The sequence below is a fragment of the Gudongella oleilytica genome, assembly GCF_004101785.1.
Lineage (GTDB): Bacteria > Bacillota > Clostridia > Tissierellales > Tissierellaceae > Gudongella > Gudongella oleilytica.
The window spans coordinates 807,402-922,744 of the sequence record NZ_CP035130.1 but is presented as its reverse complement, the minus strand read 5'-3'; the positions used below and the strand labels follow the sequence as shown (position 1 = coordinate 922,744).

The following is a 115,343-nucleotide window of genomic DNA, read 5'->3' as shown; positions in this document are numbered from 1 at the left end:
CATCCCTTGTGTCGGCAAGTGTACAGAGAACATGCCCCCTTTCCTCGTCCAAAGCAGTGCCCTGCTCGTTCAGCCACTGGTCCCTCACCACCTCCAGCGGGTTTTGAAAGCGCAGCAGCTTTTGTTTCAAATCCTGTTCGTTCATCAGAAGACCTCCTTTCAGCGCAACAAAAAAAGAACGGAGGTTATCCGCTCTTTTTCACCATGCCCATTCTTTAATTATGCCGTAGAATCCATTCCAAGAGTTGCTTATCATCCATCTCGCCGGCGGCAAGCTTTAAGCCGGTTTCGATAATATCCTGATCCGAACATGTTAGCTCGATGCCATTGATTTCCAGAAAAACCAGCATGGCAAGCATTCCGATTCTCTTGTTGCCATCAACAAAGGGATGATTTTTTACTAAAGAATACCCCAAACGCGCCGCCTTCGCCTCCAGTGTTTTATATACATATTCACCGCCAAAGGTCTGAAATGGAGCGTTGACCGCCGAGTCCAGCAGGTTCTCGTCACGAATCCCGTCCAATCCTCCGGTTTCCTTGATCAACGCGCTGTGCATCATCACGATTTGCGGGATGCTTAATCTTTTCATTTAGCCAGTTCCTCAAACGCCGTCCGGTGTTTTGTGATCAGGCGACGAGCTATACTTTTCACATCCTCGTCAACCGCCATTTCCTCAGCCTGAAATTCACTGAACTCTGTGATAATATAACGCGGCACATTGTTTTTCAAAATGACCGCAACACCATTCTCATCAACCAAGCGCGCCACCTTGGAAAAATTCTGATTGGCCTCGGTAATGGATACAAGGCTGTTTGTGTTGATATTCATTCATAACACCTCCTACTTCTATTATACACAGAAATAGGATAAATTCAACCTATTTCATTTCAAAACATCCCGCCGAGGGACTTGATGATCTCATAGCCGATGATGGCGAGATAGGTAAACAGGAAGCATATCAGCATAATGAAGGAGAAAATCCGGATTTTGGGCGGTATCTTCTGCGCCTCACCCTTGAGTCTTTGCAGCTCCAGCACCTTAAAATCGTGGGCGAGCATCTGAAAATAGATTGCGCCGTCATCGCCGCGCAATACACCAATGAGTCCGCGCACTACATCAGAGAGTTGTGGTGAATTGAGCCTTGCCTCGAATCGGGTGAGCGCCGCCTCGTAGCTGGATGATCGCATGTCCGCAGTTACGATGTCCAGTTCACTTGAAAAAGCAGTGCCTGCATTTTTCTTAAAGTTCTCCAGAATGGACAGCACATCACGGCTGCTTTTTAGCGACTGTTCGATGGTCGCCACGAACCTTGGCAGCTCGCTTTCGATCTGCTCCCGTTTGACCTTCAGCTGCTCATCCGCTTTTCTGGTTTCCTTGAAATAGACCAGCACGGCGAGCAGCACCATCACCGGGGAAAGCAGCGGGAACAAGAACAGGCAGGGTATCACGCCAAGGAGGATCGCTCCTGCTTTGACGAAGGCATACGCAAGGTAAACCTCCGGTGTCATACTGATGCCAGCCGCTTTGAGGACGTTGGACATGCGGCTTTTGCGGTACTCATCCAGGCGAATAAATCTTGCCAGCCTGACAGCGCCGGACATGAAATACACATCCACGGTTTTGGCAGCCTTTTTGTCCTGCTTACCGGCACTGAGCATGGCCTTGGCTGCTCCCATGGTCGGTAGCTTGAGCATATCCGCGAGAATAAAAAACAGCCCTGCTGCAAGCAGGACTGCAAATAAAAATAATAGTATCAACATGTATGCTACCTCCTGTACTCAATGGGCTTAGTCAGCTTAATGACAAAGGCGGTGGAAATAAAAATTGCCGCCGCACAAATGGCGAGGACAAGCTGCCCCACATATGTGTGCATTAACGTGTCGTACCACGACTTATTGAGGAAATACATCAGGGGGATGTTGCCCATGACAAGGAGCGCCATGATAATGAATTCCTTGCGAGGCTCGAACACGAGATATTCCAACTCCGCGTTGACGATTCGCATATCCGAGAGCTTGCTGACAATGGGGGTCAGCGTTGTCTTGAGGCTCCGGTCATACTGGCAGGCGGCAATGGCATCACACCACTCGCGGAACACTTCGTTGTCAATCTTGGTCTTCATAGTTTTCAGCGCCGCATCCACATCGGGGTTGATGAGCCTCACCTGGGTCAGAAACCCGGCAAATACATTGCGCACCGGCGGGTTTAAGTATTGCATATTTTCCTCCACGGCGGTCACAATGTCCTCGTTTCGCAGGTAGGCCGTGGTGATGATGGACAGCGCGGTTTCCAACTCTGCAGCAATATTCTTTTTGTAATGGGTGACAGTCAGCTTGATATACCAAAACGGCAGGAACATCAGGCCCAGCGCAAGGACAGGGACGAGGAACACATTCTGCAGCAGAATGGCAATACTTACGCCTATAGCGGACAACAAGAGCGAACAAGCACAGATCAGGGAGAAGCGGCTGCTTCGTCCGGTCAGCGCGAGAATTTCCTGCGCTTCTATAATCTCCCTGCGGAGGAAGGAAGGGCGCTTGCGCTTGGTGGCCTCGTTGATTTCATCCTTGATGCTTTTGGGCCTTTTGATCAAAAAGCCAAACAGGTCGTCCGTAAACGCTATAGGCGAGATTCCAAGCAAGATAAAAGCACCGGCAATCATGCCGATGCAGGCGATGAGCTGAATAAAAGTCATTTTTCAATCACTTCCTCTTTTTTCTCATTTAATTCGCTGGAGGATGAGCTGCTGTTGTGCAATATCTCGGTACGCAAAATGGGTGCAGCAGAAAGGTTCTGTGCCAGCTCATCCTGCCCTTTCGTAATTTTCTTCAGTGTCTCCTGCGGCATGCCGTTTTCCAGGAAGCGCTTTTGCAGGCTCTTGGAGATGGTATTCTCCTGCCGATGGCTGCCGCTTATGATGAAACGGTCGCCTTCCATGCGGCTCTCCGTGATGTGGAACCGGTATAAGGTGCGGAAGTTGCGTGTGCCATCAGGCAGGATTTCACACTCCATGATTTCCATGATCTTGCGCTGCTTGTTCTCCAGCTGCTTGGTGAACACAACAATCGGAAACGCCTCGGTCACAAGGGACATGAGGGTATCGTCCGCAATATCGTATTTCCGTTTGCACAACGTGGCCATCCTGCGCCATGTGGCTTCACAGGAATTGGAGTGGATGGTGGTCAGCACCGTGTGGCCGGTACGGGCGGATTCCTGGGCGGTGTATGCTTCTGCAGAGCGCATCTCGCCCACGCAGATGACCTCCGGATTGAAGCGCAGCGCCATATCCAGGAGCATATCCTGATCAATGTTCTGCTTCTCGTTATCACTGGAGCGTGTCAAGGTATGGATAACACTGTTGACCACCTTGCCGTCCTTTTTTCGCACCAGTGCCAGCTCACGGGAGCCGTTTTCAATCGTAAAGATACGCTTGTTGTCCGGAATGGTGGTCAGCAGCCAGCCGGCCACCGTAGTCTTGCCGGAGCTGGTCGCGCCAGCCACACACACCGAAATGCCGTACCGAAGGCATTCCGCAAGGAAGTCCAGCATCTCATCAGTTGCTGTGCCGCCCTTTACAAAGTCAGCTTTCTCCATGTTCTGCGGATTCACAATACGGATGGAGGCCGCCACACCTACATCCTCGTCCACGAGGGGTGTTTTCAGCACGGCGATGCGGATATTTTTGCTCAAATGTCCCAAGATAGCGGGACTGGCATTGTCCAGCACCATGCCTGACACATGGAGCATACGGCGGATTACGTTGATGGCGTGTTCGGGAGAGTCAAAGTGTTCGTCAAGCTTGACTGTAGTGCCATTGCTGTACTGGACCTCAATGTCATTCCAGGCGTTGATGTCAATTTCCTCAATCCCTGCGCCGAAGATGTATTTAGTGAGAAATGAGAACTCGGCCATTTCGGTATAGAGGGCATCAACGAGCTGCTGGTCGGTCATCCCCTTTACGGCGATGCGGCAATCCATCAAGTACTTGCTGATGTACCGCTTGACCTGTGTTTTAACCTCATCTTTTCCCCCATTGAGAATGAGGGTGGAATACTTGCTGGAGATATACTCCTGCACTTCGCGCAAAACAGCGCCAAAATCCTTGGGGTTGTTATTTGGCGCAAAAAACAGGCTATGGTTATGGGCTGCATTCATAGGCCGGATAGTTTGCGGCGATTCTACCGCAAGCACTTCTGCACTTCTTACCTGGAACTTTTCAAGGGTTCTTTGCTTACGTTTTTTGCTTTTCATATGCCAAAGACCTCCTTTGAAATTTTTTCAATCTCCTTGCGGAAGCCCCGGCTGTCCTTGAGCGCCAGGTCCCGGAACAAATCCCCGGCTAGAAACTGGTTCTCCAGCTCATCGGAATGAGGTATCTTGAACACCACATTGCCCAGCACCTGTTCAATATGTTCGCTGGCTTGATTTGTCTTTACATTGCTTACCACCTTGTACTGCTTATCCGCATCCCATTTGTTGTCTTTTAAGAGCGGGAGCTGGGATGAAAGGTAGCTGATTGATTTGAGATCGCAATTGACCAGACGCAGTACCGAGTCCGCTTCCATGAGGGCAACAGCGGAGAGGATGTCGTTGGCGATATAGCTGCTGCAGTCGATGATAACGTATGGCGCAATATCCCGCAGATGATCGAGCAATTCTGTGGCAAGCTCCGCGTTATAGGGCGGGTAAGTGAACACATTCTCTCCCTTGAGCATGCCGATTAGGGTTAAATAGCTGATTTTCTTATGGGTGATGCAGTTCTGTTTGATCAGGGTATCCGTCACATGGGTCGCAGCCAGAATACTGCCCAGCGACCGTTCCCATTCAAGGTCAGAGGGCGAACAGATGCAGGGCAGCATGGGCGCGGTCATGTCACATAAAAGCAGCACTACATTGCGCTTTTTATCGGCTAAATACTTGGCCAGCTTGACGCTGACGGTGGTTTTCCCCGACCCGGGGCTGCCCCACACGGCCAGCACCTTAACATCCTTTTCCGCTTCCGCGGCCTGTGCCTCACCACCGGTGTTTCGGGAGAAAATGCTGCCTTTGATAAAATTAAGCATTTATTCTCCCTCCTTTGGCGTGTCAGGTTTTATATTTCCGGTATTCTCTGCCCCGGTTGACTCTGTTTTTTCTTCTCCTGTTTGCACCTTGGCGGAGGGATACAATTCCTCGATTACCTTGTCCTGTGCCTCAATAAACTTGGCGGCATTCTCCTTGCTGCCCCGGTACACGAGGGACAGGTGCAGCTTGCCGTCCGCCTCCAGCTCGGCAAGGATTTTCGATTGCTCCGGCGATGCCAGAAGAGTGACGGTGCTTGGGAGCTGCTTTTCATCCTCATTCCCCCGCTGTCCGCCGGTGTCAGTATCATAGCCGGTGTTGGCTGTAACGGCGATAACCTCCACATACTTAAGCTCTGCAGGGATGACGGTCGTGCCTCGCTTTTTGTAGTCGGGAGCGATGACTGATACGATGTCGCCAGTGATCAGCTTGCCGGACAGACCGGTGGCGAAATTTTTGAGCGTCACGGAGATGGCCTGCTTTTCCCCATCGAGGTGGTAAAGATAGGCGTTTTCTGCCGCAGGCACATCGGTGAGCTTGGAGCTTAAGATGTAGTCGCCCGCAGCCATGTCAGCCGCAGCGTATTTTCCGATAGCCGTATCCACATCTTTGACTACGTTTTTCGGCAGGTTGTAGCTGCCGACCTCCACAGTTTTCAGCATCTCCCTGGTGATCTGATCTCCGGCTTTGATATCCTTGATGACACGGACAATGTCCGTTTTTTGGGAGATACTGGAGTTAAAAAGCGGCGCTACCACAAAGCAAATCAAAAGCGACAGCACAATGCAGATGACACCGAGTACGGTTCTGTTTTTTAGAAAGCTCATAGGGTGATTCCTCCTGTATTCATGAAATATATAACGATACAGCCGATGGATAGAAAAGGTGCAAGAGGGTATGCTTTTAGGCATTCCCTCCCGCGCAGTCTTTGGACTATGGCATGGAAAACATAAAAAAGAAGCATGGCGGTAAGTCCAATGACCATGGCCGCAATGCTTCCTATGAAACCGAGGACAATACCCGATGCCGCCATCAGCTTGATGTCCCCGCCCCCAAGGCCGCCCCAAACAAGAGCGGCAAGCAGGAGCGGCATGGCTGCCAGTACGCCGAACAGCTTCACCGGCTCGAAGCAGATCAGTCCGGTGAAAGCGATAAACAGGCAGATAGTGTCGGGGATAATCCTCTTTTTGATATCGATGACAGATGCCGCCAAAAGCAGGGCAATAAAAATGCCGCCCTGCATAAAGAGCGGCAGATTAGCCTGCATAATTGAACATCTCCTGGATGCGCTCCTTTAAGGTCGGCAATACCGTTTCGCCAAACAGGGTATAGAGTCCGGCCAGCACGAGTCCGCCGATGACCACAGCCATTAAAATTTTGATTGCCGTATCCACAAAATTTTCACCGCACTGTGATCTCAGGATAGCCTTTGTCATAAGTATCTTTCCGGTAATCTTATTCATTATTCTGGTCGCAAATTTTCTCATCATGTTCTAACCTCCATAAATTTAATTTTTTATTGATTCCCTGCTTTTTCGGTGATTTCAGGGCTTTTCAATCGTGTTAATTTGTGCAGTGTTAACTTTCGACACAAAATTGGGCTTACATACCACCCATCTGCATGCCGGAGGTCTGCTCTGGCAACTCAGAAGAGGGATTATCCTGAGTAAGTGCCTGGTTCCGGTTCATATCCAGCGCCTGTGCAGCAGTGTTTTCCGTGACTACTTCAATTGCCATGTTTTCATCTCCAATCTCTGCGACTTTTGCTTTTCTACTATTAAGGGTTTTTTGATTATCTGGTTGGTCAACGCGACTTTTCCGCTGCTGCTTATAGGTAAAAGCTGGCTCAATTCCTTCGAGATCCTTGCGCCTTTTTACCTTATACCTTTCAGTGTCCTGTTTGTACAGGTAGTACCATTCTTCATCATAGCTGTATACCCCCACCATGCCTGTAGCATTTCCATCCCTGTAAATCAATTGGTACTTAAAAAGAGGATTGGGATCGCATACAACCCTAATCAGGTCAAGCTTTAATTCCTCCGTAGCTACCACCTCCGGCACAGGAAATAAAAAAACACCGGCGGTTTATTCCGGTGTTTGGATACTCCCTGTGAATTTTTATTTTGTTTTGTATTCCTCTGTTTCATCTACATGAAGAAATCCCTTAACTGCAGACTCAACAATACCCGAAGTTGCAAGGGATACAGGCGTGTCCCCTTTGAATAAAAACCCATCACGTATAGAATAGTTTTCCGGCAGTCCTGTGTTGGCCTGAAATTTTATGATTTTTTCTATGACTATAATAATCACCTCTTGATATTAATTTTGGTGACAAAAAAACAGCCGCCCGGCTGTTATTGGAGTTATAGGCTCATGTCTTGTGTACTTGACTGCTTCAGTGCCGGTGCTTGAAAATCAATCTCCTTGAAGCCAAAGCGGTCTACATAGTAAAAGGTGCTGCCGCTGTCGTCATAAAGCTCAATAATGTCCGACATGGACAGGGAGTGTCCTTGGTAATCGGGCGGGTGGTTTAAGTTGAATTTCTCATAGATGGCATCAAGATCGTTGGTTTCCAGCTGTCCGTCATACACCACGCGGTAGTTTTCCGGATTCGGCTCGCCAAACCGCTCCAGCAGCTCATCATAGCCGATGAATTTCATCATGACATCCACTTCCGGCTTGAGCTGGTGGATGCGGCAGGCTTTCAGAATCGGCGCGTTGCCGTCCATATCAGGCTTGCTGTTTGCCAGCCGGTCGTACACGCCGTCTGTCCATTGCACGGTAAGCCCTTTCTTCACTGTAAGATAATCCTTTAATTCCTCACAATGAAATATAGGATCGACCACCGCCTTGCCGCCATCCACATACCCTGCGGTATTGCCGTAAAAGAGGATGCGGTCTTTTTTGATGCTGATGCCGTTCATTCTGATCCCTCCTTTGATTTGCATACCATTCAGGCTATTCGAAGTAGTACTTGACCGAATAGGTGATATTTGACTTGTTGTACATGCAGTTGTGGTTGGTGTAATAGTAAAATTCTAATTTGCTATAGATGCCAGGAGCCAGCGTTCTGCTGAAGGTGATACCATTGGTTGTGGTCTGATAATCCAGCTGATCCCACACGCCAGTCAGTACGTTATATCCCCGCACCCGGCCATAGTCGCTTCCGCTGTGGCCGCTGACTGGAGGAACCGTGAAGGTGTACTCAGTGATGGTTGCTCCTTCAATGCCATTTTCCAGAATAACGGATTCGGGACCAGTCAGGGTCATACCGCCGCCATTGGTGGAATCGGCCACAAAGAATACGATGGCCGTCCAGGGGGATTCTGCCCCGGCGGCGTCCACCGCTTTCACACGGACAGTATTTTTGCCTAACGGATATGTGGATGTTTGAGCCGGTCTGCCCTCCCACACGTAGGTGATGGCGTCTCCATCCGGGTCGGTGGACGATGCCGTGATGTTGACGGGCGTGTTTGGAGGAACACTGTTGCCGTTTGGCGTTCTGGTGATAATCGGGGTACTTGGCGCTGAATTGGCAACGGTAAAGTTGATATCCGTCCAATCGGAATACGCACCGTAAGCATCCTTTGCTCTGACCTTTACGGTGTGGGAGCCGACAGCATAGTAACCGTCCGCACTGTGACCTGTATATTCATAGGTGACTGCATCTCCATCGGGATCGCTGGCGGAAACTGTAAAGTTCACAAGGAATTTATGATCCTTAACGGTCCTTGTCACCGTTGCACTGGCGGTCGGCGCGTTGGGTGCGGCATTGGCGACTGCTATGCTCCCAGAATGGGTGAACACCCTGCCTGCATCATCGGTGACGCTGGCAGTCAAGGTATAGGTTCCTGTAGTATTTATGACAATGCTGCCGCCACTGTTTGTGAGGCTTCCTGTAAAGCTTGCGGCATTGCCATCCTTGGAAAGCGACCAAACAATGCTCTTACCCTCCAAGCCAGACACATTTCGCATGGACACCTGAAAGGCCGTACCTGCATGAACGGATGATGGGAGCGTAAAGGAACACTGTGCTATCGGCTTTACGGCAACTGTATCAGACGTAAAAGTAAAGCTGCGGTTGTTCTTATCCGTTGCGGCCGCAATAATCTTTACGGCAATGGTCTTGTCCGTACTGATGCTTATCTCGCCGCCGCTGTTTGACAATGTGCCGCTGGCATAATCGGTATAGGGCACGGCAGCGCCGCCGTTTACCGAAATGCTCCAAGTGATATTAAGATCATCAAGATCTCTTCCGCTGACTGCGACAGGAATGGTTTCCCCACCGTAAGAAAGCGGCGGCAGGGTAATCAGCATTTCCGGTATCGGGTATATGGTAATGGCGCTGCTGTCAGAAAAAGTTCTGCCAAGAGCGTCTGTCATGGTAACAGTCAGCGTATAGCTCCCTTTTTCCACAAAGGTGATGGTACCGCCCTCACCGGAAAGACTGCCGCTGGCATAGTCGGTATAGGGTGCGGCATCACCGCCATTTGCTGAAATACTCCAAGCGGTATTAAGGTTGTCAAGATGGTTTCCGCTGATAGCGACGGAGACAGGTTCACCCGCATAGGAAACCTGCGGCAGTGTAAGCTGTATTTCCGGAATCGGGTGCACGCTGACGGCGCTGCTGTATGAAAAAGTTCTGCCGAGGGCATCGGTCATGGAGGCAGTCAGCACATATTCGCCTTCCTCAGTAAAACGAATTTTTCCTCCCTGGGCGTTGAGCGAACCTTCCACATATTCCGCCAGCTTTACCGCTTTGCCCTCTTTGGTAACGCTCCATTCAATAGGCAGGACGCCGATGTTTCCTGTTGTTCTAAGGTCGATGGTTCTGTCCGTGTAGGTTGCCTCCGGCAGCTCGAACCGGATGTCAAGCACAGGATACACCTCAGTCTTATTTCCATACTCAAAGAGGAACACCCGGCCTGTGGCATCGGCCACCCTCGCCACCAGCTCGTAAACTCCGGCGTGTTTAAAGCGAATGGTGCCGCCGTTGTTATTCAGCTTGCCATCTACATAAGTCGACCAATCCTGAAAACCATAGGTATTGTCTACCATCCACTCAACGGTTAAAGCATCCATTTCCTCTGCGGTTGTTGTGACAGGGATGGCGGTATCGGTATGCGCCGTGGCAGGCAGGCTGAATGAAAAACTTGGGACGGGATAGACCGTCACCGCCGAGGTATAGCTGTAGGTTCTGCCTGCTCCATCCGTAAAGGATGCTTTCAGTACATATTCACCTTTGGAAATAAAGCGGATGGAACCGCCATCATTGGTCAGCTCGCCTTGGATCGCCTCACTTAGTGCAACCGGCTTTCCGTCCTTGGTCAGGGTCCACACTGCCATAGCCGTGTCAATATTTTGAAAGTTGGCTTCAACGGCAACAAAGATATCCGTATGGGTGATTTCCGGCAGATAGAAACCAACTGATCCTACAGGGTAAACCGTGGTTGTTGCCGTGGTTTCAAAGACTCTGCCTGTTTTGTCGGTAACCCTGGCGGTCAAGGCGTACACACCTTTTTCCTTAAAACGGACTGTGCCGCCGCTGTTTGACAGTTCACCCTCCACATATTCACGGATGGAAACTGCTTCACCATTACGGGTCAGGCTCCAACCGGCAGTCAGCCCGTCCATTTCCGTCAAGGTAGTGACAAGATCGATGGTCGTATCGGTATGCGCTGTTTCGGGAAGCTCAAACGCCACGCCCGCTACTGGGTAAACGGCGACAGCCTCGCAGTGAGCGAAGATTCTGCCTGTGGCATCGGTGATAGTGGCGGCGATGTCATAGCTGCCCTTTTCCTTGAAGGCAATCGTACCGCCATCGCTTCCGAGGCTGCCGTCAATGACGGTATCCCATGCTGCAGCCTCGCCGTCTTTGACTACCGACCATACAATGTCAAGGCTTCCAAGCCCGGAAGCGGTTGCTTTAATGGTGACTGTCCTGTCCGTATGGGTGTACTCCGGCAGCTCAAAGCCTGCGTTTATCACCGGATAGACCGTGATGCTTTTTGAACAGGAGGTTTCTCTGCCGCCGTAGTTTACAGCGGTGGCGGTCAAGGTGTAGCTGCCGCTTTCTTTAAATACAATTGTGCCGCCCTCTTTGCCCAGGGAGCCGTCTACCGCTTTTCCAAGGTCAATGGGTTGCAGCTCACCGGTTGCGGTTTCTTTGGCAAGCGACCATGTAAGTGTCTTGGCGTATTTCAGGTCAGGCGCTATGGTGATACTCGTATCGGTATGCGCAGCAGCGGGAAGATCAAAAACCACCTGTGCCTTTGGGTGGCTGGCAGAGCCGCCGCCTGAACTGCCGCTTGAATTCCCGCCCGTGTTGTTACCCGTACTGTCGGTGATGTCGGCGGGTGGTTTCTCCTTATCCGGTTTGTCCTTTGCTTCGTTCAGATTATCAATCAGTTCAAAGGCTTCGCCTCTGGTGGTTCCACCGTCCTGACGAATGTTTCCGTCAGGATAGCCGCTGATTAAATCGTCCTCCTTGGCAATACTGACATATCCCTTGTCGAAGTTGTTGATTGCCTCATCGTCCTTAAAACCGGTATTTCCACTGAACTGCTTTGCAGCCTCGCCTTTGCCGATTGCACGCACTAACATCTTGATGATTTCAATGCGGGTAATCGGTTCATCGGGCTTCAGGCTGCCGTCATAATCTGCCGGATCAAGGATGCCCCTGTCTACGAGGGCCTCGATTTTTTTCTCCGACCAGTGACCGTCAATATCGTCAAAGGTGGGCGGCTCTTTCTCTGCCTCTGTTGTATCAAGCTCCAGATTCCTGACCAGCAGGGCGGCGAACTCGCCTCTTGTAATGGTGTCGTCCGGCCTGATCGTTCCGTCAGGGTAGCCCTTAATCACACCCTTTTCCACGAGTCTGATGATGGTCTGTTCCGCCCAATGCCCTGCGATGTCGGGAAAAAGTAGCGTTCCAGCATAGACGCTGCCGCAAAGCAGGAAGGACAGGACAAGGACCATGAGCCAAATTTTTTTGCTTTTCTGTTTCAAAGGTTCTCAATCCTTTCTGTTTATTTTTTATGGATATTCAAAGAGCCTGGGTCATCGCTTTAGACCTTGGCTCCGTTCCATACTTGAATAATCTTTACTCCCTGGTAATTTCTTCGATGAGGGCAATAAGCTGCGCCGCTAGGGAGAGGAGGGTTTGCTTTTCCATCGTCTTTACGGCAGAGAACACATAAGCCTCCACCGCTTGCGGGGACTGATCCCCCACTTCAATGATGTCAACCTTTTTGGCAGCAACAATACCCTTTTGCACGGTAAGCTTTATAATGTCGCCGTGATTCATCCCGGTGGCGGCGCGAAGCTGCTTAGGGATCAGAATGCGGCCTTTTTCGTCCATTACCTTGTAGACAGGCTTGCTGTTACTCATCATAAACACCTCCGTTTCTCATGACTTCCCGAACGGTTTCGGGATTGATGCCCAGGTCATCAAACAGCTGGCGCAGTTCATCGGGAAGGCTGTCCAGCAGATCGGCCTGCAAAATGACGACCGTGCCCCTGGCGCAGACGATCTCCAGGTCGCTGTCCAAGGGAATCCCAGCCGCCTCCAGCAGGTCATGGGGCAGGGTGAGTTCGCTTTCCTCATCTTCTGCGAGGGCGGTAATGCCATCAGGAGTGATGACAAATTCCTTAAAGGTATTGCGGATAGAATCGGGGGCGTTGCTAATGTAGGCAAGCTTCACCGTGTCTCCGGCCGCAAGCCCCATATCGCGCAGGAGAGGCGCGGGAATGGTAAGCTGCCCGTGTCTGTCCACGGCACTTTGGATTTCAATCATTTTCATATTTGGGTTCCTCCTTATTGCCCATAATTGGAGCATTTATATTTCGCATGGTCTTTTTAAGTCGCTATTCCGTGTTGTAAAAGCCGTCTGCCAAATCAAACAGCCCTATTTGCATTGGGGCATCCCGCAGCCGCTCCGCGGTGTCGTAGTTGGAAATGAGCACCTCCGGGTATTCGCAGCCTCCCTCATATCGCTGTGCGAGGTTATTAATGCGGGTGACGGCTTCGATGTAGTAGCCCTTATACAGCTCTCGGATATATTCGCAGTCGTTATATGACACCAGCCATTTGCCCTTACATTGTTTCAGCGTATCCCGCAGTCGCACATGATCCTCCTTTTTAAATTCCACCTCGTAATGCCCCTCGGTCTGGTAGTACGGCGGGTCGCAATAAAAAAAGGCGTTGTCCCTGTCGTATTGAAGGATCAACGCCTCAAAGTCTTTATTCTCGATGACCGTATCCTTAAGCCTGCGGCTTCCCGACCATATAAGGTGGAAGGTTTTCCGGATATCAAAGGGCTGGCAGCTATATGAGGTGCAGCCGCTGCCGTAGCTGTAGCGGATCAGCTTGAAGAAGGCGGCGGCGCGTTTTACGTCCGACATGGTCGCGTTTTCAATGAGAATCGCTTTGATTTCCTCAAACTGTGGCGGGGACAGACAGTTCTCCGCCAGTTCCAATTCCTCCCGCAGGTATTCGCTGGTGAATTCCTCCTTTTCAAGATATTTTTTGAGGACGTTGAATTCGTCCCTGCCGTTTAGGGGCAGGAAATTCAACTCCTTGAGCAGGGCAAGAGGACGCTCCTTGACGCAGCGGAACAGGTTGGCAAGGTCGGCGTTGTAGTCATTATAGACCTCCATGCTTGCATCCGGTTTCCTGCCGAAGAGTACCCAACCGCCGCCGCCAAAGACCTCAATGTATCTTCCATAATCTTTGGGCATCCGCTGATAAATAAGTTCGCGCAGGGCCTTTTTGCCGCCGACCCAGCTGATAATGCTGTTCAATCAGTCATCACCTCCTTGGCCTGCTGATCCTGTCCATATCGGTCCGCATACAGCTCCCGTCTGTACTCCAGCAGATAAAGCCGACACCAGGATAGGGACAGCCTTTGCAGCGCTCGGTGTCTTTTGGCAAGGGTACGGTGTGAATTTTTCTTGGTGGCGCAGGATCGCTGCCGGTTTTTTTCTCCTGTGTTTTCGTGTCTGTGTTCATAGTTCAGCTCCTTTCCGGCAACAAAAAAAGACGCTGCCTCGTAAGGTAGCGCCTCATGCTCGTTTGCCTTTCATAAAAAAATAGTGGCATGCATTTCTACACACCGCCAATCTTAGGAATTTCATCCGGCTCATCTTCCACATATTCGTATTTACCGGTGTTTTCATTGTAGAGATATGCTACATTCCTCCCATCGTCTGTTCGTTGAAGTTTTGTTCAGCTCCCTGCTTCAGCTCCTGTTCCGGCTTGATAAAAAAGTCCTCACTGTTCCAGAAGCTGACGAAAATTTCACCGTCATTCGTTTTAATGGGACGCTGCTCAAACCCCTCGCCCCAGCCGTCAGACATTTGACCAACGGCAAAGTCAAGCAGCTTGGCTGTTTCAGCTTCGGTCAACTCACCATAAACCTCTGCCACCATCACGCCCCACAGCTTGCCGTTCCATTCTTCAACTGTCGGATGGAGGCTGTAGATTTTTTCAGACAGCTCCTGGTCATCGTAGAAGTAAACCATCAGACCACGATCACCTTCGCCTGATAACTTTTCTTTTTCTATGGCGGCAAGGATTTCATCCATATACTGTACCGCCTCTGATGGAGATAATTCTTCAGGCAGATCGCCCGCGCCGCACCCACCGTATTCATGAGAAGGGTATGCTGTAATCGATAGGGGACTAAAAAACTTGAGGGTTTGCTTGATGTTTGACATTTGATTTCCTCCAATCGTTTGTGGTTTTTCACCCTAAAAAAGGGCATAAAAAAACGGCAGCATCTTATTTCTAAAATGCCACCGCAATAACGGTAAAGTTCTCTGATTAAATATTTATAGCATTAATGAACCATTAGTAGTTTGTCCTATAATCGTCATACTTCACCCTATTCACACTCATTCATATACCGCACACAATTCCTGCCGGCAGCTTTGGCCTCATACATCATGTTGTCTGCCTTATTCACCAATGAGTCAACATTGTCCCCCGGACAGTAGCCGGCAACCCCGAAGCTGGCAGTGACCCTGCCTACACCAGGTATATCCATTTGGCTTAGACTTTCCCGCAGTTCCTCCGCCAAACGGGCCGCATTATTTACAGTTGTATCCGGCAGGAGTATGACAAATTCCTCCCCGCCCCAGCGGGCCAGGGTATCTATTTTGCGTATCCTGTTCTTAATCATTTCTGTCATGCTTTTTAGGACTAAATCACCGGCGTTATGGCCAAAGTTGTCGTTAATGCGCTTAAAACGGTCTATATCCAGCATTACAAGAGAAAACTTGCCGTCAGTGCGCCGCGCCCGCTCTATTTCTTCCTCCAGTTTTTGCGTAAAATAGCGGCGGTTATAGGCGTTTGTCAAAACATCTACAACAGATAAATGGCGGAGCTCCTCTTCCATCTTTTTATATTTAGTGACATCTGTGGCATAATGAAGATATATGTCTTCTCCCAAAGGGATCCACCAGGTATCCCAGATATTGCCTGCCAGCTCCACTTCGCTGTTTATGGGTTCATTTTTGTCCAAGGCTTCGTCTCCGCGGCAGAAATAGCATTTGGCGCCGGGTAATAGCAAGCCTTTCTTTTTAAATAACTCCCTGTATTTATCCGTCAGGTATTCCCCGCCATGGATGCCTTTCCAGCAATAATCTCCGATTTTTGTCCCCAATAGTGATTTCGCTGCTTTATTCTGCGCCAGAATGCGGCGCTCCCTTGATACCAGCCAGGCCGGGCTGGGTATGCCTTCCAGCATCATGCGGAGCCGTTCTTCTCGGCGCCTGTTTTCTTCCTCCTGCCACTTGCGTTCGCGTATGTCGCGCACAATTCCCACCGCATGCCAGCCATTCCTGAACTTCAAAGCAGACAGGGAAAGCTCTACATCAATTTCCCGCCCGTCTTTGCGTTTGGCTTTCAGCTCAATTGTTTTCCCTATGGCATTTCCCTGTCCTGTCGACTGAAAGCGCCGGAAAGCCTTACGATGAACCTTATAAAGGCGCTCATCAGGCACCACCAGCCGGTGCAAATCTTTGCCCATGATTTCTTCCCGGGAATAGCCAAAGAGCTTTTCCGCTGCCCGGTTCCAAAACATGACGTTTCCCTGGCTGTCAAGCAGGACGATGGCATCCCGGGCTGTACCTGTAATGGCGCTTAAGATCTCTTCCCTTTCCTTCAGTTCATCTTCCATTTTTCTGCGTTCAGTCAGGTCAACTACCAACGTCAGACAAAATTTTTCTCCCCTGTAATCGGTAAGCTGCAAACTTATTTCCACAGGGTAGTGTGTGCCGTCCTTGCGGCGGTGTATTGTGGTAAAAGAGAGCTGCTCCTGTTCCCCGCTGAGGAGTGGTTGAAGTAGTTTCCGGAAACTCTCCAGATTAAATTCCGGTTTGAGGTCTAGAGGGGTCATGGTCTTCAGTTCTTCGCTTGTATATCCCAGGTTATTCCGGGCGGCCCGGTTGACAGCAACAAATTTTAAGGACTCCGGGTGGAAAATATAGAGCTCATCCAAGGATTTTTCGAAAAGCCGCTCAAACATCCCGGCATGACTATTGGCTTCATGCAGTTTAATGGCCATTTCTATTGTGGAGAGCATGGCAGCTTTGTCTATGCCTTTTAGCACAAACCCGTAAGCCTTGACCTCTTTTATTTTTTCTAAGATTTCCCCGGAGGTGTTGGCGGTAAGAAATACAACTGGAATATCCCGGGTTTTAAGGATCCTGCGGGCCGCCTCAATTCCGTCCATTTTCCCCGCCAATTCGATGTCCATAAGGACCAGGTCCGGTGGGGAAGCGCCGCTTGCCTTTTGCACTGCTTCCTCCCCCGTAGCAGCGGTTTCCACATCATAGCCGCTACTTTGCAATGACTTCACTGCAATTAGGGCAGTCAAGCGGCTGTCTTCCACCAGCAGTATTTTCTTCTTATTGGAAACTATATTTATCTCCATCTTTTACCACCTGTAATTATTTCAGCACTCATTTGCATAGAACATTATACTTTAAATCTCGCTACCAGTGCACTCAGCTTCTCCGCCATCTCGGCCTGGGACTGGGCAGTTCTGGCCACCCCTTCCAGGGCTTTTGCCATTTCTGTAGCACTGTTGCTGATTTCCTGGGAAGAAGCGGTGGCTTCTTCTATGGCTGCCGCCACTCCTTCGATGGCGGTATTAACTTCGCCGATGGACGCAGCAATCTGGGAAGCCGCAGCAGCAAATTCTTCGGTCAGTGCTTTGACAAACCGCGCGTCCTGTGCATACTGCTCACCGGTTTTTTCCAGCATATCATAGTCCGGCGCCACTTTGTCGTCGATGAATTTCAGGATTTCCCCGGCATTGGCGGTTAGCTTGTCCACAGCAGTTTTAACTTGTTGAATTACCTGCTGGATGCTCCCTGCCGTCTGGGCCGAATGTTCGGCGAGTTTCCTGACTTCTTCCGCCACCACGGCGAAGCCCCGGCCCTGCTCGCCCGCCCTAGCAGCTTCAATGGCGGCATTAAGGGCCAAGAGATTGGTCTGGCCGGCTATTTCCGAGATTACATCAGTCATTCTGGCAATTTCTTCAACAATTTTTGCTTCGTCTATGGCTTTCTTGATTTCCTGCTGCTTAGCATTGTAAATGCTTTGAGCAGTTTGTTTGGAGGCTTTAGCCGTTTCTTTCATTTCTTCGGCTCTTTTTTCGATTTCTGCGACGTTGGCTTTGGCTTCGCCTGCCCTTGCTTTAAGCTGTTCAGCCCCATGTTTTATTTCCGTGCTGGAGGAGGTAACTTCCTCTACGGAAGCGCTGGTCTCTTCCATCCCGGCGGCAATCTGTTCCACCGAGGCATTGACGTTCTGCCCCTGGGCGCTCACTTCTTCCACTGTGGCGGAGAGTTCCTGGCTGGCTGCGCTGGTCTCAGCCACAGAGGCAGCCACTTCTTTTAACAGAGCTCGTATTTTTGAGTTCATCTCGGCAAAAGCCTGAGCCAGCTGTCCCATTTCATCCTTACGCCGCAGGAAGCTTTCCGGCACTTCCATGGTGAAGTCGCCGCCGGCCATAAGGCGGGCATGTTCCACCGCGGCTTTGACAGGATTGGCGATAATGCTGCCCATAAGCAGGGAAAAACCTAAACCTGCCAGGAGAGCAATCCCCAGCATGATCAAAGCAATGTTCCTGGCCTTGGCAAAATCGGCATGAGCAGCAACCATCAAGTCGGAGGCTATTTTATTGTTCAGTTCTTTCATTTGGGCTAAAATGTTGGAAGTTTCTTCCCGCAAAGGCTTCGCTTTCTGGTCGTTAAGCTGGACTGCCTGGCTGAAGTTGCCGGCCTTGACCGCATCTATAATCTCCTGCCTGGCTGCGCGATAGCTGGAGTTGACAGTTTTCAGCTTGTCCAGGAGGGCTTTTTCTTCTGGCGACAAGGCTCCTCCTTCGTATTCTTTGAGCAGGCGGTCATTTTCCTCAATCACCTTCTTTAAAGCTTCTTCGGAAGTTTTAATGACAGCCGGGTCTTGCAGGGCTTGTGTCTTCCAGAGAATCCTGAGCATCTCCTGGGATGCTTTTTCCTGGTTCACCTGCATTTTTCCAAGCAGCATGTTGGGAAGTAAACGGTTTTTATAAAGCTCATCCAGGTTGCTTTGGATCTGATTGGCGGTCAGAAGGCCGTTGACTCCGATAACCGCCGTGATGACCAGGATAACGGCAAAAGACAGCAATAGTTTGGTTTTCGTTTTCAGGTTGTTAATAAACCCCATTTCTTTCATCTCCTTTTTTATTGATGCTTTTAATGCTTTCTAAAAACATTTCCACTATCTGGGGATCAAACTGGGTCCCTGCATTCCTTTTTATCTCCTCAATCGCTTCCTCCCTGCTCAATGCTTTACGGTATGTTCGGTCGCTGGTCATGGCGTCATAGGCGTCGGCTACCGCCAGTATCCGGCATAGTAAGGGTATTTCTTCTCCTTTCAGCCCCTGGGGATAGCCTTGGCCGTCCCAGCGCTCATGGTGGCACAGGATGTATTCCGCAATCGGTCCCAGCTCAGGGGTGTTCTGCGCTATCCGGCAGCCTATCTCCGGGTGTTTTTTCATCTCCTCCCACTCAAGTTCCGTCAAAGACCCTGGTTTTTTCAAGATTTCTTCCCGGATCCCTACTTTGCCAATATCGTGCAAAACTGCCAGCAGGGAAAGTTCGTCCATTTCCTTGGAAGTCAGTTTAAGCAGGGAGCCGCTCCTTAAACAAAAATCTTTTAAGCGCCCGGCGTGCTCCTCTGTTTCCGAACTTTTGGCGTAAAGAGTAGCTAAAAGAGTGTTGACAATGCTGTGGCGGAAACTTTTGCCCTCGTTCAGCTTTTGGCGGTACATCCTCTCCTCAGCCTCTTTGACCAATTCCTCCAGTTTTTCGCCTGCTGTTTCTTTGGTGGCACAGCCCAAGGCTAGGCTTAGGCGGAGGTGTTCAGTCTCATAGGCCTGGGTGGCAGTCTTTATTCTTTTTGTTATTTCTTCCGCAGTTTGGGCTGAGGTTTGAGGCAAGACTATCAAAAATTCGTCCCCGCCCCAACGGGAGACCAAGTCTTCTTTGCGGCAGCATTTTTTGATGGCTTCAGCAGCTTTCTTAAGGAGCTTGTCCCCTTCGGCGTGTCCGAAGACATCGTTGGCCAGCTTCAGTCCATTGACATCAGCCATGATGACAGCCACTGGCAATTTGCCGTTTAGCTCCTGTCTTTTCAATTCTTCTTCCATAAAGCGCCGGTTGTATAAGCCAGTCAAGGTATCGTGGTAGCTAAGGTAGAGGATTTTTTCCTGCCAGTCTTTTTCCTGGGTGACGTCCCTAAAGACCATGACTACCCCAAAAGTTTGGCCCTGTTCGTCTTTGATGGGAGCAGCGCTGTCGGCGATTGGTACCCGCCGGCCGTCTTTGGTGATTAAAGCGGTGTGGTTGGCTAGCCCAACGATTTTCCCGGTTTGCAGGACTTTTTCCACGGGATCTTCAGCTTTTTTCCCTGTTTCTTCGCTGATCAGCCGGAAAACCTGGGCAAAGGGACGGCCTTTGACTTCCTCTTCACTATAGCCCGTTATTTCTTGGGCAACCTGATTCATGACCGTTATATTACCTGCCAGGTCAGTAGTAACCACTCCGTCACCAATGGAAAGGAGGGTAGTTCTAAATAGTTCTTTTTCTATGTATAGTTCTTTTTTGTACTTTTCTCTGTCAGTGACATCGAAAATGATGGAAAAAAGTAAATTTTCCTCGTTATATGTTATAGGGCAGGAATAAACATCAATCATCCTTACTTCCCCGTTCTTCAACCGATGAGGGAAAACAAAATGCCTCTGCTTTTTTTGTAAGGCCATGAGCCGCCGTTTTGCAACTTCCTCTTTGGGCAGCATATTGATGTCCTGAATGTGCATGTTTAAGAGTTCTTCCCTGGTATAACCGTAAAATGTGCAAGCGGCGGGGTTGGCGTCAACGATTCTGCCGGATATTGGCTCGTTCAGAAGCATGACGGCGGTATGTCCGTTGAACATGGCCTGCAGGCGATGTAACAACTCTTCTCTTTCCTTTTCTGCTTTCTTCTGTAACGTTATGTCCTTGCTGGAGCCGACAATGTATTTGACTCTATCCTTTTCGATAACCGGCGTAAGACTGGTGAGCCAAACTCTTTCTCCTGCTGGAAGATTCAGGGTTTCCTCATAAGTTATTGTCTCCCCGCTTTCCAGACATTTCCGGTAGTTGGCTTCAATGACTTTTCCTAATTCCGCGCCTAAAAGTTCAACCGGCGTTTTGTCTCTGAGTATGTCCAGAGAAATGCCGGTCAATTCCTGATGAGCAGAGTTATTGCGCAGGTACCTGAATTCTCCGTTTTCGGCCTTGATGAGAAAGATCGCATCATGGGTTCCGTTAAAAACTTTTTCCATTTCCAGGGTGAGTTCGCCAATGGTTTTCTGCTGTTTTTCCAGGATTTTTATCTTTTCCATTTCTGCGGTGATTTCTTGAATATAGGTTGCAAAATAACCTTGCTCCCAGGAAAAAGCGGTTACTTTGTACCATCTCCCAAGCGGCCCGGAGTATTGGGTAAATTCTTCCCTTCCGCCATTTAAGGCGATTTGGCCGTAAAATTTTATCCAGTCAAAAGAATCTTCTTTGATGCCAGGTATGACTTCCGTCACTTTTTCCCCCAAGATCTTTTCTTTTTTTAGCCCGGTCATTTCTTCAAAAGCAGGGTTGACATCAAGAAAAATATAGTCTTCCGGAATCCCTTCTGCGCTTAAAACCAGTTTGTGGTAAGCATAGCCAAAGGGCGCCTGGCGCAAAATTTCCCGCATAATATTTTCTTCCATACTGTTTCTCCCTCCCCGCTTAAAAGTTGTTTATGCCGGATAATTTCATGCCCTGGTTTTCAGACTGCAATTTCCCCGCCTTTACTTCTTGTTCTTCCGCCAGAATGGCGGCAGGTTCCAAAAGGATAATGATTTCTTCTCCCTTTTTGGCTAAACCGGCTATGTATTTGTGTTCAACAGTTGTCATTTGCGGCGGTTCTATCTGGTCATCACCGATTTTTGTTACCTGGGATACGGCATCAACCAAAAGCCCGGCTTTTTGCTCAGAAAGATTTAGGACAATAATCCTGCTTTCACCTGTAACCTCACTGTTTCCCAGGTTAAATTTTCTTCTGAGGTCGATTACAGGGATGATGTTCCCCCGCAGATTTATTATGCCTTGCATGTATGAAGACATATTGGGTATTCTTGTAGGCGCTTCATATCTTGTAATTTCCTGGATGCTTAAAATGTCAAGGCCATAGTATTCGCTGCCCAGTACAAAAACAACATATTGTTTCTCCGCCATTTCTTTTCCCCCTCTCTATGTTTTTTAGTTTTTCTGTGTACTCATTTCGACCAGCAGACTTTTTTAATTTATTTAAGCAAAAATCAAAAGGCCTATTTTACACAGCTGAACATTACATATTTTTCCAGCTAATGAAAACAGACCTTGATTAGCTTCATAATTAATGCTTGTCAATGCAAATAAAACAGCATATCTCCATATTTTGGATATAAATACAGGTATTACCCCCCCCCGTTGGGAACATGTGTTCTATCTTTTATGCATTCAGTCTTTTTCATTTTAAACGAGTCCCTCCTTTGGGTCTTATGCTCCGCCAAATCCACTGTCAATGCCTTATTTGCCACCGTCCGAGTACAAACTTTCACTTTAGTTTCTAACCAAGCCATCTTCATACACAAAAAGCCCCCGTGCACTAATCGCATAGAGACTTTCATGCAACCGGCTGCCATAGAATTATCTTGTTCCTTAGGCCCTTGGCTTTGCGTCCCTGCCTTTCGGCAAGTTTGCCATTGTAATGTCTATGTAAACTATGTTGTTGTAACCGCAACATAGTTATATGGTAATATTATACTATTTTTTTTTTCTTTTTCAACGGGTTTATTTGTTTTTCTCTATATTTCTTGTCGACACGCCACTTTTTCAATCATTTAATCTTTGAGAAGTTGCCTTCATATTACATTTTGGCTAAATAAAACCATGCGTTTTATCATCCTATTTTCCTTTCAAAGACCGCTCATCTAAATCCTCGCAAAGCCTTATTTCACGCGGCTTTCGGCACGTTTTATCAGAACTATGCACTCAACGTGTGCGGAATGTGGAAACATGTCGACTGGTTGAACTGCCTTTACCTCATACCCGCCATCTATAAGAAGCTTAGTATCTCTTGCAAGAGTAGATGGATTGCATGAAACATATACTATTGTCTCAGGCTTATGCAACAGCAGAGCATCGATAACCTTTTTATCGCAGCCCTTTCTTGGGGGATCCAGTATCACCTTATTTATCGCATCTCCTGCTCTTAATAAATCCGGAAAGGCAAGTTCTGCCCTGTCAGCTATGAATTCAGTATTTTGGATACCATTTATCTTTGCATTGTTCTTTGCATTTTCAACCGCTGCTCGTATGCTTTCTATTCCGTAAACTTTTCTCGCAAACCTTGCAGCATAAAGTGAAATTGTTCCTATACCGCTATATATATCACATATTGTGTCCAAACTGCCGGGTTCCAGAAATTTGATTGCGGTATCATAAAGTATACTCACTTGGCTGGTGTTTACCTGAAAAAATGAGTTTGGGGATATTTCAAATCTAAGATCACCTATATAGTCTATAAGCTTTTCCTGACCGAACAGATGCCTGTACTGTCTTCCATAGGTTGTCCCTCCATCGTCGGGATTGATGTTTTGATAGATACTCACTACTCCTGGTGTTTCGGTAATAAGCTTGTGCACAAGGCTGTGGAGTTCCGGTAATTTATCAAAGGTAGTTACAATTATTACCATAGCTTCGTTGTTCTGGTTGATCCTTATACCAATATGCTTTATCTTTCCTGTCTTTGAAAATCTGTCATACGGCTCTAATGATTGATCCCCCATCCACGATCTTACTACTGAAAGTATCCTGTCTCCAAGCTCTGGTTGGAGGTAGTCCTCTGTCATGGGAACTATAATATTTGTGCCCTTTTTGTAATACCCGGTTACAACCTCTCCATTATTAATACCCACTGGAACCTGGGTATGGTTCCTGTACCTGAAAGGATAACCCATCCCTATAATTGGCCTTATCTCCAATTTCAGACCTGCAATTCTTTCAAAATCCTTTTTAACCTTCTCCCATTTCCAATTAAGCTGAGCTTTATAGTCCAAATCTATGAGAGGAGCTCCGCCACCCAAGCTTTTAGTATCAAAGGCGTAGCTTACTCTTTTAGAGGAAGGCTCAAGTATAGATAGCAGTCTTCCGATCCCGTAGTTTTTTTTGATTTCAACTATTTCAAATTCTATCTTGTCACCAATCAGGCAGCCCGCAACAAAAACTGTTAGGTCTCCAGCTCTGACTACCCCATCCCCATCGTGTGTCAAATCTATAACTTCTTCAATAAATTTCGATCCGATCTCAGTCATATTACTTCCTCCCATGTTATCTTAGCTATATTTTAGCCTATTCAAGGGATTTGGTCCAATAAAAAGACAGCCAATTTATCTGGCTGCCTGGATACCTGGTTATTCTATGATGTCATTCATCTTTTCCTCTGCTTCTCCAACTGCCTTAGAAGCCTCTTCTTTTATTTCTTCTGCTTTTTCCTCAGCCTCTTCCTCTTTTGCTTCAATCTTTGATTCTACTTCTTCTTTCTTAGCCTCTACCTTGTCCTTAAGCTCTCCCATCTCTTCCTTTGCCTTTTCCTTCATTGCCTCTGCATCATCTTTGATGTCTTCAATCTTGTCTTCCAGAGTATCCTTTACTTCCTCAAATTTGTCCTGAGCCTTGTCGATAGCTTCCTCTGCCTTGTCCTTAGCAACTTCAGCAAGATCTTCAGCTTTGTCGACCAATTGCTCACCTTTTTCCTTTGCATCCCCTAAGATACCCTTAAGTTTGTCCATAAATCCCATTGCACAACCTCCTCTAATTATTGGTATGCATTTATCAATCAGGTCATTGATACCCATTAATTAGTAATAATTGTCATTTCTAACATTTGATGCAAAAAAAGAGCCTGGTTCTCCAAGCTCTTTCCAATCTATTTCATAAATTTTTTCTGATATACCTTCAGAGCTTTCTTAACTATCTCCATTGCTCTTTTAAGATCCTCACCCTTTAGAACGTATGCGATCCTGGCTTCATCCTTCCCGTGACCCTCTGATCCATAGAAGCTTGCAACAGGGGCCATCATTACAGTCTCACCATTGTCCTCAAACTCTCCCAACATCCAGATGATGAATTTTTCAACATCGTCGACCGGGAATTTTACTATTACATAAAATGCTCCTCTTGGAAGTTCACATACCACACCAGGAATCTCTTTAATGGCTTTGTATAGAATATCCCTTCTATTTTGATATTCCCTGTTTACTTCTTGGAAGTAGCTGTCAGGTGTTGATTTGTAAAGCGCCACCGCACCTATCTGATCCATTTTTGGTCCGGAAGCCCTTGCCTGAGCAAGCTTTGAAACACTCTCAAGTACCCTCTTGTTTTTTGTCGCTACAGAACCGATCCTGGCACCGCAAGCACTAAATCGCTTAGAAATGGAGTCTATAATTATTACGTTTTCCTCAATCCCAGGTATACTTGCGAAGCTTATGAACTCGAGTCCATCATAGCAAAACTCTCTGTAGACTTCATCAGCTATGACGAAAAGTCCATATTTCTTAGCAATTTCACCAAGCATTTCAATCTCTTCTCTTGAGTAGACCGCACCTGTTGGATTTCCTGGATTTGATACCAGTATAGCTCTCGTTTTTGGGCCGATCAGTTTGACTATTTCTTCCTTTGCAGGTAGTTTGAAACCGTTCTCAGCGACTGTTAAGAATGGCTTGATATTAACACCTATAGGAGTTGAGATGCCATTGTAGTTTGTATAGTATGGCTCTGGAGCTATTAGTTCATCCCCAAAATCCGCAACTGTCATGATTGCGAAGAGAAGAGCCTCAGAACCTCCGGTAGTGATTATGACTTCCTCAGAGCTGAAATCCAATCCACACTTTCTATAATACTCTGCTGTAGCTTCCCTTAATTCAGGTATACCTTCAGATAACGGATAATCAACTATTTTCCCTTCATACTCCCGAAGTGCTTTGAAAAATCCTTCAGGTGTATCGATATCGGGCTGACCTACATTTAGGTGGTAAACCTTGACTCCTCTTTTTTTTGTCGCTTGGGCTATGGGAGTCAGTTTTCTTATTGGAGACCATTGCATACTTTGAAGTCTTTCAGATATATACATTCCACACCTCCTAGTGTCCGCACCAATCGAGGATAGTAGCAGCGATCACCTTCGTAGTATCCTGGAGCATGTCAATATCAATATACTCATCTGCCTTATGGGCCATGCCTCCTGGACCAGGTCCAAATACGATCGTTGGAATGTTGCCGTACCTTATCAATGCACCTGCATCAGTTCCCCAGGGTGTCCCAATGACTTCCGCTTCTTTTTCCTTGACCAGCTTGAAGTTATCCAATATAGCACCTAAAAGAGGATTATCCATTGGTACGCTTCCTGAGTTCAGGCAGAACCCATACCACTCTACTTCAGGCAAATGGTCCTTCAGCCATTCATCCTTCATAGCTGCCTTATGTATAGTTTCCTCAAGCTCCTTCTTAACCATAGCGATATCATCATCCGGAGAGAAGCTCATTCTGGCTTCAAGGATGACTTCATCGGGTACGCTTGTCGGGAACACTCCTCCCTTTATGATGCCTATGTTGATACTGAAGGGTGATGGGTGGTGGCTGTAGAGCGGGTGCTTTTTATCTCGTATCATCCTTTCCTCATAGGCGTCTATCTCCTGTATCAGCATAGCTGCCTTGGATATTGCGTTTACCCCGAGATACGAGGTTGCCGCATGAGCCATGAGTCCCCTGACCCTGACTCTAAACCAGATAACTCCCATGGAAACCGGGCACACTCGTAGATCTGAAGGCTCTGAAATGATTGCTCCGTCGGCTTTGTAACCCCTGTTGATCAGAGAAAGGGTTCCTGCACCTCCGGTCTCCTCACCTATTACACTCCCTATCAATACATCCCCTTTAAGACTAATACCAGCTTCCTTTATTGCCTTCATTGCCATCAGATAAGCAATGAGTGCGCCCTTCATGTCATTGGCACCTCTGCCGTAGACCTTTCCATCTTCAATTTTTCCACTCCAGGGATCATCTGTCCAGTCATTGCCGCCAGCGGGAACGACGTCCACGTGCCCATTAAGAAGAATTGACCTGCCCCCTCCAGTGCCCCTTAGAACACCTACAACATCAGGGCTTCCGGTATAATCATCTCTTGCCGGCATAAAATCAGGGTTGATCTTCATATCCTCAGCCCTTGGTTCCCATATGTCAATTTCCATATCCAGAAGTTTTAACAGCTCCGCATAATACCTCTGTGCAGATTCCTCAGATCCCATTACACTTGGGTGCTTAAGAAGCCCTGATAAATAACCTGCTGCTTCGTCTCTGTTGCCTTCAATGATCTCTAATACTCTTGCTTTGGCATTCAAATGACTTCACCTCTCTCAATACAAACCCTTAACGTCCATCTTCCTCCTGCCATCCCAGATAGGCTGACAGTCTTTCAGCAACATGCTTTAGTTCTTTTTGTATTTCGTTTAGTTTTTCCTCTGTCATTCTTATAGTAGCCCCACTTATGCTTACCGCTGCAACAATCTCATTTCTATAGTTCTTAAGGGGAACGGATATGCAGGTAAGACCGGCGCTGTACTCCTCGTCATCCAGACTGTATCCCTGTTTTCTTATCATGTTGATGTTCTCTGTCAACTGATCAACATCCTTGATGGTCTTCGAAGTAAACTGCTCGTAGGGGCCTGTTCCTAAAAGCTTCACAATCTCTTCCCTGGTCATCTGTGACATAAGTGCTTTGCCCATTGCTGTCGCATGAAGGGCTTCCCTTGTTCCAATCTGAAGATTGGCTATCAGTGAAGATGTTGGATTTATCTTATGGATAGTGACTACACTATCATCTACTCTTACCCCCATATTCACTGTTTCCTGAAATTTGTCGCAAAGAGCCTGCAGTAGAGTGGTATCCATAGTAAAGAGATTTCTTCTCCTTGGAATTGAATTACCCAGCTCAAATAGCTTCCAGCTTAGGTGATACTTCTTTGTATCATTATCCTGATGGATATACCCCTTTGCTTCCATAGTCTCAATGATCCTGTGAACTGTGCTCTTACCCAAGTCAAGCTCCTTACTAAGCTCAGAGATCGATACTCCATCTATATACTGGTTCCCTGTCAGCAGTTCAATTATCTCCAATGCCTTTTCAACAGTTTGAACAGGATATTTAGGGATCTTGCCATAATCCATACACAACTTCCTTTCCTCTAGCTTAATCCGAAATCCCCCACAGCATTTTGCGGTGGGGGAAATCTCTTTAGTTATGGTCTAGGAATGGACAGATCATCCTTGTAGTCGTTGAATACAAGACCATAATCGCTCTCATCGCACCATTCCTTGCATACCTTGGCCATCTGAACCTTCAATTTCACAAGTTTATTCAATGGCTCATCTTCATGCCATGCATTGTAGATGTCCATTTCGTTCTTTCCTGGTTCAAATTTGAAGTATACTGGTGAACAGATCCTTGCAATTTCAGCTGAATCGACATGTCTTTGAACATTACCCATTGAATCTACAAGACTCATGTAGACATCCATCGGGATATTCGTAGTGCTTCTTATGGATGCAAGCATTGGCAGTGAAAGATCAGCAAGCGGATTGAAGCTGTCTGCTCCCATATCCTCAAGCATTTTAGCTGCAACTGCATTTCCATGACCTGCAAATACTGATACCTTGAATTTTACATCAGCAGGGATAACACCATCTGCTCTAAGCTTTGTAACTAGTAAAAGAAGGCTCTCGTCAGTTATAAGGAAGCCTCTGATCCCTGCATTAAGGCATCTGTCGAATTCCTTTAACCATAGATACATGTTGTCCTGACCTCTGAGTCTCATACCTGAAACATAGCCCTCCGGAGTGGCGTACTGCTTGCCTCCGTCCCATGCCCTCGAAGCCATGCAGTTGACAAGCGTTTCTATCTTGGCATCAGCTGCGATCTGTGCATAGTACTTAAGCTCAGCCTTGTCTAAAAATGCAGAACCTCCTACTGTGCCTATTACTCTGTGGATGGGTACTTTTTGCTTGTCTATCTCTTTTACAAGCATTTCATAGTTTACTGCCCTCTCAATGCCTGTGATTTCCATTCTGTAATGAGCTCCACCCTCAAATGTCTTGGTGGATGTAGGCATGTCATACCTATCCTTCACCGGGTAATCTGTTTTAGTCTCAATATAATTCACAATATCTTTAAAAGCCATTTTCATCCTCCACTTAAATGTTTATTATTTATATTCCTCGAACAATTTCTGGAAATTCTCAGGTGTATCCTTTATGTGGTATACGTGCTGATCCTCAGGGAATTTCTCGGTCTTTACATCCTCTACATACTCCTTGAAGGCGTTTGTTATTATCTCAGCGACATTTGCATATTTCTTTACGAATTTCGGAGTGAACGCCTGGAACAGTCCCAGCATATCTCCGCAGATAATCAACTGACCGTCGCAGGGAAGACCTGCTCCTATAGAGTACACCGGTATGGTCAGCTTGCTTGCTATGAACTCGGTCAATTCAGGCGGAACTGCCTCAACCAGCAACGCAAGTGCTCCTGCCTCCTGTACAGCCAAGGCATCCTCTATGAGAACTCTTGCACTGTCTACATAAAGTCCCTGGGCTTTGAAACCACCAAGCTGGCCAGCGCTTTGTGGAGTAAGGCCTATATGACCGAAAACCACTATGCCTGCATCTGCTATTGCTCTGATCTTGCTTGCTACTCTGACTCCACCCTCAAGCTTTATAGCGTCACAATCAGCTTCCTTCAGGAATCTGACAGCATTTGCAACTGCTTCTCCGTCAGTGGTGTGATATGAGCCAAATGGCATATCACCGATCACGAAGGTGTTTGGGGCGCCTCTTCTAACAGCTTTACAGTGGGATATACAGTCTTCCATGGTTACCGGGATGGTGCCCTGATATCCTAGCACTACCATACCAAGTGAATCCCCAACTAAAATCATATCCATACCAGCTTGTTCAGCAAAGGATGCCATTGGAAAATCATATGCGGTGATCCATGCCACTTTTTCCTTGTTTGCTTTCATCTTGTAAAAATCAAGTATCGATTTTTTTCTTGCCATTACGATAACTCTCCTTCCATATCCATAACAATACGACTATCAATATTTTAGAACACCGTTCTATTTTTAGAATAATCCTTTGAAATTTGTCTGTCAATACATTTTTTAGAATTGACTTAATTTTTTGCATAAAAATACTCCAGCTTAAGCTCGATCTGGTATTGAATCAAACCTATCTGGAGTATAACATCTCTATTTTTTCTTTATGAAGGTTCCCTGATTAAGCTCCTGAAAAGCAAGCTGAAGCTCTTCCTTGGTGTTCATAACAATGGGTCCACCCCATGCTACCGGTTCATTTAGCTTTTTACCTGAAAGCAACAGGAATCTTGCAGGCTTATCCTTAGTAGTTACTCTAATGGTGTCACCACTATCAAACAGGACTCCATTGGGGTAGCTGATCAATCCGCCTTTATCATTGTCGAATACAGCCTCTCCTCTTACCAGGAACGCATAAGAGTTGAAGTCAGGATCGATAGAGTATACGAACTCTGAATTGGCTTTCAGTTCAATGTCGAAGAAGCTTGGTTTTGTCTCGATTGCCTCCATCGGGCCAGTAACATCTCCATAGGTTCCTGCTACGATGTGAACCTTGAAGCTTTCCTCCTCATATAAAGGAACCATTTCGCTGGTTATATCCCTGTATTTAGGATCAGTCATTTTATCTTTCTTTGCCAGATTGAGCCATACCTGAACGCCAAGCATCTGAGGTGAAGCTTTGGGCATCTCCTGATGGAGAATACCTGAGCCTGCCGTCATCCACTGGCAATCTCCATCCCTTATCACACCTTTGTTCCCGAGGCTGTCACCATGCTCTATCTCCCCGTGGATCAAATATGTCACTGTCTCTATTCCTCTATGCGGGTGCCATGGGAAACCCTTTATGTAGTCCTTAGGATCCTTTGAATCGAAGAAGTCCATCATAAGAAACGGATCAAAATCCGGTATCTCCGAGTTGCCAAAGGTCCTTATAAGGTTAACGCCTGCTCCATCTCTGCCAGGTCGTCCCATAAAATATCTCTTCACTTTTCTGTCCATAATCTTTCCCTCCTTATGGCTATGTCTACCCAATGAATTGGTGATATAACCTTAGGTAAGATTCTTTATCCACTTCCCCGACTTGATTATGGGTATGCCCACCAGAGCCTTCACGACCTCCTCCAGTGTCACGAGAAGAACAAGCTGATGAATGGGCAGCTTAAGAACCAAAGCTCCTATAAAGGCTAAAGGTACCCCTATAAGCCATACTGTTCCAAGATCGATCCTCATTGCTATCTTCGTGTCTCCGCCTGCTCTTAGAACTCCTACTATAGCGATCGTATTATAAACCCTTATTACAAAGGTTATTCCCAGTACTATCAAAAGCGCCCTTGATGTCTCGTATAGGCTGGGATCCAAACCTCTAAACAGTTTTAATACGATGTCTGGCGTAAGTGCCATTATTATTCCAAGGGCAAGACCGGATATTGTGGAAAGAAATATGAACCTTATTGCATAGTCATATGCAACCTTTTCATCGCCGCCGCCTATCTTTGCACCGACCATTATGTTGCAGGCGTTGGCAAGTCCTCTTACGACTACAAAAAACAGGTTTTGTATAGTATTTGTAAGCTGTACTGCTGCTGTAGCTTCCTCTCCTATCCTTGCATATGCCATTGCGTAAAGAACTTGTCCCAGTGCCCAGAAGCCTTCTGTTATTACTACTGGATAAGTTGTCTCGATATACTTCTTAAGGAAGTCTTTGTGCCAGCTCATAAGCTCCTTGACGCTGGCAGCCAGGATGCTCTTTGTTCCATATATCGCATAAAGAATGAGTATGATCTCAACTATTCTTGCTATAAGCGTTCCTATTGCCGCACCCTTGACACCCATAGGCTCAAAGCCTAAGTGGCCGAATATAAGGATGTAGTTGAATACTGTGTTCGTCAGGAAGGATATTATCGATACCTTTAGAGGGACGTTTGGTCTCCCCGTAGTTCTTAGGGATATGCTGAAAGCAAAGCTTACTGCTGTTATTGTGTATGATAAAGATACTATCCTCAGGTATTCAGCGCCAAGCTTGATAACCTCCGGCTCCTTTATCAATACTGACATGATCTGAGTCGGGAAAAAGAATGCTGCAGCAGTAAATATTGTCCCAGCAATCGTGCTTAAGGTTATTGCAAGTCCCATAACCTTTTTTATGCTTGGGATATCCTCCTTGCCCCAGAACTGTGCTATGAAGATCGAACTCCCACTGTTGATACCAAAGGTGATTAGGATATACAAAAAGAAAACCTGGTTGGCAAGTCCCACTGCTGCGATACTTGCCTGACCAAGGCTGCTTATCATCAGGGTGTCGATCATATTGACCGACGATGAAATTAGGTTTTGAATTGCAACGGGGACTGCTATTGCCAGCATCCCCTTCATGAATGTTTTGTCTTTGAATATGTTCATGGTATACTACCTCTATATCTCCAGCACTTTCTTATCTAAATAGTTAACAAGATCCATTCCTTCGATCTTTACAGTTCCGTCTCCCTCCATGCTGGGCATGATCCTGAAGAAGTTCACTACAAGCGTATTACCTGATATCCTGTACTCCTCCATGGTGTCCGGAAGGAATACTACCTCAACGTCCTTTTGAAGCTTATCCTTCATATGATCCATATTGAGTGTCTTTACCGGGTATACCATGGTTCTCATAGCATCCAGATCCTCTATCATTCTCATGTTTTGGCTCCAAAAGCGGCTCTCCTTCTTTGTAGGAGAGTTGAGTAGTTCCCTGTTGGTTATGGCAGATAGTACCTTTACAACTGACTCCTTAGTAAACTCTGGATCGTAAAGAAGCTGCATATCCGGATTGTCAGCCAGTTCATGGAAGAATCTGTCCGCAACCTTTTCTTTTTGCGAAACTGACTCCCAGAAATATATCAAAAACTCAATTACATCCAATCTAACTTTTATATTAGCCATTTCAGAATCCTCCTATTTTTTCAGGTTGATGCCTTCCGATGTTATCTGGATTATACCGTCTTTAAATAGCTTTCCAACAGCTCTCTTGAAGCCTGATTTGCTCATGTGTAGTTCCTTCTTGATTTCATTTGGATGGCTACTGTCGTTGAGAGGCAGGAAACCTCCCTTTTCCTTTAATCTTGTGAGTATTATTTTCGCATCCTCTTCCATCTGGACATATCCTCTTTCCCTAAGGCTTAGGTCCAGTTTGCCGTCATCATGTACTTTGTTTATCCTGACCTCGATCTCTTCACCCATTTCGAGGACTCCGAAAATATTCTTCTTCTGGATAAGTCCATCATACTTGTTGTCCACCGCTACAAAGGCACCAATATCTCTGTTAATGCTGTAGATGGTACCAATGGCCTTGTCGTTTTCTTTATACGGGGCATCTGTGCTCAGATAATCCTTTACCTTCATAGTCGCTGCAAGTCGGTCGCTTTTGTCAATGTAGAGAGCGACCAGGTAGCTTTTGAACTTCTCAACTGAACCTACAGTTTCGCTGAAAGGAAGGAACAGGTCCTTCTCCATTCCCCAATCTAAAAAATACCCTATCTTTGATGAGCTTATAACTGTAAGCTTCTTTATCTCACCAACCTGGGCAAGAGGCATTCTGGTCGAAGATATTATTCTATCCTTACTGTCTCTGTAGACAAAGACCTTGATAATATCACCGATTTTTGCACCCTCAGGTATTTGTGACTTTGGTAAAAGAACGTCATCTCCACTGCCTTCTGCGTCATTCAGATAGGCTCCGACTGATGTAAACCTCTTTATTTCAAGCTCCTGAATTTTTCCTAATCTTATCATACTGCACCTACTTTTCATTTGATATTATTATAATATACCATAATACATGGAAATATCAATTATTTGTTGAAAAAGCAGCGGATCATTCCGCTGCTTCACTCATTTTTTCTATTTGCTTCTCCAGCTTTTCAAGTTCGCCTAGTGCTTCTTCAGGAAGACTGTCTCTGCCTCCCTTAAAGGTCCTCATATGCTTTATGAACTCTTCCCTGTAAGCGATCGAATTCTTCCACATCGACAGATAGCTCTTGTCAAATTCAGGCGTAAAACCTTCAATGTTCATAGTCTCCAGGTCTTCGAATCCTCCAAGAGGTACGAATTCAGCGCTGCCTGTTGACAATGCCTCCAAAATCCCAAGTGTTACCTCCTTGGGGATCTTCTTGTCTATGAAGTGACCAGTGTTGAAAATGTAGCATTCCACATTTCTCTTTTCGAATAAAAGCTTGAACTTTTCATAATCATCCTTCAGTGGATATGTCCTGAAGGGATTTGCGTAAGGTTCTATTACCAGAGCGTTCATATCTGCATTTTTAGCAAGCCTTTCAGCCGTGGATCTCTTGGTTGCAAGGGTAGCTCCCATAACAGATGCGAGTATAGGATTCTTTATCCTGATCACAGGAGGAAGAGTCGCATCCTTCATCAGCCAGGCGATGGAATCAACCGGCTCGTCTATCTTATTGACTCTGTTTTCTGCCCAAAGCTTTGATTTTACTGCCCTGCCGTTGCCATTTCTTATGTCCTCAGTCACTATTACCTTATTGCCTTCATCGTCCAGAGTTACACCGCAGTTTTGAACTGTAAGCAGGAATTTATTCGATGGATGAGCTGTTGGATAATCCTGGGTTTTATCGAAATATGACGGTTCCAGTGCAATCGAATAGCCTTCCTCTGTACTGATTATGTAAGCGTCGTCGTGGAGTATTGTAATATCATATTTATCATCGTGCTTTTCATGAGTCAGTGTCGATTTACCTGAGCCTGAAAGTCCAAATACTCCCATTGTATATCTTCTGCCATCTTCAAAATTGTAGCGCTTCATACCTCCATGGCAGGATGCAAATCCGTTTCGGTTAGCCAATCCCCATGCCAGGGTAAGTGTCCCCTTCTTATGCTCTCCGAAATACCTCATTCCAAGAAGTAATGCTGTATTGTGTTCTGGATTGAACAATGCCAGCCCATCAGGATGCGAGGGAGGCAGATAATCAGGGTCTGAGAATACATACAGGTCTCCCTCAGGATATTCCCTGGAGTTTTTGTACATCCTCATATACTCCTGCGTAAGGTATTGGAAATTCAAAAGCCAGGAATACATTATATTCTCGTGGTTTTGTGGAATCAGAAGATGTGCTCTTACCATAAAATCAGGGTGCAATCCGATAACCACTTGAGCATGGTAAAGCTTCTTGTACCTTGACTGATAAACCGCTTCCCTTGCGATGGTTGCAAATTCACCTTCGTTTACCCCAGGCTCTCCAATTATTACTCTGGCGCCTGCAAATCTTCCGGTAACTGCTCCGTCATTGAACAGAAGAATTTTTGAGTCTGTTGATAGCCCCAGCTCCTCTGGCCTGTACACAGGCATATCTGTTACCACAGTCCCCGGTGAATCCTTTGCGAGTTTATAGGCTTCACTTATTGAGTTTACCCTAACCACATTATTCCCATAAAATGCCGATTCAATTGTAGTCCTCAGTGAATTAATCATAGGATTATCCTTGTTTATATCTTCGCGTTTAATATTGGTTATAGTTGACATGTCTACCCTCCATCAGTTTTCCTCATAACACTGACTATTATAGCACATTGGAAGTTTACTTCAAGCTGTTATGCTGTACAATAATGAAATATGACATACTATTTAATTGTCAGCCTTCGATGATAAATACATCCATCTGTCCATAAGCTTTTCAAGGTCTGAATCAAGGATCTCCTTCTCCTTGATAAGCCGTCCTAGAATTTCAAAATCTGAAGAATTTGCTTCCATCTCTTTCAACTTTTCATCAACCTTTAGCTCCAGCTCAGCTATCCTTTCCTCGATTGTTTCCCATTCTCTAAGCTCAGTAAAAGAAAGCCCGTTCGCCTTTACTTTTGTTTTATCACGCTTTGGTTCTGGCTTTGTTTTGACTGCTTCCTCTTTTTCAAGTTGTCTTTCTGCATTTCTGAACAGGTCATAATTTCCTGTGAATTCTTTGATCCCATCGTTTGTAAAAATCAGGAGCTTTTCAGCCAGCTTATCCAATAGGTATCTGTCATGTGAGACGATTATTACCGGCCCAGGGAAGTCATCCAGATACTCTTCGAGAATCTGTAGGGTATTGATATCAAGATCGTTTGTTGGCTCATCCAGCAGCAGCATATTTGGGGATTCCATAAGTATTTTCAACAAGTATAAACGTCTCTGTTCTCCACCTGAAAGCTTTCCTACGGGTGTGTAGTGATCGTTTCTTGGAAACAGGAACCTTTCCATCATTGAGCTTGCTGAAACCTTCTGCCCATCCGAGGTGGTTATGAATTCTCCTCCCTCCCTGATATAGTCTATGGCTCTTTGCTCCGGGTCAAGAAATGGAGTTTCCTGTTTGAAAAATCCGATCTTAAGGGTTTCCCCTCTCTGGATGTCTCCCGAATCCGGCTCCAGTTCGCCTGAAAGAAGTCTTAAAAGCGTTGTCTTGCCGGTTCCATTTGCACCAAGAATTCCTAATCTTTCACCTCTGGTCATAACATAGGTAAAATCCTTTACCAAGACCTTGCCCCCGATCGATTTTGTTACCTCCTTAGCTTCGATTATTTTCTTGCCGAGTCTGGAGGTCCCAACTGAAAAATCCAGTGACTCGGAGCTATCTCCACCTGTGACCTCATCCTCAAGAGTTTCAAATCTCTGTATCCTGGCTTTTTGCTTGGTCGTCCTGGCTTTGGCACCCTGTCTCATCCAGGCAAGTTCTTTTTTATAGAGAGCTTTTTTCTTTTCTTCTGTAGCCTTGAGATTTTCATGCCTCTCAAGCTTTTTCTCCATGAAATATGAAAAGTTCCCATCATAGGAGTAGATGCTCCCACCTTCCAGCTCCATGATCTTGTTTGTGACCCTGTCCAGGAAATATCTGTCGTGGGTTACCATGAATAATGCTCCCTTTCTTTCCATCAACTTTTTTTCAAGCCATTCTATGGTGTCATTGTCCAGGTGGTTTGTTGGCTCGTCCAGGATCAACAGGTCTGATGACTGGATCAAAGCAGTAGCAAGGGCAACTCTCTTTCTTTGACCTCCTGAAAGATCCCTTATCCGTGAATTATAATCCGTAATCCCGAGTCTGGTAAGAATGTTTTTAGCATCTGCCTCAAGCTCCCAGCAGTTTAGCCTGTCCATCTCAGCTGTAAGCATCATTATATGATCATCCTTAGTATCCAAGGCTGAGATTGTTCTCTCGTAATCCCTGAGAACCCTCATCCTTTCCCAATGACCACCAAACACCTGATCCAATACAGTATTTTCGTCCAGAAAATTTGGGTTTTGGGGAAGATAAGATACCACAGCATCACTGGCTCTTATTATCCTGCCTGAGTCTGGCTCCTCCAGACCTGCAAGCAGCTTAAGCAGGGTCGACTTTCCTGCCCCGTTGATTCCAATCAGACCAACCCTGTCGCCCTCATTAATTCCGAAGCTGATTTCTTCAACCAACTTTCTCTCAACATATGATTTTGAAACTGATTCGATGGTCATCAAAAGCATGATTATCCCTTTCCTATGATGCAGAATTTAGTATTCCCTGGCTCCAGTTGTCCTTCTTGTATATATAGTACCCATAAATATCCACAATCAGGTTGCTTGCGCTCATTGCTATCCAGATTCCTGATGAACCCAGCTGAGTGTAGTTTTTGAATAGAAGGATCATGGGTATCCTGACGAGCCATAGCCTGCCAACCTCCATTGCCATTGAGTACCTTGTGTGTCCCGAGCCCTGGAAAACACCCTGAAATACGCTGAACATTCCCATCAATGGCATGGTAAAGGCAACATAAGCCATGTAAGTTATGCCTTGTCTGATTACTTCAGGATCGTCCTTAGACTGGATGAAGAAATTTACCAATTTTTCGTTAAATATCAATAGAAAAATACACCCAACTACCCCCATTGTAAGAGTTAAAATGCTGGCCTTATTGAAGGATTCTCTTGACCTGTCGATCTTCCCTGCACCGATATTTTGACCAATAACTGCTGTTAAAGCTGCTCCTATTCCCATCGCCGGCTGCATTATCAGAGATGTTATCCTGTTAACCATTCCAAATGCTGCCATAGTTGCAGTTCCATAGGAAACGATGAAGCCGTTCAGTATTATGAAGCCAAAGGCTGCGCCTGACTGACCTATTGTAGCAGGAAGTCCTACTCTTATGATTTCATCAAGAATACTCTTATCAAACCTGAAATTCTTGAAATCAGGTCTTAGGATATTGTTTCTGTCGAATATCAGCTTTGCTCCATAACCGGCGAGGAGAGCTCTGGAGAGAACAGTAGCCCACGCAGCTCCCGCAACACCCCCCCCAAAGGTGAAGATAAAGATTGGGTCCAGGATCATGTTCATAAGAGCCGATATGCCGCTTAAGATAGTAGGAGTGAGAGTATCCCCCTGGGCATTTTTTATTGAGTTGATATTGAAGAAAAGAAATATGAAGGGCAACTCCAAAAAAGTGATCCTAAGGTAGATGTTCCCATACTTTAGGATATCACCTGTGCCTCCCATGGACTTGACGATAAAAGGACTTAGCATAAAGCCAATTATTGCAAAAACAACTGAAAGCAGCACGGAGGCTGCTATTATCTGAGTTGTGTATCTCCTGCCGAGCTCCTCCCTGCCAGATCCCACAAGCTGGGAGAGTATTGACGTTCCAGCTATGGAAAGTCCGATACCAAGTGCAATAAAGAGAAAATTTACTGGAAAGACGAATGAAGTTGCTGCAAAATGTACAGATGATATCCTGCTGACCCATATACCATCCACCAAATTGTACATCGTTTGGATCATACTGTTTACCATTAGAGGTATTGAAAGAGTAAGGAGCACCCTATAGATGTTTCCGTTTAGAATTAGTTCTTTTCTGCTGCTCTTCAAGCTCTACTCCCCCTCAAGGATATTTCGTATCACCAAATTATTATACCAGTGTTTATATGGGTTGAGAAGGATTTGAGGTAAAAAAATAGCCTGAGGTGCTTCCCTCAGGCTTAATTGCATCATGTAATCTGTTTCAGAGTATTCCCCTTCAAAACAGAGACTCTTACTCTTTTTATTGTCATAAATACCAGCAGAAATATCCCGGCATATCCTTTTATTACGTATATAATATTTACAAGTCTGTTGAATGGGACCAAAAGACCTACGAATACACCAACGGCTCCAAGTCATTTTTGGATGAGATTTACCTATACTCTATAGCATTTCACTTTTAATTCTTGATACGAATTGATCTATATGGTCTCTTGAGTGCTGCTCTGCTTTCTCAGAGTCACCATCCTTGATTGCTTCAAGGATACTTGTCAGAGTTTCTGAAAAAAGATCGATGCTGTTGAAATAGCTTTCACAATAGTGCCAAAGCCTTTCTGTGTGGTAGTGAAGCGAGGTTAGTATGTCCTGAAGCCACTCGTTGCCACAGCTTTCCAGAATTATCTCATGAAATTTTTCGTCGTCGTCGATGGCCTTTTGGTAGTCAGTTTCAATATGGTATTTGTTTATCCTGTCCACTATCTCCTGTAGCTCGTGGATTTTATCCTTGCTGATCCTCTCTACTGCAAGTCTTGTTGCAAAGGGATCCAACTCCCTGGTAACCTCGAATACGGCCTTCATTCTCCTGAAATCAACTGGTGCAACCTGCGCTCCGTATCTGGGTACTACATTGATCAGCTTATCTGTACTAAGCAGCTGGAAAACCCTTCTGACCGGCGTTCTGCTGACACCGAATTCATCTGCAAGATCTGCTTCGTTCAGTATCTCCCCAGGTTGGTACTGAAGCTGGATTATTCTCTTTCTTATAAGGGCATAAAGCTCTTCAGTCTCTATTCTGCCTTCTATCATCTTACCATACTCCTCGCATTGTCATTTATAATGTGGATTATAACACTTTTGCTTCACCTTTGTAAACCTGTCCTGTGATTCCGTCGACAGTGACTATGTCTCCCTCATTAAGAAGCTGTGTGGCATTTGTTGCACCGACTACTGTTGGCTTGTTCAGATTCAGGCCTACTATGGCACAGTGGGATGTAAGTCCTCCTTCCTCAGCTATGACTGCTGAGGCTCTTTCCATAAATTTGACCATGTCTCTATAGGTTGCTCTGCATACAAGAACATCTCCATCTTCAAACTTGGACAATAGCTCATCCTCCGAGTTCCCAACAACTACCCTGCCTGTTCCTACCCTGTTTCCAATTCCCATGCCTGTAAGAAGTACTTTTCCTATGGTGTGTACTTTTATAAGGTTCGTTGTTCCTGAAAGTCCTACGGGTATGCCCGCAGTTATAACGACCAAATCTCCCTCTTCTACAAATCCCGCCTCCATTGACGCATGGATTGAATTGTCAAGTACCTCGTCAGTAGACTCACAGGCAGGAGCAAGGATGGGGTGCACTCCCCATTCAAGGGCCAGCTTTCTTACGACGTAAGGTTTGGTGGTGACTGCTATTATTGGAGCCTTGGGTCTGAACTTGGATATGGCTCTGGATGTATAACCTGAAGATGTCGCTGTTATTATTGCCTTAGCCCCAAGGTCTTGAGCAGTATTAACCGTTGCCTTGGAAATTGCGTTGGTAGTAGTGATCTCATTTGCACCTGACCTGATCTTCAGGATCTCTCTGTAATCAAGAGAATTTTCAGTGTTTATGCATATATTGTACATTGTCCTCACTGCTTCAAGGGGGTATTTCCCCGCAGCGGTCTCTCCTGAGAGCATGACCGCACTGCTTCCGTCAATGATAGCATTCGCTACGTCAGTTACCTCGGCTCTGGTAGGCCTTGGGTTTCTTATCATGGAATCAAGCATCTGAGTTGCTGTTATTACAGGCTTGCCAACCTGATTGCACTTTCTGATCAAGGTCTTTTGGATAAGCGGGATCTCCTCTGTCGGGACTTCGACGCCAAGATCTCCTCTTGCCACCATTATTCCGTCGGAGACATTTATTATTTCATCAATATTATCCAGGCCCTGCTGATTTTCTATTTTGGATATTATGTCGATATCGAGCCCGCCATTCTCCTCTAGGATCCTTCTTATGTCATTTACGTCTGATGCTTTTCTTACAAAGGAAGCTGCTATAAAATCAACCTCATTCCTTATTCCGAATAAGATGTCTCCAATATCCTTTTCAGTGAGAGCGGGAAGATTTATGCTGACATTGGGCACGTTTACACCCTTATTGTTCTTTAAGATTCCTTCATTAAGCGCAATCAATTTTATGTCTGTTTCAGTTTTATCAACGACCTTGAATTCTACAAGACCATCATCTATAAGCACGATCCCGTCTATGGAAACGTCATTTGGCATATCCTTGTAGGAGACAGTGATCATGCTTGAATCGCCCTCTACCTCTCTGGTGGTCAGTGTGAACTCCTGACCTTGCTTGATCTCGACCACTCCGTCCTTGAATTTGCCAAGTCTGATCTCAGGCCCCTTTGTATCCAGCATAATTGCAACCGGAGCATTCATCTCTTGTCTGACCTTCTTTATAGCATCTATCCTTACCTGATGTTCCTCGTGGCTTCCATGTGAAAAATTTAGCCTGCACACATTTACTCCCTGTGCTATAAGTTTTCTCAACATCTCCTCTGATTCAGAGGCTGGCCCTATGGTAGCCACTATCTTGGTTTTCTTCATCATATAAATTCCTCCTAAATAGACAGCACCTTGGCTGTCTCGTAAAGATCATCCTCAAAATTCTTTTTCATGGATAGTGCCTCGTTTATGTCTACATCGACGATCTCATTGCACTTAAATCCCAATGCACGGTTTGATTTCCCATCCAGCAGGAGCTCAACTGCTCTCATGCCCATCCTGCTGGCAAGTATTCTGTCAAAAGATGAAGCACTCCCCCCCCTTTGAATGTATCCCAATACAGTAAGCTTGGTCTCTATGCCTGTCTTTTCCTCAATCTCCTTTGTGAGCTCATAGGCATTTCCTACTCCCTCTGCAAATACTATTATATGGTGCAGCTTTCCTCTATTCCTGCCCTTGAGAAGCCTTTGGCAGATTTCTTCAACATCAAAATCCTTTTCAGGAACTACAATGCTCTCCGCACCACCAGCCACTCCGGCATATAGTGCAATATCACCGCAATGTCTCCCCATTACCTCGATAACATTTGCCCGCCCATGGGCAGAGGATGTGTCCCTTATTTTTCCTATTGCATCTACCGCGGTCTCCACTGCGGTCATGAAACCTATGGTGTAGTCGGTATAGGCCAGATCATTGTCGATAGTACAGGGTATCCCAATGGTGTTTACTCCAACCTTTGCCAGCTCCCTTGCTCCCTTGAAGCTTCCATCTCCTCCCAGGACCACCAGCCCATCCATGTTATATACATCTATAACGTTAAGGGCCTTCCTGAACCCTTCAGGTGTCATGAACTCCTCAGACCTTGCAGTTCTAAGGATCGTGCCGCCTCTATGCAAAATGTCAGCCACTGAGGAAACGTCCATATCGTCAAGATCACCATTGATCAGTCCCTGGTAGCCCTGTTGTATTCCAAGCATTCTTACGTTATTATAAATCCCGGCTCTTACTACTGCTCTTATTGCAGCATTCATTCCAGGCGCATCGCCTCCGCTGGTTAGAACTCCGATTGTCTTCATAGCTACCTCCTTTAACTTTTTATACCCCTAACATTCAGGACAATTTCACGCAATCCTTGCCTAAAAGATCTTGCAGCTCCTCAATGGCCTCACTGCTTCCTTTTTTGATCCACAGGCTCCTGTCGGCCGCAACCATTTTATTCTCCTTCTCGAAAAATACATAGACCGGTGTTTCTCCCGGATATTTAGACAGAATACCCTTGACGTCGCCGAGGATATCAGGTCTTGTGGATCTCTGAAGCTTAAGATATATTTTTTCAAAGTTAAGCTTTTTGATCGGAGAAATCTTTTCAACAATAATCTTAGGATCCTCAACTTCTGATATTGATAGCCTTCCCTCAACAAGTACAATGCTGTCTTCCTCTATAAGATTTGAGCTTTTTTCATAAATGGCTGGGAAAACTATACACTCTATCGCTCCATACAGATCCTCAAGTGTCACAAATGCCATCATATTATTGTTTCTTGTGACCTTGTTTTTCCTTTCAATCACCAATCCAGCTATTGCAACCCTCTGTCCGTCCCTTGCTCCCGCAGGCTCCATTTGTCCATCCATGCCCTCTGAGATCAAATCCGCTGTTGAGAAGGTTGAAAGCAGTTTGATTTCTCTTTCGTAAGGCATCAATGGGTGCCCGGAGATGTATATACCCAAAATTTCCTTTTCCATCTGCAATAGAGTATTTTGGGGAAATTCCCTAAGGTCAGGCAGTTTATCATCGTAGCTGGTTTTACCATTGTCGAAAAGGGAGAATTGTCCTTCAAGATTCCTTTTTCTGTCCGAGTGGATCCCGTCTATCGTCTTTTCAAATATCGACAACAGCTGAGCTCTGTTGGCTCCGAGAGAATCCATTGCACCCGCTTTTATAAGGCTTTCAACAGCTCTCTTATTCATTACTGAGCTGTCAGTTTTCTCGATTCTCTCGATGAATTCAGTGAAGCTGTTAAATCTTCCGTCATTCCTCGCCTGTATTATTGCATTGATTAGGTTATCTCCCACATTCTTCACCGCTGACAGGCCATATCTTATCCTTGCTTTGTCTACTGTGAATTTGCCCTCTGAGTGATTTATATCAGGAGGCAGAACCTCTATATTCAGTCTTTTACATTCCTGAATATACAGCGATACCTGCGATGTATTTCCCATGATAGAGGATATCAGTGCAGCCATGAATTCCACAGGATAGTATACCTTTAACCATGCAGTTCTGTAAGCGATAACAGCATATGCCGCAGAGTGTGACTTATTGAATGCATAGTTGGCAAAATCTATCATCAGGTCGAATATTCTGGAGGCAGTGGTCTCGTCCACCCCATTCCTTATGGCTCCTGTAAGCAAAATTTCTCCATTTTCATCTGTCTGTCCGTAGATGAAGTTCCTTCTTTCCTTCTCCATCACATCCATCTTTTTCTTTCCCATTGCCCTTCTTACAAGATCTGCTCTTCCAAAGGAATATCCACCGAGCTTTCTCACTATTTCCATTACCTGCTCCTGATACACTATGCAGCCGTAGGTAACATCCAGTATCGGCTCCAGAGTTGGGTGGAGATAGGTAATAAGGGATGGATCGTGCTTGCAGGCTACAAAGGTTGGTATCTGGTTCATAGGCCCCGGCCGGAACAGCGAATTCGCAGCGATAAGGTCCTCAAAAGCATCCGCCTTTAGCTCCTTCAGGAATGCTCTCATGCCGGCACTTTCAAACTGAAAAATCCCAAGAGTCTCTGCCCTGGCAAACAACTGTAGTACCTTGGGGTCATCCATCGACAGCCTGGAAAAATCTATCTCCCTTCCATGCTCACGCTTGATCAGGTCAACGGAATCCCTAATTACTGTAAGAGTTCTAAGACCCAAAAAATCCATTTTTAACAGACCTAATTCCTCCAGCTCAAGCATTGTGTACTGGGTGGTAATGGCGTCGTTGTTCCTCAATAGTGGAGCATATTTGGTGATTGGCTCCTTTGAAATCACGACACCTGCGGCATGAGTGGAGGTGTGTCTTGGTAGTCCTTCAACTGCTCTTGCCAGATCAATTAGCTGCCGTGTCTCCGGGTTTTCGTCATACTCAGTCTTTAACGTCTTGCTTATTTCAAGAGCTCTGTCTATGGTTATCCCAAGCTCTGCAGGTATCTGTTTGGCAATGTAATCCACTTCTCCGTAAGGCATATTTACAGCCCTGCCAACATCCCTTATAGCTCCACGGGCTGCCATCGTACCAAATGTCGCGATCTGGGCAACCCTGTCTGCTCCGTACTTCTCAATGACGTACTGGATCACTTCCTCACGTCTCTCGTAACAGAAATCTATGTCTATATCAGGCATAGTTATTCTCTCCGGGTTAAGGAATCTTTCAAAGAGAAGCCCGTACTCCAAAGGGTCAATGTCGATTATATTCAAGGCATAGGATACTATGCTTCCAGCTGCCGATCCTCTTCCTGGTCCTACCATTATCCCGTTGTCTCTGGCATATTTTATAAAGTCCCATACAATAAGGAAATAATCTATATACCCCATCTGAGTTATGACTGAAAGCTCATATTCAAAGCGCTCCATTATTTCAGGAGTAATATCGTGGTATCTGTTTCGAAGGCCTTCAATGCAAAGGTTTCTGAAATATACTTCCTTATCTGATCCTTCAGGAACCTTATAGCTTGGGAGATGGAGTTTACCAAACTCCAGCTCTACATTGCAGCGTTCGGCAATATCAACAGTGTTCATCAAAGCAGCGATATCTTCAGGGAAAAGATCCTCCATTTCATCCGGTGCCTTAAGGTAAAATTCTTCCGATGGGAATTTCATCCGATCCTCATCGACAACTGTCTTTCCTGTCTGAACACATAACAGAACGTCGTGCACCCTTGCGTCCTCTTTCCTTAGATAATGGACATCATTGGTTGCGACCAAAGGAATGCCTGTCTCTCTGCTTAGTTTTCTAAGCTCCTCATTTACGACGACCTGCTCACGTATACCATGATCCTGAAGCTCAAGAAAAAAATTCCCTCTGCCGTATATCCTGTCATATAGCAAGGCAGTCTCCCTGGCTTTTTGGTAGTTATTGTCAAGAAGCTGTTGCTGTACCTCTCCACCAAGGCATGCAGACAAACAGATTATATCCTCGCTGTATTTTTCAAGTATCTCATGATCTACTCTCGGTCTATAGTAGAATCCGTTAACATACCCCTCCGAAACCACCTTCATAAGATTCTCATAGCCTTTGTTGCTCTTTGCCAGTAATACGAGGTGATATTGACTCTTATCCTTTGGATCCCGGTCAAATCTGCTATTAATAGCAACGTATACCTCAGAACCGAGTATTGGCTTAATGCCTTGCTTCTTTGCCTCCTGAAAAAACTGGACCACACCAAACATAGCACCATGGTCGGTAATTGCAATAGAGTCCATGCCAAGTGCCTTGGTCTGAGAGATAAGATCCTTTATCCTTATAGAACCGTCCAGAAGGCTGTATTCAGTATGAACGTGTAGGTGTGCAAAGTTTTTCTTCATGATCTCACTCCCTGTCAGTCATATTGATATTTTATCATACAAAAGCAAAAAAAAGAAAGACTTCCTCAATGTGGAAGCCATCTTATCCATCTGACTAATATGTTTTCGATTGCCTTATACTTCTACCTATGCCCGAGTCTTTCAATGACATTTTCCATAAGGGACAGATCTATAACTCTGAAGTCGTCCAGTATCCCTTCAGGCCAGTTGGGTGTAGGCTTGTTCGCTATGAACTTTGATGCAGTGACTATGCTCTCCTCTACAATAATAAGCCCTGACTGGTCAAGCTCAGCCCTCTTGCCGGATATCACGACGCTCTTGTAGGGTGTCTCATTCGGTTTGATACTGCCTGACAAAGGATGGGTCAGCAGCTGATGCCCAATATGCAGTTTGTCCCTTACTATTGAAAGGACCTCTAAATAATCAAGACCTTCCACAAATTCTATCTCAAACAAACTGTTGAATTTATCACGAACTAAATAGTTGTTTGTAACAATTATATTCTTCATCCCGGCGGTTATACCTCCTGGAAGCCTTCCTCTATAAGCTTTGCAAGTGCATCAGCCATTTCCTTCTCATCAGGTCCTCTGGTGATGAGTGTTATTTCCTCACCCTGAAATGCTCCAAGTGACATTATCCCGATTATGCTCTTTCCATTGACCGTCCTTGCCTCCGACTGGATATCCAGTTCGCTTTCATACCTATTTGCAACCTTTACAAAAAGTGCGGCCGGTCTTGCATGCAGACCCTCCGGGTTTTTAAGCTCTACCTTCCTCTTCTCCATCTCTATTCTCCTCCTTTAAGCTCTTCAGCGATTTCTTCGATTTTTCTAAATCTGTGGTTAACTCCCGATTTCCCTACAGGCGGACTCGCCAATTCCCCTATTTCCTTTAGTGACGCATCCGGATATTCAAGCCTTAGCTCTGCGATCTCCCGCAGGTTATCAGGCAATCTGGATAGTCCCAGCTTTTTTTTGATAAGCTCAATGCTTTCTATTTGTCTCATAGATGCCTCTATGGTTTTTTCGAGATTTGCCGTCTCACAGTTAACGAGACGGTTGATGTTGTTTCTCACTTCCTTAAGAACTCTAATGTCCTCAAGCTTCAAGAGTGCCTGATGAGCCCCAATTATGTTCAGGATGTCGACTATTTGCTCACCCTCCTTGATGTATACCACATAGTTTTCCTTCCTCTGAATTATTTTTGACGTCAAGTCAAATGAATTTATTATGTCCCTGAGGTTTTCTGCGTGGCTCTCGTGATTTGTGACAAACTCCAGATGATAGGTTTTTTCCGGATTGCTTAGTGATCCACCACCAAGAAATGACCCCCTTATATAGCTCCTTCTGCAACACCGGCTGGATATAAGCTCTGCTGGCATCTCGTAGCTTGGGTCAAAAAGATTCTTCCTGTCCTTTGTTATAAATCCTACATCATCAAGGACTCTTTGGGAAATTTCTTGATCATGAATAACGATCAGATAATTGTTGTTCTTCTTCAGCTGTTTGTTTCTTCGTACCATAACTTCGATCTCTGTATGGTATAAAAGCTTAAGTATAGAAAAGATCCTTCTTGCTATGGCTGCATTTTCAGTAGTAAACTTTAGGTTTATATTCTGCATCCCGGTAATCTGGATAGATCCATTCATCCTTACCAATGCTGACAGCTCCGCTAAGGCACAGCAGCTGCTCTCTATGTTTATTCTCGACAGTTCATTCTTCGTTGTTGAAGAGAATGACATGAAATCACCTCGTTTGCTTCAGTATTTCTATTCCCTTCAGAATAACCTTTCTTTCATCCGAATACCTTACAAGATCCTTTGCCTTGTCCATATGAACGAACCTGGCGTCCACAAAGCCTTCCTTGCGTTGAGGTACACAGTCCATGGAGCCTGTTCTCATAAGATACCAATGGACCGTCTTATAAACGACCTCATCCTCTCTGAGATTCTTGTACTTGTAATTGACCTCACCTATATATTCTATGACCTCACCCTTGACCCCGGACTCCTCCAGGACTTCTCTAAGAGCTGCAGTCTTAAAGGTTTCTCCTTTTTCAAGTCTTCCCTTAGGAAGGACCCAGTCTCCGTTGTACTTCTTCAATAGAAGTATAGTATTGCCGAATACCACCACTCCTCCAGAGCTTACCTCTACCATTGATACCACTCCCAATAGCCCATTTTGATCCATATCATATTAATTATACAACATTTCATCAGCGTTTTGTAAACATTTTCACAGATAATAGCCCCTTGAGTACATTTTGGGTATAATGTATTTATTATAGTGAAGGAGGATATTTATGTATATAGAAATGAATGAAATAGTTGAAAAACTTGCAGGTCTTCTTAAGATTCCAAGTCCAACCGGCGATACCTCTGCAGCAATAGATTTTGTCGGAAATCTTTTTAGGGAGCTGGGGATTAAGACCGTCCTAACCGGTAAAGGTGCGCTGATCGCTACTATTCCAGGAAATGATACTTCTAAGTCCGTAACCTTGTCAGGCCATGTCGATACTCTTGGCGCTATGGTCAAGGAAATAAAGGATAATGGAAGATTAAAGCTGTCGCAGCTCGGAGGCTATATTATGAGTACGGTTGAGGGAGAGCACGTTCAAATTTCGACTCTTGACGGTAAAAAGTATACAGGAACCTTGATCATAACCAAAGCTTCCTCACATGTTCATGGTGACGAAACCAGAACTCTTGACAGAACGACCTCAAATATGGAGGTCCGACTGGATGAGGTTGTTTCAAATCGTGAGGATGTTGAGTCATTGGGAATCCAGGTCGGCGATTTCGTAAGCTTTGATCCAAGGGTAGTGGTCACTCCATCAGGCTTCATCAAATCGAGACATCTTGATGACAAGGCAGGAGTAATAGCGATATATGGCATTGCAAAACAGATCATAAATGAAGGACTATCTCCAAAGTTTACAACCCATTTCTTTATAAGCAACTACGAAGAGGTCGGTCATGGTGCATCTGCTGCAATACCTGATGATACCTTCGAATTTATAGCTGTTGACATGGCAGCTCCCGGGGAGGGGCAGACCTCAGATGAGTTCTCGGTTACCATATGTGCAAAGGATAGCACAGGCCCCTATGATCTGGAGCTTAGAAAGAGGCTGGTTGAGCTTTGCAAAGCAAATAATATTCGCTACAAGATGGATATTTACCCATATTACGGCTCCGACGGATCCGCAGCCCTAAGATCCGGCTACGACTTAAAGGTCGGATTGATAGGACCAGGTGTGGATGCGTCCCACTCCTTTGAGAGAACACACAGGGATGCCATAGAAGAGACCATAAAGCTTGGAGTTGCATATTTGACCGAAAAGTAGTTAGGTGAAAATTCCCGATTCACTTTCACTAATAACAATTATAGAGATTCACGATATAAAAGATCCTTCGTTCCTCTCAGATTGACAGTTCATTATCATTCTGAGTATAACGAAGGACCTTTTTTTTGAGATCCCTCTACTTCAGTCGGGATGACAGAAATAAGTCATTTCAAGTGTTACAAAGGATCCTTTTTTACTATCAATTGTGAAATGTGAATTATGAATTGTGAATTGATTATACCAGCTTTATGAGCATATCGCTTAAAAGGTCTGTGTCGTGGCGTATATATTCATTTTTCACATCTATGAGCTTGCCCTCGATTAGCTTGATTCCTCTCTTATTGAGCTCTTTTTCCTCACCCTTTTGGATGCACACAGGAACTGCTCCATCGCTTCCGTACCTTGTTAAAACATCATTAGGTATACTTTCGGTATTGGCTATTACATAATCCAGAAATCCATCCATAGAGTGCCTGATTATCGCATCCACATGCTGGATGACTCCGTACCCGTCGGTTTCGCCTGGCTGAGTCATTACATTACACACATAAACTACTGGTGCTTTTGCCTTATTTATATGAAGGACCATATTTTTTACCAACAGATTGGGGATCACGGAAGTGTATAAGCTCCCTGGTCCCAGTACTATAAGGTCTGCTTCCTTGATAGATTTGACCGCCTCCACAAGCGGATAAGATCTCTCCGGTGTCATTGTCATCCGGGCTATACTCGTACCCCTCGCCTTAGCTATTTCAGGTATCATAGACTCTCCCTCAACTATCGTGCCATCCTCAAGCTGTGCAATGAGTCTTGCATTGGCGAGAGTTACTGGCAGTACCTTACCTGTTATGGAAAGTACGTTGCTCGTCTCTTTTATGGCCTTTTCGAAGCTGCCATGTATCTCGTTCATTGCTGCAATAAACAAATTCCCAAAGCTTTGTCCCTTAAGCACGCCCTCAGAAAATCTGTGCCCTAAAAGTTTTGCCATATTGGGTTCAGTGTTTGCAAGTGCCAGAAGACAAGATCTTATATCGCCGGGGGGCAACATGCCAAGATCTTCTCTAAGCCTCCCGCTTCCTCCTCCATCATCAGCTACTGTTACAATTGCTGTAATATTTTCTGTTTTTTCCTTCAAGCCTCTCAACAGCACCGATAATCCGGTACCTCCGCCCAACACCACTACCTTAGGCTGTGTCTTTGATTTGTTCAATATCTTATCCATAATCTATTTCCCTTCATTATGCTTTACAAATCTCTATGGTCAACAACAGCCCTGTGCCCATCAGCCTTAAGGAGCCCTGCTATCCTTTCCGCTATGGCGACTGATCTATGCTTGCCGCCAGTGCAGCCAATACCTACCACCAACTGTGTCTTGCCTTCTTTGATATAATATGGAATGAGAAATTCAAGCAGATCCATTGTCTTTTCAATAAATAATTGTGTTTGAGGCCAACTGAAAACGTAGTCTCTTACGTTATTCTTTAATCCTGAGAATTCCTTCAGCTCGGGAATGTAGAATGGATTAGGCAGGAACCTGACGTCAAAAACAAGGTCCCCGTCCAGGAGGATCCCGTTCTTAAACCCGAAGGATGTTACTGATATGCTAAGCTTGCTCGCTTCCTCGCCCTCCATAAATATACGTGTCATCTCTTCCTTGAGCATTCCAAGGTTCAACTTGGTTGTGTCAATTATATAGTCTGCTCTACTCTTGACTTGCTTAAGTGCATCACGCTCAGCAGCTATACCATCCAGGAGATTCCCTTCAGGATTCAATGGATGAGGCCTTCTAAGCTCCTTATACCTTTTAATTAAAGTGTCATTGCCTGAATCCAGAAATAATATCTTGAAACCGATCCCCATAGCAGTGAGCTGGTCCAAACCCTGGAAAAGAGTCTCAAAGAATTCCCCGCCTCTTATATCGACAACGACGGCAACCTTTTTTATCTCCTTTGTCGATTTGTGGGTTAGCTCCGCAAATTTGGAAAGGAGTGCTGGCGGCAAATTGTCCATGCAGTAATAGCCCATGTCCTCCATAACCTTCATCGCCTGTGACTTCCCCGCTCCTGACATACCGGTAATTACTACAAATTCCATCCCTATCACCTCTCCTATCCATCTGCCCAAGCTTAATGGGCGATATTCACTATCCTATTTAAGTCTATACCAGATTCCTCAGTCTTTTTTATACCCCTACCAACCTCACCAACATTTGCTGGATCATGTGCATCGCTATTAAGATACAGCATTACGGGAATATCCTTGATCAGCTCAAGACTTTTTACTGACAATTCGTCGTGCTTGGAGCTTATTTCCAAAGCTGTCCCAATTCGAGCAGCTTTTTTTGCGACCTCGACAATATCAATTTTAGCCTTTGAGCCGGGATGGGTTATTATATTAATGGGATACCTGTCCATAGCCTTGATATATGCTTCAGTCATTCTTTCAACGGATCCCTCCATAGTGCCTGCAAACAGCTTGGCAAGCTGAGGTGTAACATATAAACCAAGAGCATCCGATATGCTTCCCGGAGTTGCTCCGTAGTGGTACCCCATAAGAAGGATGTCCAGTTGCTTTATTATACCTTCATCTACGTCAAGTTCACCATCCAATCCCACCAGATTCGATTCAAGCCCAAGTAGTATACTAAGTCCTTTAGGTTCATAAATTTCTCGCAACCTTATGATCTCTTCTTTCATTATAGGAAGATTTTCAAGCCTAAGTCCGTATAGGTAATGACCCGGCCCATGCTCGCTGATAACTATTGTCTCCAAGCCCTTCGCATATGCTTCTGCAACATTCTCCTCTATTGTACCCTTTGCATGTGTTCCTTTCCTTTTGAATCCACTGCTGTATATGGTGTGAGTATGATAGTCACCCTTAAGACGGATCATCAGTCTTCACCTGCCAGCTTGATCTCCATTTCCAGTTCAACCTCAAATTTGTCCCGTACGGTTTTTCGTACCACTTCTATAAGCTCCAAAACCTCTTTGCAGGTTGATTTACCTCTGTTTACAACGAAGCCGCAATGTTTTTCTGAAACCTGAGCATCTCCGTGCCTCAAGCCTCTCAGCCCGGAATCTTCAATCAGCTTACCTGCGAAGTATCCCTCCGGCCTCTTAAATGTGCTGCCAGCACTTGGCATTTCAAGTGGCTGCTTTGATGTCCTTTGAACGGTAAGCTCTTTCATTTTCCCATCTATTTTTGTATAATCGCCTTTTTTAAGCTTTATGGCAACATCCAGAACTATAAGATCATCCCTTTTGACTCTGCTGTTTCTATAGTCAAATTCCATCTCATGCCCACTAAGCTGGAGCTTCCTCCCATATTTATCAATTGCTCTTACCAGAGTCACCACATCCTTCATCTCTCCTCCGTAAGCACCTGCGTTCATAGAGATTGCCCCACCTATAGTCCCAGGTATACCGCTTGCGAACTCCAGGCCCTCCAGTGATTCTCTTAGAGCTGCTTTACTTACTGCAGTCAACAGAGCACCTGCCTGAGCATAAATAGTATCGTCATCGATCCGGACATGATCAAATCCGTCATTGATCTTAAGTACTACTCCTCTGATCCCACCATCTTTAACCAGCAGGTTTGAACCATTACCCATAATGAATAAAGGTACATCTCTCTCTCTTGATACCCTTAGAGCTTTTTCCATCTCCTCCTCAGATGTTATCCTTATGAGGACATCTGCTGGTCCACCTATCTTAAAGGATGTATGGGCTGACATTGGCTCATCAAATCTAATGTCCACAAAGTCTTGTTCATCGAATAATTTCATATATTTATTCATTTTGTATTATCACCCTTTGTTAAATATTGCATTCTGCTCTATATTATACCACATAGAAGGGTCTTTAACTAAAAAAGCTGCCGCCCGAAGGTGACAGCTCAGTGTAATTAGTCTCTTGCCATTCTCTTGTATACTTCGTATCTTGCCTTAGAAGCAACCTCAGCTGCTTTGTAGAGCATCTCAGCTTCCTCTGGGAATGAAAGCTTAAGTGAAGTATATCTGACCTCTGAATCAAGGAAGTCAGTAACCGGTTTTGTCGGCTCCTTGGAGTCAAGCACAAACGGATTCTTGCCTTCATCAGATAGTCTTGGATCGAATCTGTATAGGTGCCAGTATCCTGTGTCAACTGCAAGCTTTTCTTGCTTAATAGTGGTTCCCATACCTGATTTGATTCCGTGGTTAATACATGGTGCATATGCAATAACAAGTGATGGACCGTCATAGCTCTCTGCTTCCTTAAGAGCCTTGAGAGTTTGGTTCATGTTAGCTCCCATTGCAACCTGAGCTACGTATACGTACCCATAGGTGGCAGCTATCATACCAAGGTCTTTCTTTCTTATTTTCTTACCTGAAGCTGCAAACTTAGCTACAGCTGCAGTTGGAGTCGACTTGGATGACTGTCCTCCTGTATTTGAGTAAACCTCAGTGTCGAATACAAGAACGTTGATGTCCTCACCAGATGCCAATACGTGATCAAGTCCGCCGAATCCGATGTCATATGCCCAACCGTCTCCTCCAAAGATCCACATTGATCTCTTGATAAGGTAATCCTTAAGCTCAGTTATAAGCTCGATTGCTGCATCTGCTTTTTCATTTCCGAACTTAACGTCAAGTCTTGGCAGTATCATTCCAGCAGCTGCTTTTGAGGCATTTGCATCGTTCATTCCTGCAAGCCATGCATTGAAATGCTCGTTAAGCTCTGAATCTACTCCAGCTGCCAGGAAATCTTCCATGGCAAGCTTTATTTTTTCCCTGATCTTCTTGACTGCTACTGCCATACCGTATCCAAATTCAGCATTGTCTTCGAACAGTGAGTTAGCCCATGATGGTCCTCTTCCGTCCTGACCTGCACAGTAAGGAGTAGCGGGAGCACTCGCTCCCCAAATCGATGAGCATCCAGTTGCATTGGCGATCATCATTCTGTCTCCAAACAACTGAGTTACAAGTTTGGCATAGGGAGTTTCTCCACAGCCTGCGCAAGCTCCTGAGAACTGAAGAAGTGGTTGCTGGAATTGAGTGTTTTTCAATATATTGGTTTCAAATCTGTCGCCTTTGTTCTTTACAGTCATTGCAAATTCCCAATTCTTGGAGTGTACTTCGTACTCTTCCTCGAATGGAGTCATTACAAGAGCCTTCTCCTTTGCAGGACATACATCAGCGCAGTTTCCGCAGCCTGTACAATCCAATGGAGAAACCTAGATCCTGTACTCAAGCCCTTCAAAGCCCTTGCCTGTAGGAGCGAGAGTCTCGAAGGTTTCAGGTGCTTTTGCCTTTTCATCTGCATCGACAAGTATAGGTCTTATTACTGCATGTGGACAAACATATGAACATTGGTTACATTGGATACAATTTTCCTTGATCCAATGTGGTACGTCAACAGCTATGGCTCTCTTCTCGAATTCAGAGGTGCCATGCGGGAAGGTACCGTCTTCTCTTCCAACAAATGTGCTTACTGGAAGGTCGTCTCCCTCTTGTCTGTTCATAGGCTCTACTACATTCTTTATAAAGTCAGGAACTTCCTTAACTTCAGCCTTTTCATCCACAGCATCCTTCCAGGAAGCCGGAACTTCTATCTTGACCAGGGCGTCGATACCCTTGTCTATTGCTGCATAGTTCATATTGACTATCTTCTCGCCTTTCTTGCCGTAATCCTTGATAACTGATTTCTTAAGGTGCTCTACGGCAACTTCCATTGGAAGTACCTTGGAAAGCTTGAAGAATGCGGACTGCATGATCATGTTGGTTCTTCCGCCAAGGCCGATTTCGACAGCAATCTTTGTAGCGTTTATAGTATAGAAATTGATCTCGTTCTCTGCAATGTATCTCTTCATTGAAGCAGGAAGGTTCTCTTCAAGCTCCTTCTCGTCCCATAGACAGTTCAGAAGGAAGGTTCCACCCTTCTTAAGTCCCTTCAGCAGGTCATAGCTGTGTACATAAGACTGCTTGGAGCAGGAAATGAAGTCAGCGTTTGAAATCAGATAAGTCGATTTTATCGGGCTGCTCCCAAATCTCAAGTGGGAGATAGTAACTCCTCCTGATTTCTTTGAGTCGTACGCGAAGTACCCTTGTGCATACATATCCGTGTCGTCACCTATGATCTTGATGGCGCTCTTATTAGCTCCAACAGTTCCGTCAGATCCGAATCCCCAGAATTTGCATTGGATTGTTCCCTCTGGTTCAGTTTCGATTATCTCATCAACTGGAAGTGAAAGGTTAGTTACATCGTCAACTATACCTACTGTGAACCCGTCCTTTGGATTTTCAGCTTTAAGATTCTTAAATACTGCAAGAATCTGTGAAGGCGTTGTATCCTTTGAGCCAAGTCCGTATCTACCGCCAACTATGATAGGCTGATCCTTCTTGGTGTAGTACAGGTTTTTGATATCCAGATAAAGTGGCTCGCCAAGCGCTCCCTTTTCCTTAGTCCTGTCAAGTACAACTATTCTCTTCACGGATGAAGGCATTACATCGAAGAAATATTTCTCTGAGAATGGTCTGTAAAGGTGTACCTTCATCAAACCAACCTTCTCGCCTTTAGCCATCAGGTAGTCGACTACCTCTTCAGCTGCCTCTGTTACAGAGCCCATGGCCACCATTACATATTCAGCCTCAGGGTGTCCGTAGTAATTGAACGGTTTGTAATCTCTTCCGGTTATCTTGTTTATTTCCTTCATGTAGTCATTTACCAGATCCGGTACTGCAAGGTAGTATGGATTTGAGGCCTCTGCAGCCTGGAAGTAGATATCCGGATTTTGTGCAGTTCCTCTTGTTACCGGGTTGGCAGGGTTCAAAGCCCTGTTTCTGAATTCTTTAAGAGCATCCCAATCGAGAAGCTTCGCAAGGTCATCATACTCCATAACCTCAACCTTCTGAATCTCGTGGCTTGTTCTGAATCCGTCGAAAAAATGAAGGAAGGGAACTCTTCCTTTTATTGCGCAAAGGTGAGCTACTCCGGCAAGATCCATAACTTCCTGAACTGAGCCTGATGCCAGTAATGCAAAGCCTGTTTGTCTTGTAGCCATTACGTCCTGATGATCTCCAAAGATGCTGAGTGCATGTGAAGCCAATGCTCTGGCTGACACATGGAATACTGCCGGCAGAAGTTCTCCAGCCATTTTGTACATATTAGGAACCATCAATAAAAGTCCCTGAGATGCTGTGTATGTAGTGGTCAAAGCTCCTGCCTGAAGTGAGCCATGAACTGCTCCTGCTGCTCCAGCCTCTGACTGCATCTCTGTTACCAATACCTTTTGCCCAAAAATATTAGTCTTGCCATGTGCAGACCATTCGTCTACTGATTCGGCCATGTTCGATGATGGTGTGATAGGGTATATCGCAGCTACGTCTGTGAAGGCGTAAGATATATACGCTGCAGCTGTGTTACCATCCATGGTCTTCATAACTTTACCCATGTATAGTACCTCCTTGATATGGTATATGGTTGATAAAATGTAAGAGGGCATTGCCCTCCTGAATTTGTTAAAAAATCCGCTATCATATTTAAGTATATTAAACAATGAAATGGATGTCAACTTAATATTCCTTCATATTTAGCCTGTCAAGAGCGCTTAATTCCTTGCATGCTTGTTGGCTTTCCTCTCCTGTATAGATTTGCTCACTCTTTCGTTAAGCTCCTCTGCAGCATTGTATCCAAGCCTCTTTTGGCGGTTGTTTTTTGCAGCGACCTCGACGATCATAGCTATGCTTCGACCGGGCTTTACAGGAATTGTAACCTTTGGCAGCTTTATGCCAAGTATCTCAATAGTCTCCTCCTCGAGGCCCACTCTGTCATACTCCTTGTCCGGATTCCATGCCTCCAGCTCTACGACCATATCCAAATAATCGTACTGCTTCACTGCACTTATTCCATATAGCCTTTCAATATCGAGTATTCCTATCCCTCTTATTTCAAGGAAGTATCGCGTCAATTCAGGGCAAGAGCCTCTAAGTGTATCTTCCACCCTTTTTATCTCGACAATATCGTCAGAGATCAGTCTGCAGCCTCTGGTAATAAGGTCAAGAGCAGTTTCGGATTTACCGATTCCTGATTTCCCTGTCAACAGTACTCCTACTCCAAATACCTCGAGCAAAACTCCATGAACACTTGTTTCAGGCGCTAATTTTAGCCCCAGGTAAGAAACCAACTCACCTATTACCTTCGAGGTGGTCTTCTCACTATAGAGGAGCGTCTTGTTGTATTTCTTCGAAAGCTCTATCAATTCCGGGAAAACCTCGTTCCCTCTTGTTACTATTATAACAGGGATAGGATATTGAATGAACTTCTCCAGTACGTCAAGTCGATTGGATTCATCCATATCCCTCAAAAAATGCCACTCTGCACTTCCAATGACCTGAACCCTCTCGGGAACGAATTTTTCATAGTAACCTGCCATCTGAAGTCCAGGCCGACTGATATCAGTGGTCTCAATCCTTACATATTCAACATCGTCGGAGACATATATGCGTTCAAGTCCAAGTTCATTTATCAAATCGATCAATAAAACGTGATCCATAGGCATTCTCCTTTACATCCCCTCTGGCGGTCTATGTGGTATAATTGCAGCTGCCAGAAAATACATCACTATACCGCCTATAAAGGCTGTCGGCAAAAGCAGAAACACCCAGCCAAGTCTTATCAGCGTGGAGTCTATTCCGAAATACTCTGCAATGCCACCACATACCCCTGCGATTTTTTTGTCAGTATCAGACAAGTAAAGCCTTTTATCCATTGCTATTCCTCCTTCTTTCTAAAGTGAGCCAGAACACTTTCAGCAGCCCGTACATTCATTCCCTTGACCTCGCATAGCTCCTCCAAGGTTGCTTCCTTGATTTTGGATATGCTTTGAAAATGCTTTAAAAGCTCCACTTTTCTCTTCTCGCCTATCCCCGGGATCCCGTCTAATTCAGATCTGAACATGTCCTTGGTTCTAAGACTTCTATGATAGCTTATGGCAAAACGATGAGCCTCTTCCTGGATCCTGTAAACCAGTTTGAATGCAAGGCTATCCTTGTCAAATGAAATTTCCTCATTATTATAGATCAATCCTCTGGTTTTGTGGAATTGATCCTTAACCATTCCACATACAGGGATATCTACGCCCATTTGATCGAGAAGCGACTGGACCCTGTTTACCTGACCCTTTCCTCCGTCTATCATTATTATGTCCGGGAGAAGTGAGAATCCATTTTTATTCTTAATGCTTTCCTCTCCTTCTTTATCAGCAAGTCCTCTAAGAAACCTTCTCTCCAGGACCTCAGCCATGCTTCCGTAATCGTCAGGAGTGCTAAAAGACCTTATCCTAAACCTTCTATAGTCGGATTTCTTAGGCTCACCTTTCTCGAATACTACCATAGACCCAACTGATCCTATGCCGCTTATATTTGATATGTCGAAGGCTTCCAGTCTTTCTGGCCTATCCTCCAGACCCAGGTTAATTTGCAGTTCCTCAAGTGCCTTAAGGTTTTCCCTGTGTTTTCGGAGGAATTTATCTCCATATTTATTTAGCATTTCCAGTGCATTCTCCTTAGCCATGCGTATCAGCTGAGACTTTTCTCCCTTGGAAGGCACCTGGATCGAGACCTTTGATCCTCTCATGCCGGACAGCCATTTTTGGATGGAATCATTGTCTTCAAGAGCTACCTCAAGGAGAAGCTCCTTTGGGATGTATGAGGCGCCCATATAGAACTGCTTAACAAAAGCTTCCATAATCTCACTTCTGTCCTCGATATATGAGTCTTCCATTATATAATGCTCTCTCCCAACTATCTTTCCATCTCTTATGAAGTAAACCTGAACGACTACCTCTTCGACTCCTCTTGCCATTGCAATGACATCCTGTTCTACATTTGATGCAGTATCTACTCTTTGCTTCACATGGAGCGTCGTAAGTGCCTGTATCTGGTCACGGAATGAGGCCGCGGCCTCAAAATTAAGTTCCTGAGAAGCTCTTTGCATTTTTTCCTCAAGCATTTTCACTATGCTGTCATCCTTTAGATTCAGAAAATCCAACACTTTATCTATCATCTCATTATATAAAGCTTCATCAACATTTCCCCTGCATGGACCAAGACATCTGCCTATGTGGTAATTCAAGCATGGCTTGAATCGCTGCCCCTCCTTGTCAAGGTTTAGGCGGCAATTTCTGATGGGAAACGTCCTCTGAAATATCTCAATCGCTTCATTGACAGCTGTGGCGCTTGGGTATGGCCCAAAATACTTCGCTCCATCCTTTTCTATCTGTCTTGTTTTCAGGACTCTGGGATACCTCTCCTGGACTGTTACCTTTATATATGGGTACTGTTTGTCATCCCTTAAAAGTATATTGTACTTAGGTTTGTTGCGCTTGATAAGGTTTGCCTCCAAAACCAGAGCTTCAACCTCATTATTAACTATAATATACTCGAAGTCCTTGATATTCATAACCATGCTGGCAACCTTTGGAGAATGATTGCCAGAAGCCTGAAAATACTGGCGTACTCTCTTTTTAAGCGAGATCGCTTTCCCAACATATATGATTTCTCCCGATTTATCCTTCATTAGATAAACTCCCGGGAGGTCTGGAAGCTGTTTTAGTTGTTCGCTGAAATCTGCCACATTATCACCTTTATCTATTGATAGCTCAATTATACCACAAACACCTGACAATCCAATAATCTACGGAAACCTGTCATCTTAAACTTTGCATTTGTCCAAAGAAGATTGGAGGCTATCAGTTTTGAGGACATTTCCTGGCCAAGCGGCCGTGAGTGGTCCGAAAAACTATCTAACCTCCAATTTATATCAATAAAAGCTTCTTATTTACAATCATTTAACTAAATTACTTATTCCTTAGATCTCTCTTGTCTTTTCTCTTAACCAATCCTTTACATCTTCATCTAAGTGCGGGCTCAGCTTTTCATAAACATTGTTGTTGTAGTTGTTCAACCATTCCGCTTCATTCGGGGTCAATAGTTCCTTATCGACACACTTAGTATCTATATAGCACCATGAAAGCATATCGAAGCCGTAAAACTGACCTGAATCTGTTTTAATGTCCTCTTTAACTACAACTACATTCTCTGTACGTATCCCGTGCTTTTTTTCCTTATAAATGCCAGGCTCGATCGTCACTACCATACCTGGCTCCAGGGCTACACTATTTGGCATGGGCGCTATCCTGTGAGGCCCTTCATGTACATTGAGCAAATAACCTACACCGTGGCCTGTTCCGGATTTATAATCCTCTCCCTCCATCCATAGGGGGTGTCTTGCAAGAACATCCAGCGCATGACCTGAGCTTCCTTGTAAAAACCTTGCAGAAATAAGATTTATATGCCCTTTGAGGACAAGCGTGAAATCTCTTTTCTCCTCTTGGGTAACGTCTCCTAATGCAATAGTCCTTGTTATATCAGTTGTCCCGTTTAGGTATTGTCCGCCTGAATCTAGAAGGAAAAGGCCCTCTTTCCCCAGGACAGCATTGTTATCCTCTGTAGCAGAATAATGCATCATGGCAGCATTTGGTCCATATGCAGCTATTGTTTCAAAGCTTGGTTCGATAAAATCCTCCATCCCTTTTCTGAACTGAAGAAGCTGGTCTGATGCATCCATCTCAGTGATTTCTGTTTTACCGAGGTTGTTGTGAAGCCAGTGGAAGAATTTAGTTAAAGCTACTCCATCCTTTACATACGCCAATCTCTGGTTTTCTATCTCGGTCTTGTTCTTGACCCCTTTAGGGAGAGTTGTTAGATTTGGTTTTTCAATTATCGTACATCCTTCAGGTATAGAGCTGAAAAGCCATCTGTTTATCCTCTCTTTATCCAGAACAATGGATCTGTCTTTGCTGATCGATGCTATATCATCAGCAACTAAATCATATTGTCTGCATTTTATTCCCTGCTCTCCAAGAAATATCGCCGCTTCATCATCCAGCTTATCCATATCAAGATACAATATTGCAGTTTCATGAGATATAAGGGCATATGACATTACCACTGGGTTGTACTTTACGTCCCCACCTCGGATGTTGTAAAGCCATGCTATGTCATCAAGACTGCCCAGCAAGAAATAATCCGCTCCGAGGCCCTTCATTTCTTCTCTTATTTGAATCAGTTTATCTTTGGCGGACTCTCCGGTATACTTCACATCAAGACACATAAGTTTATTTTTGGAAAGCTCTGGTCTGTTTTCCCAAATAATTCCTACCAGGTCCTCTCCATCATAAATCATTGGTTCGATCTTATCTAAGTCATCCAGCACCGATTCAACAAATCCCTGGGATACTATCTTACCATTCAAGCCTATAGTAGCACCTTTATTTAGCTTTTCCAGTAGCCACTGTTTATAGGTTGGATAACCGGGAGTGTTCATTTTATATAGGACAAATCCAGTATCCCTGATCTGGTTCTCTGCTTGAATAAAGTATCTTCCATCAGTCCATAGGATGGCTTCGTCCATTGTCACGACTGCAGTCCCTGCTGATCCCGTGAAACCTGTCAGGTAGGCTCTCCCTTTGTAATGATCTGCAACATATTCAGATTGGTGAGGATCTGATGTAGGTTCTATATAAGCATCCAGTCCTCTTTCCTTCATTAGGTTTCTAAGTGCTTCAAGTCTATTAGTTGTCATGTTGTCTAACGCCTCCCTTATTAGATTCCTGCTTGATCAATAATCCTGCAACTGCCATGCCCGAGATCCCTGCAATGAGCTTAGAGACGATAAAGGCATTGACTGAGGACGGTGAAACCGAAGATACATAGCCCAACTGGCCACCGAGAACAAATGCCCCACTAACTGAAAATGCAGCGTTCAGCATTTTGCCTTTCCAGTTCATTTCATGATAAACACCCATCATAGGGAGACAGCTGGCAAGTGATGAAAATAGGCCAAGTATCGAGTACTCATCAAGTCCAAATCTTGTTGATGCTCTCTTAAGCACCCTTGATAGCCTCCTCTGCAAAAAGTACAGCATAGGATAAGCACCAGATAAAACAACTGCAATCGTGAATACTAGCATTACTGCTTCCTCCAAGGGCAGCATACCCTCTACTATCACATGCCCTGTTGAATAGCTGTAAATGCTGAGGAGAAGTCCAAATGTACTCAGGCCTAAAACCAGCTTTCCAACCATGCTAAAAACAGATACCATCTTATCCTGGAACCTTATTAATCCATATGCTATAAGTGCTGAAAACACTATCACCGGAAGTAGATTCAAAATGACCTCAACAGCTGAAATTTTCAACATAAAGCCTGCAATCACCATACCGACAGGTACAGTTACTATCCCTGCCAGGATCCCTTTTGCAAAGTATTCGAAGTCCCTTACAGATATAAGGTTGGTTGCTACAGGCACCGAAAAGGAAATTGTAGCTCCCAGAGTGGATGCAAGTATAACTCCGTTGAATGCTACCATGTTTTCGCTCCTGGCTATCTCCAGACTTGTATTATATGCTCCCAGGTCTGTTGCCAATATGCTGCCGATAAATACTGATGGATCTGTGTGAAGCAGATTTGCCAACGGCAGGAGTATGGGAGTTGCAGCTGATGCAATTATGGGTGATAGGCTGTAAATCCCGATTATGGTTAGGGCAAGACCTCCCATCGCCTTGAAACCTTCGTCGAACTTGACTCCCAAACCAAATTTGTTGTTAAGCAGCTTGTCGATCCCAGCCAATATCGAAAACGCCAGCATTGCGTAAAGCATCAAATTTCCTCCAGATCTGAAATATTCAAGGATATTATACTATAAGGGTCAGGAAAACGCCAGGGGAAAGGAGTTATGGGAATGGGGTTAGGCATTAGGCAATTAGCGATAGGCGATCGGCGGCAATGGGGGCAGACGACCCTGTCTTGCCGAAAGAAAAGATCCCTCGACTACGCTCGGGATGACAAAAGTGCTGTCATTCTGAGGCTCGCCGAAGAATCTAAGATTTTGCTGCCTGCTGTCTACTACCTACTAACAGCTGTTTTTCATTACTTATCGCTTAATTTATACCAAAATTTTTCTTAAAAAATCCTGAGTTCTAGGGTTCTTTGGATCATTAAAAAGCTCCTTGGGCGTCCCCTGTTCAAGCATGACACCTTCGTCCATGAATATCACCCTGTCGCCAACCTCTTTGGCAAAGCCCATCTCATGAGTGACTACTACCATTGTCATTCCCTCGCGTGCAAGCTCCTTCATTACCTCCAGTACTTCGCCGACCATTTCGGGATCCAGCGCGGATGTAGGTTCATCGAAAAGCATGACCTCAGGATTCATTGCCAAGGCTCTAATAATCGCAATACGTTGTTTTTGACCTCCTGAAAGCTGGTTTGGGTAGGAATCTGCCTTTTCCTCAAGCCCAATTCTTTTTAGGAGCCTCCATCCGATCCCCTCGGCATCGGCTTTGGACATCCTTTTCACCTGGATCGGAGCAAGGGTGATATTCTCCATAACTGTCTTGTGCGGGAACAAATTGAATTGCTGGAATACCATACCCATCTTTTCACGCTGTTTGTTTATGTCATTGCTTTTATCAGTTATATTGACTCCATCAAGTAGTATCTCTCCGCTCGTTGGCTCCTCAAGCAGGTTCAGGCATCTAAGGAAGGTGCTCTTGCCTGAACCGCTGGGGCCTATTATGACGACTACTTCGCCGTCGTTAATAATTTCACTTATGTCCTTAAGGACATGAAGGCTGCCAAACTTTTTATTTAGGTTAATTGTTTGTATCACCGGCACGCAGCCTCCTTTCGAAAATTCCCAATAGCTTTGACAGCGAGAATGTTATAACGAAATAAATCAAAGCCGCATATACCAAAGGTATGAATGGCTTATAGGTTATACCCCTCAATGTATCAGCATTGTACATGATATCATGGATCCCCACAACCGATATGATCGCCGATTCCTTAATCAGAACTATGAACTCGTTACCAAGTGCAGGGAGAATGTTCTTAAAAGCTTGGGGAATTATTATGTGCCTCATCGCCATCCCATATGGCATTCCTAAAGATCTGGCTGCCTCCATTTGTCCCTTATCTATTGATTGGATCCCGGCACGGATTATCTCAGCCACATAGGCCGCGCTGTTCAATAGCACTGCTATGGTACCTAATGTCAATCTGCTAAGCTCAAATGGTAAAAACATTGGAAATCCGTAGTAGACTATATATAGCTGTACTAAAAGGGGAGTACCTCTTACTAGCTCGATGTATGAGGTGGAAACTCCTTTTAGTATTTTGTTGTTAGACAGCTTCATCAGGCTTAAAAGAACCCCAACTATAGTTCCGAATATGACTCCAAAGAAGCTTACTCCCAAGGTAACCGTGGTTCCCCTTATAAAATACTTGTAATATTTCATTATAAACTCTATATCAAAGATATCCAAACAAAGGCCTCCTTTTATACATAAAAAGGCAAAAGAGAAGAACTTCTCTTTTGCCGGGGAATATCTTATTCTTCTGCCAGCTCAGTAGCATCTGCTATGAACTGCTCAATTTTACCTTCGTCTATCAGCTTTTGCAGTACTTTGTCTATCTCTGCCAGGAAATCTTCATTCCCCTTATTGACAGCCACTGCAACACCATCTTCCTGGCCTAACACTTGCTCTGCGAGGAAAAGGTCGCTATTTTGCTTAACATAGGCTTTAGCTACCGGCTCAACCAGAATTACTCCATCAACCTTACTATTCTTCAATTCAAGTATAAGATCAGTGATCTTACTAAGCCCAATATACTCAGCTGAAGTGAACTGCTCCATAGCAATTTTTTCCTGAATGGTTGATTTCTGTGCACCTATTTTCTTGCCTGCAAAATCCTCCGGAGTTTTAAGAGTATCGGCATCTGCTGCCTTAACTACGAATCTTTGCTGGGCTTGGTAATAAGGTATTGAAAAATCAACAGATTCCTTACGTTCTTCAGTAGCTACCATACCTGCTATGATGAAATCAATGTCATCAGTAACAAGTGCAGGTAAGAGCCCCTCAAACTTCATATCCACGATTTCCAGTTCCACTCCGATCTCCTCTGCTATAGCTTTTGCTATCTCGATGTCGAAGCCCACAATATGATCCTGACCGTTTATTTCCTTATGGAACTCATAAGGCGGGTAATCTGCTGCAGTCCCAAGTACAATCTTGCCGGAAGCCTTTATTTCTTCAAGCTTGGATTTTTCAGCTGGAGTGTTGCCGCCACTTCCACCGCTGCAACCTGTCAGTGCCAGTACCATCATTGCCAATGCCATTACTAATGCTTTTTTATTATTCATTTTTATTCCTCCTATTATTTAAGTTTCCTGGCTATAATAGTGAGGAACTCCTGTGACCTTTGGAAGTCTTGTCCACAGCTACTGAACCAAACTTCCGTTGGCTCTTGATCAGATATTTTTCTATCAAGATTAAGACCTCCTTCAGTAAAATTTAATATGTTAATCATTATATTCCTGGAGTTTAACAATTGCAATACTTTTTTTGATTTTTATTCGATAATTAAGTGAAGCGGTGAAGGGATGATCAATTTTCTCAGCTTACCAATATCTGTTTGCCCGGGATCAAGCCACTTATCTTCGTCTTCCGGTGATAGAATTACAGGCATCCGGTCATGTATCAGTGCCATTTGCGTGTTGGCATCGGTAGTGAGAATAGTATAAGCCCTGAATCTATTTCCTTCCTTGCTAATAAAGTCTTCGTACAGTCCTGCCATAGAAAAAATGGTTACATCCTCTACACTAATCTTCCTTTTTATTTTTTTGTTATCCTTTTCTTCCCATTCAAAAAAGGCGGTCGCAGGTACCAGACACCTACCTTTTAGGAATGATTTCCTGAAGGTTGGTTTTTCGTGAACTGTCTCTCCACGGGCATTTATCAAAGGCCTTTTCGCATAATGAGGCATAAACCCCCACTTGGCCAATTCAATATTCCGCCCGTCACTTTCTGTAATAATGGGTTGGAAGTCAGTTGGAAATATCTCACTCTTGGTTGTGATTTCCTTTTCAGCTATTATGGCCTTGTACCGCTCGATCAAAAGATCGATATCCGCATCCAAGGCGTACCTTCCACACACTTCTGCTTCACCTATCCTTTCTTAAGTGCCTCCTTCAGGAACTTGCCTGTATAGGACTCCTCGAAGGCAGCTACCTCCTCAGGCGTACCGGTTATGACTACTTGTCCTCCCCTGTCTCCACCCTCTGGCCCAAGGTCGATAACGTAATCCGCAGTCTTTATAACGTCAAGATTATGTTCAATGACGATCACAGTATTATCACCTTCCACCAACTGATTAAGGACTGTTATAAGTTTATGGATATCGGCTGTGTGAAGTCCTGTTGTTGGCTCGTCAAGGATATATACAGTCCTTCCTGTCGCCTTTTTTGAGAGCTCGGTTGCCAGTTTAACTCTCTGAGCCTCTCCTCCCGACAGCTCAGTTGATGGCTGACCGATTTTGATATATCCAAGTCCCACGTCATAAAGGGTTTGGAGTTTACGTTTTAATCTTGGAAGGTTTTGGAAAAATTCAAGTCCTTCCTCGACTGTCATTTCCAGAACGTCGGATATAGTCTTTCCCTTATATTTTACCTGCAGAGTCTCCCTATTATACCGTTTGCCCTTACAAACCTCGCAAGGTACATATACATCCGGAAGAAAATGCATCTCGACCTTTAGTATCCCATCTCCCTTGCATGCCTCGCATCTTCCGCCCTTGACGTTAAAGCTGAATCGGCCTTTATTGTACCCTCTTATTTTAGCTTCATTGGTCATGGAAAATACATCCCTGATAAGATCGAATAAGCCAGTATAGGTTGCAGGATTTGATCTGGGAGTTCTTCCTATTGGATTTTGGTCGATCTCAATGACCTTATCAAGATACTCAAGTCCTGATATCCTGTCGTGAACTCCCGGCCTGACCCGGGCTCCATTAAGGCTATGTGCAAGTGATTTATAGAGTATCTGATTAATAAGGGAACTTTTGCCGGAGCCTGATACTCCAGTGACACAAGTCATGACGCCAATAGGTATTTTAACGTCTATGTTCTTAAGATTATTCTCTGACGCACCTTTTACCTCGATCCATTTCCCATTAACCGGCTTTCTTGTTTTCGGTACCGGGATTTTAAGTTTCCCCGAAAGATAACTTCCAGTTATGGAGTTTGGATTATTCTTGATATCCTCAACTGTACCCTGAGCAACTATATATCCACCGTGGATACCTGCTCCAGGCCCTATATCCACGATCTGGTCCGCTGCATACATAGTATCCTCGTCGTGTTCCACTACTATAAGAGTATTGCCGATATCGGTGAGGTTCCGCAAGGTTTTAAGAAGCATGGAATTGTCTCTCTGATGCAAACCTATGCTGGGCTCATCCAGTACGTAAATAACTCCCACCAGACTTGAGCCTATTTGAGTGGCTAATCTTATTCTCTGGCTTTCACCCCCCGACAGCGATCCTGCTGCTCTCGCAAGGGTCAGGTAATCAAGGCCAACATCCATAAGGAATTGAAGCCTTTCCTTTATTTCCTTCAGGACCTGTTCTGCTATGTGCTTTTCCTTGTCGGAGAGCTTCAGACCGCTGAAAAACCCGATTGACTTTGAAACTGGAAGCTCGGTGGATTCAGTTATGTTAAGTCCATTGATCCTGATTGCCAATACCTCATCCTTAAGCCTTTTCCCTTTGCATGCAGGACAAGGATTTTCAGCCATATACTCCTCTATCTTGTTTCGCATGTAGTCGGAATGAGTTTCCAGGTATCTTCTCTGAAGATTATTTATAACGCCTTCAAATGTACCGGTATATTCCCGTCTTCCCTCATCATCAAAATGACTGAGGAAGGTGAACTTTATGTTCCTTTTGGTGCCATAAAGAAGCTCATCTATGAATTTTGGAGGCGCTTCTGAAAGTGGCTTGTCCATATCATATCCATTATCCTCAGCAAGGGTTTTAAATATCTGATAATAATAGGTATCCTCCGCGGAGTTGCTGAATGGTGCTACTCCTCCCTCATTGACGCTTAGATTCAGGTTAGGCAGTACCAGTTCCTTGTCGATCTCCTTGTGAAAACCCAATCCATTACAAGTAGGACACATTCCAAAGGGACTGTTGAAGGAAAACATTCTTGGCGATATTTCCTCTATTGAGACCCCGCAGTCAGGGCATGAGAGCTTTTGGCTGAAGGTCAATCTCTCTCCCTCTATAACGTCAACCATTACCAGGCCATCACCCAGACCCAGTGCAGTTTCCAGGGAGTCAGAAAGCCTGCCCACTATTCCTTCCCTTACTATCAGTCTGTCGACTACAACCTCGATATTATGTTTTTTGTTTTTATCCAGCTTAATATCTGAATCTATCTCCATAAGCTCTCCGTCGATGAAAAGCCTCATGAATCCGTCTTTTCTTATCTGTTCCAGGAGCTTTACGTGTTCTCCCTTCTTACCTCTGATGACTGGTGCAAGCACCTGTATCCTTGTCCTCTCAGGCAATGACATAACCTTGTCAACCATCTGATCCACGGTCTGGCTTGTGATCTCCTTTCCGCAAATATGGCAATAAGGTATCCCGATCCTTGCATAAAGAAGACGCAGAAAATCGTAAATCTCTGTAACAGTGCCAACTGTCGACCTTGGATTTCTGGATGTCGTCTTCTGGTCGATGGAGATGGATGGTGACAGACCTTCAATATATTCTACATCTGGCTTATCCATTTGTCCAAGGAACTGTCTTGCATAGCTCGACAGAGACTCCACGTATCTTCTCTGCCCCTCAGCATATATCGTATCGAATGCAAGGGATGACTTCCCTGATCCGCTAAGTCCGGTAAACACTATGAACTTTTCTCTTGGGAGCTCAAGGCTGATATTCTTTAGATTATGAACCTTCGCTCCCCTTATTACTATTTTATCCTTTGTCATTTTACCTCAGTCACCTCAGTCTCTGATGCTCTTTCTGAGCTCTATTATCTTATCTCTTATATCTGCAGCTTTTTCGAACTCAAGTGCTTCCGCAGCCTTTAGCATGGCTGCTTCCAAGCCTGATATTATAGCTTCTATCTCTTCCCTGCCCAACTTGCCTTCATATGCAGGCTGATCCTCTGCAACCAAGGTTGCTTCGATGATTTTTCTAACTCCCTTTACAATTGATCTGGGAGTTATATTGTTCTTTATATTATACTCGTGCTGTAGCTGTCGTCTTCGGTTGGTCTCAGATATAGCTCTTTCCATGGAGCCTGTTATTTTATCCCCATACATGATAACTCTGCCCTGAATGTTTCTGGCTGCTCTTCCGATGGTTTGAATAAGAGATGTCTCACTTCTAAGAAACCCCTCCTTATCGGCATCGAGGATGGCTATTAGGGATACTTCTGGCAGGTCCAACCCCTCCCTTAAAAGATTTATACCTACAAGGACATCATGCTTTCCAAGCCTCAGATCTCTAATGATCTCCATTCTCTCAATGGTGTCGATATCTGAATGAAGGTAGGTGACCTTCACACCAACCTCCTTCAAATAATCTGTCAGATCCTCAGCCATCCGCTTGGTCAGCGTAGTAACGAGAACCCTTTCTTCTCTGGTCACAACCGTTCTGATCTCATTTAGCAGATCGTCTATCTGATGAGCTGTCGGCCTTACCTCAACTACAGGATCCAGAAGACCGGTTGGACGTATTATCTGTTCGACCATATTTTGAGCTCTTTCAAGCTCGTAAGGACCAGGAGTAGCTGACACATATACTATTTGTTTTACCAGCTTTTCAAACTCGTCAAATTTTAGTGGCCTGTTGTCAAGAGCTGATGGAAGTCTGAAACCATACTCCACAAGAGTTGTTTTTCTTGACCTGTCTCCTTCGTACATTCCCCTTATCTGAGGTATGGTGACGTGAGACTCGTCTATTATAACCAGAAAATCCTCCGGAAAATAGTCTATGAGTGTATAAGGTCTGCTTCCTGCCTGACGGTCGCTGAGGTGTCTTGAATAGTTTTCGATCCCTGAGCAAAATCCCATCTCTCGTAGCATCTCCAGATCATACCTGGTTCTCTGCTCCAGTCTTTGCGCTTCAACAAGCTTGTCTCTGTCTCTAAGATCTCTTAATCTATCTTCCAGCTCTTTTTCAATGGAAATCAAGGCTCTTTGAACCTTCTCATCCGTTGTGGCAAAGTGGGAAGCTGGAAATATTGAGACATGAGTCCTGTAGCCAAGGACTTCGCCTGTAAGATAGTTCACCTCGGATATCCTTTCGATCTCATCACCGAAGAACTCCACCCTGATCGTATTTTCTGCTGAGGATGCAGGAAAAATCTCCAAGGTATCTCCTCTTACCCTGAAGGTGCCCCTTACAAAGTTTATGTCGTTTCTCATATACTGAATATCTACAAGCCGCCTCATGACATCGTCTCTATCCCGCTGCATGCCGGGTCTAAGTGAAACCACCAGGTTTTCATAATCGATCGGATCTCCCAAACCGTAGATACAGGATACTGAGGCAACAATAATAACATCCCGTCTTTCAAACAACGCCATGGTGGCTGAGTGCCTGAGCTTGTCTATCTGATCATTGATGGATGAATCTTTTTCAATGTATGTGTCTGTCTGGGGAACATAGGCTTCAGGCTGATAGTAGTCATAATAGCTTACGAAATATTCAACTGAACTATTTGGAAAGTACTCTCTGAATTCACTTGCCAGCTGGTATGCCAGGGTTTTGTTGTGAGCTATCACAAGCGTTGGCCGCTGAACTCGCTCTATTATATTTGCCATTGTAAAGGTCTTTCCTGATCCGGTCACTCCCATAAGCACCTGGTCTCTCAGTCCCTTTTCCAAACCCTCTACCAGAGCATTGACCGCCTCTGGCTGATCCCCGGTCGGTTTGTAAGCCGCTTCTATCTTAAAATGGTTCATATTGTCTCCCTCACTCCTTGAACACATGTTCTATTATTATAGTATACCAATCAATTTCAAAAATCCACAGAAATTATGAACTTGTGGAAACTCCCAGCTTAAGGTAAAATTATTGGAGGAGGCGATAACTGCGATGAAGCGCAATTTATTTGCAATACTTATTTTGGCTTTAGCCATCCTCGTTACCGGCTGCTCCAGTACTTATAATGCTGTTAATCAATCGCCTGAGGATCAGGAACCACTATCCCTCGATTATAAGATAGAACAGGTCGTTCTCACAAAGGGATATCAAAATACTGAACCAAAGGTCGAGCTTATTCAAAAAAACAACGAAACCAGGCTGGTTGTATACCCTGGCCTATTAAAGAGTGCAGGTGTCCAGGTTGAGGAAATAACCATGGATGGAGGAAAAATATCTATTTCATTGGTTAACCAGGATAATCCTAATTCTGAATTGGTTATACCCCAAATCACTGTCCACCTCACAGATGTCGATATGTCAAGAGCCGCTGGTGCTGCTTTCTCCATAGTGAACAAGAACTACACGCCTATCAGGGTAAATTATGGAATAGTAGACGTGCTCAACAAGCTAAAAGCCGACATGAAAATCAGCAGCTCAACCAGCCCGCAGGTCAGACTTGTTGAGGATGGGGAAAAGCTGCTCTGGGAAGTCGTATATGAGAATATTTTTGATAGAGACAGTAAAGAGGTGCCGTTAATAAATCTTAAGGCAGTGGTGGATTCAGGATCAGGTCAGCTGGTTATGTCAAGTAAAAGCCTTATCTCATCGCTTGTGGCTGAAGGTAAGGTACTCAGCTTCGATCAGGATCATGGCATGATTTATACAAATGACCTTACTGGTAACAGCGGCAGTTTCACCAGCAGTCTATGGCTATATGATACCACCTGGGGAGAAAAGTATTTCCTATACGGTACTAATAACCGGATCGAGTCGGCGGAATTCAGCCATAATGGAGAGAATATAGCTTTTATTGAAAACGATGGAACTCACTCAATGCTTTATATAATACAGCTTGAGAATATGAAGGTAATAAAGGTTTCCTTACCGGGAGATTTTACTCCTAATAAGGCAGTTTGGGGAGATGGCGATCTGCTCTTTATATCAGAGACACCTGTTTTCGGTAGAACAAGAATCATGAAGTATGACATATTAAATAATAATCTCGATGCATCATATACCTTTGAGCTGCCAATCATAAATCTAACCATTAGCAAAGACACTTTCGCAGTTGCTGAGAGAGATGGCGAAAACACCAACAGAAGACTTCATATCTCCTATGGAGGCGGACCCTTCCAATTGATTGGAATGGGGTGGAATTTGATATCCCTTGATAAAGACAGGATAGGATATCTGGAGCAAGACCAAAAAGTCAACTCCAACGCATTGGTCGTATACGACGCCAAGCAAGGTAAAGAGTCTTATCGTATCCAGCGAAACTTTTCCGCTATCAGCTATGTTGGTGACGATAAGCTGTTGTTAGTCGAGAGGGTCAATGGAGGAAATGACTTCAGCCTTTCAATTTTTGATGTCAAAGATGGTTCTGAGGTTACCTTGGGAAGATCCCAAAGTGAAAAGGTATATTTAAATATGGATTCGGGAGTCCTCCTGGTTGACCTGCTTATTCCCTTCAAATCCGAAATGTCTGAGATCATCTATGCCATTAAGCTGGAAAACCTAAAATGAAAAAGCACCCGCTTGGGTGCTTTTATTCTTGTATGATTTTCTTCAATTCTTCAATAGCCCTTTGGAGCTGATTGTCCTGTTCAAGGTAATCCATTCCGATCCCCTCTGCTTCTTCGCTCAGTTCCACAATAATATCAGGCTCTATACCGATCCCGTGTATGTTTTTATCGGCAGGTGTGAAGTATTCAGACACTGTAAGCTTTATGCCCGACCCATCTGGCAGATCTCTGAGTCTTTGAACAACACCCTTGCCAAAGGTCGTAGTTCCGATCAATATGCCTCTGCCGTTATCCTGGATAGCTCCTGCAAGTATCTCGGAAGCACTTGCACTTCCTTCATTGACCAGTATTACTAAGGGCAGGTCAGTATGCTTGTCATCTGAATAAATATAGTCCTTCTTACCGTTCTTATCCTTTGTGTAGACAATTGTTGCTTCCCCTAATAGCTCATCAGCTATATCTGTGCTGACGTTCATAAGTCCTCCAGGGTTGTTTCTGACATCAATAATAATGCCTTTTATCCCCTGCATTTTCAACCTGTTAAGATGATTTAGAAAATCACTTGCAGTTGGCACATCGAAAGAGGTCAGCCTGATATATCCGATGTCGCCTTCCAGAAGCTCAGACTTTACACTTACAAGCTTAATGATTTCTCTTGTTACTGTCACATCAAAGGTTTCTGTTTCTCCATTGTTGCTTCTCAGGATCGTTATGGTTACATCCGTGTCAGGTTCGCCCCTCATCCTGCTAACTGCCTCATCCATTGTCTCAGCAAAATAATCAACACCTTCTACCCTGATGATCTTGTCTCCGGTTTTGATACCCGCTCGCTCACCTGGCGTATCCTCAATGGGCGAAACAACTGTTATAAGGTTGTCGTCTCCGGGAGTCACTATAATACCTATGCCTCCGTATTCTCCCTCTGTCTCCATGTTGAATTCTTCATACTCGCTTTTCGACATGTATACTGAATAAGGATCGTCCAAAGCTGCTACCATTCCCCGGATCTGACCCTCTCGCAGCGCTTCATCGTCAACTTCTCTTAGATAAAGCTCATCAATAGCCTTCCTCACTGTAACCAGTTTTTCATTATCCTGCTGAAGCTTTTTTAGTACCTCATAATCAGTCTTTGATACCACTATACTGTTTCCCAGTTGAAGGGTTGTGAAGCTTCCCAACCCAAAAGCAATGGCATTTGTGACTATCAGCAATATCAAAAATACTACTATCATTTTTCTCTTGGTCATTTTTACACCCCGGCTCTAAGCAATTTTCAGTCTCCATGTTATTATAACATTTATTTCATATGCAATCATCAAAAAAGAGGAGATCGCTCTCCTCTTCATAATATTCAAAAACAATTCCAAAGCTCAAATCATATGCTTCCATTCAACCAAGGTAAAGGATCCACGTAGGCTCCATCCTTACGTACCTCAAAGTGAAGGTGCGGTCCAGTAGAGTTTCCTGTGCTTCCAGCCTTAGACACCGTATCTCCTCTTTTTACGCTCTGCCCCTCGGAGACAACTAACGCTGAATTATGTGCATAGAGTGTTACGATCCCACCGCCGTGGTCAAGCATTATGACCTTGCCATAGCCTCCAAGCCAGTCGCTGTAGATCACTGTTCCCGCAGCTGCCGCAGTTATGGCTGTACCTGTCGGTGCAGGGATATCTATACCGGTGTGAAGCTTTTTGACCTTGAATATCGGATGGATCCTATATCCATATGGCGAGCTTATCCTTGAATGCCCGGGCACAGGCCACGCCATTTTGCCTCCTGAATAAGGTCCGGAATTCTTTTGAAGCTTTACTATCTGGGATTCGATCTCCTTGGCAAAGTCATTGAGTTTGTCGTATTCTTTTTCGAATGCCTTGATATCGAGAGCAATATCTGCCATTAGTAGCTCTTTGTCCCTGCTGGCTCTCTCGAGGCTTCTTTTTCTATCCTCGAGCTTAGCCTTGGTCGTCTCCACAGATGCTCTCTGTGCCTCCAGCTCAACCTTCTTCTCCTCAATTATGTCTCTTTGTTCCTTCATATATTTAATAAGTTCTTTGTCGTAATCAGCAATGGAATGTATCATCTCCTGTCTGGAGAGGAAATCCTTGATGTTGTCTGATGACAGCAGGACCTCAAGATACCCTGCATTTCCATTCTTATACATTACTCTCAGTCTTTGATTGAATGTTTCTGTACGTTCCTCGATATTTATCTCTGCTTCCTTAAGGCTTTCCATGGTGTTTTCTATCTCTGAGTTTAGTATCTGAAGCTCATTTTCAACACTTGTCAGCTCAGACGCCGCATTGGATACCCTTAGGTCAAGCTCCTTAATCTGATTATCAAGGTTTTTGGTTTCCTTTTGCATTGCTTCAATTTCTTTTTTTGTCTCTTCGATCTCCTTCTGGATATTCTCCTGTTTCTTCTTCAGCTCCTCTACGGTTTCTCCACTGGCCTGCATGACTGAAGTAAACACCAATGCAAGTGCTATTACGAATGTAAGTAGTCTTTTCCTGTTCACGCACAACCCTCCTAAACGTTCAAATAGCGTTTTAGAGACAGGAGACTACCAAGAGCCCCGATCCCTGAGCCTATCGTGCCAAAAATAATAGCAATATCAGCAAATATCATTTTGGGATCCACCAGATAGAAGGTGAATAAATTGTACAGCTTCTCATTCATGGATTCATAAAGGTATTCATATCCAAAGTAAACCACAGCGATCGACAGCAATGCCCCAAGAAGTCCGAAAAGCACTCCTTCAATGATAAATGGGCCTCTGATGTAGTCGTTTGTTGCTCCTACATACTTCATTATATTTATTTCTCTTCGTCTGGAGATTACGGTTATCTTAATGGTATTGGATATTATAAAAACCGATACGAACACCAATATGCCGATGATAGCGATCCCGCCAACGCGGATGTATCCTGCAAAAACAAGTAGTTTATCTATTACATCTTTATAATATTTTACTTCTTCAACGCCGTCAAGTGTTTTGACTGCATTTACTAAATTTTCAGCTAACTCTATATCATTTACCTTGATAATATATGAATCAGGTAATGGATTTTCTTCCAAACCCTCGAGAAGGTAAGCTTCTTCAGCCCATTCCTCCTTCATGATTTCCAGAGCCTGTTCCTTTGACCTGAACATGATTGAAAGTACTCCAGGGTACTCCATGACCTCGGCCTCGATGGCATCCAGAGCCCCAGAACCCAGGTCATCTTCCAGGAACACCTCTATCTCATCAAATTTTAGCTTGGTATCAAGCACGACGTTATTTATGCTCAGTATTATTATCAAAACAACGCCCAGTATCATAAGGACGGCAGAAATACTGGTCACAGAGGCAAGGCCCATCCCCCGGTTACGCCACATGCTCTGAAATCCCTGCTTTATGATGTTCTTAAATAGTCGGAATTTCAACGCTATAACCACCCTTCTGTTCATCTCTTATGAGTCTACCATCCTCAAGAGCCACTACTCTCTTCTTCATAAGGTTTACGATGTCCCTGGCGTGAGTAGCCATAACCACGGTAGTACCCCTGTTGTTGATATCTGTAAGCACCCTCATTATCTCCCACGCAGTCTCGGGGTCAAGGTTTCCTGTAGGCTCGTCAGCTATAAGGACCGGTGGGTTGTTGATTATCGCCCTTGCAATCGATACCCTCTGCTGCTCTCCGCCTGAAAGCTGATCGGGGAAGCTGTTTGCCTTTTTGCTTAAATCGACCATACTAAGGATCAGAGGCACTCTTCTCCTTATGTCTCTGGGTCTTGCGCCTACGATCTCCATTGCGAATGCAACATTTTCGTATACAGTCTTGTTGGGGAGCAATCTGAAGTCCTGGAATACTACGCCTACCTGCCTTCTTATGTAGGGTATTCTTCGGTTTGGGACCCTTGTAATATCCATGCCGTTCAGATAAAGCCTGCCCCTTGATATTCCCTCTTCCTTTAGAAGGATCTTAATCAGAGTGGATTTGCCTGCTCCGCTGGAGCCTACCAAAAACACAAACTCCCCCTTATTGATCTCAATATTTATATCATAAAGTGCAGTTACACCATTCTTATATTCCTTTGATATATTGACAAACTTGATCAAGTTTTCACCTCAGTTCCCACAAATAGGTACACTTCAATTTTTCCTTTGCATTTCACCAATAATATATTATTATATATGAAAACGGGTCATAAATAAACCACTTGAGGTGATTAATATGAATAAAAAAGAAGTCAGGAGATTTGTACTTAAGGAAAGAGCAAAGCTAAGCCCTGAATTGCATGAGGCATACAGCACCAGGATAATGGAGCTTGTCGCTTCAACGACATACTACAAGAAGGCCAGGACGATCATGTGTTTCGTAAACTTTGGCAGCGAGATGAATACATCATTGATCATAAACAGAGCCCTGAAGGATGGTAAAAGAGTTGCAGTTCCCATAGCAGTCCATGAAACAAAGGAGCTTATACCTTCTGTCATAACCACTATGGATGAACTGGAACCCGGGTATTTTAATATCCTGACACCTAAGGAGGAGTTTACAAGGCCGATAGAGCCTGATGAAATAGACGTTGTTTTAGTGCCGGGTGTTGCATTTGATCACCATGGCTACAGAGTTGGTTATGGCGGCGGATTTTATGACAGATTTCTTCCCAGATTAAGGAGAGATGCGAAAAAAATAGCTATAGGCTTCAGTCTGCAAATCCTCGACCATGTCCCAAGAGAAAGTTTTGATCTGCCTGTTGAGATGATAATATCCGAGAAGGGTCTCTTGCCCTGTGATGAAGGCTTTTATGATTGATTTGAGATAAAAAAATGCAGTCCGGTGTCGGACTGCATTATCTCGTAGTTCTATTATTTCAAAAGCTCTTTCTGAAGTGTTGCCACTCCCTTGCCAAGGATGTCTGTGCCCATTCTGTAAAGGGTCCTCTCTATGGCTGAAATAGCCCCAACCAAATCGTGCATGTCGACGTTTCCCATGTGTCCTATTCTGAACATCTTTCCAGCATAGGCAGCAAGTCCACCTGCAACCTGAGCGCCTTCCTCTGCAAGGATAGTTCTGAATTTCATATCATCTATGCCTTCAGGATAAAGTACATTTGAGAGAGTAACAGCTCTGTGGTCCTTGTCTGCAAGAATCCCAAAGCCCATAGACTCAAGAGCTGACTGCATAGCTCTTCCAACCTTTATGTGTCTGTCATATCTTGCTTCGATCCCCTCTTCCTTAATAAGTCTTACGGATTCCTTAAGAGCCCATATCAAATTGACAGCGGGAGTTGCGTAATATTTTGATGTGTCTTGCATGATAGGCAACCATTTCTCGAAATCTACATAATACTCGGGAATAGTGCCAATTTCTTTTCTTCTGGCAAGTGCCTTTTGGCTTGCCCAAACCATTTCAAGTCCAGGTGCAACTCCAAAAGCCTTTTGGGATCCTGTAAGAAGAACGTCTATGTTCATTTCGTCGATGTATTCCCTTTCACCTGCTGTTGCGCATACTCCATCAACAATGTAAATCGTCTCTGGAAACTTCTTCATCATTTCGCCGATTTCAGCAACTGGAGCACATACTCCTGTTGAGGTATCGACATGAGTTACAGTAACAGCCTGATACTTTTTCTCTGAAAGCTTCTTCTCTATTTCCTCAACTGGGATTATCTTGCCCCATTCAGCCTTAAGTATATCTGCGACTATTCCCTTTCTCTCAGCAAGTTCAACGAATCTGTCGCCAAAGAAGCCATGTGATACGATAAGCAGGTTATCCCCTGACTTCAGCGTGTTGGCGATTGCCATCTCCATTGCCATGGTTCCTGTTCCGGCAACAACGAATACCTCTCCGGAGGACTTCCAAAGCTCCTTAAGGTCTGTCAACAGCTCTTTAAAATCCTTTACAAAACCTGGATCGCCAAAGGCTACTGTCTCTCTTCCCATTTGATCCTGAATGGACCTTACAACAGGTGTTGGACCAGGTATCATTACCAAACGACGGTTTTTCATAATTAAAACCTCCTATTTATTTAATATTGTTAATTCTTATTTTACCATGGTAAAATAACTTATGCAATCGTTTTTTTCAGACCTTTGAAATGCATATTGCTTTCAGACCAATAGACAAATGGAAAAGGGATCTGCTGCCAGATCCCTTGATGTGTTTATTTTAGAAGCTTTCTGGACTCGTTCACGACGTTTTCCGCTGTAAATCCAAATTTCTCGAAAAGCTGCTCACCAGGAGCGGATCCCCCGAAGGTATCCAGTGAAATTATTGCTCCATCTATCCCTGTATACTTATGCCATCCCATTGAGGTCGCTGCCTCAATGGCAACTCTTGCTCTCACATTGTTTGGAAGTACCTCATTCCTGTACTCCTCCGACTGCTGGTCAAACAGCTCCCATGAAGGCATGCTAACGACTCTTGTGCCTATCCCATCTTTCTCCAGCTCATTGGAAGCCCTGACAGCCAGTTCTGTCTCAGAGCCTGTTGCTATCAGTATGAGCCTGAGCTCTCCTGTTTCTCTCTTCAGAACATAACCACCCTTAAGTGCGTCCTTTCCGGTTCCTTCCAGTAAAGGCAGGTTCTGCCTCGTCAGTACCAATCCGACAGGAGTATTCTTTGTCGTCATGGCAAGATACCATCCGGCAGCAGTTTCTCTGGCATCGGCAGGCCTGAATGCGATAAAGTTTGGTTGGGCTCTGAAAACAGCCATTTGCTCGATTGGCTGATGTGTTGGCCCATCCTCTCCCACACCTATGCTGTCGTGTGTAAGGACATAGGTCACAGGAAGCTCCATAAGTGAGGACAGCCTCATTGCAGGCTTCATATAGTCCGTAAATATGAAGAAGGTTCCCCCGTAAGGCTTAACGCCGCCATGCAGTGCGAGGCCGTTCAGGATAGCTCCCATCGCGTGCTCCCTCACGCCAAAGTGGATGTTTGAGCCTGAATAATCTTCTCTCGAGAATGCTGTCCTGTTCTTCATATTGGTTTTATTTGAAGGTGCAAGATCTGCTGAACCGCCAAACAGGCTGGGCAGTCTTTCTGCAAGTCTGTTTATTAATATCCCTGAGGCTTCTCTTGTGGATACTCCCTTTTCAAAGCTCCAGAACTCCTCAGATTCAAGATAACCATCAGATACCTCACCAGATAGCCATATATCGAGTTCTTTGGCTTTTTCGGGATACTTTACTGAATAGCTGTGGAGGAGATCGTTCCAAGCCTTCTCTTTATTCATGCCTCTCTCGATCAGAGCATCCATGTGCTGTCTAACCTCATCTGGTACTTTGAATGACTCCAGCTCCCAACCCAGGTTCTTTCTCAATATGTCAAGGTTATGGGACCCAAGAGGTTCACCATGTGCAGATGCTGAATCCTGTTTTTCAGTTCCATAACCAATATTGGTTCTGACCTCGATCAGTGAGGGCTTCCTGTCCTCAGCTTTTGCGGCAAGGATGGCCTGTTCAACAGCTTCGATATCTGTACCGTCTCCAACATAATGAGTGTCCCAACCAAGTGCCGTATAGCGATCTCTGACCTTCTCGGTAAAGGCCAGATCAGTGCTTCCCTCGATCGAAATGGAGTTTGAGTCATATAAGACAATAAGCTTTCCTAAACCAAGCGTTCCAGCAAGTGAGGAGGCTTCATTGCTGATACCCTCCATCAAATCCCCGTCTCCTGCTATAACATAGGTGTAATGGTCGATTACCTTGATGTCCTCAGTATTGAAGACTGCAGCCATGTGCGCTTCAGCCATAGCCATCCCAACTGCAGTTGAAATCCCTTGTCCAAGAGGCCCTGTCGTCGCCTCGACTCCTTTTGTGTGGCCATATTCCGGATGACCGGGCGTCTTGCTACCAAGCTGCCTGAAGTTCTTAAGGTCCTCTATTTCCAATCCATATCCGAATAAGTGCAGCATAGAATATAAAAGCATCGAGCCATGTCCTGCCGAAAGAATAAACCTGTCGCGATTAAACCATGTCGGATTCTTGCCGTTGTGATCCATCACCCTTGACCATAATGTATAGGCCATTGGCGCTGCTCCCAAGGGCATACCCGGGTGACCTGATTTCGCCTTTTCTACCGCCTCCGCAGACAGCATCCTTATGGTGTCTATACTTCGCTGATCAATATTCATTAAATCGCCCTCCTTTTACTAAAGCCTTTTTATTGAATCTTTTTCGAGCATTACTCTTATTAAAAATAGAGGCAGTACTATCTGCCGCTTTATCCTTGATGGATCAGAAATGAGTCTGTAAAGCCACTCCAATCCCAGTTTTATAAAAATCTCCGGAGCTCTTTTTGCCCTTCCGGCAAGAATATCGATGACTCCTCCGTTGCCTATGGCAACCTTCACACCAAGATTGTCCATATGAGAGTTGATCCATACTTCCTGCCTTGGAAACCCAAAGCCGACGAAGATAATATCAGCCTTAGATTTGTGAATAAGCTCTATTACCCGTTCTTCCTCTTCACCGGGGCTGTTTGTGTGAGTTCCCTTGAAATAACCATGGTGATGACCTGCTATCCTTATTCCTGGATAATCGCGCTGGATATTCATAGCAGCCTCTTCTGCCACTCCCTCTCTGCCGCCTATCAGGAACAGGCTGTAACCATTGTCATTAGCTATTCTTAACAGCTCCATCGAGGTATCATATCCGGTGACTCTTTCTCTTATCTCCACACCTCTCAGTCGAGCTCCATGAAGAAGACCTATTCCATCCGGGATAACATAGGTACCTTTATTTACTTCATCCCTTAGTCTGATGCTTTTCCTTGCTGCCATTACGATCTCAGTGTTTGGAGTAAAGACCTTGACCTTATTGCCCCTTTGTAAATCTTCCTCAAGGGCTTTAGTTATTTCATCGAGCGTAGTATCAAGAATCTCTACGCCCATTATATCGAGCCTTCTCATCCAATCACCTTCCAATTAAGCTGTATGCCTGCATCACATTCTCCAAAGCAAGCTTTTCCAGTCTTTCCTTATGGCTGTCTATGGAGCTTCTTATAGTTTCCTTCTCTAACCACACCTCGGATACCAGATCATAAAATCCATCAGCAGTTATGTTTTCCACATCCAGGTAGTGATCGAGGTCCATTTCGTCCAAGAACCCTTTTACCTTTGGATCGTAAACAAGCCCTGCGACCGGTACTCCCTGTGTAGCTGCGTAAATGAGAGAATGCAGGCGCATAGCAGCCATCATTTCTGTTTCCCTTATAACTCCCATGATCTCTTCGACCGAGTACTTGCCCTTAAGAGTCCAGCAATTGCCCGAGCCTGTGAGTTCCGAGATCCTCTTGCTTATACCAAGGTCCTCAGGGTAATGCATGGGTATCATTATCACACCCACGGATTTATTGTCAATAAGCCTTCTGGCTCCTTCGGCGACTGCACTGACTATCCCTTCCTCGTTCCGCCATCCTCTCACAGAAATTCCGATCAGTGGTTTAGAGTGATCGATCCCCTCAGCTTCAAATATCTCCATTATCCTGCTTCTATCAGAAGGATTTAATGTAAAAACAGGATCGGCCGTAACTAATATCTTGTCATTTTTTACTCCGATGGACCGAACAAAATCAAGAGAACCCTTGTCCCTCAGAGTTATAAGATCCACCCTGTCAAGAATCCATCTGGTAATGTTTCTGTTAAACGCTTTATTAATAGGTCCTATCCCGTTGGCATATATCATAACAGGTTTTCTTAACAGCATTGCAAGCTTCATTAGCGCCAGATAGTAAAGAAGAGATCTCGTGGAGGTTACATCCTGCAGCAGACTCCCACCTCCGCTTATAACGAGATCGGACTCTTTGACTGCGTCAATTACCTCCCTTAGCTTGAATCTGTTGGCAGAAATGACAGGGCAAAGTTGTTCGGTTTTGTAAGGATCTTTTGAGAGGACCTTTATCCTGACAGAAGGATCATATTCCCTCAGATCCTTGACTATCGCTTTGAGTATTGCATCATCTCCGCTGTTGTCAAATCCGAAGTATCCTGACATTACTATTCTAGGCCCCATAGATAATATATTAGTGTACATCTTTATGTGAGAATCAGCCATCGAGTCGTAGGAAAACCTTTCGGCTGCTGCCTGATGGAGCCTTTCACCCATAATTCCGGCCATATTATTGTCGATAATCAGGGAGATAATTCTCTCGCCAATGGCTTCCCAGTCGCCTGGCTGGCAAAGGAACCCGTTCTCTCCATTGTCCACAAGTCTTCCAATCCCACCGACTTCAGTTGATACAACCGGCTTTTTCATCCTTGCCCCTTCAAGGATAACATACGGGAAGCTCTCACTGACTGATGTCAGGACATTGATATCTATTGCATTGAAGAAGGAATAGGGATCACTCACAAAACCGATGAAATGGATCCTCTTTTCAAGACCATACTCCCTTACAAGATCCCTCAAGGATTCTTCATCTGCACCATCTCCTGCAATCAGGAAATTAGCATCAACGGTTTTTAGTACGTGCTTAGCAGCTTCAATAAATGTCCTGTGATCCTTGACCTTATCAAGTCTTGCTAAAATGCCTACTAAAGGCAGCCCTTGATCCTCTATCCCGTATCTGTTTAGAAACTCTTCTTTTGTAACATAATCACCAGGAATACCCATATCGATACCATTATACGTTACAAATATACGGTCTCTCTTGAATCCCCTTGATATGAGCATCTCCCTGAAGCTGTCAGACACCGCAACAAAATAATCGAATCTCCTCAGTGAAATTGTGTTCAAGGTGGTATATACGAGTCTTTTATAAAAGTTGTCCTTAAAGTCCAGCTTATAATCGCTGTGTATAGTTGTCATGAAGGGCTTCTTTACTCTCCCTTTTAGGAATTGGGCAATGAAATTTGCTCTTGCTCCATGACAGTGGATGATGTCATAGCCCTCCTGGTTTATTTCTTCTGTAAGTCTTCTTATGACTGACATATCTGAGCGGCTTTTCTGTTTGAATACCTTTATCGGTATCCCTGCTGCCAGAACATCCTCATAGAAGGTGTCCTCAATGAAGCAGATGATCCGGGCATCTATTCTTTTATTCAGACCCTTAAGAAGAGATATTATGTGAGTCTTAGCTCCTCCAGTATCCCCCCCGCTGATCAAATGTAGAATCTTCAAATCAATTTCCCCTTCCTTCTGCCTCCACATTTCTAAATTTTCCATAGGCGTTTATAAGTGCCACAGTAAGCCAGAAGTAAACGACCATGCCCGGTACCTCAAAGATATTCTCAACAAAATTCTGTGCAAGAACTCCCATTGCACCAGAGAATAGACCTATGGTCATTATTCTTCCCTTAATGGAGTGTTGATTCCCTATGGCCCTCAAGGAGGATACAATAAAGCATATTATTACAAATAATAAGCCCGCTACTCCATAAATCCCCATTTCAACCAGTGTCTTCAGATAATAATTATCAAGATAGAAGGGTGCCAGTCTGTTGTTGATGGCAACAGCTCCTCCAAACCGCCCCAATCCTACTCCAAAGAGCTTGTTCCTGGTCCATAGTTCGTAACCAATAGCCCATCTGTACAGCCTTCCCCCTGCTGCAGACTTCATAAGATAAACAGGCGACATCATATATAAAAGCCTTTCACTCAAGGTTCCTCCAAAAAGAACAAAACCTGCTCCCACACCAGAAAGCGGTATTATTAGCTTTGGAACCAGTATTAGAGTAAATATACCTACTCCGAATGCAAATGCAAGCCATGCTCCTCGGGACATTGTAAATAATAACCCTGCGAGCATTATAAGAGCTGATCCGCCATAGTATACCCTGTGTTTCCATCCCTTGGAGGACAATGCTCTTGCCATGGTTATATTTATGAACAAAACGAATATCACTCCCAGGATGTTTGGGCTTCCAATTATAGAATAAGCCCTTGTAGTTATATTTTCAGCAGTATCGACCCAGTTCCCTGGCATAGGCACCTTCATAACATATTGATAAATTGCATGAAGACCGAGAAAAAGCCCCATAAGGATCATCCCATCAACTACCTTCCCGGCAGTGTCCTCATCTCTTATGAGCTGCGTTGCGGCAAAATACCATAATATATGCTGGAATACGGCTCTGAAGCCTTCTATTGCCACACTCAGGTCAAGTGCTCTTATAAAAACATGGGTTATACCTATAATAAGATAGATCAGAACAGGCAGGTCCATAGGCGTTAGATTAAGTCTGATCTTCCCGTTACTTCTAACTCTCGTCAGCACCACGTAGAATACTACGAATAAAAGCAGAAGCTCATCCCAGACAGATCCAATAGCCGATATCCCTGGAAGTCTCCTTACAACATAGTCTATCACCATATAGAATCCGATGGATACTGCAAGCAGATCAGAAAAGCCAATGGATCTGACAATCCGAGTCAGTGCACCTGCCAGGACGCTTGAGGACAGCACAGCACTTTCTCTGGTTTTTATTGACTTCCTCCTGCCAGCAACGATCCAGCTCATCGTCATGCTCTCAGAAAGTGCCTTATTAAGCCATTTATCCACCTTTTGAAGAATGGAGTCAACCCACTCCATCAGCCTGTAAAAGGCACTGGACTCCATCCAGCTCCTCTTCCCGGTATCCTTCAGTCTATTCCCCTGATTCAGGCTTATATTGAATATCCTGCTGTTAGATGCTACATATCCAAGTCTTCCTAAAAGGTAGAAGAGGTAGCTCCCCTTGATAGCATTTTTAACGTTCATGTCAATCCACAACCTTAATACTTTCGATTTGTGCAAAATATCTGTAAAAATCAGACTCAAGAAAAATTATCTTACCTTGTCTAAGCTCCTGCTTTCCAAGTTTATAGCTGTTGCTTTCAAACGGAATTGTCGCCTTGAAAACCACCTTTGCCTTTTCCTTCAAGGGATCCACAGAAACTACCGGGTTTCCGTCAGAATCTACATTAGTGACTTTAACTGGCTCAATTTCAACACTTTCCACATAGGCATCCAGATGCTGCTTTGTTTCGCCAAGTCTGTCGCCTATCCTTATTGTATCCAGGTAGCCTTTATCCATTACTACGGAAACCTCTGCCTCGATAGTCCTTATCTGTGAATCAAGGCTTATGTCGTCAAGGTCCTTGCCCATTATCTTTATAACAGACAAAAATATCAGAAATGCAATCGCAGCCACAAAAACAAGATCCAGGATGTTGATCTTATTAAATACCTTGCCTTCCTTATTTATCATCTTCATGGCTTCACCTCGATATGCTTTATGTCAGACGTGACTTCGACATCAATCGTCTTAAGGATGAATTGGAGACCTACCTTGATTTCCTGTCCGCCAAGGTCCAGATATGGTCCGCTGGACAGGACCTCGGCATCGATAGTTGCCTCCAGAACCATTTCCTCTTCGTCATCGTATGTCTTAATAGTACCATCGTCAGCAATTAATGACTTAACAGTAGGTTTGACATTTATCTCAGTTATATATGCGTTCTGCAGCTTGTACTGTGAGAATATCTGGTCGCCTGTCTTAAGCTCTGTGACCAGATCCCTTGGGAGCTTCTTTGCTTCTACAGTAAAGGTTATGTTCCTTCTATTTGTCGGTGCAACTCCTCCTGCTACTCTGTCCCTGTTGAAAAACACAATTATCGCTGCTGCAATCAGGACAATTACAAGGGTGTCGACCCAATTCCATTTTCTTTTCATTTCCTACTCCTCTCTGCCGCCATTTCGATCACATTTTTAAATATATCAGAAAGTGCTTCAGTTTGCTTTTTCCGGCTGTATTTCTCTATTTCAGACCAGTTGGGATCATGGCTTATCCTTCCTTCAGCCCATTCCTTATAAAGCTCTGAAAGAACTGCTGTGACCCCTTCTATATCCTCAGGATCAACTACCTTCCCGGTATTGGTTTCGTAGATCACATCAGCTGCAACTCCATCTTTTGGAACTATTGCCAATATAGGTCTGTTGGCTCTTATATATTCAAATATCTTCCCCGTATAGAAATTCCTCGATCCCTTACCTTTTCCTATAACCAGAAGAATAACGTCTGAGTTGAACAGCATCTGGATGCTCTCCTTATGAGGGAGATATCCGTAGGATCTTATTGAATCCTTAAGACCATACTTCTCAGCATATGAGTTAACTACCTTTTCGTAGATATTCCCCACGATCCTTATTTCCAGCTTGTCAACCCTGATGTGACCTCTATCTATGGCAGCCCTGAGCCCTTCCATAAATTCATCAAGGTTTCTCCGGCCGTAAAGTGAGCCGGTGTAGGTTATCACGAACCTTTCCCCACCGTCTCTCCGGTCTTCAGAATCCCTGAAGTCATCCTCGTCATACCCGTTGGGAATGAACACAGATTTCTCTGCAAGGGAAGGATCGTCGCTAATGAAGCCCTTAAGCATCAGCGGAGTGTTTGTTATGAAGAAATCACAATTCGAGGTAACCTCAAACTCCTTTCGTTTCTCCATCTTCAGCTTGATTTTCTTGTATATACTGTCAAGATGATAGGGATTGTTGGTCCACTCGTCCCTAAAGTCGCATATCCAGGGAATTTCAGGAAACATCCTCTTAAGATGCAGACCTAAAAGGTGTGAGCTGTATGGAAACGAGGTTGTATATATACAGTCTATCTGCTCTTCCCTTACTATTTTCTCGGCTCTTTTTCTGTTGAATTTATACCAGAAATATTCAGAGTCAGGAGATAGTATTCTCGTGCCAATGAATTTCATCGGGAGCCTCATTACCCCTTTCCTGTTTACAGTGTCATAGGCCTTCAATCTATGGATGCTCACTCCAGAAGGGATGTCATTTAAAAGCGTGCCATCAGTAAGCCCTCCAGGATGGTCCTTAGTTAGAACCACAGGCTCTATATCAAAATCCCTTAGGTATTTGACGAACTTGGTCGTCCTCTGGACTCCTGCTCCCCCCATTGGAGGGAATTCATTTGCGATAATAAGAGCTTTATACATTCTATCCCCTGCCTAAAAGTAGTACCTTGAAGCCCAGAGCTTCGAGCCCAGCGCCTCCAAGAAAATTCCTTGTATCGTAGATTTGCCTGGTTCTCATGACCTTTCCGATTTCCTCAAAATCAAGTCTAAGGTATTCTGAATGGTTTACAGCAAGCACAAACAGATCAGCCCCATCTGCCGCTTCCAGAGCTGTTGGTTTTTTAAGCTCACCATACTTGAAAATTGCATCATCTACGTGGGGATCATGGATAGCCACCTCATAGTTTTTCTCCCGGACAAGCATCTCTACCAGCTTCATGATCGGACTCTCCCTTGTATCGTCCACATCCGGCTTGTAGGTAACTCCGAAGATCGCAACCTTAGGTGTATCTATTCCCTTCGTCAGGTCCCTGATCGTCTGGAGGACATGCAGCGGCATTCCGTCGTTTCTATCCCTTGCCTGCCTGATCAGCTTTCCCTCCGGTTGACCTTCAATTACGAACCATGGATCTACGGCTATACAATGACCTCCAACACCAGGACCCGGCATATGAAGGTTTACTCTGGGATGCTTGTTGGCAAGCTTTATTACCTCCCAGGCGTTTATTCCCATTTTTTCAGATAATATGGCCAGTTCATTCGCGAGAGCAATATTGACATCTCTAAAGGTATTTTCCATGAGTTTGCACATCTCTGCGGTTCTGGAATCTGTGGTGTATATGCTGCCTTTAACAAAACGTTGATAAATCTCTTTCACCACCTCAGTGGATTCAGCATTTATTCCGCCAATTATCCTGTCATTCTCAACCAGCTCTATAAGTATCCTTCCAGGTAAAACCCGTTCAGGAGTATGCGCCACAAAAATTTCTTCACCGATCTTAAGCCCGGAGGCCTTAAGCTCTTCAGCAACGATATCCTCCGTGGCTCCCGGTGGCGATGTGGATTCAAGTACTACGGCGTTCCCTTTGGCAACCACCTGAGCAACAGCCCTTGCTGCCGATCTTACAAAGCTCATATCGGCAGTTTTGTCCGCATTTATGGGAGTAGGTACAGAAATTATGAAGACATCTGATGATTCGAGGCTGGATATACCGCGCAGCCTTCCCTGCCCGACCATTTCCTTGACCAGTTGGCCAAGACCTGGCTCTTCGATTATTATTTCACCCTTATTCAACGCTTCCACAACCCTCGGGTTAAGGTCGTATCCGATTACCTCCATCCCGGCGGCAGCCATCACTGCAGCTGTGGGAAGGCCAATATATCCAAGACCAACTACTGTTATACGATTTCTCATTATCTTATCCTCCAATGTATGTAGCCTACCTTATGGTATAGCCTCCTCGCACCATAACGAAGGTACTGTTTTTGGTAACAAATATCCCTCTGCCGTCACTTCTTGGAATAATCAACAGGTGATTGGCAGGTATGGGTTTTCCTTCTGCAATGTCAGTACCTGCAGTAACATCTGACAGTCCACCTGAAGGGCTTGTGATAGCAGTTGCCGACCCGCTTCTAAGAATTATTTCACTGCCTGCATCTCCAATGAGCATCTGACCGTTAAATAGCTCAACGACAGCAAGACTGTTGTCCGACGGGATCGAAGGAACCTGTTCCCCGGTACTTCCAACCTTTGAATCTATATAATCCTTCAACTCGTCCAGCCTTTCCTCAAGGTAGCTAAGTGAAATCAAAGGATCAGACTCGGTTCCAGGCTCTGAATAAGCCATTCCTGTAGCTGCCAGTGCCAAAACTATCCCAAGAGCTGCTGTGGTTCTTTTGAATTTCATAAGGACTCCCCTTTATTCAATATTTGATCAAGCCACATAACTAACCATCTTACATTATACTACAGCACAAAAAAATAAGCATCAGAAATGCTCATTTTTTTGTGCCGGCTCTGCCCTCTTAGTGGCTGCCTGCTCATATGTAGGAGGATATTCAGTAATTTCCAAGGCCGATGCTTATCCTTAAGGCTTCATCGACCTTTCTCATCATATCCTCGTCAAATTTCCCTATTTTTTCTCTGAGTCTTTTCTTATCTATTGTTCTTATTTGCTCCAGGAGAACCACGGAATCTTTAGGAAGCCCAAAATCCGGTCCTGTGATCTCTATGTGGGTTGGCAGTCTGGCCTTATTGATCTGGGAGGTGATGGCAGCTACGATTATAGTGGGGCTGTACTTGTTGCCAACATCATTCTGAACTACCAGGATCGGCCTTACACCACCTTGCTCAGAGCCAATAACGGGACTTAGATCTGCGTAATATATATCTCCTCTTTTTACTATCATATGATCTCGTACCTCAAGGTGCTCTCATAGCTTGCCAGGTCAGACATGTCCTGCTCAAAGCCCATCTCTGAGAGGGTAACATTAAGCTGGTACACATCCAGATAAGCCTTCATGAACTCCCTGTACTTGCTGCAATGGTATTCGCTGCAATTACACAGCGCTGCCAGCTTGTCGAAGAGGTCCTTATTGCTTTCTACAACCATTGGGAGACCTGGGTCTCTTTTATCCATTCCTGCCACCCCCCTTTCATCTATCCTCAAAGATATAGGGTCAATTCAATTATATCCCCTCAAGAAAATCCGTGTCAACTGATTGGAATTAATTAATCAAGAAGATAGTCCAGTGTCTTAATTACTCTGCCGTCTTTGATATAAACTCTTGGAAGTCTTCTTCCCATCATGCATATGATTTCATAGTTGATGGTTCCAAAGGTCTTTGCCACTTCATCGACTGAAGGCCAGTCTTTGTTTCCATACCCAAAGTAGATTACTTCGTCACCAACCTTGACATCTCCAAGCCCAGTAGCATCAAACATCATCTGATCCATACATATCCTTGGTTCAATAGTCACTCTTTTCCCTGCCACAAAAACCTGTCCTCTACCGGTCAGCGTCCTTGGATAGCCATCGGCATACCCGATTGGTACTGTAGCGATCCTCGCTTCAGCCGGAGTGGAGTAAACGTGGTTATAGCTGATGCCGGTCCCAGCAGGAAGTGTTTTGATATTTGATACCACAGTTCTCAAGGTCATCGCAGGCCTCAATTCTATCCTTTCCTTATTGACCTCATCAGAGGGATAGTATCCGTAAAGTATTATTCCAGGTCTTACTATATCAAGGTTGTATTCAGGCAAGTCGATTATCGCTGACGAATTGGATATATGCTTTAGGGGTATGAAAAGCCCTTTATTCTCCAATGCTTCGATCATCCTCATAAATCTGTCGAACTGTAATCTTGTGAAGCTTTTGTCGGATTCGTCGGACTTGGCAAAATGGGTGAATATCCCTTCGATCTCAAGATTTGGAAGCTGACTGATCTTAAGGATGTTATCAATAGCATCCTCTGAGGGCAGGAACCCTATCCTGCTCATCCCCGTGTCGAGCTTTATGTGTATCTTAAGCTTCTTATCCATCTCCAAAGCCGCCTCTGAAAGAGCAACCGCATCCTCATATCTGTAGATTGCCTGAGTAAGATCATTTGCTGCTACATCTATCATCTGGTAACCAGGAGTAAAGTTGAGGATCAGTATTGGCTTATCGATCCCAGCCCTTCTCAACTCGATTGCCTCGTTCAAGAGAGATACGGCCAAACGATTTACTCCCAAAGCTGTATATAGCTTAGCCAGTTCAATGGCCCCATGGCCATAGCCATTAGCTTTTATTACAGGCATTATCTCCGTTTCCTTTCTGACGATCCTTCGAATCTCAGTGTAATTATGAGCCAGATTGTCCAAATTTACCTCTACATAGGTTGGTCTTATATTTGTTGTCCTCTCCATGGCAACCTCCTTGAATTTAGTATTCCTGAGTATATTATATCAGGGTTTCAACTATTTATATTGTTTTTTTGCTAAATCTCAACCTAATAAAAAGAAAGCCTTATTCCTTCACAAGGCCTTCTGTTTTTAAGTTAGAGTTATATGTTTACTTATTCCTTTAATATGAGTGACTCTGCAGCACGAGGAATGTTCTCAAGAATATCAGATGCTATCATGCCGTATTCACCTTTTGATTTTCTCGCCAGATCCCCTGCAATTCCGTGGATACATACTGCTAAGACCGCGGCTTCATATGGGTCATCGAGCTGAGCTAAAAGGCTTCCGGCGACACCGGACAGCACATCTCCGCTTCCTGCTGTTGCCATTCCCGGGTTCCCAGTCTCGTTCAGGTATAGTCTTTCACCATCGGTGACTATTGTTCTGTGACCCTTTAGAACTGTTATGACTCCATAGGCCGAAGAAAACTTTTTAGCTGCTGCTTCTCTGTCCTTTTGTATCTCTTCAGTTGAGATCCTCAGCAGCCTTCCCATTTCACCGGGGTGCGGAGTTACGATTGCAGGCGAGTTCCTATGCCTGAGCAACGACGGATTGTCTGAAAGAATATTTAATCCGTCAGCATCTACAACAATGGGCTTCTGGAAATAAAGAAGGCTGTCCTCCACCAATTCCCTCTGCCTCTTTCCAGTTCCAAGGCCTGGTCCAAGTATAAGGACATCAAGGGGGTCCATAGCTTGTCTGTAAACATATGGATCATCTGCTTCCTTGACAATCACCTCTATTGTCTTTGCAGCGAAAACCCTTGCCAGCTCCTTTTCCAGTATTGCATATACGATGCCTGCTCCTGTTCTCAAAGCTCCATATGAAGCCAGATATACCGCTCCAAGCATCCCATGGCTTCCACCTATAACACCTATCCTCCCAAAGTCGCCCTTATGAGAATCAAACGGTCTCCTGGGTAGCCTGAAGGGCATATTGTCAGGTATCCTTAACGACCCTTCAACATATCCCATCCCTGATGCCACTGAAAACTCCTCCTCGTTCGATATCGATAGCTCAATATCGCTGATTCCCATCACTTCCATTGCAGCATAAAGAGCCCGCGAAGGAGCAAGGTATGGCCTTCCGCCATCCTCGTGGAGTATTTCCATATCCCGCCAACCTATTGGCCCGATTCCGGTGCCAAGAAGCTTTGATACAGCCTCCTTAGCAGCAAACATTCCCGCCACTGTAGCTGGATCATGATTCTTCTCAGCAAGATAAGCCTGCTCTGCTTCAGTGAAAATCCTTCTGTAGAAGCTGTCACGACCTTTCTCGAGAAGCTTCTCTATTCTCTTGTTACTGACTATGTCGATCCCTGTTCGTATGGTCATGAAACACCTCCTGATCACAATTGAAAATTGAAAATTGACGATTGACAATTAAATTCACAGATCTCAATTCAAAATGCACAATTGAAAAACAAAATGAAAAATGAACGATGAACAATAAAAAGCTAAGAGCTAAGAGCTAAGAATAGTTGTTAGCTTTTTCCCCTTTCCAACTCTTCCAACATTCCAACCAAAAATGAGATTCCTCCACTTCGGTCGGTATGACAATAATTCATCGTCCATTATCAATCGTCAATTGTCAATTATATTTAACGCCTAACGCTTATCGCTTTTCCCCATTTATCCTAAAACTTTCTGCTTCCAGGCTTGACGATCGGGAGTCCTTCCCTGCAAAGCGGGCAATCGTCCTTGTCGTAGGTATCTATTTGGAGCTTTCCTGCGGCATAGACCGTGTGCTTAAGGCCACCATTGCTTCTGTCTATAAGGGCTGCTATCCCAACCACGACTCCCCCATTCTCTTCTATGGCGGCTATAGCCTCATAGGAAGACTTACCTGTGGTCACAACGTCCTCAGCAACCAACACTTTTTGGCCCTTTTCAATGACAAACCCTCTCTTAAGCTTCATTTCCCCTTCTTCACGCTCAGTGAAAAACGCTGGCTTCCCAAGCTGTCTTCCAAGCTCGTAGGCAACTATTATACCTCCCATTGCAGGTCCGACCACTACATCTATTTCCACGCCTTCAAGCTTTTTGATTATCTCTCCAACTGCCTTCTCTGCCTTATCAGGGTACTGTAAAAGCCTTGCACACTGAACGTATCTGTTGCTGTGCTTACCAGAGGAAAGAAGAAAATGTCCCTCCAGCAATGCACCTGAATCCTTTAGTAGTTCCAATATCATATTATTACCTCCATATCGCACCCCTGATCTCCTCAAGGTCCTTTATGCCTTCTCGTTCCATAAATAAAGCGATCCCCTCAGTAATTTCCACTGCTGTTTCCGGCTTTCTGAAGGTGGCACTCCCAACCTGAATCAGGTGTGCTCCTGCCATTATGTATTCAATAGCATCCTCTGCTGTCATGATCCCACCCATGCCTATTACAGGTATTTTCACAGCCCTGCAAACCTCATAGACCATTCTGAGTGCTATAGGCTTTATGGCTGGACCGGAAAGTCCGGCTGTCACGTTGTCGAATACTGGCTTCCTTCTAAGTATGTCTATGGCCAGTGCGTTAAACGTGTTTACCAGCGAAAGTGCATCTGCTCCGGCTTCCACGCATGTCTCTGCCATTTCCCTGATGTTTTCTGCATTCGGAGAAAGCTTGACCACCAGTTTTTTGGTTGTAACCTTTCTTACTGCCTCCACCACTATTGATGCAGGTGCACATTGCAACCCGAATGCCATGCCTCCTTCCTTGACGTTCGGACATGAAATATTAAGCTCGATTATTGGAGCTTCGATCTCCTCAAGGAGCCTTGCTCCCGTCACATAATCCTCAACCGTGCCCCCACCAAGGTTTACCAGGGTAACCAGATCCTTATCTCTTAAAAATGGCCATTCCTGATCAATAAATCCCTGTACTCCCGGATTTTGAAGACCGATACTGTTCATAAGTCCTGAAGGGGTTTCATGGATCCTTCTCCCTTTGTTACCCGTCCTTGGTTCAAGTGTAAGCCCTTTGGTGGAGATCCCTCCAAGCCTGGATAGCTCAATATACTCTGACAGCTCCCTGCCAAAGCCTACTGTTCCCGATGCAGCGATCACAGGATTCTTAAAGCTGATCCCACAGAACTCGACTGTAGTCATATCAGCACCTCCTCGGCTTTAAATACCGGCCCTTCCTTGCAAACTCGCTCCATGCCTCTTACAGTCGGAACAGTACATCCCAGACAGATACCTATGCCACATGCCATATGACTCTCAAGTGATACTATCAGCTCAGTCTTCCCATTACATAAACTTGCCAGAGCCTTCATCATAGGTGTGGGACCGCATGAATAGATCATATCGTAGGCTTCTGGATCGATCATCCCGGTAACAAATCCCTTATGCCCAAAGGATCCATCCTCTGTGGAGATATGTACCTCACTTACGTGCTCTTCAAAGCTGTCCAACAGGTACGGCTCGCTTCTAAAGCCGGCATAGAGTACAGCTTTATTACCCAGACTTCTGGCAAGATAAAGCATCGGTGCTATCCCGATTCCTCCAGAAACTATTGCGATTTTTTTGCCTTCAACTAAGGGAAAGCCGTTCCCTAACGGACCAAGCAAGCTCAATGCATCTCCCGGCTTGAGCCGTGAAATAATATGGGTCCCTTTCCCTCTTATCTCATAGATCATCGTCAGTATCCCGTCTCTTAAATCAGCGATGCTGATAGGTCTTGGAAGAAATGGGTCATTGCACTCCCAGCCTTTGAGCATATAAAATTGTCCGGGGATACCCTGAAAGTCTCCCTGGAGCCTTATCATAAATATGTTTTTTGCTATCTCTGTGTTTTCAATTATTGACCCATCTCTATAGCTATCCTTCAAATCCGATGTCCTCCCTCATATCAAGAACTGCCTGCCTGATATAGTCTTCAAAGCGCTCCCAACCGTCGCTGTGCTTTGCATATGCAGTAATTATTCCTCTTGAAGAGTTTACTACTCCGCCGTTTCCATCCTTCAGATAAAGTCTTGCATCCTTTCCGGTTGCACCCTGTGCACCATATCCGGGTATCAGGAAAAACACGTCCTGATACCTTTCCCTTATTTCAATGGCCTCGTCGGTATGTGTTCCCCCTACGACTGCTCCCAGTGAGGAATATCCGCACTTTCCAATATAGTCCTTCGCCATTTCAGCAAGCTTGTCTCCAACATGGAGATAAATCCTTTTCCCGTCAGCTTCGAGGTACTCGATGTCTCTTGCTCCAGGATTGGAGGTCCTCAAGAGGACGAATAATCCTTTTTTCCCACTTTCAAGGTATGGCAGATAGGGGGTAATACTGTCAAATCCCATGTAGGGATTGAGAGTAATAAAGTCTGCCTCGAAGTCACCTTCGAAATGGGCTTTCCCATACATCTCTGCAGTTGATGAAATGTCCCCTCTCTTTACATCCCCTATCGATAGCGACCCCGCATGCCTTACATATTCAAGCGTCCTTTTATATGCCGTAAGACCCTGGAGCCCGTATGCCTCATAAAAAGCGATCTGAGGCTTGTATACTGCAGCAATATCATGGGTAGAATCTATTATCAGCTTATTATACTGAAAGACGATCTCACCTGTATCCTGATATTTGTTCTTAAGCTCTTCAGGTATATACTCAAGTTTTGAATCAAGCCCTATGCATACCATCCCTTTATCTTCAACTTCCTTAAAAAGTCTGTCGATTATCAAGTCCCAAAACCTCCCCGCAGTTTTTGCTCATATATTTTATATCGCCGCTCTTAATGGTCATCAGTATATCCCCCTGAAGCTCATGACCCTCGAATGGAGTATTTTTCCCTTTTGATACGAAGGACGAAGGATCAACGACCACTCTTCTTTCAAGATGGATAAGAACCATATCTCCATCGTAGCCCTCTATAAGCTTTCCTTTATCAAGACCCATTATCTCTGCAGGTCTTCCTGACATAAGTCTTGACAGAAGCTTCAAATCCACATTATTATCCCTAACCAGTACTGTATGGGCAACTGAAAATGCAGTTTCAAGTCCTGAAAGTCCAGGGCTTCCCTTTAGCTTGTCTTCCCTGGTATGTGGTGCATGGTCGGTGGCTATCGCATCCACAGTTCCGTCCTTGATCCCGCCTATGAGTGCATCCACGTCACTTCTCGTCCTGATAGGCGGATTTACCCTATAAGGATTATCCCACAAAGCTATGTGGTGAGGAGTCACATCGCAGGTAATATTTTGTCCCTTAAGCTTTGCTCTTCTAATCTCCTCAATTGCCTCCTCTGTACTTACATGGGTAAGGTGGAGCCTTGCTCTGGTATAAAGGGCGAGGTATATGTTTCTTACAGTCTCGAGGTTTTCAGAAAGTCTGTAGTCGATAGGCGTTATTTGCTCATCTTCAGCATGGGACATCAGAATCAGATCGTTTTCCCATGCCTTTTCCATTGCCTTATACATCACATAAGAGCTTGCTACGCCCTTACCATCATCAGTGATCATCCTTACTCGCTCATCCAGACTGTCAAGGTGGGATATGTCCTTTCCGTCAAAGCCTCTGGTTATGGAAACGCATTGGTGTACCTGGACCATATCAAGTTCCTTTGCCTTATCCAGAACGTATTCTACCGTAGCCATATCTGAGCACACCGGCGATGTATTACCCATCAGGTTTACGAAGGTATATCCGCCCTTCAAAGCAGCAAGACTGCCTGTAAGTATATCTTCCTTCCATGTAAATCCAGGATCCCTGAAATGTGCATGCAGATCTATGAAAGCAGGCATAAGGCACATTCCCCGGGCATCTACGACAGGGCCCTCAAAGAATATATCATCGCCAAGCTCTACAATTTTTCCGTCTCTAATAAGAAGGTCGCCGTAAAGATCTATATCCTGATCAACCAGCCTGGCTCCCTTTATCAACAGTTCCATACTATCCCTCCCAGGAATAAATATGATCGCAATACTCACATTTATAGATACCCTTAGTATGATCGATGAGAACAAACCTGTGTGTCACATTTCTTTCCTCGGTAGTTATGCACCTTGGGTTTTTACACTTTATTATTCCCTCAACCCGCTCAGGGAGAGAAAGCTTGATCTTGTCAGTTATGATCTCGTCTTCTATTACATTTATAGTAATATTGGAATCCAGAAAGCCCAACATGGCAAGATCCAGATCTATTACATCCTCAATCTTGATTATATCCTTTTTACCATGCTTTTTGCTGGCAGCATTCATTATGAGTGCGATCGTAAAGTCGGCCTGGTCCAGCTTTAAATATTGGAATATCTTAAGGCCCATCCCTGGTCTAATATGATCTATGACAAGTCCCTTCTTAATGCTTGTAATATTAAGCATCTATTTCACCCCCAAAAGCTTAAGAATCAAAGCCATTCTTACGTACATCCCGTTCTTTACCTGTCTGAAATACCATGCCCTGGGGTCGTCATCCACTTCCGGACTTATCTCGTTCACTCTTGGAAGCGGGTGTAATATTACTAAATCCTCAGGTGCGATAAGAAGCTTATCCCGATCAAGTATATAGCTGTCTTTGAGTCTTATATAATCTGCTTCGTTAAAAAATCTTTCCTTTTGGACTCGTGTCATGTAAAGCACATCCAATTCGCCGATTACCTCCTCAAGCCTTTCCACCTCTCTGAAGGGTATCCCCTTCCCAATAAGGATCTCCTGTCTTATATAATCAGGTACCTGAAGCTCCTTTGGAGAAATCAGTAAAAATTCAATATCCCCGTATCTTGACATCGCTTTTATAAGCGAATGGACGGTCCTTCCGAATTTAAGGTCTCCACATAAACCGATAACAAGCTTTTCCAGCCTTCCCTTAGCCTGCAGAATTGTGAAAAGGTCTGTTATGGTTTGAGTAGGATGCTGGTGTCCGCCGTCTCCTCCGTTTATAAGGGGTACAGGACAATACTCAGTCCCAAGCCTTGGAGCGCCTTCCTTGGGATGGCGCATTGCGATAATGTCTGCATATGCCCCGACCGTCCTCAGTGTGTCCGCAAGGCTTTCGCCCTTTGCCACAGAACTTGAGCCCGGCTCCGAAAACCCGATGACGCTTCCACCCAATCTCAACATTGCGGCTTCAAAGCTAAATCTGGTCCTGGTGCTGGGCTCATAAAATAAAGTGCTCAGGATCTTGCCATGGCATATAGAATTGTAATCTTCAGGGCTTTCGATGATCCTCTCGGTCAAATCAAAAATACTCTCAAGCTCTTTGATGCTAAAATCTTGGGGATCGATCAAGTGTCTTCCTTTCAGCATGATAATTCCTCCTCGTTTACCTGTAGGTTTCTTGGAGCAACGCATTAAAAATGCCCTCCACAAAGGAAGGCATAAGTATTTTCGCTTATACGCACTCCTTTCCAATCTCACGGGATCGGTTTAAAGGTATTTATTTAGTTAAAATTATCATAGCAGAGGCCTCAAGTCAACTACCTTGAGTAAATTTTCAACTTCTTGCCATCATATTTTGGAGTTGACTGCAGCCAGATCCAATTTATTACTAATTCCCGTGTTAGTTATAGTTAATAATTTGGTATAATCAGACTATCTAAATAATATTTGGGGGGATAATATGAATTTTCTATTTGAAAAGGGCGGAGAGGCTATAGCAGTTCTTGTTTTCAAGGGAGCTGAAAAAGTGTCTGAGGCTAATGATCTTTATAGCTTTGTTAAGGAGCGAAAGCTGTTTGAAGGTAAAGCAGGCGAAGTGTATTCAAGCCCGGGAAATGGTAAAGATGTGATATTGCTTGGACTTGGAGAAGAATACAAGCTGGATTACCAGGTACTAAGGAAAGCATTCTATTCTCTAGGTAAGGAGGCTGGAAGGCTAAAGCTTGAGAGTATCGGAGTCCATATTCCGAAATTTGAAGATAAATGCTATGGAAAGACCTTGAAGGCAGTGTCAGAGGGTTTGATCCAGTCTCAATACAGCTTTGATAAATATAAGAGTAAATCTGATCAAAGGGTTTATTTAAAGGAAATTTACCTTCAGGTAAAGGATGATAATCTTGAAAAAGCTAAAAACGTTGTTTCGGAAACCCAGATTCTTATGGAGGGTGTATTCCTTACCAGAGACCTGGTAAATGAGCCTGCGATAAATATGTACCCTGAGGTGCTTGCAGAGCGTGCCGTTGACAGTCTTGCACCATTAGGAGTCAAGGTTGATGTGTTTGGGAAGGAAAAAATCGAGGAGCTTGGCATGAAAGCCTTCCTTGCTGTTTCGAAGGGCTCAGAGAAGGAGCCTCAGTTTATAGTAATGAAATATCAAGGTGATCCTGACTCAAACGAAAAACTTGCTCTTGTTGGAAAGGGACTTACCTATGACTCAGGAGGATATTGCCTGAAGCCTGCAGACAGCATGGCAGCTATGCATACAGACATGGCAGGAGCTGCCTCTGTTATTGGGGCCATGTATTCTATCGCAAAGGCAGGTCTTAAGAAAAATGTTACGGCAATCGTTGCAGCTTGTGAGAACATGATCTCAGGCGGTGCTTACAAGACAGGAGACATAATAGGATCCATGTCTGGAAAGACTATAGAGATAGGCAATACTGACGCTGAAGGAAGGGTCACCCTGGCAGACGCGCTTTGGTATGCAGCCACAGTTGAAAATGCAGACAGAATAGTTGATCTGGCAACTCTTACAGGAGCCTGCGTAGTTGCTTTAGGGAGCGTAAATACGGGAGCAATAACGAACAATGACAAGTTCATGGAAGAGATAAAGGTTGCTTCGACCCTTGCAGGAGAGCCTGTCTGGGAGCTTCCACACGATGAGGAATATATGGAGCTTTTTAAAAGCGATTTTGCTGATCTTAAGAACACAGGCGGCAGATGGGCAGGAGCAATTACCGCAGGTCTGTTCCTCAGGGAATTTGTGAATGATAAGCCATGGGTCCATCTGGATATTGCAGGCACCTCTCATCTTTCAAACCCTATGGGTTACCTGCCAAAGGGTGCAACAGGAATACCGGTTAAAACTCTTTTCTATTTGGTCAAGGATATGTAGATTGAAAAAACCAGGTCCAAATTCGGACCTGGTTACTTATTTTTCAGTACTCCACCCAGCAGACCTATTATAGCAAATATAGTATAATAGCCTGCGCTTGTTATTGAATTACCAGTTATTTCTCTAATGCCCTGTATTATAAGCTGGTCTCCCCCAAAAAGTGAAACGATCCAGCCAACTACAAGGCCAACTAAAAGCCCTCCAAGCATACCTACACCTCCGTATGGAATTCTCCCTCTTTATGATACCAGAAAGGAGAGTGGAAATCCATCTAAATAGTCCACTGCCCGTGGATTATCCCAACAAGATACCATGAGCCTGAAACATCCTCGAAAACAAGCTTGAGACTCCTCCAGTCCATCCCTCCATATTGCGGATCAAAGCCTGTGAAATGAAATTCAATAAACTCTCCGTTTGGATAAGCAGTGTCAACATTATTCAACGAGTTGCCCATCCCTATCTTGGTATTTATGCCAATCATATGAGGATTAAGGAAGTCCTCATCGTATACAAAGCTTTGGTGATAGTCTGAGTATATCTGGTTTATCGGGTTCCCTGAGCCGTCGAAGCTCCCCCAAAGATAAACTGTATTATCCTGCGCAAGCCCTGCAACCTGCGTTGCGGTAAATACAAGGTCAGCCTGAGAATCCACGTAATCATATGGGGTAAATCTCACTCCAAGGCTTGGGTGTACATAGTCGCTGACTCCTGACATATCCATAGTCTTTAAAAGCTCCACAACTTCAAAAGCAGTTGTCAATAACGACGCTCCCTGAGTTGGACCTGCTGATGGCAATGGTTCCGGTTCCTGCGCTTGCTCCAGCTGAGCCTGTAGCTCCTGTACCCTCGACTGAAGCTCAGCTATCTCATTATCCCTCGACTGAAGCTCAGCATTCAGCTCTTCGACCAGATCTTCCTGAGAAGTATTGGTGCACCCGGAAAACAACAGAGCTGCTGAAATGAATATAGCTAAAAATATTTTTTTCTTCATTGCTTGACCACTTCCTTTTACTGATTTGCAACATTTTTACCCCAATATACGGGCTTAAATATGTCAATCGGGTTACATCAGGTCAGTTATATTTTTAACCAGAGTCTCTATCTGCTTTTCTCTTTTCCCGCTGCCCCAGTCTATTATGCCTGTAAATCCTACTTTTGCTCCCTTTTCACGACACATCCTTTCCATTTGCCCAATTGCGCTCTTCCCTCCAAAAAAGCTGTAGGGAAAAGCGTGTGTCACGAACATTGCCACGTTTTTACCCTCGATATCATTGACTTCGTCGAAAAATTTCCTGATGACTGGCGATGCCTGAAATCCCCTTACCGGACCAGCTACGATCAGGTTGTCGAAGCCTTTCATGTCAGGTATCAGCTGAAGGGCTATCTTACCTATGTCCCGCTGATTTCTGTTCTCTCCTCCGGTTACCTGGAGCCTCAAAATGTCGGCTTCATAGCCCTTTTCAGATAAGCTTTGTGCAAGTCTTTCCGCGACGGACATAGTATTCCCTGAAAATGAATGTACTACGATCCCTATTTTCATTTTTCCCCTCCTATCTTGCCTCTATCAAAGTGGCTTCTATCGCCTTAAGAATGACTCTGCTGCTGTAGGTTGCGCCTGAAACACTATCAACATCTAAGCTTTGGTCCTCAACCACGTCCTCTATAATCGCCTCTGCCGGTTGTTCCATTCCGTTTCCATGATCAAGCAGACGTATATCCTCTATCCTTCCACCTTCAATTATTACTTCAACAGTGGCAGAAACAGGAGGCACTTAATACTCCCCGACATATGTACCATCCTTCAGCTCACTGGGGTCTATTTCCTGAATTCTTGACTCGACCAGCTCGTCCAGGTTTTTGCTGAGGTATATGAATATACCTGAAAAAAGAAGGATAAGAACTAATACTATGATCCCTATGATCTTAAATATCTTTTTCAACATTTCCACTTCTATTTCCATTGGATTTAGCACCTGCTTTAAAGTGGTGCCACGTATATTATAGCAGTATTTTTCAAGATTTGTTAAGCTTCCATCAAAAAATCACCAGCTTTTTTGCTGGTGATGATCCCATTACTTGCATACATCTACCCACTGACCACAGGTGACCTTTTCTAAAAGGTCAACGTCTATCCTGAGACATGTATTTGGTCCCCCTGCGGCAGGGAATACATAGTCATACACCTTAAGTGACTGATCAAGATATATATCCATAGGTTTCGACAGCCCAAAGGGGCATACGCCTCCCACAGGATGTCCTGTAGCCTCGAGCATCTCATCTCCATCGATAAACCTTGGTTTCTCCCTGAAGTGATCCTTGAACTTCCTGTTGTCAAGGCGAACATCTCCCTTTACAACAAGTATTATATCCCTATCCTTTAGTCTTATAGCCATTGACTTTGCTATTCTTCCAGGCTCCACGCCAAGAGACTCGGCTGCCAGCTCTACAGTAGCTGTACTGGTCTTCATATGCAAAATCTCGATATCAAGATTCTTCTCGTCAATGTACTTCCTTACGCTTTCAACAGTCATTGCTACACCCCGCTTTACCTTTTTGTTATAAGTCCTCTATTATAGGCATCCTCAAGCATGTTCTCAACGAATTGCCAAAGCTGATCTGAAGTCCCTTTCAAGGGGCTTATTCTTTTGAATACATCCTCCTGAGCTACTCCGAACTTTCTCCAGGTTCCCCCGCCATTATAGTAGTTGTTCAGCATAGGCTGAAGCCTGTCCATAGAAGCTGCAAACCTTGCCTCCGGAGTTTCCATCTCTTCGAATTCATCCCAGAGCGACCTGAAAAAACCGCCCTTTTCTTCGCCCAGCATACCGAATATCCTGTCTGCTGCCTGCAGCTCCCTATCTCTCTTGTCCAGGTTGGCTGCTGCATCGTAGCAGAAGGTATCTCCTGCATAAAGCTCTACAAGGTCATGGATCAAAAGCATCTTGATTGCTCTGTTGACGTCAAATTCCTCATTTGAATACTCAGAAAGCACCATCGTCATTACGGCTATGTGCCACGAGTGCTGTGCATCGTCCTCTCTTTTGTCCTCTCCTATTAGACTTGTTTGCCGCAATATGGTCTTCATCCTGTCCAGTTCAACTATGAATTCTATGTCCTTTATTAAACGTTCATTCACCGGATCATCTCCCTGTATTCTTTACTAATGCTATTTTATCACATAAAGCAGAATATTTCCCTTATAAAAATAATTTTGAAAAAAGTATTGACAATACCCATCACAGGAACTATCATTATATTTAATACATAAAAGCGTTGAAGGAGAGAAGCGCATCTGTGCATATTTATAGAGAGTCAGGAAGGGTGGAAACTGACAATAGCTGGATACGATATACACTCCCAAGCAGATTTGCCAAAAGATTTCGAGTAGGCAGATCCGGAGGCCCGCCGTTAAAAGGGACAGGATTGTTGGATCCGAATGAGAGACGGCTTTGCCGTAATATGGGTGGTACCGCGTGAGATTAAATCTTTCGTCCCTATGAATTTAAATGATTCATGGGAACGAAGGATTTTTTTTATTTACTTAAAAAAGGAGGAGCAAAAATGAGAAAAAGAGGTTTTTTGAAGGCAATCGCAATTATTACTTTGGTGGCAATGATGGGAGGATGTACAGCAGGAGGAGCATCGGAGGAAGAAAAGATTGTAATTGGGATCAACCAGCTTGTTGAGCACCCAGCTCTTGATGACGCAAGGGAAGGTTTTATCCAAGGGTTGGAGGAACTGGGAGTAGAGGCAGAAATCGTATACCAAAATGCTCAGGGTGATATACCTACTTCACTTTCCATAGCACAAAAATTTGTATCCGATAAGGTAGATCTGATCTATGCAATAGCTACACCTGCTGCTCAAAGTTCCAAGCAGGCAACCTCAGAAATCCCTGTATTATTCAGCGCAGTAACAGATCCCGTAGCTTCAGGACTAATTTCATCAATGGAAAGTCCCGGTGGAAACGTCACTGGAACAAGCGATGCAACTCCCATGAAGGAACAGCTTTCTATGTTCAAGAAGCTTGATCCCTCTATAAAAAAGATCGGGATCCTCTTTAACACCAGCGAGAGCAATTCTGAGATCCAGGTCGCAAGAGCAAAGGAGTTTGCAGGTGAGTTAGGTCTGGAGATCGTTGAAATGGGGATAGCAAATATAAACGACATACCTCAGGCAATGGATTCACTCGTCAAGGATATCGACGGCTTCTATGCGATCACCGATAATATGGTTGCTTCATCCATGGCTGTTGTTGCCGAAAAGCTTAACTCCAATGGAATAATCTCTGTAGGTGCTGAAGGCTCCTTCGTTGAGGGTGGGTTGTTGGTAACTGACGGTGTTAGCTACTTTGAGTTGGGCAGACAGACTGCGGCAATGGCTAAGGCCATACTCATAGACGGCAAGTCACCCTCAGAAATCCCGGCAGAAAAATCTAAAGGCACAACCTCAGTATTCAATAAATCTACTATGGAAGCTTTAGGTGTAGATCCCTCAAACGAGGTTTTCGAAGGTGCAGAAGAAGTAGGACAATAACAACAATCCAGGAGGCAGAAAATGAACGAACTTATACTGACCTCTCTCGAGCAGGGACTGATTTTCTCAGTCCTTGCAATGGGAGTGGTCCTCACCTATAAAGTACTCGATATTGCTGATCTGTCAGTGGAAGGCACCTTCCCCCTTGGTGCCTTCGTATTTGCACGGTTTGTTATGGGAGGAGCAAATCCCTTAATGTCAACTCTTTTGGCATTTGCCTTTGGAGCAGGAGCAGGTCTTGTTACAGCCTTGCTTTTCGTTAAGCTCAAGATCAGACCTCTTCTTTCAGGGATACTTACCATGACGATGCTATACTCCTTCAACCTGCGGCTGAATGGCAAGGCCAATATACCGCTCTTTAGCTCAGGTACGATATATCCCGAAGGCTACAGACTGCTGGTCCTTATTGGAGCTATCATATTGGTAAAGCTCGTTCTTGACTGGTTCCTCAAGACTGAAACAGGCTACCTTCTCATCGCTACCGGGGATAACGAATCTTTGGTTCGGTCCCTCGGAGAAAACAGCAATAAATACAAGATCCTTGGCTTTATGCTTTCAAACGGCCTCGTTGCAACAAGTGGTGCCATGATGGCCCAGTACCAGGGCTTTGCGGATATAACCATGGGAAGCTCAATAATCGTAGTGGCATTGGCATCGATCATTATCGGAGAAACTTTGGGAAAGAGCTCAGGAAAGATGAGTCTTACCCTTAGAGCAATTATCGGGGCAATGACCTACAAGCTTATAGGGGGCGTAGCTATAGATATGGGCTTAAGTCCCACTGACCTGAAAGCAATAAGTGCAATAATAGTAATAGCATTTATATCTTATAACAATTTTTCGTCACCGGTGATTAATAGTCTAAAAAAGCGGGGAGGTAAGACAATTGCTGGAAATAAGAAACCTTTGGAAGAGTTTTAATACAGATACTGAATTTGAAATACCGATTTTCAGGGGCTTCAATATCTCAATTGATGATAAATCCCTGACTGCGGTCATTGGGGCAAACGGATGTGGAAAAAGCACTCTTTTAAACCTCATAAGCGGAAGCTTGCGTGCTGATGATGGAGAAATACTTCTGAAAGGATACAACATAGCTTCGCTGCCTGAGGAAGAAAGAGCACTTCATATTGGAAAAGTCCACCAAAATCCAACCATGGGTGTAGCGCCAAGTCTTACCATACTCGAAAACCTTTCATTAGCAAGCAAAAAGGGCGAACCCTTCGGCCTTAGAAGATTGATTCGAAGTGAGCGGCTTGATATTTTCGTGTCCCTTCTAAAGGATCTTGGCCTTGGTCTTGAGGATAAGCTGAACACTCAGGTGAAATTCCTCTCCGGAGGCCAGAGACAAAGCCTTTCACTTGTTATGGCAGCGATGAAGCACCCTGACCTCATGCTTCTTGACGAGCACACTGCTGCTCTTGATCCAAAGACCTCCCAGGTCGTAATGGAAAAGACTCGGGAGCTTCTTGATAAATATCATATAACAACTATAATGGTATCCCACCACATTGGGGATGCGATTAAATATTCCCAGAGAGTTGTTATGCTGGACAAAGGAAAAATCGTTCTGGACAAGCCAAGCTGCGACACTTCGGAGGAGGAGCTGCTTACGATTTACCAGTCAAAGATCCATGAAAAGATTATAGCCTGACATTTTTGGGTAATATCCACTTGATCGAATTGAAAGGGGATGTGAGTTTTGGCAAAAACCAAATTAAAGGCAAATATCGTTGGAAATATGGGCTGGGAGATGGATATAAACGGGCATCACTTCATAACTGATGCAGATATTGAAACTGGAGGAAACGATCTTGGACCGAGACCTAAAACAATGCTTCTGGCGGGACTTATAGGCTGCACTGGGATTGACGTCAAAATGATCCTCAATAAAATGAATGTTTTCCCAGATGATATTCATATCGAGGTGGAGGCTGAAAGCTCTGAGGATCACCCTAAAATCTATACGGATATACACCTGACCTATATATTCAAGGGCAAGGGACTTCCAATGGACAGACTTGAAAGAGCAGTATTCCTTTCACAGGAAAAATATTGCGGTGTAACGGCAATGCTCAAGAAATCTTCAAACATAACGCATGCAATCAAAATAGAAGAATAGACGCTCTGCTCCCAATTTACGGGAGCAGAGCTTTCTTGTATTCTCTCTGCCTTCTTGTAGCCTCTGCGAATCCAAATTCTCCAACCCATCTCCAGTAGATCTTAAGACTCAAAGGAAGCTTCGTGATTATGGCATTGTTTTTTTCCAGGGCTTCACCTTCAAGGACCACAAGTCCCTCTCCCAGTTTTTTAAGCCAGAATATAAGGGCCTCCTGATCCGTCTCAGACAACTCATCCTTTATAAGGATGACGGGCTCTATACCTCTCTTCCTCAGAGATGAAACATCCTCCTCCATCGCTATCCAGGTCTCAGGATCCCCGGGAAGCGTGAATCTAAGAACCATCACTTTCAGACCAAGATCTCTGAACCTGTTTAATTCTTCCTCCCATTTTGAAAACCCCCATACTCCTGCAGCTATATAAGTGCCCTTAAGCTCCCTTTCCTCAAGAGCTGAAATCAATCCTTCAAGCCTCTCCCTACTTTGAAAAATATCCAGATCCTTAAGATATACGGCTGATCCCCAATTATCTATATCTGTGACGATCTCCTCAATTGGTCTGAGATCGTACACTTCCTTTCCAATAAGTCCGTTCTCATTGAAGTTTACCCTCTGCTGAGAGTGTATCTCCCTTACTGATGGATATTGCAGAAAATAATAGCCATCTTTCTTTATCGCTCTTGACTCCATCGGCTTAAGGACAGAGCCTGAGAATCCCTTGTCTGTTACACCAAGCTTGTTTTTTATCTCATCAAGACTTCTCTCCGTTTCTATACCCATAAGGGTCTCCTCCAGCTGCTTTACCGGATTTCCTGTATATATGAGGTCAAAGACTGATGGATCTGCCTGAGCTGCAGACTCTCCAGCAGCTGCAATAATTGCACTTGTCGAAGTTTCTCTGGAAATAAGAGCCTGCTCAGAGGCAGTCGCCTCCTGTCCTCTTTCGACCCAAAATACTATCAGGTCAGGTCTGAAGTCCTGAAGACCTCTTTTGAATGCACCCTTTTCAACTGCAAAGTCGTAAATCCCAAGCTCCACCCTGTCCCTGAGGCACGCAGGTATTTGTCCCGCAAGCAAAGCTATTTCGATGGGTTCCTGAAGTCTTACGACCTCTGCCCCCTTCTTTCCTGCTCCGATCCCCGGCCTTACAAAAAGAACCCTCACACGACCCATCTCCTTCCCGTTTTCTCTATATTCCCATTTTATCACGTTTCCCGGAGCATACAACCTTTTTATTGACTTCGAACATGTGTTCTGTTATTATGGATACACAGACCACAAAGAGGTGTTAGAAATGTCGGAAAGGATAGTTTTTCACATAGACGTAAATTCCGCTTACCTTTCCTGGGAAGCCGTATACAGACTCCAGCACGGCTCTCCAATTGACCTTAGGGATGTTCCTTCCATAGTTGGAGGCGATCAGGAAAAGCGGCACGGGATAGTTCTTGCGAAGTCCATCCCCGCAAAAAAATTTGGGATAATAACCGGCGAAACCGTCCATTCAGCCTTTGAAAAATGTCCGGAGCTCGTTATGGTCCCTCCATGCTATCCACGCTACATAAGGGCCAGTGATTCCATGGTGGAGCTTTTAGGCAAATACTCACCCTTCATCCAAAGATATTCCATAGACGAGGTGTTCCTTGAGTACATTGATACTGAACGGCCATTCATGGAAGTGGCCACAGAGATGGGCAGAAGGATCCGGGAGGAGCTTGGATTTACCGTCAATATTGGCATAGGCCCAAATAAGCTGCTGGCTAAAATGGCCTCGGACTTTTCAAAGCCTGATAAGATACACACCCTTTTCAAGGAGGATATCCCTGAGAAGCTATGGCCTCTTCCCGTAGAGGAGCTTTTTATGGTAGGCTCAAGAACAAAGAAAAAACTCAATGGCAGAGGTATATTCACGATCAGGCAACTGGCGGAGCTTGACAGGGATTACATCCACTCCTGGCTTAAAAAGCCAGGTCTTCTGATTTGGGAATACGCCAACGGTATGGAATCCTCGCCTGTGAGAAGCGGAGCTGTTCCCTTAAAGTCAGTTGGGAACTCGACCACTATGCCCTTTGATGTGGAGACCAGGGAAGAAGCCCATAAGGTGCTTCTGGCGATATCGGAGATGATAGGTCTTAGAGTGAGAGACCTTGATATGTGTGGCAGTGTGGTATCGGTCTCGCTTAAAAACCACCTGTTCTATCATTCCTCACATCAGAGAAAGCTAAATATACCTACTGATTCGACCAATGCTATCTACAGAGTTGCCAGAAGTCTGTTCGACGAAATGTGGCAGGGAGAGCCTATGAGAAATTTCTCAATAAGCCTTTCTCACCTTGAATCCAACGAATTTTTTCAGCTGTCCTTGCTGGGCAGTCAAAACAAAAAGGAACAGCAGCTGGATGATGTTATAGACAGGATAAGGCTTAAATACGGACAAAGGTCCATCTACAGGTCATGTTTTCTCTATTCAGGCATCGATCCGGTTATAGGGGGTGTCATCATGGAGGAAAGCTATCCTATGATGTCCAGCTATTTATAGGGGGTATACTTATGAAGGTCCTTATGAAGCGTGTTGAAATGATCGCCTGGTTCAACGACAAGGATTATCCGGTTCCTCTGAGATTTAGATTGGATTCCGAGGACAAGGTGCGGACAGTCATACGAATCGGGCGGATATTCTCCCATGAGGAGGAAAAGCTTGGCGGAAACAGAGCGGTGGTCTATCGCTGCGAGGGGATAATCGGTGAGCAGCAAAGACCCTTTGAATTAAAATATGAAATAGCCACCTGCCGGTGGTTTCTGTTCAAAATGTAAAGGAGGCTCATTGGCCTCCTTTTGCTATTTCTTCAAGCTCCTCCGTCATATAGAATCGAATCCTGTCCTCCAGAGAAGGATGGGTATGGTACCAGAACTCGTAAAATCCTGATGGTCTCGGAACTCCAAGACTTGTTTCATACAGCTTCTCCATAGCGGTCACAGCTGATTCCCTGTCTCTTGTCATAGATATTTCATAGAGATCAGCCTCTCTCTCGAACACCCTTGAAACTCCATTTACAGCAGGCTGGCCCAGCCAGTTAAAAAGATTAAGAAGTAGAAGCAGCAATGGAAGAGATGCGTAGCTATGAAGCTTTGTAAATCCAAAGGCTCCTCCCGAAGCCTTTATTATCCAGCCTGAGGAGAGATATATAAGAAATAGGATCAGGAACGTGCCTGCTATTCCAAGTGCTATCCCCTTCCATATATGATTTTTTACATAGTGTCCCATCTCATGTGCTGTTATGCTGATTACCTCTCTCTCACTAAGATTGTTTATAGTAGTATCCCAAAGTACGATCCTTCTTGAGGAAAGAATCCCGGTCATATAGGCATTCATCGTCTTGGTGTCCCTGCTTTTATCGACGACAAAAATATCTGCATCCGAAACACCTCCTTTATGAAGGATCTCCTGGATCCCGCTCTTGAGAGATCCATCAGGGATAGGTGTATATCTGCTGAAAAATGGATCTATTACAAGAGGAGTGATGAATACCATAAATATTATCACAGGTATCATCAACAGGCCTCCCCTCCACCACCAGGTTTCAGGATACCGTTGAATAAGGCCGTATGGAACCCATAGAAATACTGCTATCAAGCCATTGTTCACAAGAAATCCCTTTGCGCTAAGCTCGATCCATCTTAGTATAGTCTGATCTGTAAGTCCGTATCTATGTCTCAGGATAAATGATCCATAAAAGTTAAATGGCAAATTGATAAAATAAACAATGCCCAAATAAGCCAGCCCAAATAAAAGTCCCGATAAAAACATTCCCCTTCCACGACTGGTTATTTGGAAAATTTTTTGAGAAAATCCGGAGAACAGGAAAACCATAGGAACAATATAGGATAACGGGAGCCTTATTGCCCATAATCTGAATGCGTCCATTCTATAGCTGTAAGCCGCTTCATCAAGATCAGGATAATCCTGCCTTAGAGACTGGATATTCAGGTACTCGGCAAAAATCATTGCCCCTGCAAATATTATTAAGAATATAATTAAGAATACAGCTGCAGTTATTAGTTTCTTGTCCATACCTATTAATTTATCTCCACTCCGCCCATTATTGCAGTCCCCTTGACGATAAGCAATGGAGCTGTCGGGTCTACAGGTCCCACGGCTTTATTGGTGAAGGCTCCCAGGACAGGTGTGCCTTGTGCCTCTACCCTCCAATGCCTGGGTACATGGATCTCTACCCCTCCTGCTATGGCTGTGGCCTCGATATAGCACTGAGTTCCCTCCATATTTGCATCTCTTAGATCAAGCTCAATTCCACCCATAATTGCAGTGAGCTTCCCTCCCTTGAAGCTTTGGGATGTATTGATGTTCTCTATTCCGGACATCAATACGGTGTGATCCACAAAATCTTCGTTAGTCCGGTTTTTGTTCCAATTCTCTGAGTTTGCGCCACTTTTACTGGACACTGCTCCCTTGGAGAAAATTAAGTTCCCTCCTATCAGAATCAATACAACCGGGAAGAAATACTTGAATACATCCCTGGTTATCATATCCAGCCTGCTTAATTGAAAAATTACTCCTATTGAAATTACTATAAGGCTTCCAAGCTTCGAAGAACCCCTGTCAAAAAGCCCCGCTAAACCAGCAATGATTATAATTACCGGCCAGTACGTGCTTATGATGTCGCCAAAGTCCAGGTACCCCAGCTGATCCCCAAGAAATCCTGTTCCAATCAATATTAGTAAAATACCAACAAAATATCTGCCTTTCATTTTAGCCCTCCTCAATTCCCTTTTCCAATGCATTGATACCCTATTACCAATATAGTGCAACAGGAAAAGAATAGATAGGCAATAGGCGTTAAAAACAATTGACAATTGACGATTGATAATGGACGATGAATTATTGTCATACCGACCGAAGTGGAGGAATCTCATTTTTGGTTGGAATGTTGGAAGAGTTGGAAAGGGGAAAAAGCTAACAACTATTCTTAGCTCTTAGCTTTTTATTGTTCATTGTTCATTGTTCATTGTTCATTGTTCATTGTTCATTGTTCATTTCAATTGTGAATTGTGAATTGTGAATTTCTTCACGTCTTCCTGATAAATGTATGCCTGCATTTTGGGCAGTTTATATTAACTCTTCCCTTCCCTCTTGGGACCCTAAGCTTTTGTCCGCAGCCAGGACATTTAAAGTATTTATATTTACTTCTATTTTTTGCTGTCTCTTTGTATCCGGCAGCTTTCCTTCTAATATTGCCAAATAAGCCTAAAAATTTCTGGTTTTCTCTATATCTTGCGCTCGTGTTCCTTGAGAACATTCTCAGGTACCCAAGCATTAATATGATTATACCTGCAGTATTCAGCGCAGTGCTCTTAAGTAATATGCTCCCCAGTATAATTGCTATACTTGAGATGAACATGGCATTCGACAGCTGGTCCAGCCCATATCTGCCTGTCATAAACTTCCGGATCCAATTCTTCATTATATCCTCTCCAATGCTGTTGTATGGTAATGATTATACCATCAGTAGATACTCTAATCAAAGAAAAACCCCGGGAAAATAAACCCGGAGCTTTAAACTAATTATTCTCTTCAAGCCATCTTTTTGCAAAATATGCATAATACGCTGCACCCTTGAAAAACTGATCTTCATCAAAGTCCGTCTTTGGATGGTGGTGAGAAAATGGATATCCCTTTGACGGGCTGCCCATAGATAGTATAACCATGAATGACGGGACTTTTTCACTAATGAATCCAAAATCCTCTGATCCACTCAGCATACCGTCATCCATATATGGATCCAACTGTAGTACTCCATCCTCTCCAAACAGCTCTTTGCCAAAGGATATAGCTTGATCTCTCATTGCCTTGTCATTGATCACTGAAGGACACTGTATCGTATACTCAACCTCAGCAGAGCCTCTAAAAACGGCCGCAGTACCCTTGGCAATCTCAACCAGTCTGTTCTTCATGAACTCCCTGGTTTTAGGATCCATAGTTCTGATCACTCCAGAAATCGTTGCTGTATCTGGAATGACATTAGCAGCAAGGCCACCGGACATCTGTCCTATAACGCAGAGTGCTTTCTCTCCAGGCTTTATCTCTCTGCTGACCAGCTCCGACAGTGCAAGATGGGTCTGTGCAGCTATATTTAGTGGATCTACGGTTGTATGGGGCATGGCGCCATGTCCGCCCTTGCCTTTTATATATATATGGAACTGGTCCGGAGCCATTGAAGCAGCGCCTTCCCTTGGTATTAGAAGCTTACCATGCTCAGCCTCTATGCCGGAAAATACGTGGATCATCATTGCAGAATCCACCTTTGGATCATCAAGGACGCCTTCTTCTATCATAGTCTTCGCACCTGTCAGGACTTCCTCCCCTGCCTGGAACATAAGCTTCACATTGCCCTTAAGCTCACCCTCTATTTCCTTTAACAGCTTTGCAGCACCAAGGAGAGTACTTGTGTGTACGTCGTGCCCACAGGCATGCATCGCTTCATTTTCTGATGCAAATGTCAATCCTGTTTCTTCTTTTATCGGTAGAGCATCCATATCTCCTCTTAATAAAATTGTCTTTCCTTTGTTTGGATCCCCGATATTTGCTACTACTCCTCCTCCAACTACTGATGAGGATATTCCCATTTCCAGAAGCTTTTTCTGGACAAAATCCACTGTATTTGGCAGCTTCATACCAAGCTCAGGATTCCTGTGCAATTCTCTCCTGTTGTCCACGATTTCATTTTGGAGCTTTGAAGCTCTGTCAAGCAATTCTTTCTCTAATGCCATCCGACCCATCCTCTCTATAAATATTACCGTTTGCTTTTATGAGTTAAAGCTGTTATGCAAAAATGTAATTAGATACAGTATAGCAGAATTTTAATTCTTGTAAATATAAATCCCCGGGATTCCCCCGGAGATTATATTTACATAACTATAGTTCCTCTATTTTTACCGTTTCTCTTGGACTGATACAACCCATCATCAGCTCTTCTGACAGCATCGTTATAGCTTTCGTCAGACCCCAAAAAAATAGTGGCGCCGATCGATACTGTCGTGTTCAGCTTCATATTTTTATTACTGCAGATAGATCCCTCTACAGCTTTGAGAATCTTATCCATAAACTGGTCTAAGTTTTCCGGTGCTATTCCCTTGGTAAAGAGAATAAACTCTTCTCCTCCCCATCTGTAAAATCCGTCCTCATCCCGGATAACTTTTCTGATACTCTCAACCACTCGAACAAGGACACTGTCTCCAGCTTCATGTCCATATGTGTCATTGACTTGTTTGAAATCATCAAGGTCCATTACGAATATATTATATACTCCGCCCTTTTCCTTGAAGCTCTCAAATCCCTTTGAAATAGCCTTCAGAGCAGCTCTTCTGCTCCCAGCACCAGTCAACAGATCGGTCTCTACCTCTGTCTTGAGTGGTTGGGTAGATGCGTCATAGTACTTATTTTCAGCCCACAGGAATATTGCGGTTCCCGACAATATCAAGGCCAGCCCTACAAAACTCATAAGCTTCAAAGCATTCTCTCTTTCCTCTTTGGAAGCTTCAGCAGATCTGGCAATATACTCCTCAATGTTGTCATAATATATTCCCATGGCTACTATCCAGTCGTATTCCTCATACAGCTTGGCAAAGGTCAGTTTTTTTTCAATTGTATCAGTTGTAAGTTTTTTGAAATAATATGTGGAGAATAACTCTCCATTCTTTTTTATTCCTTCAAGCTCCTCCAAATAAGGCTTGCCGCCTGCTATATCCTCCATATCTGTTGAAAGCAGAGTGCCTTCTGTGTCCCTGAGATTAGGATGTATAAGTCTTCTGCCATACCCGTCTCCACCCTCGTAGTTGATGACCTCATTCACCCATATGTACGAATCCTCAAAATATACATCGGTATATAATCTGTTTCTTAGAGTCTCTTCAACAAGCTTCCTAACACTGCTGTCTAAAGCACCTAAAAATATCTTATATCCCATGAATTCCACTTCTTCTGATATGAAATATTCTCCCTTCAGAATTCCTTGCCTGTGATCTATGGAAGTTGAGCTTTCATAGATCGTAAAGCCAGATGGGTCCTTAATAACTATAAGCAAATCTTCATTGATACCGACGTTTTGAAGATAGTCTTTGATATGTTCAATCCTGTATTCTTCTGAGTGGTCATAAATAAATAA

The 115,343-nt window shown here is 44.6% G+C and carries 106 protein-coding genes, 1 pseudogene, 1 riboswitch and 1 other annotated feature (2 of these 109 cut by a window edge); of the genes and pseudogenes, 10 read left to right on the top strand and 97 right to left on the bottom strand.

Annotated features, from left to right (window positions below):
• The 43 genes from EC328_RS04210 to EC328_RS03990 all read right to left on the bottom strand — a co-directional run.
• Positions 1 to 145, bottom strand: partial view of a hypothetical protein gene (locus tag EC328_RS04210; protein WP_128425640.1) — the 5' portion only. The gene continues 71 nt to the left of window position 1, outside the view; the window shows 145 of its 216 coding nt (coding positions 1–145); its start codon is at positions 143 to 145; its stop codon lies off the left edge, out of view.
• Positions 146 to 215: 70 nt separating this feature from the next.
• Positions 216 to 590: a type II toxin-antitoxin system death-on-curing family toxin gene (locus tag EC328_RS04205; protein WP_028308183.1), complete on the bottom strand. Its 375-nt coding sequence runs from the start codon at positions 588 to 590 to the stop codon at positions 216 to 218.
• On the bottom strand, positions 587 to 829 hold the full coding sequence (locus EC328_RS04200; RefSeq protein WP_128425639.1) for a type II toxin-antitoxin system Phd/YefM family antitoxin: 243 nt from the start codon (positions 827 to 829) through the stop codon (positions 587 to 589). The genes EC328_RS04205 and EC328_RS04200 overlap by 4 nt, the downstream gene beginning before the upstream one ends.
• A 59-nt stretch (positions 830 to 888) precedes the next feature.
• A complete protein-coding gene (locus EC328_RS04195) occupies positions 889 to 1,761 on the bottom strand; it encodes a secretion protein F (protein WP_128425638.1) in 873 nt (290 codons plus the stop codon).
• A gap of 5 nt (positions 1,762 to 1,766) precedes the next feature.
• Entirely contained in the window at positions 1,767 to 2,696 is a 930-nt protein-coding gene (locus EC328_RS04190) for a type II secretion system F family protein (protein WP_128425637.1), read from the bottom strand.
• Complete coding sequence (locus EC328_RS04185; RefSeq protein WP_128425636.1) at positions 2,693 to 4,252, bottom strand: ATPase, T2SS/T4P/T4SS family; 1,560 nt, start codon at positions 4,250 to 4,252, stop codon at positions 2,693 to 2,695. The genes EC328_RS04190 and EC328_RS04185 overlap by 4 nt, the downstream gene beginning before the upstream one ends.
• Positions 4,249 to 5,064 (bottom strand): AAA family ATPase, encoded by an 816-nt coding sequence (locus EC328_RS04180; protein WP_128425635.1) that lies wholly within the window; start codon positions 5,062 to 5,064, stop codon positions 4,249 to 4,251. The genes EC328_RS04185 and EC328_RS04180 overlap by 4 nt, the downstream gene beginning before the upstream one ends.
• Positions 5,065 to 5,889, bottom strand: coding sequence for a Flp pilus assembly protein CpaB (cpaB, locus tag EC328_RS04175; protein WP_128425634.1), 825 nt, complete (start codon positions 5,887 to 5,889; stop codon positions 5,065 to 5,067).
• Complete coding sequence (locus tag EC328_RS04170) at positions 5,886 to 6,329, bottom strand: prepilin peptidase (RefSeq protein ID WP_128425633.1); 444 nt, start codon at positions 6,327 to 6,329, stop codon at positions 5,886 to 5,888. Before EC328_RS04170 ends, cpaB begins: the two co-directional genes overlap by 4 nt.
• Entirely contained in the window at positions 6,319 to 6,552 is a 234-nt protein-coding gene (locus EC328_RS04165) for a DUF6133 family protein (protein WP_206363915.1), read from the bottom strand. The genes EC328_RS04170 and EC328_RS04165 overlap by 11 nt, the downstream gene beginning before the upstream one ends.
• A 112-nt stretch (positions 6,553 to 6,664) precedes the next feature.
• Positions 6,665 to 7,123, bottom strand: coding sequence for a hypothetical protein (locus EC328_RS04160; RefSeq protein WP_128425632.1), 459 nt, complete (start codon positions 7,121 to 7,123; stop codon positions 6,665 to 6,667).
• A gap of 302 nt (positions 7,124 to 7,425) precedes the next feature.
• A complete protein-coding gene (locus tag EC328_RS04150) occupies positions 7,426 to 7,986 on the bottom strand; it encodes a YodL domain-containing protein (RefSeq protein ID WP_128425630.1) in 561 nt (186 codons plus the stop codon).
• 34 nt (positions 7,987 to 8,020) lie between these two features.
• Entirely contained in the window at positions 8,021 to 12,070 is a 4,050-nt protein-coding gene (locus EC328_RS04145) for an S-layer homology domain-containing protein (protein WP_128425629.1), read from the bottom strand.
• A gap of 94 nt (positions 12,071 to 12,164) precedes the next feature.
• Entirely contained in the window at positions 12,165 to 12,452 is a 288-nt protein-coding gene (locus EC328_RS04140) for a hypothetical protein (RefSeq protein ID WP_024832216.1), read from the bottom strand.
• The gene (locus tag EC328_RS04135) at positions 12,445 to 12,864 is read right to left on the bottom strand and encodes an AbrB/MazE/SpoVT family DNA-binding domain-containing protein (protein ID WP_128425628.1); all 420 of its coding nucleotides are present in this window, start codon (positions 12,862 to 12,864) and stop codon (positions 12,445 to 12,447) included. The genes EC328_RS04140 and EC328_RS04135 overlap by 8 nt, the downstream gene beginning before the upstream one ends.
• A gap of 64 nt (positions 12,865 to 12,928) precedes the next feature.
• Entirely contained in the window at positions 12,929 to 13,864 is a 936-nt protein-coding gene (locus EC328_RS04130) for a DNA adenine methylase (protein ID WP_128425627.1), read from the bottom strand.
• Between the two features lie 387 nt (positions 13,865 to 14,251).
• The gene (locus EC328_RS04120; protein WP_128425625.1) at positions 14,252 to 14,779 is read right to left on the bottom strand and encodes a hypothetical protein; all 528 of its coding nucleotides are present in this window, start codon (positions 14,777 to 14,779) and stop codon (positions 14,252 to 14,254) included.
• Positions 14,780 to 14,946: 167 nt separating this feature from the next.
• Positions 14,947 to 16,998: a GGDEF domain-containing response regulator gene (locus EC328_RS04115; protein ID WP_128425624.1), complete on the bottom strand. Its 2,052-nt coding sequence runs from the start codon at positions 16,996 to 16,998 to the stop codon at positions 14,947 to 14,949.
• A 44-nt stretch (positions 16,999 to 17,042) separates the two neighbouring features.
• Positions 17,043 to 18,788, bottom strand: coding sequence for a methyl-accepting chemotaxis protein (locus EC328_RS04110; protein WP_128425623.1), 1,746 nt, complete (start codon positions 18,786 to 18,788; stop codon positions 17,043 to 17,045).
• Positions 18,766 to 21,363 (bottom strand): PAS domain S-box protein, encoded by a 2,598-nt coding sequence (locus EC328_RS04105; RefSeq protein ID WP_128425622.1) that lies wholly within the window; start codon positions 21,361 to 21,363, stop codon positions 18,766 to 18,768. Before EC328_RS04105 ends, EC328_RS04110 begins: the two co-directional genes overlap by 23 nt.
• Before the next feature lie 19 nt (positions 21,364 to 21,382).
• Entirely contained in the window at positions 21,383 to 21,871 is a 489-nt protein-coding gene (locus EC328_RS04100; RefSeq protein ID WP_128425621.1) for a chemotaxis protein CheW, read from the bottom strand.
• A 430-nt stretch (positions 21,872 to 22,301) separates the two neighbouring features.
• Positions 22,302 to 22,389, bottom strand: a riboswitch (cyclic di-GMP riboswitch).
• Between the two features lie 237 nt (positions 22,390 to 22,626).
• On the bottom strand, positions 22,627 to 23,991 hold the full coding sequence (rlmD, locus tag EC328_RS04095) for a 23S rRNA (uracil(1939)-C(5))-methyltransferase RlmD (protein ID WP_164906025.1): 1,365 nt from the start codon (positions 23,989 to 23,991) through the stop codon (positions 22,627 to 22,629).
• A 99-nt stretch (positions 23,992 to 24,090) separates the two neighbouring features.
• Positions 24,091 to 24,477: a YtxH domain-containing protein gene (locus tag EC328_RS04090; protein WP_164906024.1), complete on the bottom strand. Its 387-nt coding sequence runs from the start codon at positions 24,475 to 24,477 to the stop codon at positions 24,091 to 24,093.
• 128 nt (positions 24,478 to 24,605) lie between these two features.
• The gene (locus EC328_RS04085) at positions 24,606 to 25,808 is read right to left on the bottom strand and encodes a pyridoxal phosphate-dependent aminotransferase (protein ID WP_128425618.1); all 1,203 of its coding nucleotides are present in this window, start codon (positions 25,806 to 25,808) and stop codon (positions 24,606 to 24,608) included.
• A 10-nt stretch (positions 25,809 to 25,818) separates the two neighbouring features.
• Positions 25,819 to 27,075 carry a peptidase gene (locus tag EC328_RS04080; protein WP_128425617.1) on the bottom strand — a complete coding sequence of 419 codons (1,257 nt, stop codon included), beginning with the start codon at positions 27,073 to 27,075 and terminating at the stop codon, positions 25,819 to 25,821.
• 28 nt (positions 27,076 to 27,103) lie between these two features.
• Positions 27,104 to 27,901, bottom strand: a complete 798-nt coding sequence (locus EC328_RS04075) for an IclR family transcriptional regulator (protein ID WP_128425616.1) — start codon at positions 27,899 to 27,901, stop codon at positions 27,104 to 27,106.
• 71 nt (positions 27,902 to 27,972) lie between these two features.
• The gene (locus EC328_RS04070) at positions 27,973 to 28,911 is read right to left on the bottom strand and encodes a hypothetical protein (RefSeq protein WP_128425615.1); all 939 of its coding nucleotides are present in this window, start codon (positions 28,909 to 28,911) and stop codon (positions 27,973 to 27,975) included.
• Positions 28,912 to 28,935: 24 nt separating this feature from the next.
• Positions 28,936 to 29,787, bottom strand: a complete 852-nt coding sequence (panB, locus tag EC328_RS04065) for a 3-methyl-2-oxobutanoate hydroxymethyltransferase (RefSeq protein WP_128425614.1) — start codon at positions 29,785 to 29,787, stop codon at positions 28,936 to 28,938.
• Between the two features lie 192 nt (positions 29,788 to 29,979).
• A complete protein-coding gene (locus EC328_RS04060; protein WP_128425613.1) occupies positions 29,980 to 30,822 on the bottom strand; it encodes a pirin family protein in 843 nt (280 codons plus the stop codon).
• Positions 30,823 to 30,873: 51 nt separating this feature from the next.
• On the bottom strand, positions 30,874 to 32,223 hold the full coding sequence (locus EC328_RS04055) for an MATE family efflux transporter (RefSeq protein ID WP_128425612.1): 1,350 nt from the start codon (positions 32,221 to 32,223) through the stop codon (positions 30,874 to 30,876).
• A gap of 12 nt (positions 32,224 to 32,235) precedes the next feature.
• On the bottom strand, positions 32,236 to 32,742 hold the full coding sequence (locus EC328_RS04050; RefSeq protein ID WP_128425611.1) for a TDE2712 family protein: 507 nt from the start codon (positions 32,740 to 32,742) through the stop codon (positions 32,236 to 32,238).
• A gap of 12 nt (positions 32,743 to 32,754) precedes the next feature.
• Entirely contained in the window at positions 32,755 to 33,591 is an 837-nt protein-coding gene (locus EC328_RS04045; protein ID WP_128425610.1) for a CvfB family protein, read from the bottom strand.
• Positions 33,592 to 33,673: 82 nt separating this feature from the next.
• The gene (locus EC328_RS04040) at positions 33,674 to 35,344 is read right to left on the bottom strand and encodes a phosphoenolpyruvate carboxykinase (ATP) (protein WP_128425609.1); all 1,671 of its coding nucleotides are present in this window, start codon (positions 35,342 to 35,344) and stop codon (positions 33,674 to 33,676) included.
• Between the two features lie 102 nt (positions 35,345 to 35,446).
• Positions 35,447 to 37,300, bottom strand: a complete 1,854-nt coding sequence (locus tag EC328_RS04035) for an ABC-F family ATP-binding cassette domain-containing protein (protein WP_240671526.1) — start codon at positions 37,298 to 37,300, stop codon at positions 35,447 to 35,449.
• A 22-nt stretch (positions 37,301 to 37,322) separates the two neighbouring features.
• Positions 37,323 to 38,687, bottom strand: coding sequence for an MATE family efflux transporter (locus EC328_RS04030; protein ID WP_240671525.1), 1,365 nt, complete (start codon positions 38,685 to 38,687; stop codon positions 37,323 to 37,325).
• Positions 38,688 to 39,002: 315 nt separating this feature from the next.
• Positions 39,003 to 39,644, bottom strand: a complete 642-nt coding sequence (locus EC328_RS04025) for a GntR family transcriptional regulator (RefSeq protein ID WP_240671524.1) — start codon at positions 39,642 to 39,644, stop codon at positions 39,003 to 39,005.
• Between the two features lie 37 nt (positions 39,645 to 39,681).
• Positions 39,682 to 41,439, bottom strand: a complete 1,758-nt coding sequence (gene pyk / locus EC328_RS04020) for a pyruvate kinase (protein WP_128425607.1) — start codon at positions 41,437 to 41,439, stop codon at positions 39,682 to 39,684.
• Between the two features lie 11 nt (positions 41,440 to 41,450).
• A complete protein-coding gene (gene pfkA / locus EC328_RS04015; RefSeq protein WP_128425606.1) occupies positions 41,451 to 42,410 on the bottom strand; it encodes a 6-phosphofructokinase in 960 nt (319 codons plus the stop codon).
• A 34-nt stretch (positions 42,411 to 42,444) separates the two neighbouring features.
• The gene (locus EC328_RS04010; protein ID WP_128425605.1) at positions 42,445 to 45,909 is read right to left on the bottom strand and encodes a DNA polymerase III subunit alpha; all 3,465 of its coding nucleotides are present in this window, start codon (positions 45,907 to 45,909) and stop codon (positions 42,445 to 42,447) included.
• 122 nt (positions 45,910 to 46,031) lie between these two features.
• Positions 46,032 to 46,418 carry a GrdX family protein gene (locus tag EC328_RS04005; RefSeq protein WP_128425604.1) on the bottom strand — a complete coding sequence of 129 codons (387 nt, stop codon included), beginning with the start codon at positions 46,416 to 46,418 and terminating at the stop codon, positions 46,032 to 46,034.
• An 8-nt stretch (positions 46,419 to 46,426) separates the two neighbouring features.
• Positions 46,427 to 46,693 carry an HPr family phosphocarrier protein gene (locus EC328_RS04000; RefSeq protein WP_128425603.1) on the bottom strand — a complete coding sequence of 89 codons (267 nt, stop codon included), beginning with the start codon at positions 46,691 to 46,693 and terminating at the stop codon, positions 46,427 to 46,429.
• Between the two features lie 2 nt (positions 46,694 to 46,695).
• The gene (gene whiA, locus EC328_RS03995) at positions 46,696 to 47,649 is read right to left on the bottom strand and encodes a DNA-binding protein WhiA (RefSeq protein ID WP_128425602.1); all 954 of its coding nucleotides are present in this window, start codon (positions 47,647 to 47,649) and stop codon (positions 46,696 to 46,698) included.
• 4 nt (positions 47,650 to 47,653) lie between these two features.
• Positions 47,654 to 48,097, bottom strand: a complete 444-nt coding sequence (locus EC328_RS03990) for an NUDIX hydrolase (RefSeq protein WP_240671523.1) — start codon at positions 48,095 to 48,097, stop codon at positions 47,654 to 47,656.
• Between the two features lie 112 nt (positions 48,098 to 48,209).
• Between EC328_RS03990 and EC328_RS03985 the strand changes: the two genes are divergently transcribed.
• On the top strand, positions 48,210 to 49,250 hold the full coding sequence (locus EC328_RS03985) for a M42 family metallopeptidase (protein ID WP_128425601.1): 1,041 nt from the start codon (positions 48,210 to 48,212) through the stop codon (positions 49,248 to 49,250).
• Between the two features lie 235 nt (positions 49,251 to 49,485).
• On the opposite strand, the gene EC328_RS03980 is transcribed toward EC328_RS03985, so the two are convergent.
• The 16 genes and pseudogenes from EC328_RS03980 to uvrB form a co-directional block, all read right to left on the bottom strand.
• Positions 49,486 to 50,472 (bottom strand): gluconeogenesis factor YvcK family protein, encoded by a 987-nt coding sequence (locus EC328_RS03980; RefSeq protein WP_128425600.1) that lies wholly within the window; start codon positions 50,470 to 50,472, stop codon positions 49,486 to 49,488.
• Between the two features lie 23 nt (positions 50,473 to 50,495).
• A complete protein-coding gene (gene rapZ / locus EC328_RS03975) occupies positions 50,496 to 51,344 on the bottom strand; it encodes an RNase adapter RapZ (protein WP_128425599.1) in 849 nt (282 codons plus the stop codon).
• Between the two features lie 32 nt (positions 51,345 to 51,376).
• On the bottom strand, positions 51,377 to 52,141 hold the full coding sequence (locus EC328_RS03970; protein ID WP_240671522.1) for a PHP domain-containing protein: 765 nt from the start codon (positions 52,139 to 52,141) through the stop codon (positions 51,377 to 51,379).
• Positions 52,141 to 53,034, bottom strand: coding sequence for a UDP-N-acetylmuramate dehydrogenase (gene murB, locus EC328_RS03965; protein ID WP_240671521.1), 894 nt, complete (start codon positions 53,032 to 53,034; stop codon positions 52,141 to 52,143). The genes EC328_RS03970 and murB overlap by 1 nt, the downstream gene beginning before the upstream one ends.
• A 119-nt stretch (positions 53,035 to 53,153) precedes the next feature.
• A pseudogene (gene nifJ, locus EC328_RS03960) lies at positions 53,154 to 56,678 on the bottom strand (pyruvate:ferredoxin (flavodoxin) oxidoreductase).
• 156 nt (positions 56,679 to 56,834) lie between these two features.
• A complete protein-coding gene (hprK, locus tag EC328_RS03955; protein ID WP_128425597.1) occupies positions 56,835 to 57,779 on the bottom strand; it encodes an HPr(Ser) kinase/phosphatase in 945 nt (314 codons plus the stop codon).
• Positions 57,780 to 57,791: 12 nt separating this feature from the next.
• Entirely contained in the window at positions 57,792 to 57,995 is a 204-nt protein-coding gene (locus EC328_RS03950; protein ID WP_128425596.1) for a PspC domain-containing protein, read from the bottom strand.
• 2 nt (positions 57,996 to 57,997) lie between these two features.
• On the bottom strand, positions 57,998 to 59,860 hold the full coding sequence (uvrC, locus tag EC328_RS03945) for an excinuclease ABC subunit UvrC (protein ID WP_128426984.1): 1,863 nt from the start codon (positions 59,858 to 59,860) through the stop codon (positions 57,998 to 58,000).
• Between the two features lie 234 nt (positions 59,861 to 60,094).
• On the bottom strand, positions 60,095 to 61,870 hold the full coding sequence (locus tag EC328_RS03940; protein WP_128425595.1) for an aminopeptidase P family protein: 1,776 nt from the start codon (positions 61,868 to 61,870) through the stop codon (positions 60,095 to 60,097).
• Positions 61,860 to 62,948, bottom strand: a complete 1,089-nt coding sequence (gene eutH / locus EC328_RS03935; protein WP_128425594.1) for an ethanolamine utilization protein EutH — start codon at positions 62,946 to 62,948, stop codon at positions 61,860 to 61,862. The genes EC328_RS03940 and eutH overlap by 11 nt, the downstream gene beginning before the upstream one ends.
• Positions 62,949 to 63,233: 285 nt before the next feature.
• Complete coding sequence (locus EC328_RS03930) at positions 63,234 to 63,959, bottom strand: amino acid ABC transporter ATP-binding protein (RefSeq protein ID WP_128425593.1); 726 nt, start codon at positions 63,957 to 63,959, stop codon at positions 63,234 to 63,236.
• Entirely contained in the window at positions 63,943 to 64,614 is a 672-nt protein-coding gene (locus EC328_RS03925) for an amino acid ABC transporter permease (RefSeq protein ID WP_240671519.1), read from the bottom strand. Before EC328_RS03925 ends, EC328_RS03930 begins: the two co-directional genes overlap by 17 nt.
• Positions 64,615 to 64,679: 65 nt before the next feature.
• Positions 64,680 to 65,492: a transporter substrate-binding domain-containing protein gene (locus EC328_RS03920; protein ID WP_206363914.1), complete on the bottom strand. Its 813-nt coding sequence runs from the start codon at positions 65,490 to 65,492 to the stop codon at positions 64,680 to 64,682.
• A gap of 209 nt (positions 65,493 to 65,701) precedes the next feature.
• Positions 65,702 to 66,286, bottom strand: coding sequence for an SOS response-associated peptidase (locus EC328_RS03915; RefSeq protein ID WP_164906023.1), 585 nt, complete (start codon positions 66,284 to 66,286; stop codon positions 65,702 to 65,704).
• Positions 66,287 to 66,297: 11 nt separating this feature from the next.
• Positions 66,298 to 69,129, bottom strand: coding sequence for an excinuclease ABC subunit UvrA (gene uvrA, locus EC328_RS03910; protein ID WP_128425591.1), 2,832 nt, complete (start codon positions 69,127 to 69,129; stop codon positions 66,298 to 66,300).
• 15 nt (positions 69,130 to 69,144) lie between these two features.
• Positions 69,145 to 71,112 (bottom strand): excinuclease ABC subunit UvrB, encoded by a 1,968-nt coding sequence (gene uvrB / locus EC328_RS03905; RefSeq protein ID WP_128425590.1) that lies wholly within the window; start codon positions 71,110 to 71,112, stop codon positions 69,145 to 69,147.
• Between the two features lie 133 nt (positions 71,113 to 71,245).
• Between uvrB and EC328_RS03900 the strand changes: the two genes are divergently transcribed.
• Positions 71,246 to 72,817, top strand: coding sequence for a beta-propeller domain-containing protein (locus EC328_RS03900; RefSeq protein ID WP_128425589.1), 1,572 nt, complete (start codon positions 71,246 to 71,248; stop codon positions 72,815 to 72,817).
• A gap of 22 nt (positions 72,818 to 72,839) precedes the next feature.
• Here the strand turns inward: EC328_RS03900 and EC328_RS03895 are convergent, their stop codons facing one another.
• From EC328_RS03895 to ftsE, 4 genes are all read right to left on the bottom strand, one after another.
• Positions 72,840 to 74,063 carry a S41 family peptidase gene (locus EC328_RS03895; protein ID WP_128425588.1) on the bottom strand — a complete coding sequence of 408 codons (1,224 nt, stop codon included), beginning with the start codon at positions 74,061 to 74,063 and terminating at the stop codon, positions 72,840 to 72,842.
• Positions 74,064 to 74,191: 128 nt separating this feature from the next.
• Positions 74,192 to 75,331 (bottom strand): murein hydrolase activator EnvC family protein, encoded by a 1,140-nt coding sequence (locus EC328_RS03890; RefSeq protein WP_240671518.1) that lies wholly within the window; start codon positions 75,329 to 75,331, stop codon positions 74,192 to 74,194.
• 11 nt (positions 75,332 to 75,342) lie between these two features.
• The gene (gene ftsX, locus EC328_RS03885; protein WP_240671517.1) at positions 75,343 to 76,239 is read right to left on the bottom strand and encodes a permease-like cell division protein FtsX; all 897 of its coding nucleotides are present in this window, start codon (positions 76,237 to 76,239) and stop codon (positions 75,343 to 75,345) included.
• On the bottom strand, positions 76,220 to 76,915 hold the full coding sequence (gene ftsE / locus EC328_RS03880) for a cell division ATP-binding protein FtsE (RefSeq protein ID WP_128425587.1): 696 nt from the start codon (positions 76,913 to 76,915) through the stop codon (positions 76,220 to 76,222). The genes ftsX and ftsE overlap by 20 nt, the downstream gene beginning before the upstream one ends.
• A 115-nt stretch (positions 76,916 to 77,030) precedes the next feature.
• Here ftsE and EC328_RS03875 point away from each other — a divergent pair, with 115 nt between their 5' ends.
• Complete coding sequence (locus EC328_RS03875; protein WP_128425586.1) at positions 77,031 to 77,615, top strand: 5-formyltetrahydrofolate cyclo-ligase; 585 nt, start codon at positions 77,031 to 77,033, stop codon at positions 77,613 to 77,615.
• A 53-nt stretch (positions 77,616 to 77,668) separates the two neighbouring features.
• Here EC328_RS03875 and EC328_RS03870 read toward each other — a convergent pair whose 3' ends face one another.
• The 21 genes from EC328_RS03870 to pyrB all read right to left on the bottom strand — a co-directional run bounded on the left by EC328_RS03870 (position 77,669) and on the right by pyrB (position 98,763).
• Positions 77,669 to 78,811 carry a pyridoxal-phosphate-dependent aminotransferase family protein gene (locus tag EC328_RS03870; RefSeq protein ID WP_128425585.1) on the bottom strand — a complete coding sequence of 381 codons (1,143 nt, stop codon included), beginning with the start codon at positions 78,809 to 78,811 and terminating at the stop codon, positions 77,669 to 77,671.
• A gap of 155 nt (positions 78,812 to 78,966) precedes the next feature.
• Complete coding sequence (gene tkt, locus EC328_RS03865) at positions 78,967 to 80,940, bottom strand: transketolase (RefSeq protein ID WP_128425584.1); 1,974 nt, start codon at positions 80,938 to 80,940, stop codon at positions 78,967 to 78,969.
• 18 nt (positions 80,941 to 80,958) lie between these two features.
• The gene (locus EC328_RS03860; protein ID WP_128425583.1) at positions 80,959 to 81,717 is read right to left on the bottom strand and encodes a WecB/TagA/CpsF family glycosyltransferase; all 759 of its coding nucleotides are present in this window, start codon (positions 81,715 to 81,717) and stop codon (positions 80,959 to 80,961) included.
• A gap of 4 nt (positions 81,718 to 81,721) precedes the next feature.
• Complete coding sequence (gene csaB / locus EC328_RS11490; protein WP_164906022.1) at positions 81,722 to 83,926, bottom strand: polysaccharide pyruvyl transferase CsaB; 2,205 nt, start codon at positions 83,924 to 83,926, stop codon at positions 81,722 to 81,724.
• 1 nt (position 83,927) lies between these two features.
• The gene (locus EC328_RS03850; RefSeq protein ID WP_128425582.1) at positions 83,928 to 85,505 is read right to left on the bottom strand and encodes an O-antigen ligase family protein; all 1,578 of its coding nucleotides are present in this window, start codon (positions 85,503 to 85,505) and stop codon (positions 83,928 to 83,930) included.
• Position 85,506: 1 nt separating this feature from the next.
• Positions 85,507 to 86,001, bottom strand: coding sequence for a DUF4330 domain-containing protein (locus tag EC328_RS03845; protein ID WP_128425581.1), 495 nt, complete (start codon positions 85,999 to 86,001; stop codon positions 85,507 to 85,509).
• Positions 85,998 to 86,459 carry a DUF4330 family protein gene (locus EC328_RS03840; protein WP_128425580.1) on the bottom strand — a complete coding sequence of 154 codons (462 nt, stop codon included), beginning with the start codon at positions 86,457 to 86,459 and terminating at the stop codon, positions 85,998 to 86,000. The genes EC328_RS03845 and EC328_RS03840 overlap by 4 nt, the downstream gene beginning before the upstream one ends.
• Positions 86,456 to 87,733, bottom strand: a complete 1,278-nt coding sequence (locus EC328_RS03835; RefSeq protein WP_128425579.1) for a glycosyltransferase family 4 protein — start codon at positions 87,731 to 87,733, stop codon at positions 86,456 to 86,458. The genes EC328_RS03840 and EC328_RS03835 overlap by 4 nt, the downstream gene beginning before the upstream one ends.
• Position 87,734: 1 nt before the next feature.
• Complete coding sequence (locus EC328_RS03830) at positions 87,735 to 89,006, bottom strand: nucleotide sugar dehydrogenase (RefSeq protein ID WP_128425578.1); 1,272 nt, start codon at positions 89,004 to 89,006, stop codon at positions 87,735 to 87,737.
• Between the two features lie 25 nt (positions 89,007 to 89,031).
• Positions 89,032 to 89,499: a hypothetical protein gene (locus tag EC328_RS03825; RefSeq protein ID WP_128425577.1), complete on the bottom strand. Its 468-nt coding sequence runs from the start codon at positions 89,497 to 89,499 to the stop codon at positions 89,032 to 89,034.
• 151 nt (positions 89,500 to 89,650) lie between these two features.
• A complete protein-coding gene (locus EC328_RS03820) occupies positions 89,651 to 90,001 on the bottom strand; it encodes a type II toxin-antitoxin system PemK/MazF family toxin (RefSeq protein ID WP_128425576.1) in 351 nt (116 codons plus the stop codon).
• Complete coding sequence (locus tag EC328_RS03815) at positions 89,998 to 90,231, bottom strand: hypothetical protein (RefSeq protein ID WP_128425575.1); 234 nt, start codon at positions 90,229 to 90,231, stop codon at positions 89,998 to 90,000. The genes EC328_RS03820 and EC328_RS03815 overlap by 4 nt, the downstream gene beginning before the upstream one ends.
• 92 nt (positions 90,232 to 90,323) lie before the next feature.
• Positions 90,324 to 91,499, bottom strand: a complete 1,176-nt coding sequence (alr, locus tag EC328_RS03810) for an alanine racemase (RefSeq protein WP_128425574.1) — start codon at positions 91,497 to 91,499, stop codon at positions 90,324 to 90,326.
• Positions 91,500 to 91,648: 149 nt separating this feature from the next.
• Positions 91,649 to 92,869, bottom strand: a complete 1,221-nt coding sequence (locus EC328_RS03805) for an NAD(P)H-hydrate dehydratase (RefSeq protein WP_128425573.1) — start codon at positions 92,867 to 92,869, stop codon at positions 91,649 to 91,651.
• A gap of 302 nt (positions 92,870 to 93,171) precedes the next feature.
• Positions 93,172 to 93,726 (bottom strand): orotate phosphoribosyltransferase, encoded by a 555-nt coding sequence (pyrE, locus tag EC328_RS03800; RefSeq protein ID WP_128425572.1) that lies wholly within the window; start codon positions 93,724 to 93,726, stop codon positions 93,172 to 93,174.
• 4 nt (positions 93,727 to 93,730) lie between these two features.
• A complete protein-coding gene (locus tag EC328_RS03795) occupies positions 93,731 to 94,633 on the bottom strand; it encodes a dihydroorotate dehydrogenase (RefSeq protein ID WP_128425571.1) in 903 nt (300 codons plus the stop codon).
• Positions 94,630 to 95,358: a dihydroorotate dehydrogenase electron transfer subunit gene (locus tag EC328_RS03790; protein WP_128425570.1), complete on the bottom strand. Its 729-nt coding sequence runs from the start codon at positions 95,356 to 95,358 to the stop codon at positions 94,630 to 94,632. Before EC328_RS03790 ends, EC328_RS03795 begins: the two co-directional genes overlap by 4 nt.
• Complete coding sequence (gene pyrF, locus EC328_RS03785) at positions 95,348 to 96,205, bottom strand: orotidine-5'-phosphate decarboxylase (RefSeq protein ID WP_128425569.1); 858 nt, start codon at positions 96,203 to 96,205, stop codon at positions 95,348 to 95,350. Before pyrF ends, EC328_RS03790 begins: the two co-directional genes overlap by 11 nt.
• Positions 96,183 to 97,409, bottom strand: coding sequence for a dihydroorotase (locus EC328_RS03780; protein WP_128425568.1), 1,227 nt, complete (start codon positions 97,407 to 97,409; stop codon positions 96,183 to 96,185). The genes pyrF and EC328_RS03780 overlap by 23 nt, the downstream gene beginning before the upstream one ends.
• Before the next feature lies 1 nt (position 97,410).
• Entirely contained in the window at positions 97,411 to 97,839 is a 429-nt protein-coding gene (locus tag EC328_RS03775) for an aspartate carbamoyltransferase regulatory subunit (RefSeq protein ID WP_128425567.1), read from the bottom strand.
• A complete protein-coding gene (gene pyrB, locus EC328_RS03770) occupies positions 97,840 to 98,763 on the bottom strand; it encodes an aspartate carbamoyltransferase (RefSeq protein ID WP_128425566.1) in 924 nt (307 codons plus the stop codon).
• 313 nt (positions 98,764 to 99,076) lie between these two features.
• Here pyrB and EC328_RS03765 point away from each other — a divergent pair, with 313 nt between their 5' ends.
• Positions 99,077 to 100,510: a leucyl aminopeptidase gene (locus tag EC328_RS03765; protein WP_128425565.1), complete on the top strand. Its 1,434-nt coding sequence runs from the start codon at positions 99,077 to 99,079 to the stop codon at positions 100,508 to 100,510.
• Positions 100,511 to 100,542: 32 nt separating this feature from the next.
• Here the strand turns inward: EC328_RS03765 and EC328_RS11485 are convergent, their stop codons facing one another.
• From EC328_RS11485 to EC328_RS03735, 7 genes are all read right to left on the bottom strand, one after another.
• The gene (locus EC328_RS11485) at positions 100,543 to 100,719 is read right to left on the bottom strand and encodes a hypothetical protein (protein WP_164906021.1); all 177 of its coding nucleotides are present in this window, start codon (positions 100,717 to 100,719) and stop codon (positions 100,543 to 100,545) included.
• Positions 100,720 to 100,781: 62 nt separating this feature from the next.
• Positions 100,782 to 101,501 carry a coiled-coil domain-containing protein gene (locus tag EC328_RS03760; RefSeq protein WP_206363913.1) on the bottom strand — a complete coding sequence of 240 codons (720 nt, stop codon included), beginning with the start codon at positions 101,499 to 101,501 and terminating at the stop codon, positions 100,782 to 100,784.
• A 72-nt stretch (positions 101,502 to 101,573) separates the two neighbouring features.
• Positions 101,574 to 102,050, bottom strand: a complete 477-nt coding sequence (locus EC328_RS03755; RefSeq protein WP_128425564.1) for a flavodoxin family protein — start codon at positions 102,048 to 102,050, stop codon at positions 101,574 to 101,576.
• A gap of 10 nt (positions 102,051 to 102,060) precedes the next feature.
• Entirely contained in the window at positions 102,061 to 102,282 is a 222-nt protein-coding gene (locus tag EC328_RS03750) for an FMN-binding protein (protein ID WP_128425563.1), read from the bottom strand.
• A complete protein-coding gene (locus EC328_RS03745; protein ID WP_128425562.1) occupies positions 102,283 to 102,471 on the bottom strand; it encodes a hypothetical protein in 189 nt (62 codons plus the stop codon). It lies immediately after the preceding gene.
• A gap of 111 nt (positions 102,472 to 102,582) precedes the next feature.
• Positions 102,583 to 103,041: a YbaK/EbsC family protein gene (locus tag EC328_RS03740; protein ID WP_128425561.1), complete on the bottom strand. Its 459-nt coding sequence runs from the start codon at positions 103,039 to 103,041 to the stop codon at positions 102,583 to 102,585.
• Positions 103,042 to 103,055: 14 nt separating this feature from the next.
• Positions 103,056 to 103,646: an HD domain-containing protein gene (locus EC328_RS03735; protein WP_240671516.1), complete on the bottom strand. Its 591-nt coding sequence runs from the start codon at positions 103,644 to 103,646 to the stop codon at positions 103,056 to 103,058.
• A gap of 128 nt (positions 103,647 to 103,774) precedes the next feature.
• Positions 103,775 to 104,009, top strand: a binding site (T-box leader).
• 62 nt (positions 104,010 to 104,071) lie between these two features.
• Between EC328_RS03735 and EC328_RS03730 the strand changes: the two genes are divergently transcribed.
• From EC328_RS03730 to EC328_RS03715, 4 genes are read left to right on the top strand one after another with little or no spacing between them, the layout of a single operon-like run.
• Complete coding sequence (locus EC328_RS03730; RefSeq protein WP_128425560.1) at positions 104,072 to 105,046, top strand: ABC transporter substrate-binding protein; 975 nt, start codon at positions 104,072 to 104,074, stop codon at positions 105,044 to 105,046.
• Between the two features lie 21 nt (positions 105,047 to 105,067).
• The gene (locus EC328_RS03725; RefSeq protein ID WP_128425559.1) at positions 105,068 to 105,967 is read left to right on the top strand and encodes an ABC transporter permease; all 900 of its coding nucleotides are present in this window, start codon (positions 105,068 to 105,070) and stop codon (positions 105,965 to 105,967) included.
• Positions 105,933 to 106,700, top strand: coding sequence for an ABC transporter ATP-binding protein (locus EC328_RS03720; RefSeq protein ID WP_128425558.1), 768 nt, complete (start codon positions 105,933 to 105,935; stop codon positions 106,698 to 106,700). Before EC328_RS03725 ends, EC328_RS03720 begins: the two co-directional genes overlap by 35 nt.
• 48 nt (positions 106,701 to 106,748) lie before the next feature.
• Positions 106,749 to 107,168: an OsmC family protein gene (locus tag EC328_RS03715; protein ID WP_206363912.1), complete on the top strand. Its 420-nt coding sequence runs from the start codon at positions 106,749 to 106,751 to the stop codon at positions 107,166 to 107,168.
• Between the two features lie 16 nt (positions 107,169 to 107,184).
• Here EC328_RS03715 and EC328_RS03710 read toward each other — a convergent pair whose 3' ends face one another.
• On the bottom strand, positions 107,185 to 108,330 hold the full coding sequence (locus EC328_RS03710; RefSeq protein ID WP_128425557.1) for a hypothetical protein: 1,146 nt from the start codon (positions 108,328 to 108,330) through the stop codon (positions 107,185 to 107,187).
• 130 nt (positions 108,331 to 108,460) lie between these two features.
• Here EC328_RS03710 and EC328_RS03705 point away from each other — a divergent pair, with 130 nt between their 5' ends.
• Both EC328_RS03705 and EC328_RS03700 read left to right on the top strand, forming a co-directional pair.
• Entirely contained in the window at positions 108,461 to 109,702 is a 1,242-nt protein-coding gene (locus tag EC328_RS03705; RefSeq protein WP_128425556.1) for a Y-family DNA polymerase, read from the top strand.
• An 11-nt stretch (positions 109,703 to 109,713) separates the two neighbouring features.
• The gene (locus EC328_RS03700; protein WP_128425555.1) at positions 109,714 to 109,977 is read left to right on the top strand and encodes a hypothetical protein; all 264 of its coding nucleotides are present in this window, start codon (positions 109,714 to 109,716) and stop codon (positions 109,975 to 109,977) included.
• 7 nt (positions 109,978 to 109,984) lie between these two features.
• Here the strand turns inward: EC328_RS03700 and EC328_RS03695 are convergent, their stop codons facing one another.
• The 5 genes from EC328_RS03695 to EC328_RS03675 form a co-directional block, all read right to left on the bottom strand.
• Entirely contained in the window at positions 109,985 to 111,235 is a 1,251-nt protein-coding gene (locus EC328_RS03695; RefSeq protein ID WP_128425554.1) for a M48 family metallopeptidase, read from the bottom strand.
• A 5-nt stretch (positions 111,236 to 111,240) separates the two neighbouring features.
• The gene (locus tag EC328_RS03690; protein WP_164906020.1) at positions 111,241 to 111,930 is read right to left on the bottom strand and encodes a LiaF transmembrane domain-containing protein; all 690 of its coding nucleotides are present in this window, start codon (positions 111,928 to 111,930) and stop codon (positions 111,241 to 111,243) included.
• Positions 111,931 to 112,247: 317 nt separating this feature from the next.
• Positions 112,248 to 112,643 carry a hypothetical protein gene (locus tag EC328_RS03685; protein WP_128425552.1) on the bottom strand — a complete coding sequence of 132 codons (396 nt, stop codon included), beginning with the start codon at positions 112,641 to 112,643 and terminating at the stop codon, positions 112,248 to 112,250.
• Positions 112,644 to 112,740: 97 nt separating this feature from the next.
• Complete coding sequence (locus EC328_RS03680) at positions 112,741 to 113,949, bottom strand: M20 metallopeptidase family protein (protein ID WP_164906019.1); 1,209 nt, start codon at positions 113,947 to 113,949, stop codon at positions 112,741 to 112,743.
• A 137-nt stretch (positions 113,950 to 114,086) separates the two neighbouring features.
• On the bottom strand, positions 114,087 to 115,343 hold the 3' portion of the coding sequence (locus EC328_RS03675) for a sensor domain-containing diguanylate cyclase (protein ID WP_164906018.1). 285 nt of this gene lie beyond the right edge of the window; only the last 1,257 of its 1,542 coding nucleotides appear in the window; the start codon falls outside the window, past its right edge — the gene reads right to left on this strand; the stop codon is at positions 114,087 to 114,089.

Excerpts from the sequence above, each read along its gene's own strand:
- EC328_RS04205 (WP_028308183.1), bottom strand. The coding sequence starts at position 590 with ATGAAAAGATTAAGCATCCCGCAAATCGTGATGATGCACAGCGCGTTG.
- EC328_RS04200 (WP_128425639.1), bottom strand. The coding sequence starts at position 829 with ATGAATATCAACACAAACAGCCTTGTATCCATTACCGAGGCCAATCAG.
- EC328_RS04195 (WP_128425638.1), bottom strand. The coding sequence starts at position 1,761 with ATGTTGATACTATTATTTTTATTTGCAGTCCTGCTTGCAGCAGGGCTG.
- EC328_RS04190 (WP_128425637.1), bottom strand. The coding sequence starts at position 2,696 with ATGACTTTTATTCAGCTCATCGCCTGCATCGGCATGATTGCCGGTGCT.
- EC328_RS04185 (WP_128425636.1), bottom strand. The coding sequence starts at position 4,252 with ATGAAAAGCAAAAAACGTAAGCAAAGAACCCTTGAAAAGTTCCAGGTA.
- EC328_RS04180 (WP_128425635.1), bottom strand. The coding sequence starts at position 5,064 with ATGCTTAATTTTATCAAAGGCAGCATTTTCTCCCGAAACACCGGTGGT.
- cpaB (WP_128425634.1), bottom strand. The coding sequence starts at position 5,889 with ATGAGCTTTCTAAAAAACAGAACCGTACTCGGTGTCATCTGCATTGTG.
- EC328_RS04170 (WP_128425633.1), bottom strand. The coding sequence starts at position 6,329 with ATGCAGGCTAATCTGCCGCTCTTTATGCAGGGCGGCATTTTTATTGCC.
- EC328_RS04165 (WP_206363915.1), bottom strand. The coding sequence starts at position 6,552 with ATGATGAGAAAATTTGCGACCAGAATAATGAATAAGATTACCGGAAAG.
- EC328_RS04150 (WP_128425630.1), bottom strand. The coding sequence starts at position 7,986 with ATGAACGGCATCAGCATCAAAAAAGACCGCATCCTCTTTTACGGCAAT.
- EC328_RS04140 (WP_024832216.1), bottom strand. The coding sequence starts at position 12,452 with ATGAGTAACAGCAAGCCTGTCTACAAGGTAATGGACGAAAAAGGCCGC.
- EC328_RS04135 (WP_128425628.1), bottom strand. The coding sequence starts at position 12,864 with ATGAAAATGATTGAAATCCAAAGTGCCGTGGACAGACACGGGCAGCTT.
- EC328_RS04120 (WP_128425625.1), bottom strand. The coding sequence starts at position 14,779 with ATGTCAAACATCAAGCAAACCCTCAAGTTTTTTAGTCCCCTATCGATT.
- EC328_RS04115 (WP_128425624.1), bottom strand. The coding sequence starts at position 16,998 with ATGGAGATAAATATAGTTTCCAATAAGAAGAAAATACTGCTGGTGGAA.
- EC328_RS04110 (WP_128425623.1), bottom strand. The coding sequence starts at position 18,788 with ATGAAAGAAATGGGGTTTATTAACAACCTGAAAACGAAAACCAAACTA.
- EC328_RS04105 (WP_128425622.1), bottom strand. The coding sequence starts at position 21,363 with ATGGAAGAAAATATTATGCGGGAAATTTTGCGCCAGGCGCCCTTTGGC.
- EC328_RS04100 (WP_128425621.1), bottom strand. The coding sequence starts at position 21,871 with ATGGCGGAGAAACAATATGTTGTTTTTGTACTGGGCAGCGAATACTAT.
- rlmD (WP_164906025.1), bottom strand. The coding sequence starts at position 23,991 with ATGACTGAGATCGGATCGAAATTTATTGAAGAAGTTATAGATTTGACA.
- EC328_RS04090 (WP_164906024.1), bottom strand. The coding sequence starts at position 24,477 with ATGGGATTTATGGACAAACTTAAGGGTATCTTAGGGGATGCAAAGGAA.
- EC328_RS04085 (WP_128425618.1), bottom strand. The coding sequence starts at position 25,808 with ATGTATATATCTGAAAGACTTCAAAGTATGCAATGGTCTCCAATAAGA.
- EC328_RS04075 (WP_128425616.1), bottom strand. The coding sequence starts at position 27,901 with ATGGATTATGGCAAGATCCCTAAATATCCTGTTCAAACTGTTGAAAAG.
- EC328_RS04070 (WP_128425615.1), bottom strand. The coding sequence starts at position 28,911 with ATGGCTTTTAAAGATATTGTGAATTATATTGAGACTAAAACAGATTAC.
- panB (WP_128425614.1), bottom strand. The coding sequence starts at position 29,787 with ATGGCAAGAAAAAAATCGATACTTGATTTTTACAAGATGAAAGCAAAC.
- EC328_RS04060 (WP_128425613.1), bottom strand. The coding sequence starts at position 30,822 with ATGGACAGAAAAGTGAAGAGATATTTTATGGGACGACCTGGCAGAGAT.
- EC328_RS04055 (WP_128425612.1), bottom strand. The coding sequence starts at position 32,223 with ATGAACATATTCAAAGACAAAACATTCATGAAGGGGATGCTGGCAATA.
- EC328_RS04050 (WP_128425611.1), bottom strand. The coding sequence starts at position 32,742 with ATGGCTAATATAAAAGTTAGATTGGATGTAATTGAGTTTTTGATATAT.
- EC328_RS04045 (WP_128425610.1), bottom strand. The coding sequence starts at position 33,591 with ATGATAAGATTAGGAAAAATTCAGGAGCTTGAAATAAAGAGGTTTACA.
- EC328_RS04040 (WP_128425609.1), bottom strand. The coding sequence starts at position 35,344 with ATGTCAACTATAACCAATATTAAACGCGAAGATATAAACAAGGATAAT.
- EC328_RS04035 (WP_240671526.1), bottom strand. The coding sequence starts at position 37,300 with ATGACCATCGAATCAGTTTCAAAATCATATGTTGAGAGAAAGTTGGTT.
- EC328_RS04025 (WP_240671524.1), bottom strand. The coding sequence starts at position 39,644 with ATGATAGAAGGCAGAATAGAGACTGAAGAGCTTTATGCCCTTATAAGA.
- pyk (WP_128425607.1), bottom strand. The coding sequence starts at position 41,439 with ATGATGAAGAAAACCAAGATAGTGGCTACCATAGGGCCAGCCTCTGAA.
- pfkA (WP_128425606.1), bottom strand. The coding sequence starts at position 42,410 with ATGAAGACAATCGGAGTTCTAACCAGCGGAGGCGATGCGCCTGGAATG.
- EC328_RS04010 (WP_128425605.1), bottom strand. The coding sequence starts at position 45,909 with ATGAAGAAAAACTTTGCACACCTACACGTTCATACTGAATACAGCCTT.
- EC328_RS04005 (WP_128425604.1), bottom strand. The coding sequence starts at position 46,418 with ATGAAGAATATAATTGTTACAAACAACTATTTAGTTCGTGATAAATTC.
- EC328_RS04000 (WP_128425603.1), bottom strand. The coding sequence starts at position 46,693 with ATGGAGAAGAGGAAGGTAGAGCTTAAAAACCCGGAGGGTCTGCATGCA.
- whiA (WP_128425602.1), bottom strand. The coding sequence starts at position 47,649 with ATGTCATTCTCTTCAACAACGAAGAATGAACTGTCGAGAATAAACATA.
- EC328_RS03990 (WP_240671523.1), bottom strand. The coding sequence starts at position 48,097 with ATGGATCAAAATGGGCTATTGGGAGTGGTATCAATGGTAGAGGTAAGC.
- EC328_RS03985 (WP_128425601.1), top strand. The coding sequence starts at position 48,210 with ATGTATATAGAAATGAATGAAATAGTTGAAAAACTTGCAGGTCTTCTT.
- EC328_RS03980 (WP_128425600.1), bottom strand. The coding sequence starts at position 50,472 with ATGGATAAGATATTGAACAAATCAAAGACACAGCCTAAGGTAGTGGTG.
- rapZ (WP_128425599.1), bottom strand. The coding sequence starts at position 51,344 with ATGGAATTTGTAGTAATTACCGGTATGTCAGGAGCGGGGAAGTCACAG.
- EC328_RS03970 (WP_240671522.1), bottom strand. The coding sequence starts at position 52,141 with ATGATCCGTCTTAAGGGTGACTATCATACTCACACCATATACAGCAGT.
- murB (WP_240671521.1), bottom strand. The coding sequence starts at position 53,034 with ATGAAATTATTCGATGAACAAGACTTTGTGGACATTAGATTTGATGAG.
- hprK (WP_128425597.1), bottom strand. The coding sequence starts at position 57,779 with ATGGATCACGTTTTATTGATCGATTTGATAAATGAACTTGGACTTGAA.
- EC328_RS03950 (WP_128425596.1), bottom strand. The coding sequence starts at position 57,995 with ATGGATAAAAGGCTTTACTTGTCTGATACTGACAAAAAAATCGCAGGG.
- EC328_RS03940 (WP_128425595.1), bottom strand. The coding sequence starts at position 61,870 with ATGACAACTAATAGACTTGAAGCACTTAGAAACCTAATGAAGGAAAGA.
- eutH (WP_128425594.1), bottom strand. The coding sequence starts at position 62,948 with ATGCTTTACGCAATGCTGGCGTTTTCGATATTGGCTGGGATCGACAAG.
- EC328_RS03920 (WP_206363914.1), bottom strand. The coding sequence starts at position 65,492 with ATGAATAATAAAAAAGCATTAGTAATGGCATTGGCAATGATGGTACTG.
- uvrA (WP_128425591.1), bottom strand. The coding sequence starts at position 69,129 with ATGACAAAGGATAAAATAGTAATAAGGGGAGCGAAGGTTCATAATCTA.
- uvrB (WP_128425590.1), bottom strand. The coding sequence starts at position 71,112 with ATGAACCATTTTAAGATAGAAGCGGCTTACAAACCGACCGGGGATCAG.
- EC328_RS03900 (WP_128425589.1), top strand. The coding sequence starts at position 71,246 with ATGAAGCGCAATTTATTTGCAATACTTATTTTGGCTTTAGCCATCCTC.
- EC328_RS03895 (WP_128425588.1), bottom strand. The coding sequence starts at position 74,063 with ATGACCAAGAGAAAAATGATAGTAGTATTTTTGATATTGCTGATAGTC.
- EC328_RS03875 (WP_128425586.1), top strand. The coding sequence starts at position 77,031 with ATGAATAAAAAAGAAGTCAGGAGATTTGTACTTAAGGAAAGAGCAAAG.
- EC328_RS03870 (WP_128425585.1), bottom strand. The coding sequence starts at position 78,811 with ATGAAAAACCGTCGTTTGGTAATGATACCTGGTCCAACACCTGTTGTA.
- tkt (WP_128425584.1), bottom strand. The coding sequence starts at position 80,940 with ATGAATATTGATCAGCGAAGTATAGACACCATAAGGATGCTGTCTGCG.
- EC328_RS03860 (WP_128425583.1), bottom strand. The coding sequence starts at position 81,717 with ATGAGAAGGCTCGATATAATGGGCGTAGAGATTCTTGATACTACGCTC.
- EC328_RS03850 (WP_128425582.1), bottom strand. The coding sequence starts at position 85,505 with ATGAACGTTAAAAATGCTATCAAGGGGAGCTACCTCTTCTACCTTTTA.
- EC328_RS03845 (WP_128425581.1), bottom strand. The coding sequence starts at position 86,001 with ATGAAGATGATAAATAAGGAAGGCAAGGTATTTAATAAGATCAACATC.
- EC328_RS03840 (WP_128425580.1), bottom strand. The coding sequence starts at position 86,459 with ATGAAAAGAAAATGGAATTGGGTCGACACCCTTGTAATTGTCCTGATT.
- EC328_RS03835 (WP_128425579.1), bottom strand. The coding sequence starts at position 87,733 with ATGTATAAAGCTCTTATTATCGCAAATGAATTCCCTCCAATGGGGGGA.
- EC328_RS03830 (WP_128425578.1), bottom strand. The coding sequence starts at position 89,006 with ATGAGAAATCGTATAACAGTAGTTGGTCTTGGATATATTGGCCTTCCC.
- EC328_RS03825 (WP_128425577.1), bottom strand. The coding sequence starts at position 89,499 with ATGAAATTCAAAAGAACCACAGCAGCTCTTGGGATAGTTTTGGCACTG.
- EC328_RS03820 (WP_128425576.1), bottom strand. The coding sequence starts at position 90,001 with ATGATAGTAAAAAGAGGAGATATATATTACGCAGATCTAAGTCCCGTT.
- EC328_RS03815 (WP_128425575.1), bottom strand. The coding sequence starts at position 90,231 with ATGGATAAAAGAGACCCAGGTCTCCCAATGGTTGTAGAAAGCAATAAG.
- alr (WP_128425574.1), bottom strand. The coding sequence starts at position 91,499 with ATGGAGAGGACAACAAATATAAGACCAACCTATGTAGAGGTAAATTTG.
- EC328_RS03805 (WP_128425573.1), bottom strand. The coding sequence starts at position 92,869 with ATGACCATACGAACAGGGATCGACATAGTCAGTAACAAGAGAATAGAG.
- pyrE (WP_128425572.1), bottom strand. The coding sequence starts at position 93,726 with ATGATATTGGAACTACTAAAGGATTCAGGTGCATTGCTGGAGGGACAT.
- EC328_RS03795 (WP_128425571.1), bottom strand. The coding sequence starts at position 94,633 with ATGACTACAGTCGAGTTCTGTGGGATCAGCTTTAAGAATCCTGTGATC.
- EC328_RS03780 (WP_128425568.1), bottom strand. The coding sequence starts at position 97,409 with ATGGAACTGTTGATAAAGGGAGCCAGGCTGGTTGATCAGGATATAGAT.
- EC328_RS03775 (WP_128425567.1), bottom strand. The coding sequence starts at position 97,839 with ATGCTTAATATTACAAGCATTAAGAAGGGACTTGTCATAGATCATATT.
- pyrB (WP_128425566.1), bottom strand. The coding sequence starts at position 98,763 with ATGCTGAAAGGAAGACACTTGATCGATCCCCAAGATTTTAGCATCAAA.
- EC328_RS03765 (WP_128425565.1), top strand. The coding sequence starts at position 99,077 with ATGAATTTTCTATTTGAAAAGGGCGGAGAGGCTATAGCAGTTCTTGTT.
- EC328_RS11485 (WP_164906021.1), bottom strand. The coding sequence starts at position 100,719 with ATGCTTGGAGGGCTTTTAGTTGGCCTTGTAGTTGGCTGGATCGTTTCA.
- EC328_RS03760 (WP_206363913.1), bottom strand. The coding sequence starts at position 101,501 with ATGAAGAAAAAAATATTTTTAGCTATATTCATTTCAGCAGCTCTGTTG.
- EC328_RS03755 (WP_128425564.1), bottom strand. The coding sequence starts at position 102,050 with ATGAAAATAGGGATCGTAGTACATTCATTTTCAGGGAATACTATGTCC.
- EC328_RS03745 (WP_128425562.1), bottom strand. The coding sequence starts at position 102,471 with ATGGAAATAGAAGTGGAAATGTTGAAAAAGATATTTAAGATCATAGGG.
- EC328_RS03740 (WP_128425561.1), bottom strand. The coding sequence starts at position 103,041 with ATGACTGTTGAAAGCGTAAGGAAGTACATTGACGAGAAGAATCTTGAT.
- EC328_RS03730 (WP_128425560.1), top strand. The coding sequence starts at position 104,072 with ATGAGAAAAAGAGGTTTTTTGAAGGCAATCGCAATTATTACTTTGGTG.
- EC328_RS03725 (WP_128425559.1), top strand. The coding sequence starts at position 105,068 with ATGAACGAACTTATACTGACCTCTCTCGAGCAGGGACTGATTTTCTCA.
- EC328_RS03705 (WP_128425556.1), top strand. The coding sequence starts at position 108,461 with ATGTCGGAAAGGATAGTTTTTCACATAGACGTAAATTCCGCTTACCTT.
- EC328_RS03700 (WP_128425555.1), top strand. The coding sequence starts at position 109,714 with ATGAAGGTCCTTATGAAGCGTGTTGAAATGATCGCCTGGTTCAACGAC.
- EC328_RS03695 (WP_128425554.1), bottom strand. The coding sequence starts at position 111,235 with ATGGACAAGAAACTAATAACTGCAGCTGTATTCTTAATTATATTCTTA.
- EC328_RS03690 (WP_164906020.1), bottom strand. The coding sequence starts at position 111,930 with ATGAAAGGCAGATATTTTGTTGGTATTTTACTAATATTGATTGGAACA.
- EC328_RS03685 (WP_128425552.1), bottom strand. The coding sequence starts at position 112,643 with ATGAAGAATTGGATCCGGAAGTTTATGACAGGCAGATATGGGCTGGAC.
- EC328_RS03680 (WP_164906019.1), bottom strand. The coding sequence starts at position 113,949 with ATGGCATTAGAGAAAGAATTGCTTGACAGAGCTTCAAAGCTCCAAAAT.